Source organism: Gordonia sp. 11cp, from assembly GCF_057767225.1.
Genome location: NZ_CM173437.1, coordinates 3,102,313 through 3,217,655, shown reverse-complemented (window position 1 = coordinate 3,217,655; position 115,343 = coordinate 3,102,313). Strand labels below are relative to the sequence as shown.

The window sequence follows — 115,343 nt, the reverse complement described above, 5'->3', positions numbered from 1 at the left end:
TTGGCGACGAACGCGGTGTTGATGTCGGCACCGGAGTCGAACTTGGTCCACTTGATGTTGAAGTCCGGCAGGGCTTCCTCGAGCCAGCCGTTGTTCTTGACGATCAGGTCGCCGCTCGGGAAGGACTGGTAGGCGAGCCGGATCGTCGGCTTGCTGTCGTCTTCGGAGTTGTCGACCGAGCAGCCGGCGAGTACCAGCGTCGCTGCGGCGATCACCCCGAGCACCGCACCGAACCGCGAGCGGCGCAACCGGCCCGAACCGGGCACCCCACGTGTGATTCTCATGTCTGTCAGACCTTTCCGCGCCACGGCACCACTCGGTGCTCGATTGTTCGAAGGAGCCCGTCGATGATCAGTCCGGACAGACCGATGGCGATGATGCCGACCAGGACGACGGGTGTGTTGTTGTAGTTGCTGGCGTCCTTGACCACGCCACCGATTCCGGGGATGCCGTTGAACAGCTCGGCCGCGACCACCGAGGAATAGGCGATGCCGACCGAAAGCCGTACACCGGTGAAGGTCTCGGGCAGGGCCGACGGTACGACGACGTCGCGGATCACCTCCGACCGCGACGCCCCGAGCGCGCGCGCCGCCTCGATGAGACCCACCGGCGCGGCACTGACGGCGGCGGTGGTCGCCACGGCCGCGGGCGGCAGCGCGGCGAGTGCCAGCAGGGTGATCTTGGGAGCCTCGTCGATGCCGAGCCAGATGACCAGCAGGAAGAAGTAGGCCAACGGCGGCAGTGCGCGCAGGAACGTGAGCCACGGTTCGAGCAGGCGTCGGAGCCACCCCACGGTTCCCATCGCCAATCCGAGCAGTACGCCGAGGATCACGCCGATCGCGACACCCGCGAAGACACGGCGCAGCGTCATGTACAGGTGTTCCCACCAGTAGTAGTCGGCGTAACCACGGACCCCGTCGTGCGTCGTGGACATGTCGACGAAGGCCTGCCACACGGTGCCCAGGCGCGGCACGAAGGTCTCACTCCAGATCCCGCTGACGGCGACGAGCTGCCACGCCGCGGCGAACACCACCACCGAGAGCAGCGGGAGGCCCACCCGTGTCAGCAGTGATCGCACGCGAGACGAACCGCCGGGCGACGTGCGCTCCGCCCCACCACCCGCTTCTTCCGGGGTGATGTCCACAAACAAGGTCACCGTGCATGTCTAGACATCGCGATCCCCCGCGACCAGAGTTTTCCTCGTCGAGAGGAAAACTCCCGCCGGATGCATACGAATCGGGCGCGATGTGCTTCTGGCGTGGGGTTTCTTCAGTTGCAGGGGTCAGGAGTCGCCAGGGGCAGACACTGCGTGGCGGCTTCGGCGACACCCGACGGTTTCGACCGTGCGTCGATATCCGTCGACCGTGCGTCTTTTCTCGTCGACCGTGCGCCGTTTGTCGTCGACTCTGCGTCGTTTGTCGTCGACTGTGCGTCGTTTGTCGTCGACTGTGCGTCGTTTGTCGTCGACTGATCACCCGCGAGTTCGTATTCGCTGAGCCCCTTGGGCGCGAGGATCGAAAACCGCCGGGCCGAACAGGCGACGAAGGAGCGCATCCAGGTCGATGAGCCTCGACGGCCGGGCGAAACAACCCCGAGGCGCGGACACGGCCACCCGGGACACCGGAAGGCTTTCGCGCTCGACAGAGAGAAGCACACCGATGCAACCGGCGGAGCTACTCACCCTGAAATGCGCCCCCATTCGGGCCGGTTTGGCGAAACGGGTGTGACGGTAGTTCACCACTGTCAACGGTTTACGCACAGGCGACGACAATCGACGCACAGTCGACGAAATCGACTGCACAGTCGAATATTTCGCGATCCCCGGCTTGTGGAAACTCCTCGAAATCGAACGCATGTTCCTGTACCTTGGAGTCATGCCAGAGCTCACCACCCTCCTCGATCAGCTCATCGAGACCGCACCGCCCGCCGACGAACCCACGGGCACAGCAACATTCGACGCGTTGAACGTGCTCCGGTTGATACGCAACGTCGTCGATCACCAGATCGTCACCCACACAGCACAACTCGAGGAGCTCGGTGTCGCTCATAAGGCAGGTGGCACCACCCGGCAACTCTTGATCGAGACGGGACACGCACCCGCCATCGCCTGCCGCATCATGCGCAGCGTCGACGGCCTACCCACGCTGCCCGCCCTGGCACGTCACGCCGCCGACGGACGCCTGTCGTCGGAAGTCGTCGACGCCATCGTCCGCGGGATGAACCACATCGACAAACGCTCGGCGACAGCCATTTCCGACGACGAGCGCTCCGAGTACGAGATCGAACTCATCGGTCAAGCACTCTCCGGGGCAACACCGGCAGAAGTGCTCGAACACGCCCGCACGATCGCCAACACACTGGCCGAAGCAGTCGACAGCGGCATCCCCGCCGCGGACGACGCATCCCTCAACACAGTCAACGTCCACACCACCGACGACGGCCGCGTCGACCTCCGCGCCGACCTCACCCAGGTCGTCGGCGAGAAGTTCCTGGCCATGATCGACGAACGTTCCTGCCCACGACCCGAACCCGACGGCACCGACGACCGACGCACCGCCGAGCAACGCCGCGCGGACGCGTTCGAGTTGATGCTTGACCAGGCTGCTCTCGGCGCGAGCATCGACAGCATCGGCAGTCCCCGCACGCAACTGATGCTGACCATCCCCGCCACCGGCGCCGACCAGTCAACCCTGCCGTGGACAGGGTCGGTCAGTCAGGCCACCGCGAAACAGGTGTCCTGTGACGGAACCCTGACCGAAATGGTCCTCGACGGTGAAGGTGTTCCACTACAGATGGGACACACCCGCCGACTGTTCCCAACACACCTACGCAAAGCCGTGATCATCCGCGACCAATGCTGCATCAAATGCGGAGCGCCGCCGTCACATACACAGGTGCACCACATCGAACACTGGGCCGACGGTGGTCCCACCGACCTCGACAACGGCTGCCTGCTCTGCCAACGCTGCCACACCCAAGTCCACCACCACGGCTGGGACATCGTCCTCGGCTTTGATCGCCACCCCTGGCTCATCCCACCCGCCACCATCGACCCACGGCGCCGTCCGTTGCCGGCTTACAACCGACGCACCATGCGACTCGACGACGCCGCCTGACACCCGCCGATCACACTTTCGCGTCGCACCTTCCGCACCCGGACACCTCGGGACCGCATCCGTCCTTTGACAATTCCACAGTGAACAGCAGCCGGCTCCGCTCCCGGTCGAATCGCGAGGCCGGGAACGGAGCGGCGCTGCGTGCAGGCGTGGCCAACGATCGGGCGCCCTGGGCCGGGACGATCCGCGCCTGAGTTGGGTTGCGAGCGACGTGAGCATCGAGGGATCCGTCATGTCCTGCGAATGAACTGCATCGCCAGCCCCACATGGAAGCGCCGCTTCGTATGACTTTCGCTGTCTGCAGCCGGCGCAGGTCGAGTCAGGTAGCGCCTGTGTCGTGCCGCCTCACCGGAAAGCCGGCATTGCGCGCAGCCGTCAGCTGAACGCCAGCCACAGTGCGAGCGCGAGCCCGCAGATCCCGACGACGATCCGAAGGGGGCCGGGCGGCAGGCGTTTCACGACGGGTGGGCCACACCACCCACCGGCCAGACATCCGACGGCCATGGCGAGTGCGGCCCACCACTCGACGGGGCCCCAGATCACGAAGCCGATGGCGGCGACCGTGTTGGCGATGCCGAGGAACAACGACTTGGACAGCGCCGCTCGCCACAACGGCTCACTGGTCACCACGAGCATCAGGGCCAGGATCATGATCCCGGCCCCCGCGCCGAAGTAACCGCCGTAGACCGAGATCAGCGTCAATCCCAGGATGAACACCCAGGGACGCTCGACGTGCGACGTCGCCCAGCGGCGCAGAACCGGTTGTACGAGTAGCGCGATGGCGGCGATCGCCACGAGGAACGGCACGACGGCCTCGAAGGCCTCGGCCGGCGTCGAGAGCAGCAACACCGCACCGACCGTGCCGCCGATCAGCGAGGCGACCGCGCCGACGATCAGGCGTCTACGGTCACCCTCGAGGAGGGAGCGCCCCGACTGTGCGGTGCTGCCCACCCCGACGGCGACCAGCGCGACCGTGTTCGTGACGTTGGCCGCGATCGGGCTGAGCCCGACCGCGAGCAGCGCGGGATAGCTGACGATCGAGGCCAGACCGGTGATGTAGCCGATCAGGCCGGCGCCGAACCCGGCGACGACCAGTAGAGCGAGCTCAGTGAGCGAAATGACGTGCCCCGGTGAGGTAGAGCGTCACGCCCGCCTCGTCGGCCGCCTCGATCACCTCGTTGTCGCGGATCGATCCACCTGGTTGTGCAACGGCTTTCACCCCGGCCGACAGCAGCACCTGCAGCCCGTCCGGGAAAGGGAAGAACGCATCCGACGCCCCGACGCTCCCCGACGCACGGTCACCGGCACGCTGCACCGCCAGGTGCGCTGAGTCGACGCGGTTGACCTGCCCCATGCCGACGCCGACCGACGCACCGTCGGAGGCAAGCAGAATGGCGTTGGACTTGACCGAACGGCATGCCCGCCAGGCGAATTCGAGGTCGGCGAGAGTCTGGTTGTCGGCCGGTGGGCCGGCCACGAGGTTCCAGTTGGCCGGGTTGTCCCCATCGGCGTCGAGGACGTCGCGCTGCTGCATCAGCAATCCGCCCGACACCGGCTTGGTCTCGATCCCCGTCGCCGCCGGCGGGGTGGCCACCAGCACGCGGATGTTCTTCTTGCGGGTCAGGACCGAGAGCGCGCCGTCGGCGAAGCCGGGCGCGACGATGACCTCGGTGAAGATCTCGGCGACCTGCTCGGCCATCTCCACGGTGATCTCGCGATTGGCGGCGATGACACCGCCGTAGGCGCTGATCGGATCGCAGGCGTGCGCCTTACGATGCGCCTCCGCGATGTCGGTGCCGATGGCGATCCCACACGGATTGGCGTGCTTGATGATCGCGACGGCCGGAGCGTCGAAGTCGTACGCGGCCCGCCAGGCGGCATCGGCGTCGGTGTAGTTGTTGTAGCTCATCTCCTTGCCGTGGAGCTGGTCGGCGGTCGCCACCCCGCCGGCCCCGGCGTTCCCGACATAGAGTGCTGCCGCCTGATGCGGGTTCTCGCCGTAACGCAGCACCGCGGATCGGGTCCAGGTCGCGCCTGCCCAGGCCGGGAACTGCGAATCATCCTCGGGTGCAACCACGCTCGACATCCACGACGCGACCGCGACATCGTAATCGGCGGTGTGCCGGAACGCCTTGGCGGCGAGCTTCTTCCGGTCGGCGAGCGAGAAACCCTCCGCGGCGACGGCTTCGGTCACCCGCGAATAGTCGTCCGGGTCGACCACGACGGCGACCGACGGATGGTTCTTGGCAGCTCCGCGCACCATCGACGGACCGCCGATGTCGATCTGCTCGATGCACTCGTCCGGCGTCGCGCCGGAGGCCACCGTCGCGGTGAACGGATACAGGTTGACGACGACGAGATCGAATGCGGCGACACCCAACTCGTCGAGCTGTGCGACGTGGTCGGACTTACGGGTGTCGGCGAGGATGCCCGCGTGCACCTTCGGGTGCAGGGTCTTGACGCGCCCGTCGAGGCACTCGGGGAAGCCGGTCAGCGCCGACACCTCGACGACCGGCACCCCCGCGCCGGCGATGGTCTTCGCGGTCGATCCGGTGGACACGATCTCCACCCCGGCCGCGTGCAGCGCCGTGGCGAGATCGGTGAGACCGCTCTTGTCGTAGACACTCACCAGCGCGCGCCGAATCGGTCGACGAGAGCTGTCAGGGCTGTGTGCGTTCACGGGATGCGGGCCTTTCGTCCATCGATGACTACTCCTCTGGTGACCAGTGCGGTCACCACGTCGGCGAGCAACACGCGCTCGACCGTCTTGATGCGCTCGTGCAGGGTGGCGGCGGTGTCGTCGTCCTCGACGGTGACCACCTCTTGCGCGAGGATCGGGCCGGTGTCCACTCCCTCGTCGACGAGGTGCACCGTCGCGCCGGTGACCTTGACGCCGTAGTCGAGTGCCTCGACGACCCCGTGGGCGCCCGGGAAAGCGGGTAGCAGCGCCGGGTGGCTGTTGACGACGCGTCCGCCGAACCGGCCGAGGAAGGCCGGGCCGAGGATCTTCATGAATCCGGCGGTCACCACCCACTCCGGTTCGAACGCGGCGACCTCGCCGGTCAGCGCCCGGTCCCACGTCGCGCGGTCGTCGTGATCGGCGACACGACAGGTGATGAGCGGGATGTCGTTGCGCTGCGCGACCTCCTGCGCGCGGCACGCGCGGTCGACCACGATCGCGGCGACCCGAAACGGGGAATCCCCGGCTCCGGCGCGCGCGATCAGCGACTCCAGCAGCGAACCGGTGCCCGACGCCATCACCACCAGCGGGGTGCGGCCGGGTGCCGTCGGGGAGGTCACGTCGTCGAGACTAATCGCCGTACGTTGGGCCACCCGCGCCGGGTGGCGCCGCAGACATCGTCGAGGGGCGCTCGGCCAGGGCGGTTCGGCTCAGCGTTGGCGGGACGTGCCGTGCGAACCCGGATACAGGTCGTAATCCGCGTCATCGGCGAGATCCGTCTCATCGAGATCGTCGTCGTACACGCGGTTCACCGCCGGTTCGCGCCGGGGCTGGGAGTCTGCGTCGGAGGGCTGCCGGGCATCCGCCGAACCGAAGCCGGCGTCGTCGGTGTCCGCGGACGCGTTGTCGCGCGATTCGACGCCGTCGTCGTACACGTAGTCCTCGCGTTCGTCGGCGCCGTGCTCGTCGTCCTCGAACTCAGCGCCGTCTTCGAACTCGGCGTCGTCGTACTCGCCGTCCTCGAACTCGTCGTCCGCGAACTCTGAGTACTCGTCGTCCTCGTCCAGATCGGTGACGATGACGTATTCGTCCTCATAGCCGAGGTCCAGCGGGTCGTCGAAGTACTCGTCGCCGACGGCGAGGCGTGCAGCGCGCGTCGACGGCAGGAACGCATACACGAGCACGATCAGCAGGCCGACGACCGCGATCCAGCCCAGAGTGAACACCCCGGCCGCCGACACCGTGACGGCGACGTCGCCGAACTCCCCCAGCGTCCCGCCGGCCGCGACGGTCAGGAGGGCCACCGCCGACGCCGCCACCGCCGCGGCGACACCCACCGAACGCACATGGGCCATCGGATCGAGGTCGCGGCATCGCCAGCCGACGAAGGCCGCGACGCCGGCCGGAACGAGCAGGCCGACCAATCCCCACGCCCCGGCACCCGGCCCGTCGGGCAGAACCGCGAGCACCGGGACCGGCGGGACGTCGCCGCCACGGACGGTGAACAGGTCGACGGTCATCGCGCCGAGTCGGACGTCGGAACCCACGAGTACGGCCATTGCCGCGACCATCACATTCGGGAGGTACAGCACCGAGAGCAGGCTGAGTCCCAGGAACCCGTCGAAGTCGTAACCGGTCTCGATCAGCTCACCGATCTGCCCGTGCCGCATCAGCATGCGCAGGCACACGAGCACGGCGCCGGCGACCAGCAGCATCAGCGCCGCCACCAGTCCGTACCGGAATCCGCGACGATCGGCGTAGGTCACGCGTCCACGGACCGCGAAGTCGCGTCGCCGGCTCCACACGACGCCGGCCAGGGCCGCGCCGCCGTGTATGCCCAGTGTGTACAGGAACGCGAGCAGCGCACTCGGCGTCTGGACCGGCAGGACCGATCCACCGTCCATCACGACCGCCAGCGACATCGCGGTGATGAGTACCGGGCCGATCACCGCCGAGAAGACGACGGCACCCAGGTCGAACAGGTCGTGCCGATCGCGTTCGGCCGAGTTCGTGCCGCCCGCGACCGCCCGGGCCGTCAGCCAGGCCGTCCCGGCGGCGACGGTCAGCGTCGGCAGCAACGGCAGCACCCCGACAGTGACCCCGCTGATCGTGACCGGCACCTGGTGGATGGCCAACCAGCCCGAGGCGATCGCGCTCGGAAGTCCGGTCAGCCCACTGCCGGCGAGAAGCAGCACCGAGAGCATGACGACGATCAGCGTCACCAGCGCCAACGCGGGAACGGTGAACGCCACCACTGCGAGTTGCCGGGCCGAACCCTCGGCCGCCGTGCGTTGCGCACGACGGGATCGCCGCAGGTTACGAAGCTGCGACGCCAAATTGTCCGTACTCGGGTCCGGCTTGAGGGAGGGCATCGTCATGAGCCTGACACGGTCCCGGCCGAGGCCGTCGTAGACGCGCCGAGGGGCTGCGAAAGGGAGGCAGCTCACCGGGTGGCTGCACACGAACAGTGCCCCGCCGACCGACGGTCGACGGGGCACCGAGTGGAACTGTGTCTGTCAGTTACCGCTGCCGGTGGGCGGCTCCGGCTTCTGGAACACGGTGGTGGAGTGGTCTCCGGCCGGGGTGTCGGTCCCCGTGGGAGTCGCGGATGCGCCGGGTGCGGAGGGCGATGCGCCCGAGGAGCCGGCGGAGTACTGGCCGGGACGATAGTCGCCGTAGCCCGATTCGCCGTAGCCCGACTCGCCGTGTCCGGACGCCGAACCGGCAGCCGACGCCGACGATTCGCTCGCCCCGCCGGAGTAACCGCTCTGCCCGGTCGCCGACGCGCCCGACGACTGCGAGTAGGCCGACGGATCGTAATTCGATGAGGCCTGTTGGCCGTACTGTGCCTGCGCACCCCCGGTGCCATAGGCGGTGGTCTGCGCGTCGCCGTATCCACTCGTCTGCTGATGCGCACCGGTGTCGGACTGCGACGCCGCGGACGAGCCGGGGGTCACGGCTGCGGTCGCAGCACCTGCCGCGGGCGCCACCTTGATGACGGCGGCGTCGACCAGCAACCACACGACGGCGAGCACCGCGGACAGAAGGGTGAAGATCAGCAGCACGATCGCCCCGGCACCGTTGTCGTCGATGTTGAGGAACTGGAACAGCGTGATCAGGAACGAGGTGATCGCCAGCGACGCCACGATGGGAGCCGCCGGGACCTTGATGCCCGGGATCAGCGAGATCAGCGCCAGGATTCCGGCGACGCTGATCAGCGTGTAGGGAGCGTTGTACTGCGTCTGGAACAGCTTGAGCGCGAAGTCGTAGGACTCGGCCGCGGACAGGAACCCGCTGAAGAGCACGATTAGGCCGAAGGCGCCGATCGCGGCGGCGAGGAGCACCGGGGTGATGGCCGGGAGCCCCTGGCTCGGCTGCTTGGCCGGCTGCGGGGAGTGGCCGTACTGGCCGTAGCCCTGCTGGCCCTGCTGGCCGTACTGACCCTGCTGGCCGTATCCGGGTTGGGCGTAACCCTGCTGGCCGTAACCCTGAGCAGCGCCCTGCCCGTAGCCCGGTTGCGCCTGGCCGTAGGACTGTCCGGCCTGCCCGTACTGCTGGCCGTACCCCTGCTGGCCCCCATACTCCTGGCCACCGTATTGCTGCCCTTGACCGTACGGGTCGGAACCGGGGGCGGGGCTGGACTGCGGACCCGTGTTGTGGGCGCCGGACTGGGGGTATCCGGACTGATTGCCGTACTGGCCGTAGGACTGTCCGGACTCGGGCTGCTGCTGCCCGTAGCCGCCGGGTGGGTAGGTCATGACGATCTCCTGGTCGGGTCGGGTCGGTCGGTCAGGATCAGCGGGTCGCGTCGAGGTGACGGCGTCCGGCCGTCGCCCCCCACGAGCGCAGAACTGATGACCACGCTAGTACACATGCGTGCCGGGCCTCATGCCCCTTGCACAACGCGACCGCCACGCCGGTGGCGTGGACTCGCTCACCAGCGATGCAGGCGTCCCTGCTCGGCGTACCAGTTGATCAGCGCATAGTCGTCGACGGCCTTGGGGTCGATGTTGACCTCGGATCGGCCTGCCAGAATCGCGGTGACCGGAACCTCGAGTTTCTTGCCGGTCCGGGTGTGCGGGATGCCCGGGGCCTCGATGACCTCATCGGGTACATGGCGTTTGGAGAGACGGTCGCGGACCGCGGCCGCGATCCGGTCGATCAGCGCGTCGTCGAGCGTCGCGCCGGGGACCAGGGTGACGAACAGCGGCATCCAGTAGGCACCGTCCGGCCCGTCGACGCCGAGCACGAAGGCCTCCGCGACCTCGTCGAGCGCCTCGACGACCTCGTAGATGTCGGCCGATCCCATGCGAATCCCGTGGCGGTTCAACGTCGCGTCGCTGCGTCCGTGGATCACCAGCGACCCGCGCTCGGTCACGGTCACCCAGTCGCCGTGACGCCAGACCGGCTTGTCGGGGTTCGACGCACCGCCCTCCCACTCGTGGGCGAAGTACGCGGCGCGGTACCGCGCACCGTCGGGGTCGTCCCAGAAACCCACGGGCATCGACGGCATCGGCGCGGTGACGACGAGCTCGCCGACCTCCCCCACCAGCGGGCGCGCGTCCGGCGACCAGCTCTCCAGCGCCACACCGAGGTAGCGGACCGACAGTTCGCCCGGCACGACCGGCACCCCCGACGACCCGCCGGCGAACGCGGACACGATGTCGGTGCCGCCGCTGATCGACGAGATGGGCAGCCCGGCTCGGACGTGGTCCTCGACCCAGGTGAAAAGATCTGCGGCGAGGGAGGATCCGGTGCTGCCGAGGGTCCGCACCCGGCGCAGGTCGTGCCGGCGACCCGGCTCGAGGCCCGCCTTCCGCGAGGCCTGCAACTGCCCGGGACTCGTACCGAAGTAGGTGACCCGTTCGTCGTCGACGATCTGCCAGAGCCGGTCGGGGTCGGGATACAGGGGCGAACCGCTGTAGCAGACGATGCGCGAACCGCAGAGGAGTCCGGCGACCTGATAGTTCCACATCATCCAGCTCAGCGCGGTCTGCCAGAAGAACACGTCGTCCGCGCCCAGGTCGCCGTGCAGGGCACCGGCTTTCAGATGCTCCAGGAGGACTCCCCCGTGCCCGTGCACGATCCCTTTGGGCCGTCCGGTCGTCCCGGAACTGAAGAGCACCCACAGCGGATGGTCGAAGGCGACCGGCACCGGCCGGAAGTCGACGGGGTCACCGCCCACGGCCTCGGCGTAGTCGACGGTGGACGACGAGGCGTCGGTGTCGCCGATCGTGATGTGCGCGAGGAGGTTCGGCAGCAGCGTCGCCAGTTCGGCACTGTCGGCGCGCTTGTCGACGACCTTGCCGTTGTAGCGATAGCCGGCCGCGGTGAACAGCACCTTCGGCGCGAGCTGGCCGAGGCGACCCGCCGCACCCAGGGGCGCATAATCCTGACCGCATCCGGACCAGACCGCCCCCAGGGATGCCGTGGCGAGGAAGGCGATGACGGCTTCGGGGATGTCGGGCAGGTAGGCGGCGACCACGTCACCGGGACCCACCCCGTGCGCACGGAGGGTCGAGGCCAGGCCTGCGACCTGCGACGGCAGATCAGCCCACGCGATCTCCGATCGTTCACCCGCCTCGTCGATGCCGACGATCGCGGCGCCGGGCAGGTGTGCGTGTCGCAGGATCTGGTCGACGTAGTTCAGGCGAACCCCGGGAAACCACACGGCGCCGGGCATCCGGTCGTCGGCGAGTACCGCCTCGTCGGAGTCTCCGAGAGGTTCGGCGGAGAGAGCGTCGACGTCGAAGAACTCCCAGACCGCGCGCCAGAACTCTGCCGGCCGCCGCACCGACCACGACCACAGATCGTCGTAATCGCCTGTGTCGAACCCGAATCGCTCGTGGACGAACTGCGCGAAGCGGTTCATCCGAGTGTCCGCGGTCCGCGCCGCGTCATCGGTGGTCATCACCGCAGCTGCTCGAGGATCGAGACCGCCTCGTCCCGCATCGCCACCTTGCGGACCTTTCCGGTGACGGTCATCGGGAACTCCTCGACCACGTGGACATAGCGTGGGATCTTGTGCCGCGCGATCTTGCCGGTGGCGAACTCGCGCAGGTCGTCTGCGGTGAACCCGGAGGCGGTGTCGCGCAACCGCACCCACGCCATCAGTTCCTCACCGTACTTCTCGTCGGGCACCCCGATGACCTGGGCGTCGAGGATGTCGGGATGGGTGTAGAGGAATTCCTCGATCTCGCGGGGATAGATGTTCTCGCCACCGCGGATCACCATGTCCTTGATGCGTCCGGTGATCCGGACATAACCGTTGTCGTCCATGTCGGCGAGGTCGCCCGTGTGCATCCAGCCGTCGGCGTCGATGGCCTCGGCGGTCTTCTCCGGTTCGTTCCAGTAACCGGTCATCACCGAGTAACCGCGCGTGCACAGTTCACCGGTCTCGCCACGTCCGGAGGTCTCTCCGGTACCGGGGTCGACGATCTTGATCTCCAGGTGCGGCCCGACCCGGCCGACGGTGGTGACACGCAGTTCGAGCGGATCGTCGACCCGCGTCTGCGTCGACACCGGCGACGTCTCGGTCATGCCGTAACAGATCGACACCTCACGCATGTGCATGCGGTCGACGACCTGTCGCATGACGTACTCCGGGCACGGCGATCCCGCCATGATGCCGGTGCGCAGGCTCGACAGGTCGACGTCGAGCCCGTCGTCGAGCAGGCCGAGCTCGGCGATGAACATGGTCGGCACGCCGTACAGACTCGTGCAGCGGTACTCCGCAACCGCTTCGAGGGTGGCCCGCGGGTCAAACGCCGGCGCCGGGATGACCATCGCCGCACCGTGACTCGTCGCCGCGAGGTTGCCCATCACCATGCCGAAGCAGTGGTAGAAGGGCACGGGCAGGCAGATCCGGTCGTCGGCGGTGTAGTTCAGCAGTTCGCCGACGAGGTACCCGTTGTTCCCGATGTTGCGGTGCGACAGCGTCGCACCCTTGGGGAATCCCGTGGTGCCCGAGGTGTATTGGATGTTGATCGGGTCGTCGGGCGACAGTGACGCGGCCACCTCGGAGACGCGTTCGAGCTCCTCGGCACTCGCTTCGACGCACAACGCGTCCCACTCGTCGGAACCGAACAGCACCACCTCACGCAGTTCGGGGCACCGGGGACGCGCCTGCGCCAACATCGATGCGTACGCGGAGTCCTTGAAACTGTCGGCGGCCAGCACCACACTCGTCCCGGACTGCTGCAGCGCGTACTCGATCTCGTTCTGGCGATAGGCGGGGTTGAGATTGACCAGCACGGCGCCGATCTCGGCGGCGGCGTACTGCGTCAGAACCCACTCGAACCGGTTCGGCGACCACAGCCCGACCCGGTCACCGACCGACACACCGAGTCGCAGGAGTCCCGCCGCGACCGCGCGCACGTCACGGTGGAACTCCGAATATCGCCATTCCCGTCGCGCCGCGGCGTCGATCAAGGCCGTCCGGTCACCGTAGGTCTCGACCGTGCGGGCCAGAGTGGCGCCGATGGTCTCGGTGAGCAGGGCCGGTGTCTCCTCGCCGCGCGTGTGTGCGGTCGTCGGGTGAGCCTCGGTGCTCATGTTCTGCTCCGGTCTGTCTTCGGGCGTCGACGCCCGGGGTGGATTGGGGTGCGTGGGTCAGTTCTCGCCGGCGGGATCGGGACGCGTACCGCTGACGCGGGAGAGGACGACCTCGGCCTGGCGCAGGACAGGTCCGTCGATCATCTGGCCGTCGACGCTGAACACCCCGCCGGCGTGTTCGGCGGCACCGTCGAGGATCTTGCGCGCCCAAGCGACCGCCTCATCGGACGGTCGGTATCCGTCCCGGATGTGGTCGACCTGGGACGGATGGATACACGCGGTGGCGGTGTAACCCAATGCCACCGCGTCGCGGACCTCGGCCACGAGTCCGTCGACGTCGTCGATGTCGAGGTGCACGGAGTCGACGGCGAATTTTCCGTGCGCGGCGGCCGCGATGCGGACCATCGAGCGCACCCAGCTCGCGACGTCCCGGTACTCACCGGGGCGGGATTCGCCGGGACCGAACCGGCTCGACGTGCCCCCGAGACCGGCGACGAGATCCTCTGCCCCCCACATCAGTCCGATGCAATTGGAGGTCGCGGCGATGTCGCGTGCCCGGGTCGCGCCGAGCGGCGTCTCGATCAGGGCGATCGTCTGGAACGCAGTGTCCAGTATCGAGGAGACGTCCTCGGCCTTGGCCTGCATCACCACCCGGTAGTTCGTCTCCGCCACGGCCGCGAGATCCCGTCGATAATCGCCGGTACCGGCCGGGTTGATCCGCACGATGGTGCGATCCGGATCCACGGGATGGGCGACGAGGGCCTCGCGGGCCACGACGCGGTTCGCCGGCGACACCGCGTCCTCGAGATCGATGATGACCACGTCGGCACGGTCGAGGGCCTTCTGGTATCGCTCGGGACGGTCGGCCGGGCAGAACAACAGGGCCGGCCCGGGCGGCAACCACGCGTTGGCGAGTTGCGGTCCCACCGGTCCGTGACCTGCCCGATTCTGACCTGCCCGGTTCTGACCTGCATTGACCGGGCCACCGGGTGGGTCCTCGAAGAACATCGTCGTCACTCCGTCCGTTGCTTGCGCACCAGCGTTGCTCGTGCGGCGCGGGCGACGACCTCGCCGTGCTGGTTGCGTCCGATGTGGGTCAAGTTCACCACGCCTTCGCCCGGGCGCGACCGCGATTCGCGTTTACCCGTGCACTCGGTCTCCGCGTAGAGCGTGTCGCCCGCGAACAGCGGTGCCGGAAATGCGACCTCGCTGAATCCGAGGTTCGCGACGAGGGTGCCCTGGGTCAGTTGCGAGACCGACAGTCCCACGATCGTCGACAGGGTGAACATCGAATTGATCAGGCGCTGCCCGCCGAAACCCGGCTGTTCCGCCGACCAGGCGGCATCGAGATGCAGCGCTTGCGTGTTCATCGTCAGCGTGGTGAAGAGCACGTTGTCGGCCTCGGTGACGGTGCGTCCGGGACGGTGTTCGTAGATCGTGCCCTCGTCGAACTCTTCGAACCACAGCCCCCGCTGGACGATTCGGCGTCCCTCGGACCCGCCGTTCTCCGCCGGGGCGGATACCTGGCTGCCGCTCATGCGAAACCCAGCTCACGGGCGATCAGCATGAGTTGCACCTCGGTGGTGCCCTCGCCGATCTCGAGGATCTTGGAATCTCGGTAGTGGCGGGCGACGGGGTATTCGTTCATGAAGCCGTATCCGCCGTGGATCTGGGTCGCCGTCCGCGCGTTGTCCATCGCCGCCTCACTGGCGATCATCTTGGCGATCGACGCCTCCTTCTTGAACGGCTTGCCCGCCAGCATCTTCGCCGCCGCGTCGTAGTAGGCGGTGCGGGCGACATGGGCGCGGGCCTCCATCCGGGCGATCGCGAACGACACCGACTGGTACTCGCCGATCGCCTTGCCGAAGGACTGACGTTCCTTGGCGTACTTCACGCTCTCGTCGACGCAGCCCTGCGCGACGCCGGTCGCGAGGGCCGCGATCGCGATGCGCCCCTCGTCGAGGATCGACAGGAAGTTGGCGTACCCGCGTCCGCGGACACCGAGCAGGTTCTCCTTGGGAACCCGTACGTCGGTGAAGGTCAACGGGTGTGTGTCCGAGGCGTTCCACCCGACCTTGTTGTACGCCGGCTCGGCGGTGAAACCCGGTGTGCCGGAGGGCACGATGATGGTCGAGATCTCCTTCTTGCCGTTCTCCTTCACCCCGGTCACCGCGGTCACGGTCACCAGCGAGGTGATGTCGGTGCCGGAGTTGGTGATGAACTGCTTGCCGCCGTTGATGATCCACGAGTCGCCGTCGTCGCGGGCGGTGGTCGCGGTGGCGCCCGCGTCGGATCCGGCACCGGGTTCGGTGAGGCCGAAGCCCGCGAGAGCGGTGCCCGCGGTGAGTTCGGGCAGATGCCGCTGCTTCTGCTCCTCGCTGCCGAAGCGGTAGATCGGCATGGCGCCCAGGCTCACACCGGCTTCCAGCGTGATGGCGACGGACTGGTCGACCTTGCCGAGCTCCTCCAGTGCCAGCGACAGGGCGAAGTAGTCGCCGCCCATGCCACCGTATTCCTCGTCGAACGGGAGGCCGAAGAGCCCCATCTTGCCCATCTGGGCCACGACGTCGTACGGGAAACTGTGCTCGGCATCGTGTTTCGCGGCCACCGGCGCCACCACGGTCTGCGCGAAGTCGCGGACCGTCGCGATGAGGTCGGTGTACTCCTGGGTGAGTTCCATGTGAATCCTTCTACTGGGAGTCGACAGTTGATTCGGGTGTGGTGACGACGGCGAGGATCTGTCCCGCATCGACCTTGTCGCCCGCCTTCACCGAGATGTCCACGGAGCCGTCCACCGGCGCGGTGAGTGCGTGCTCCATCTTCATCGCCTCGACGACGACGATCGACTGGCCGGCGGACACGTCGTCGCCGGTCTCGGCGGCGACGGCGACCACGGTGCCCGGCATCGGGCTGGTGATCTCACCGGCGTGCTCGGCGGCCGCCTCGTCGAGGAGGGGTCGGGCGAGTTCGAGCACCCAGGTACCCGATGGTCCTGCCACCCACCAGCTCTCGCCGACGCGGACACTCGACCACGACTGTGACACCCCGTCGACGACCAGGCGGTCGGACTCGCGGACGTCGCCGGGTTGCGCCGGCAGGTAGACCACGTGACCGGTCCACGACGCCTGCGCTTCGTCGTCGAAGGTGACGGTCGCGGTTCCCGAGATGGATCGGGCGTCGGCGGCATCGACCTGGATCGAGACCGTCGAGTGGCGCCCACCGGCGACGAGGCGGGTGATCACCGGGGCGGGACGACCGACCCGCCAGCCGACCGCGGAGGACCAGACGTCACCGGCATCGCGCGTCCCGATCCGGGCCAGGCCGACGAGCACCTGGGCCTCGGGGATGGGCTCCGGCGCAGCGTAATCGGTGACGAGACGATCGAGCAGTTCGGTGTCAAGGTCGGCGTCCACGACGGCCTGCTGACGCAGGACGAAGCGGCAGAAGTCGATGTTGGTGACGACGCCCAGGACCCGAGTCTGGGCCAGCGCCTGATCGAGGCGTTCCAGCGCCTCCTCCCGGTCGGTTCCATGGGCGATGACCTTCGCGAGCATGGGGTCGTAATCGCTGCCGACGTGCAGACCGTCGAGCATGGCCGAGTCGACACGGATGCCGCTGCCCGGCGTGGTGTCGGGATGGACGAGATGTTCGATCGTGCCGCCGGTGGGCAGGAAGCCACGAGCGGGGTCCTCGGCGTACACGCGAGCCTCGATCGCGTGGCCGCGCATGGTGATCGCCTCCTGCCGCAGGCCCAGCACCTCGCCGCGGGCGACGCGGATCTGCTGCTCTACGAGGTCGACTCCGGTGACGGACTCGGTCACCGGGTGCTCGACCTGCAGTCGCGTGTTCATCTCCATGAAGAAGAACTCGTCCGGCCGGTGCGCCGACACGATGAACTCGACCGTCCCCGCGCCGGTGTAGCCGACACTACGGGCGGCATCGCAGGCTGCCTCGCCGATGCGTGCCCGGGTCTCGGCGTCGAGCAGCGCCGAGGGCGCCTCCTCGATCACCTTCTGGTGCCGTCGCTGCAGTGAGCACTCGCGTTCGCCCAGATGGATGACGTTCCCGTACTCGTCGGCGAGCACCTGCACCTCGATGTGACGCGGGGTGTCGACGAAGTGCTCGAGGAACAGTGCGTCGTCGCCGAACGCGGCGGCGGCCTCGCGCCGGGCTCGTTGCAGGGCCGCCGGCAGTTCGGACGGTTCGGCGACGCGGTGCATGCCCTTGCCGCCGCCACCCGCGCTGGGCTTGATCAGAACCGGGAAACCGATGTCCGGCGCCGCGGCGATCAGATCGCCGTCGGTCAGGCCGGGACGCGACAGACCCGGCACCACCGGCACGTCGCGTGCGGAAACGGCGGCCCGGGCGGTGATCTTGTCACCCATCGTCGCGATCGCCTCGGCGGGCGGCCCGATGAAGACGATGCCCGCCTCCGCGAGCGCCGCCGCGAACTTCTGGTTCTCCGAGAGGAATCCGTACCCCGGGTGGACGGCGTCGGCACCGGTCTTGCGCGCCGCGTCGACCACGACCCCGATGTCGAGATAGCTCTGGGTCGCAGCGGCCGGACCGATGTGGACGGCGACGTCGGCCTCGCGGACGTGCCGGGCCTGCGCATCGGCATCGGAGTAGACGGCGATGCTGCGTATTCCCATGTGCCGCAACGTGGCGATCACCCGGCAGGCGATCTCACCACGGTTGGCCACCAGGACACTTCGGATGGGTCTGGTACTCACGGTCGGGGTCCTCGGGGTCGGCGGGACGGGGCGGCGGTGCAGAACACGTTCGGGCTGAGCGGTTCCGGGGGGAGCTGATTCGGCATCGGCGATCACATCCGGAAGACGCCGTAGCGCGGTTCGGCGAGTGGTGCGTAACGGGCTGTCTCGAGGGCGAGGCCGAGGAGGGTCCTGGTCTGCGCGGGGTCGACGATGCCGTCGTCCCACAACCGCGCCGTCGAGTAATAGGCGTCGGACTGTCGCTCGAACTGCTCGCGGATCGGAGCCTTGAACGCTTCTTCGTCGTCGGCCGTCCAGTCGTCACCCGACCGCTCGATCTGGTTGCGCCGCACGGTTCCGAGGGTGTCCGCGGCCTGCGGTCCGCCCATGACCGAGATGCGGGCGTTGGGCCACATCCACAGGAACCTCGGCGAGTACGCGCGCCCGCACATCGAGTAGTTTCCCGCGCCGAACGAGCCGCCGACCATGACGGTGAACTTGGGGACGCGCGCGCAGGCCACCGCGTTGACCATCTTGGCCCCGTTCTTGGCGATGCCGCCCTGCTCGTAGGCCTTGCCGACCATGAAACCGGTGATGTTCTGCAGGAACAGCAACGGGATTCGGCGCTGGTCACACAGTTCGATGAAATGCGCCCCCTTCAGCGCGGATTCGCTGAACAGCACGCCGTTGTTGGCGATGATCCCCACCGGGTGACCGTGCAGATGGGCGAAAGCGGTCACGAGACTGGTGCCGTAATTCGCCTTGAACTCGGTGTATTCACCTCCATCGCACAGGATCTCGATGACCGAACGCACGTCGTAGGGGGTTCGTGGGTCAGTGGGCACCACGTCGTAGATGTCGGTCTGCGGCCGCAGCGGCTCACGCACCGGGACGGTCTCCCACTGCGGGGCCTCGCGGGGGCCGAGGGTCGCGACGATCTCGCGGACCTTGGCGAGCGCCTGCTGGTCGTTGTCGACGAGATGGTCGGTGACACCCGACACCGACGAGTGCATCGCGCCGCCGCCCAGGTCCTCCGCCGACACGTCCTCACCGGTCGCCGCCTTCACCAGGGGCGGACCCGCGAGGAAGATGGTGCCCTGATTACGCACGATCACCGTCTCGTCGCTCATCGCCGGGACGTAGGCACCGCCGGCGGTCGAAGATCCGAGGACCGCGGCGATCTGTGGGATTCCCGCCGCGCTCATGGTCGCCTGGTTGTAGAAGATGCGGCCGAAATGATCGCGATCGGGGAACACCTCGTCCTGCTGGAGCAGCATCGCACCGCCCGAATCGACGAGGTAGATGCACGGCAGCCGATTGGCCGCGGCGATCTCCTGCGCGCGCAGGTGCTTCTTGACCGTGACCGGGTAGTACGTGCCACCGGACACCGTCGCGTCGTTGGCGACGATCATGCACTCACGACCCGCGACGCGACCGACGCCCGCGATGACCCCCGCGGCGGGCACCTTGTCGCCGTACATGCCGAAGGCCGCGAGCGGGGCGATCTCGATGAACGGCGATCCGACGTCGAGCAGACCGTCGACCCGATCCCGGGGCAGCAACTTGCCGCGAGCCATGTGGCGTTCGCGCGCCTTGGCGCCACCGCCGGCGGAGACGACTCGGAGGCGTTCGCCGAGCAGGTCGAGATTGCGCAGGTGTGCGGCCCGGAAGCCGTCGAGCGTGCTGGTCACCGTCGACCCTTCAGTTAGTTGGTATTAACTGAAAGTGATGGTACGCGATGCAGTGGCCCGTGTCACGTGCGGATCTGTCCACGACACCCCTACGGCCCGGACAGCCATGACGTGACGCGCGTCACGTCTTCTCGTAGTGTTGTGGCAGGCCCACCACCCCCGGGCCGCCACAACCGATGCGCCGACAAACCGGGAACCCCGGTCCGGCCACCGCACATAGAAGGCCAGGTGACCCCATGACCCTCGCAGACGATCGCGCTCGCTTCGAGCACGTCCCCACCCCCGACCAGCGGCCCACGGAGGCAGCAGTCGCCGGGTTCTCGCTCGACGACCGCTACACGCGCGACGCCGGCGACATCTACCTCACCGGAATCCAGGCCCTGGTGCGCATGGTCCGCGACCGCGCCCGCGTCGACCGCCGCTCCGGCCTCCGGACCGCGTCGTTCATCTCCGGCTACGAGGGCTCCCCTCTCGCCGGTTACGACCTCGAGCTGGCTCGGCGCCGCGGGTATCTCGCCCCGTACGACATCATCCATCGGCCCGGCCTCAACGAAGAGCTCGCCGCGACTTCGGTGATGGGTTCCCAGCTCGCGGCCCAGGTCACCGCCGGCAGCGTGCTGTCACCGTCCGCCGACGGACTGCCCCGCGACGGCGTCGTCGGATACTGGTACGGCAAAGCCCCCGGTCTCGACCGCGCGACGGACGCACTGCGTCATGCCAACCTCATCGGAACCCATTCCGCCGGGGGCGCGGTCGCGCTCGTCGGCGACGACCCGGGCGCGAAGTCCTCCACGGTCCCGTGTGCGTCGGAGATGGCTCTGGCCGACCTGTACATCCCGATCCTCTATCCCGCCGACTCCCAGGACATCCTGGACCTCGGCGTCCATGCGGCGATCATGAGCCGCACCAGCGGACTGTGGACCTCGCTCAAGATCTCCGCGCATGTCGCCGACGGTGCGTCGACCGCGCACGTCGACCCCGACCGCATCGTGCCCGTCTTCGGCGAGCTCGGGACGAGCCCGCATGTGCCCAGCGGACGGCTACTCGGCGCCAACCTCATGGAACTCGAACAGAATCAGCTCACCACCCGGCTTCCGCGTGCCCAGGAGTACGCCCGGCTCAACGGTCTCAACCGGATCGTGGTCTCGAGCCCCGATGACCGTATCGGCATAGTCGCCGCCGGGAAGACCTACCTCGACCTCCGGGAAGCACTGCGCCTCTTGCACATCGACGACGACGATCTGCGCCGGCTCGGCATCCGCATCCTCAAGCTCGGCATGGTCTACCCGATCGAACGAGAGATACTGGACCGGTTCATGTTCGACACGGCGACCGGCGATCTCGACGAGGTCATCGTGATCGAGGAGAAGCGGGACTTCATCGAGACGATGATGCGCGACATCCTGTTCCGTCACCCCCGCGCCCCGCGCATCGTCGGCAAGGTCCACGAGGACGGCTCGACCTTGTTCTCCCGCTTCGGCGAACTCGACGTCGACGCGGTGACACGCGGACTCGCCGACCGACTCGCCCGCCACGGGGTCGACGCCGCGCAGATCTGGCTCGACCGCAAGGCCGCACGCCGCACCCGGATCGAACTCCCGCTGGCCGTGCGCACTCCGTACTTCTGCTCCGGCTGTCCGCACAACAGTTCCACGAAGGTCGCGGAGAACACCCTGGTCGGCGCCGGCATCGGCTGTCACGCGATGGTGCTGCTGATGGACCCGCGACAGGTCGGCGACATCGCCGGGGTGACCCAGATGGGCGGCGAGGGCGCGCAGTGGATCGGCATGGCGCCGTTCGTCCCCGCGGACCACTTCGTCCAGAACGTCGGCGACGGGACCTTCATGCACTCCGGGTCCCTGGCGTTGCGGGCGGCCGTGGCGTCGGGTGAGAACATCACCTACAAGCTCCTCTACAACGGCACCGTGGCGATGACCGGCGGGCAGGACCCGGTGGGCGCGATGACCCTCCCCCGGTTGACGTCGTTGCTGCTCGACGAGGGTGTCGCCCGGATCGTGGTCACCTCCGACGACCCCAAACACGTTCGCACACTTGGCCTCCCCGAGCAGATCCAGATCCGTCACCGCGATGACCTGCTCGGGGTGCAGACCGAACTCGCGGCCGTGCCAGGGGTCACGGTCCTCGTCCACGACCAGCACTGCGCCGCCGAGAAGCGCCGGAAGCGCAAGCGCGGCACCGTGCCCACCCCCACCCGTCGTGTGATGATCAACGAACGCATCTGCGAGGGGTGCGGTGACTGTGGCGAGAAGTCGAACTGCCTCTCTGTGCACCCGGTGCAGACCGAGTTCGGGCGCAAGACCACGATCGATCAGAGTTCCTGCAACCTCGACTTCTCGTGCCTGCAAGGCGACTGCCCGTCGTTCGTGACCGTCACCCCCGGCGCCGATCGCACCCGTACGCGCGCAACCGATCTGGCGGAATCAGTGCTGCCGGCGCCGGCGGTCCCCACCCTGCGCGACACCTTCTCGTTGCGCATCACGGGCGTCGGCGGCACCGGGGTGGTGACCGTCTCCCAGGTCCTCGCCACCGCGGCCGTCCTCGACGGGCACTCGGCCCGGACCGTCGACATGACCGGACTCGCCCAGAAGGGCGGCGCGGTGGTCAGCGACATCAAGGTGGCCCCGCGTCCGCTGGAGCAGGCAGCCAAGGTGGCGTCCGAGGACTGCGACCTGTACCTCGTGTGCGATCCGCTGGTCGGGACCGACCCGGTCAACCTCAAGGTCGCCGCTCCCGAGAAGACGGTCGCGGTCGTGTCGACCACACAGGTGCCGACCGGACTGATGGTCATCGACACCTCCGTCGGCTTCCCGTCCGACTCCGCGGTCCATTCCGCGATCGACGATCGGGTGACGCGCACGGTGTACCTCGACTCCGGGGCGTTGTCCACGGCGCTGTTCGGCGACGAACAGTACGCCAACATGGTCATGACGGGCGCCGCGTATCAAGCTGGGGCACTTGCGATCACGGCGTCGTCGATCGAGCGCGCGATCGCGCTCAACGGGGTTGCGGTCGACGCCAACGTGCAGGCCTTCCGTCGCGGCCGGCAGATCGTGTCCGATCCCGACTCGGTGACCGCCACCATCGACGGCCTGCACGGCCGTGGCGTCGCCGAGATCGAACCGAGCGGCCACGCACTCGAGGTGGTCGCCGGACTGGGGAGCATCGACGACGAGCTCCGCCGCACCATCGCGATCCGGTACGACGAGCTCACCGCCCACTCCGACGAGCGGTACGCGCGCACCTACCTCGATGCGGTGGGCCGCGTGCATCGCACCGCGCCGGACGCCGCGCTCACCGGGGCGGTCGCGCGGAACCTGTACAAGCTGATGGCCTACAAGGACGAATACGAGGTCGCCCGGCTCACGCAGGACCCGTCGTTCGCCGCACGCATCGCCGACGAGTTCGGCGCCGACGCCGAGGTCGCCGTCCGGCTGCATCCGCCGACCCTGCGCAGCATGGGAATGCGCCAGAAGTTGGCGTTGGGGTCATGGGCCGACACCCCGCTGAAAGCACTCGCCACGATGAAGCGGCTCCGCGGGACCCGACTGGACCCGTTCGGCCGCAGCGAGATCCGACGAACCGAACGAGAGTTGATCGTCGAATACCGCGAACTCGTCGACGCGGTGGTGGATGCGTTCGCCAGTGGGCGGATCGGCGAAGCCCAGGTGCCCGAGGCGATCGAACTCGTGGAACTCCCGGACATGGTCCGCGGGTACGAGAGCATCAAGATGAGGAATGTCGAGCGCTATCGCGCGGAGCTCGGTCGACAGCGGGCCGCCCTCGGAGTCTGAGGACGGACGGCCCCGCACCGGGGCGCCGGTCCGGACGCGTCTAGTCCGGACGCGCCGAATCCGAACGGGCCGACATCCCGTGGTACATCCTGGTGAGATGGACTCGGCTGCTGATGTCGAGCTTCCCGTAGATGTTCTTCACGTGCTGGCGCACCGTGTGCTGACTGAGCACCAGTTCGTCGGCGATCTCCTTGTCCGTGAATCCCGCCGCGACGAGTCCGGCGACGTCGTACTCGCGCGACGAGAGCACCTCGAGGGGTGCGGCGCCACGGTCCCTCGACGACTCGAGGTCGAGTTCGAAGAGCTGGGCGCCGGGCTCACCGGGAACAGGCCGCGACGTGCATTCGAGTACGTCCTTGGACCCATTGCGCATCCGGACGAGGTAGGACCGGTGAACCACTGCGGTGGCGCCACCGACATCACGCAGGAGTCTGTAGAGGATGTCGGCGCCCTCGTGGAGCTCCTGCAACAGCTCGGCCGCACCGCGGGTGATCGAGGGTTCGACGGAGTCAGCGCCGAAAAAGACCACCGCTGCCGAACTCGTCTCCAGCGCATGGCGGTACGCGTTGAGATGCCGGCGCACCTCGTCGCGTTGACGCATCGAGGTGACGACCGCGCCCACCACCTGTGCGACCGCCGACGAGAGCAGGATGTCATCCGCGTCGACGACGCCGCGTACCGCGTCCGACGCGAAGTCCACGGTCCCGATGATCCTGCCGCGCTCCACAATCGGCGCCTTGAGAACATGCACCATGTTCTCCATGCGGACGACGCGTTGGTACAACTCCGACTGTCGCCATTCGGCCAGCGTCTGATCGGCGAGGTTGTACACCGGTCGAGCATGGGCAAGAACGGCCCGCAGGCCCTCGTCGACCTGTCGCCCCCACCTCTCATAGGTCGTCATGAACCGTGGACTCACATTGTGGAAGCAGTACCACTCGGCGGTCCGGCCGCCGTCGTCGAACAGATAGATCGCGCTCATCGGCAGGTTCATGACCGTGGAGATGTGTTGGATGTACACCTCACCGAGCTCGTCGAGGTCGCCGGCCTCGGTCAGCGACACGTGCAGCCGCGTGAGGGCGGCGATCCGTGAAGCCAGATCCGGCGAATAACGCCCCATGACGTCATGTCCAGACGGGTCTGTCGGACGCAATGATGATGATCTCACTCGACAAGGACTCCATACTCGACTGCCGACCCAGGGGCCGCGCTCTCACGAAAACGACCACGCCTTGATCAGTCGACACCGAGCCGAGGTGCGGGGGACGGACCGTGCCAGGCAACGCTGCGTGGCCATGAATCATGCGGGCTTCCCCGACCCTGACTGATGATGTTAGTTCGAGAACGAGCCCGCCGCTGTCCACAAGTGTCGGATCACGCGTGTGATCTGAGCGACGATGGGGAGTGTCACCGCTCGGACACCGCGAGGTGTGACCGCACGGCGTCGACGAATGCATCGGGCCGCTCGAACGGTGGCCAGTGCCCGCACCGTCCGAGCAGACGGATGTCGGCATGCCGGATGTAGGAGCCGATGGCCAGTGCCTGTTCGTAGGGCACCATCCGGTCATCGCGTCCGTGGATCACGGTGACCGGCAGCTCGAGACCGCCCAGTGCTGCCATGTTGCTATGCGGAACGCTCACCGAGGCCCGGTCGACGAGCCCGTGCGCGCTCCTCAGCCGACGGATCTCGACCATGGTGGACACGAGTTCATCGGTGACCAGGTTCTCGTCGAACCACAGCGCCCGGAGCATCCGTCGCAGACGGTCGGCGTCCTCGGGCTTCTCGTCGAGTTCGACCGACAACCGCCAGACCTCCGACGGAAAGGGCGCCAGAAGATACGGATCCCCGCCTGTGGACGCATGGCACGCACCGATCACCAAGGACTCGACCCGTTCCGGGTGCGCCAGCGCGAGGTCGATGGCGGTCGTCGCGCCCATCGACGTCCCGATGACTGGGACTCGCTCGATCCCGAGGTCATCGAGCACGGCAAGCACCGCGCGAGAGGCCACGTCGTGGACGGGTTCGTGGTATTCGACGGGACCCGTGAGTCCGTAGTTGGGCAACTCCACCACCACGCAGCGGTAGCTCCGCGACAGGACGTCGCACACCGCACGGTATGCCAGCGACGCGGTGGCACCGGGTCGCGGGCCCCACGCACCGATCATCACCAGTACCGGCCCGCTACCCCGATCGTGGTAGGCGACCTCCATCTCGTCCGTCGTCAACGTGTGCAGCCAGGTCGGATCGACCAAGCCGACGGGCAGGTCTGCCGTAGCTGCACTCACGCGGCCACCTTCTTCGCCAGCGCACGCAGATCCACAGAAGCGTCGGCCACCTCGGCCTCGGTCACAGCGACACCGCGCTCCATGAGGAGCATCGCGGCCCGGACGTCGCGCGGTACGTCGACGCCCACCGCACCGACCACGCGGTCGTCACGGAGGTAGAACCAGCTCGCAGAACCGTCCGAGTGTTCACGCGAGACGATCGAGGCGGTCTCGTCGACGTGGCCGGCGATCTGCACGTTCAATCCCAAGTGATCCGACCAGTACCAGGGGACCTCACGATAGGCCGCGGCCTCGCCCATCATGGTGGCCGCCACGTGCTGCCCCTGGCTCTGGGCGTTGAGCCACGTGCCGTACCGGACACGGCCGCCGACGAATGGGTCGACGAAGTTCGCGACGTCACCGGCAGCGAACACGCCCGGCACCTCCGTCTCCAACCTCTTGTCGACCTGCAGTCCGTGCCGGGTGTCGAATCCGCTCGTATCGAGGAAGTCGAGGGCCGGTCGCTGACCGATCGCCGCCAGGACGATGTCGGCAGGCAAAGTCCGCCCGTCGCTCAGTGTCACGCCCCGGACGCGGTCGACGCCCTCGAACCCCACCACCGAGGCGCCGGGAATCAGATCGAAGTCGGCCTGGCGGTAGTACGACCCGAGGTGAGCAGCGGCGTGGCCGCCCACCGCGCCGGTCAGCGGGTGACGCGACCGGCACAGCCACACGACCTCGTTCCCGAGCGCTGCCGCGGCGGCAGCCGTCTCCACCGCCAGCAGCCCGCCACCGACCACAGCGACCGTCGAATTCCCCCTGCGCAGACGATCGCCGAGGTGATCGCAGTCGTCGGCCGTACGCAGGGAGTGGATACCCGGCAGGTCCCCGCCCGGAACGTCCAGATCCCGGCACACACCGCCGGTGGCGATGAGCACCTTGTCGGCCGCGATGTCGATTCCACTGCTCAACCTAACCGTCCCCGACGACGTGTCCAGCCCGGTGACCGGGTCGTCCAACACGAGGTGGACGGCCAGTTCCATCCAAGAATCCCACTCTCGAAGCGTCGTCGAGAACAGGGACCTCGATCCCTGCAGGCACTCCTTGGACAGGGGTGGCCGTTCGTAGGGCAGCCTGCCCTCGTCGCCGACCAGAAAGATCCGGTCATCGAATCCGCGCGCCCGCAACGTTTCTGCTGTCCGAGCGCCGGACATTCCAGCACCGACGATCACGTACGATCGTTTGTTCATCACGTCGCCTCGCCCTCCGATCTCAGAAGAAGACGCTCAGATTCTTGGCAAGAATCAGGTTCTGATCGAGCAGGATGATGCGGTCGGCGATGCGGAGGTTCCCGTCCACCAACCGCAGTACGTCTCGGCGTTCCCCGGCCCACAGGTCGACCTCGGCTTCCAACCGATTGCGGTAGATGAAGAAGTTGGACCGGACGAAGTACTCTCCGTCGACATCCGACCGCTGCACCCGCACGTTGGTCACCAGATGGCGTGAACGCGACGGCGGGTCCTCGGCCCAGTGCATGCCGCTCTCGAGCTGTTCGATGCGCATCTCGAGCGAGGCCTTGTCGTCGTCGAAATGCGCGACCTCCAGACCGTTGAGATCGTCCGCCTCGTCGGCTTTCCGCTGCCGCCGCAATCTGTTGCGACGGATCGGCATCCGATAATGCGCGTCGTCGGTGAACAGCTCGAACCAGGTCCGCCACTGCCATTCGTCGATCAACTCGGCCTCGGCGAAGAGGAACTGCTCCACCGCGTGCTGCTCCTCGAGGCTGACCGGGTCCATCCCGAGAGAGCGGAACATGGGCGCCGAGCGCCCCCTTCTCGTCTGCTCACCGGTTGTCAGCATTGACGACTCCCTTCATGATCGCGGCCGCGCGCGGGCCGATGCCCGCGCCCATCGTGGTGGCCTCGTGCTCATGCCGTTCCGGCTCCACCGCGGGCGCGACCGGCCAATCCTCGCTGGTCATGAATTCCAGCCAGCGGCGATAGAATGTGCGCTGCGGACCCTCACCGAAATAGTTGCGCAGCACACGACCGGGGTACACGGGGTCGTCGTCGGTCTCGTGTCCGTGGCCCATCTGGTAGTTCCACGCCATCTTCCGCGTCTGGGTGCCGCGCTCCAGCATCTGGCCGATCAGGTCCCAGTTCTCGCCGTCGTCGGTCTCCACCACACCGGCTGCGCCTTCGGTGAACGCGGCCGATGTCCGCTGGGCCCGCTTGACGTCGTCCGGCGCGTCGGCGTCAACGATCGTCCACGACCAGATCTCGAACTCGTTCGGTCCCTTTGGATGCCAGACACGCAGGTTGGCCGAGCCGGGGAGTCCGGACAGGTTGGGGAACACGGTGAAGTTGCCCACGGTATTGGCCCGGTCCTCGCCCAGTCTGTCCTGCCGCGAGTCGAACTGCTCGTGGTTGTAGCGCCCGAGTGGGTCGTCGGCGAATCGTGTCATACGATCGAAGATCATCGAGTACCCGTGACCCTGCCGTGAGGCGAACTCAATGCCCTTGATGTCACGCAGGAAGCCGGGGTCGAAGGTACCCAACGACGAGGCGTGGGTGATGATGGCGTGGTAGCCGTCTCCGCCGAATTGCTCGGCGCCGAGTTTCCAATTGCCGTGGATCGTCCACTTGATGACTCCGGGCAACATCTCGATGCCACCCGGTGTACGGTCCACCCAGCTGTCGATGTAGTACGTCATGTCGCCGAGGAAATCGATCAGTGGCACTGCAGCGGGATCGAAGGTGGCGAACCACATTCCCTTGTACTGATCGATCTGCGCCACTTCGACCAGTCCCCAACGCTTCTGGTCGAGATCGTTGAAGTAGGCCGTGTCCAGGTTGGGCACGTTGATCAGCTCTCCGGCCGTGTTGTAGGTCCAGCCATGGTAGGTGCACATGAAGTTGCGTGCGTTGCCGTCCTCGGCCCGACAGATCTTCATGCCGCGATGACGGCAGGCGTTCAGGAACACCCGGACACTGCCATCCTTCTGGCGGATGGCGAGCACGGGGTCTCCGCCCATGTAGGTGTTCACGAAGTCACCCGGTTTCGGCAGCATCGAATCGTGTGCGATGAACAGCCAGGCGCGTCCGAAGACCTGCTCGAGTTCACGCTGATAGATCTCGTCGTTGATGAAGATCTCCGGACCGATGAGCCCGTTCTCCCAGTCGACGAGTTCTTGCAGTTGTTCGTTGATGTCACGTGTCATGTTGTGTCCCTGCTTTTCTGGTCTGTTCAGGAATCGAGGAAGGCGGTCGCGATCGCCGCGAACTCCTCGGGCCGTTGCTCTTCCATGTGGTGTGCGCCACCGGCCATGACGTAGAGGTGGCCCTCGTGGACCTGCCGGCTGAGCGCGAGCGCGTACTCGGGAACCGCGAAGGCGTCGGAGTCGCCCCACAGGAACAACGTCGGCGCCGTCACCAGCGGCAGATGGTCGCTCAGGTCCTGCGGTATCCCGCGACCACCGCCGGCCGTCCAGTCCGGTCCGAGTTCGAGAAGATCGGGCATGAGGCTGAGTTCCCAGCGGAGATCGAAGGTCCATTGCGGGATGTCCTCGCCGCCGCACCACTCGAGTTCGGCCATGATGTCGTAGAGCTTCTCCTTCGTCGGCCCGCCGTCGGAGTAGTACATTCCCCACGCCTCGCGCCCGTAGCGGCCGAGTTCGGGTGTCAGCGGCTGGGCACCGGGTACCGGTTCGCTGCCGGTGACGATGAGCCGTCCCACGAGCTCGGGCCGTTCGGCGGCCAGGGCGAGGGCCGTGGAACCGCCCACGGAGTTGCAGACGAAGTCGGCCTCGTCGATGCCGATCGCGTCGAGCGCGCGGCCGATCACCTCGGCGTGATAGCTCCAGCGCGGGGCTCGAAAAGGTTCCTTGCTGGAGCGGCCGTAATGCAGCATGTCCATCAGCAGGATGCGCCGGGTCTCGGCGAAGGTCCCTGCAACGGTGCCGAAGTCGGTCCAGCTGGAACAGCCCGGCCCACCCCCGTGCAGGAACACCGTCGGTCGCCCGCCGCCCAAGTCGATGTAGTGGATGAGGTGGTCGCCCACCTGTACCTGCTTGCCCTCGGGCTCGCGTAGTTCGATGTCGCGCATGATCGTCGTCTCCTGTCAGTTCTCGGTGCCGGTCTCGACGAGAGGGAGATCGTCGAGAGAGCACTGGCGCTCGGCGGGAACGATGTAGTCGACGACGGTCGCACCGTCCACGATGGTTCCCGCGATCACGTACTCCGGTTGTGCGTTGCCTTCGAGTGCATCCCGGGCAGCGGCCACCAGGGCCCACCCGGTGCACATGGGATCGGTGTCGATGGTTCCGCTGACGGTGCCGTTGCGAATGGCGGCGATGGCCGCGTCGTCACCGTTGTTGCCAGTCACCACAACACCATTCGGATTGGTCGGCGAGTACGCGCTCATCCCCCGCGCCTGGAGCGCCGAGCCGATGCCGATCGCCGATCCATCGTTGTACGCCCAGTAGCCGTCGATGTCCGGATTGGCCGAGAGAACGTCTTGCGCCAGCGCCGAGGCACTTGCCGAAGTGTCGGCGGTGTTATCCTGCCGCACAACGATTCTGAGCCCTTTGCTCTCGACCGCCTTGGTGAAGCAGTCGGTCATGGAAACGATGGAGGGCGCCGGCGGGCCCGACATGATCGCTATCGTGCCGTTCGGCTTGGCCTCCGCGTAATAGTCGGCGAGCCTGTCGATGATGCCGCCCGGTTCGCACGTGGTGCTCTCCGTCCAGACAGACGTGTCGACCCCTGTACCGCCCGAATTGACCCCGATGACCGGGATGCCGGCCGCGTCTGCCCGCGCGTACGCACCGGAGATCGCACCTTCATCCAGCGCCCATGACGCGATCGCCGACGCGGGGCGATCGACCATGGTCTGGATGTTGGATACCTGGGTGTCCGGCGACAGGTTCGCGTCGTACACCTGCGACTCCCAGCCGAGGCTGTCCGCGGCGGCCTCGACACCCTGCGCGGTGAACTTCTGTCCCTCCTGGGAAAGCACCGGAGACGAGAAGCCGAAGAACTCGGTGCCTGAGTCGTTGTTGCCACCGCAAGCGACCATGCCGAGTCCGAGCGTGGTGGCCAGGGCTGCCGTCGCCAGCGGCTTGGTGATCTTCATCGTTCTGTGATTCCTTCTGTAGCTCATGATCAGATCCGTGCTCTCGCGATGACGCAACGTTGCATCGTGGCGACCTGGATCTGGTTGTCTTGCACTCGAACCGGGTAAGTTCCCAACGGGTCGGTCGCGGGGGCGGTCAGCGCCTCCCCGGTGCGGATCGAAAAGGTCGCGTAGTGCAGTTCACATTCCACGGAGTCTCCGTCGACATATCCGTCGGACAGCGAGTACTCGGCGTGCGAGCATGTGTCGTCGACTGCGAAGTACTCACCGCCCACGTTGAAAAGGGCGATCGGGGGGCACGTACCGGGGACCTTTATCCCGGTGCCGACCGGGAGGTCATCGGCGCCACAGGCCGCGACCCAGATGTCTGTCTCAGCCATGAGGCATCGCTTCCCGGCGTGGGGTGAGAACCCGCATCACCCTGTCGAACCCACCGGATGTGCGCGCCACCCCGAGCCCCACTGCGGCGATGAGGAGTACACCGTTGACCGCCTGGCGCCAGAAACTCGAGATGTCGGCGAGCGTCATCGCGTTCTGCACGACGCCCAGGAAGAGAACGCCGATCACGGTCCCCCAGATGCTGCCCTTGCCGCCGGTGAACGAAGTACCGCCGATCAGCACCGCGGCCAGGACCCCGTTGAGCAGGGCGGGGTCGATCTGTGGGGACGCCCCGGTCAGTCGACCCACCTGGACGATGGCCGCGACGCCGGCGGACAGACCCGCCAGTGCGTACACACCGGTCTTGATGTTCGTGACGTTGATGCCGTTGAGGCGGGCGGCATCCGCGTTGGAACCGACGGCGAAGACCGACCGGCCGAATCTGGTGTAGCCGAGGACTCCCGCGGCGAGCAGAACCAGGACGACGTCGAAGACGAGGATGATCGGAATCGATCCGATCTGACCGGTCGCGAATGTACTGATGGCACTGAAGGCCGGCACGTCGAAGACGTTGATCGTGGCACCGTCGTCGGCGAGCAACGCGATGCTCGCCGCGATGGACGCCATACCGAGGGTGACCACGAGGAACGAGATCTTCGCCCGAGCCACGAGGATCCCGTTGATGATCCCGAGTACAGCACCGCACGCCAGCGCGCCCACGACGCAGATCACCGCAGGGGCACCGGCCTGCAGCAACAGGCCGAATCCCATTCCGGCGGCGGCGCTCATGGACACGACCGACAGGTCGATACCGCCCGCGATGATGACGAACGTCGATCCGAGGGCCAGCGCGAGCGCAACGCTGTTGGCGCCCACGATGTTCATGAGATTCGACCATGTGAAGAAGCTCGGCTGGCTCACGGCCGCCACCAAGACGAGAAGGCCGAAAGCGACCAGGACACCGCCGGTGTCGCCGAACCACTGCATGGTCGGTCGTTTGCGGGGGATACCCGGAACGGTCGCGGACACATCCGGGGTGTGCTCGATTGTGGTCACATCATTCTCCTCAGGAGTTCATTTCGATTGCGCGGAAACCCACGGCGACGCCGACGTCGCGATCAGGCGGAGATCTGAGGTCTGCGGCCGGTCACCATGGCGGTGTTGAGGTTGTCCTCGGTCACATCACGCCCGACGAACTCCGCAACCACCCGACCCCGATGCATGGTCAGGACCCGGTCACACATCCCGCACAGTTCGTTGAGTTCGGACGAGATGAGCACGATCGCGGCACCACGGGCAGCCTGCTCACGGAGCATTGCGTAGATGGCACTTCGGGCCCCGACGTCTATCCCCCGTGTCGGTTCGCACATCACGTACACGGGTAACTCGAGCTCGAACAGTCTGCCGATGATGATCTTCTGCTGGTTGCCGCCCGACAGGTGACTCACCGCCAGCTGCGTCGAGGCCGTGCGAACATCGAACCGCGCGACAGCATCGGCCACCAGGCGCCCTTCGAGCGAGGATCGCCGGACACCGTTGCGGAAGAGCTTCGCCCGCCAGGCGAGCGCGAAGTTCTCGGCGACCGACCTGTTCAGCAGGAGGCCCATGGACTTGCGGTCCTCGGGAACGAAGCCTATTCCGCCGTCCAGCACGCGATCCGGTCGCCCGATCGAAACCTTTGCGCCACCTACGCTGAGGTCGCCGGTGGCCGGCACCGCACCGCCCAGGGCGTGCCCGAGCGTCTCCTTGCCCGAACCCGCCAGACCGGCGACGCCAACGATCTCCCCTCGACCCACGGACAGTTCGACCGGATGTAATCCCTTGTCGGACACGGCGAGCGCAGACGCGTGCAGCACCCGGTCGTGGAAATCTGCGGTGTGGTTCGCAGTTCCGTAGTAGTCACCCAGTTCCCGACCCACCATCTGCCGGACGATCTCGTCCTCGGTCGTCGACGCCACCGCGAGCTCGGCGACGATGCGGCCGTCCCGCAGAACCGCAGCAATGTCGGCGACGCGGAAGATCTCGTTCATCCGGTGGGTGATCATGACGATGCTCGTCCCGGCTGCGCGCTGGGCGTGCACCAGCTCCAAGAGGCGATCGGCGGCCCTCTCCGACAACGAGCTGGTGGCCTCGTCGAGGATCAAGACATCCGGGTCCGTCGACAGCGCCCTCGCGATCTCGATCTGTTGTTGCGTTTCGATGGGCAAATCGCCGACCCGCGCACGCGGATCGACGTCGACTCCGCACGCATCCAGCACGTCGACCGCTGCGGCGCGCATCCGCCGCCAGGAGATGACCGCCGGCCCGCCGGAGGGAAGCCGGCCCATGAATATGTTCTCGGCAACGGTGAGATCCTCTGCGAGAGTGAGCTCCTGACTGATCAGAGCAATTCCGTGACGGCGTGCGGCGTTCGGGTCGTGCAATCGGCGGACCGCGCCGCCGACGACCACTGTGCCGGCGTCGGGAGTGAGCAGGCCCCCGATGATCTTGGCGATCGTCGACTTTCCGGACCCGTTCTCCCCGGTCAGCGCGGTGACACTCCCGCGCCGGAAGTCCAACGAGACATCCTCCAGCGCAGTGGAATTGCCGAATCTCTTGGCGATCCCGGTCAATCGCAGGATCGGCTCATCGGTGTCGACGGGATGTGGACTGGTCATGAACGAAGAGTCAAACAGCAACTCGTACTCACCGGAATACCGCCTGGCGGTGAACCTTTCAGCTACCTCATTTGCGTCACCCGGCGCAGACTCCGCCGAGAATGTGAGGTGCTCGCTGCGCCCGGGTTACCATTCTGTGTCGGATCACGGGCTGCGTTACGTCGTGATGAAACCCTTGCCCGTCCAGCGCCTCGTGCACACCGCGAGTCCGCAGATGACGACGGCCAACGCCGTCCCGATGGTGAAGAGGACGCAGTAGGCGCTTTCCGCCGGAACCCCGGGTACCGGCCCGTCTTCGAATGCGTCCAGCACCGCCACGACGAGAGCCGAGGCCACCGCGGTGCCGCCGAACCTGGCCACCACGTTGAGAGCCTGCGCCGCCGCCATTCGGGTGGCCGCCGTGGACGACGAGACCATTACCGGTGTAGCCGTCATGGCCATACCCACGCCGGCGGACACCACCGTCATCGCCGCCGAGACCTGCCAGGCCGCGGCGTGCCACAGGAGCAGCAGCACATACCCCGTACCGGCGACCACGGCTGCGGCCACCAGCGTCGCCGACACGCTCGTCAGGCGGATCAGCCGGGCGGCCAGTGGTGTGCTCACGAGCATCGACAGTCCCCCCGGGGTCAGGAGCACACCGGCGGTCAGAGTCGACTGGCCCATTCCCGAGAAAGGCGGAACCGCGGAGGTCTGCAGGAGGTGGGAAGCAGTCAAGGTGCCGAGCATGTACATGACCCCGACCAGCGCCGAGCAGATGTTCGCCACCACGATGACAGGCATTCGTGCCGCCCGGATGTCGACGATCGGCCAGCGACGACGCAACTCGTAGGGAACCCAGATCACCGCCGCGAGGGCACCGGCCCCGAGTAGCCCCAGCACCGGCGGGGACGTCCAACCCCATCGCGCGCCCTGTGCCACCGGAATCAGCCCACACAGCAGCAACACGACCACACCCACGGCGCCGATGACGTCGAACGATTCACGCGGCCGGGATGCATCGGGCGCGAGGACCACCCGGAATGCGACGCCGAGCATGAGCGCCGCGCAACCGGCACCCCAGAACAGCATCGACAACCCGAAGTCCTCGATGACCCAGGCAGCCAATGGCAGACCGGCCCCGCCGCCGAGTCCGACCGCGACCGACATCGTCGACGCACCGGTCGCCATCCGTTCCGGGCCCAGAACCCGGCGAATCACACTCATGCCGACCGGGATCACTCCTGCTCCACACCCCTGCAGGGTGCGGCCGGCGACCATCGGCGCGAGGTCGTCGGAGACGGCGCAGGTGATCGAACCGGCGGCCATGATCAGCATCAGGGCGGTGAGCACCCTGCGCTCCCCGGCGAGGTCCGCCGCACGTCCCGCGATGGGGGTGCTGGCCGCTGCTGCGAGAAAAGTGGACGTCAGGGCCCAGGCGCCGCTCGGCGCGCTGACGCCGAGTTGATCGCCGATCGAGCCGGCCACCGGGACCAGTGCTGTAGCCAGAAACGAGGCGAGCAGCCCACCGCAGCACAGGACGAGGATGACCGATCCATGCGAGCCGACCGGCTCGACGAATCCCGTTGTCGTGGAGGTGTTTGAGGGGCGTCGGGTCGCTTCATCCGGACGACGTCGGGGATTGGGCATCAGGTCAGTCCATCAGCGCGGTCGGCGAGTCGCCATCACCAGGACGCGGTATACGGTCGAGTACCGCATCCACGGTATGGACGAGATCAGCCGCTGCTCATACCATTTCGCTCACCCGTGGGCGTGGGTCCGAGATGTCCTCGGTGAGATCCGCACCGAGGACGGTCGCACCACATTCCAGTGAAAGCGAGGTCGCCCCACATGACTCCGACTCCGAACTCCCCGGTAAGGATCATTCTCGGTACCGCGACCTTCGGGATCTCACCCCTCGCCGACGACGCCCCCGCTCTCATACGCGGCGCACTCGACCGGGGTGTCGAATTCTTCGACACCGCCAACTCGTACGGAAATCAACCGGACTACGACCGGCCATCGGTCCCGGACCATACCGAACGCCTGTCGTCGGAAGAGATTCTCGGGCGGGCGCTCGCCGGAATCCGCGACCGGGTGCAGTTGGCGTCGAAGGTCGGCGAACCCCTCGGCCGGGATCGTGTGAATGGACCGTTCGTCGGGCAGTTGACCCGCGATCACATCTTCGAGCAGGTCGACCTGAGCCTCCGACGCCTGCGGACCGACTACCTCGATCTGTACTACGCCCACCAACCGGACCCGCGCACGCCGGCCGGTGAGACGGTCGCGGCCTTCGACGATCTGGTCACAGCCGGGAAAATCCGTGCATGGGGTATCTCCAACTTCTCGGCCGCGCAGACCGAGGCGGTGGTCCGGACGGCGGTGGAGCTCGGTGCTCGACCCCCCTCCGCGCACCAGGTGCGCTACAACCTCGCCGAACGCCAGATCGAGCGCACCGGAGTGGTTGCGGCGGCCTGCTCCACCGGCACACCATTGCATGCCTACGCGCCCGTGGCGGGTGGTCTGCTGGCCGGTCGCCGTGCGTTCGACCGTGACTACATCGGACATCGACGTTGGGGTGGAGTCGGATTCTCCGAAGCCCAGCGGGCCGCCGGACGCCGGTTCGCCGGCCTGGCGGCCGAATGGGGCGTGCATCCATCCTCGCTCGCACTCGCCTGGCTCATGAACCGGCCAGGGGTGACGGGCGTTGTGGTGGGGACGAGCTCGATGGCCAACCTCGATCATGCTTGCAGAGCAGGCGAACTGACCCTGAGCCGTGATCAACTCGTCGTCCTCGACTCGCTGCGATTCGGTGATCCGGCGAACTGAACCGAGCCACAGCCGAGAAAATTCCATATGGGTCAGTTGGCTGTGGAGGCAATCGGTCGTCTCCGGTACCGGGCGACCACGGTCTGCCCGTCGGCACCGGGGATCGCGTCGAGATCGTCGTGACCGATGTGCTCGACACGGTCGGTGACGAGCTCGAACTGTTCGGAGTTCATCTCCACCAGGAGAATTCCGCCGACGCACAGCCAGTCCCGGGCGGCTCTGATCAGCTCCAGGATGTGGTCGAGTCCGTCGGGGCCACCGACCAGTGCGTTGCGCGGTTCGTGGTCACACGCTTCGTGAGGAAGGAACCCGACCGAGGCGTCGGGGACGTACGGCGGGACCGCGGCGATCACGTCGACGTGTCCCCGCAACCCCGGCGGTAGTGGACTCAGCCCGTCGCCCAGATGAACCCCGCTGCCGCGCGGTAGGTTCTGTCGAGCGCAGGCCAGCGCAGCGGGGTCGATGTCTATCACATGCAAGCGTGCGTCGAGGCCTGCGGCGGCAACCGTCGCGGCGATGGGCGCGACGCCGCAGAATGCCTCTAACACGAGCGGAGACCGTCGCGCCCGCACCGCGGCGACCGCGATGCGCGCCAACAGCAGTGAGCGTTGACGCGGCACGAAGACGCCCGGACCGACGCGCAACCGAAGGTCGCCGAATCGCACCCATCCCACCAGATGCTCGAGCGGCTCGCCGGCCGCGCGACGTGCACAGAGCTCATCGAGTTCGGCTGCGCCGGCGGCATGCTCGCGTAGAACTGCGGCTTCCTCCTCGGCGAAGACACAGCCGGCACGACGCAGGACACCGACGACCGGATCGTCGGTTCCGTGGTCAGAAGTGTTGCGGGTCATCCTTCTTCAGACCGTACAAGAATGCTGCCGCGATGAGCAGCGCCACCTGTAGGAAGCCGAGGATGAGGCCGACGATCGCACCGGCACCCAGGTCGAGGAACGGCGGCGTGATCAGGGCCGCCGCGAACAGCGCCAGCCACGCGGCGATTCCGACGACAGCCAAGAACGGTAGCGCCCTGCGATAGCGCGGAACGAGCACGAACGTCGCCGCGATGCCGACCACCCCGAGCACGATGAAGAACTTCCCGGGGTTCAGGACGATCTCATAGGAGAAGAATGCGGGGATCCCGCCCTGGCCCTCCTCGAAGTCGGCTCCCCAGCGATTGAGTTCCTCCTCGGCGCCCGCCGACACCGAGATCCAACTGAGGAAGCCCATGAAGTACGTGACGATTCCGGCGACCGCGGACGCCAGCGCGAAGATGACCGACAGGTCGGCGCCGGGACCACGGGACGGTTGTCCTCCCCATCCGCCCCCGGGATTCGGGTAGTGCTGATCGGGTGCCCACTGCTGACCGGGCAGGCCGCCGGTACCGGGGTGTTGGACGTGGGCCGTCTGGTCCTGGTTGCCGGCGAAGCCCCCGGTCTGAGGTGGTCCCTGCGGGACGCCTGACCACTGACCGCCCGGATGCTGGGGTTCGCCTGGATTCACGATCCGCTCCTCGTCGCCTGCCGCGGGACCGGCCCGCCGCCTTCGCATTGCCTGCGCCCGCCGTTCCGGCGTGCGACCTTGCGCAAGACTAGGCCGTACCCGGGCCGGGACGCACCGGTCAGCCCACTTTTCATTCGACCGGGTCACCACGGCCGCTTTCCGGCGCTTCGACGCCGTCGGGGAGCGGCCCGTCCGCACGCCCGGACGCGTAGAGTGCGGGATCGATGTCCGCGACGCAGGAACCGCGCGAGGACGAATCGGAAGCCACGAATCGTCCGCCGACGCGCCGAACCCAGGCCAAGGCGGCCCGTCGTGCCGAATTGCTGTCCGCCGCCGCCCGTCAGATGGCCGAGCGCGGATTCGCCGGGGTGCGGCTGGAGGACATCGGACGGGCGGTCGGAGTGAGCGGACCGGCGATGTACCGCCATTTCTCGTCGAAGACCGAACTTCTCGACGAGATGCTCATCGACATCAGTCAGCGACTCCACGACGGCGGCAGCGAGGTCGCCGACCGCGGCGGTTCACCGTCGGAAACCCTGGGCGCGCTCATCGGCTTTCACATCGACGTCCTCGTCACCCGCCCCGATCTCATCACGGTGCAGGATCGCGACCTGTCCTCGATGACCCCGGCCGCGAACCACCGGGTCCGACTGCTGCAGCGCCGCTATGTGGAACGGTGGGTGGATGTGCTCCTCGCCGTGACCGACGAGAACGGCATGACCCTCGATCGCGACGAGGCGCGCGTGCGCGTCCACGCCATGTTCGGGCTGCTCAATTCCTCACCTCGCCTGCCCGACTTCGACCAGCATGGATTGCGCCGTCTGCTCACCGCGATGGCACTGGCGGCCCTGCGGTGCGAGGTGCCGGATCAGGAGTGATCCGGCACCCCGTCCTCACCATCCGTCGATGTGGAGGACGGAATCGAGGGACTTCCGCGGTGCCGGCTTGAAATCGGTGCCCTTGGTGTAGGCCACCGGCAACAGCACACCCTGATGGATGTTGGCCGGGATGCCGAGGAGCTCGGCGATCTCCTTCTCGTAATTCAGATGCAGGGTCGTCCACGCCGACCCGAGTCCGCGGGCGCGCAGAGCCAGTTGCAGGCTCCAGGCGCCGGGCAACAACGAGCCCCACACGCCGGCCTGGTTTCCCGCGGGCAGGTCTCCGCCGGTGTAGATGGCGCCGATGACCAGCACCGGGACCTGTCCCATCGTGTCGGCGAGGTACTGCGCGCTGGACGCGACGCGCTTACCGGTGTCGTCGCGCGGCGCCTGCCCGGCGTAGTACTTGGCGAACGACTTCGCGTAGTAATCCGCGACCTTCTGCTTCAGCTCGGGGTCGGTGAGCACGATCCAGTGCCAGGTCTGGCTGTTGCTGCCGGTCGGCGCCTGCAACGCCACCTCGAGCGCCTCCTTGACCACGTCGAGCGGCACGGGACGATCGAAGTCGAGACGTTTGCGCACCGAGCGCGTCGTGGTGAGGAGTTGGTCGGGGTCCAGGGGCAGTAGGTCGGTCATTTCTCCATCCTGCACAAAACCACTCCCGTTCACCACGTCGACCCCGCCGGCGAGAGCCGGTGACACCTGACGGCCGCGAAGACTCAGGGCACCTCCGGCGGCAGGGCGCCGGCCTGCTCGAGGTACTCCACCAGCCGGCTGGTGACCTTGGCCGTGCGCACCTCGGCCGGGGTGAAGTATGCCGCGTCGGCGGCGTCGTCACCGGGACACAGCTCCCCCGAACGGATCTCGGCACGGAAGTCGTGTACCTCGTAGACGCGCCCGTCGCCCACCGGGATGTCCAGCTGGATGGCCGGTTCGCCGACCTCGACGACCAGGCCGGTCTCCTCCTCCACCTCGCGGATGACCGCCTGCCGCAACGACTCCCCGGGCTCGACTTTGCCACCGGGGAGACTCCAGTGTCCGGCCGACGGCTCGTTCCGACGCAGTATCAGCAGGATTCGACCGTCCTCATCGGTGATGAGGGCGCCGACGGCCACGATGCGCTCGCCCATCACGCGTCCACCGCCGGCACGCGGGTCCGCGCGCCGGCGTCCGGTTCCGGCGATGCCGAGAGATACCGTCCGATCACACCGCGGATCGCCGACAGCGCGGCCGCGTCCGACTCCTCGTCGACAACCGCGTCGATCATGCCCTGCGCAGCCATGCGCCCGGCGAGAATGCCCTGCCGTGAGGCCATCTCGCCGGCGTGGTCGAGGTCGCGGTGCACGATGAGGCTGGCACCCTCGGGCGGCAGCGGTGACAGCCAGGCGTCTGCGCGCGCGACCCGGAAGTCGGCGGGGAAGAGCGCGAGCGCCGCACCGCCCGCACCCTGGCCGAGCAGCACGGAGACCGTCGGAATCGGAGCGCTGATCAATTCGACTGTGCAGCGGGCTATCTGCGCCGCGAGACCACCCTCCTCGGCGACGACGGACAGCTCCGCACCCGGGGTGTCGATCACGGTGACCACCGGCAGTCCGAGGTCGCTCGCCGCCAGGATCGCCCGGCGCGCCTCGCGCAGGTGCCTCGGACCCGGCCGGTCGCCGTCCGCCTGTGACGTCCGATCGTATCCGACGACCATGGCGACGTGTCCGCCGAAGTCGCTGAGCGAGAATCGAAGTGGTCCGGCATCTGACAGCGGCGCCGACTCGCCCTGAGCCAGGAACTCGACCAGGCCCGCGCGCCCGGGCTCGCGGGTTGCGCGCACACATGCCCACGCGTCGTCCGGCTCGAGCGGGCGGGCGCTCTGGGGCCACACCCGGATAGGGTCGGCCGGCGCCACCGGCCCATCCCGGCGGGCGAGGAGACGCAGCACCGCCGACAGGCGGGCGGGGAGGTCCACCGGCTCGACCACGTCATCGACAACCGTTGTCCGGACCAGGTTCTCGGCGGTCTGGACATCCGCGGGAAAGGGCTCACCGTAGATGCCTTCGTAGACACGCGGCCCGAGGAAGCCGATGAGCGCTCCGGGCTGCGCCCAGGTGATGTGCCCGAGTGAACCCCACGAGGCGAACACACCGCCCGTCGTCGGATGTCGCAGGTACACCAGGTAGGGCAGTCCGGCGGCCTTGTGGTCGGTCACGGCACCGGTGATCGCGACCATCTGCAGGAATGCCGCAGTCCCCTCCTGCATCCGGGTGCCGCCCGACGCGGGAAAGGCCAGCAACGGAAGCCGCTCGCGCGTCGCGCGTCGCACCGCGGCGACGATCCGTGCCCCGGCGGCCCGGCCGATCGACCCGGCGAGGAACTCGAACTCACTCAGGACCATCGCCACTCGTCGCCCACCGATCGAGCCCGCGCCGGTGCTCACCGATTCGTCCGACCCGCTGGTGCGGCGGGCCCGTTCGAGCTCCGCGGCGTAGGTGTCATCGGCGCCGTCGGATGTCGCGGCCGGAGCGCCGACCGGTACATCCCACGATTCCCACGTCCCGTCGTCGACGAGCATCACCCGCAGTTCCGACGCCGTGAGCCGTGCCCGTTCACCCATGCCTCACACCGTATCCCGCCGGGTCCGGGCCACCCGTGCCCGTCGCCGACCGTTCGTCGCGGCGATGTCATGTCGGCCCTCGGTGTCATACTCTCGTCAGCTCGACGACCACGTCCGAACTCCGACCGACCGATCTCTTCCGGAGGCCCTCATGTCCGACACGTTCCGCATCACCCGCTCCCTGACCGTCGACGCGCCACCCGACGCGGTGCTGCCGTACCTGACCGACTTCCGGCAGTGGGTGCACTGGTCCCCATGGGAGGGCGTCGATCCGGACATGGCCCGCGAGTATTCGGGTGCGGAGTCCGGAGTAGGGGCGAAATACGCGTGGTCGGGCAACCGGAAGGCCGGTCGAGGGGCCATGGAGATCACGCGTGTCGACGAGCCTCGTGAGGTGGAGGTGCGCCTGGAGTTCGAGAAGCCCATGAAGACCACCAACACGGTCACCTTCGAACTCGTGCCCCAGGGTCAGGCGACGCGGGTGTCCTGGACGATGGTGGGCGCGCAGACGATGTTCAGCCGGGTGGCCGGATTCTTCGGCATCTTCGACCGGATGCTGGGCAAGGACTTCGAGAAGGGGCTGAGTCAGCTCAAGGCGGTCACCGAGAGTAGATGACCCGGGTGCGCAGGAGGACGTCGGCCACCGATCGGCGACGCCGATCGATCACCACCCACACGAGACCTATCGCGAAGAAGGTACACAGCAGTGCGCGCAGCACCGCGATGGTCGGCCGGATTCGCGCACCCTCCGAATTGACCACGCGCAGGCCCATCACGACCGACCCGAGCGTGCGCCCGGAGACCTCCCAGCACGTCGCGAGGTAGAGCACCGCGACCAGCACGAAGCCGGTCGTCGTGAAGACGAGATCGACCTGCGGCAGCGAGAATTCACTCACCGAGACGACGAACTTCATCAGCGACAGGCCCGCGTAGGCGGCTCCGAGGATCGTCCACACGACGAGCAGGTCGAGGAACGAGGCCACACCCCGGCTCACGATGCCGGCGTTCTTGTCCCGGTCCTGCACCGCGTGCGCCTTGTGCACCAGCGGGTGGCCCGGTCCGCCGGGAGTGGTCTCGGCGCTCATCGCGGCCCCTCGGCGTCGGGAGCGGCCTCGACGGCCGCGGCACCGCGTCGACGCAGAAACCGGTTGACCGCGTTGGCCACTGCGTCGTCGGCTCGCTCACTGGTGCTGCGCACGTCGGTCATGACATCGGCGGTCACCGAGGTACTCGCCTCGCGGATGATGTCGGGGAGGTCGACGCCGTCGATGATCTCCTCGGCGAGTCCGATCAGGTCGACCCGCCCGAGGATGGCGTCGATGTCGATGCGGGCGGCGATCGCGTCGATGTCGATCCCGGTGGCGATGGAGTCGAGATCGACCTTCCGGATCACCGCGTCGAGGTCCACCAGGTCGATCGCCGCCATCAGATCCACTTGCGCCACAGCGCGATCGAGATCGACACCGGTGATCACCTCGTCGATGTCGATGAGCGCGAGCACCTCGGAGATCAGCCGCTTGAGATCGACATGGGTGAGCACGAGGTCGGTGAGGTCGACCTCCTCGACCAGAGCGTCGACCACCTCCCGGATGACGACGCCCAGAACGGTTCGCGTCGTCGAGACCACCACGGTGACAGCGGTGTCGGCGGCTTCGGCCAGCCGCACGCGTACGGACCCGATGAGCCCGCCCGCGAGGGGCATCCGTTCGGCGACGTCGGCCATCACCCCGGCGAATCGCAGCGACTCCCCCGCGAGCTGGGAGATCGCGCCGCGTCGCGCCCGGGAGTCCACCGACGAATTATCGCATGCGGGATCAGGGCCGGTCGGGCCACGAAAAAACCCGAGCGGGCAGACCCGCTCGGGTTCTTCGGTTCTCGTCTGCCCTACAGGGCCTGGTAGAGCTCTCGGGCCAGCGAAGCGGTCTCGGACGGCGTCTTGCCGACCTTGACGCCCGCGGCCTCGAGGGCCTCCTTCTTGCCCTGGGCGGTGCCCGCACCGTCGGAGACGATGGCTCCCGCGTGGCCCATGGTCTTGCCCTCGGGAGCGGTGAAGCCCGCGACGTAACCGACGACCGGCTTGGTCACGTTGGCCTTGATGTACTCGCCGGCCTTCTCCTCGGCGTCGCCACCGATCTCACCGATCATGACGATCAGCTTGGTCTCGGGATCCTTCTCGAACGCCTCGATGGCGTCGATGTGGGTGGTCCCGATGACCGGGTCTCCGCCGATGCCGATGGCGGTCGAGAAGCCGAGATCGCGCAGCTCGTACATCATCTGGTAGGTCAGGGTGCCCGACTTGGAGACCAGACCGATCGGACCCTTGCCGGTGATGTTGTTCGGCGTGATGCCCACCAGGGCCTCACCCGGGGTGATGATGCCGGGGCAGTTGGGGCCGATGATGCGGGTCTTCTCGCCCTTCTCCACGTTGTAGGCCCACGCGTAGGCGGAGTCCTGCACCGGGATGCCCTCGGTGATGACCACGAGCAGCGGGATCTCCGCGTCGATGGCCTCGATGATGGCGTCCTTGGAGAACTTCGGCGGCACGAAGGCGATCGAGGTGTCGGCCCCGGTCTCCTTCATGGCCTCGGCGACCGATGCGAACACCGGGAGCTCGACGTTGTTGCCGTCGGCGTCGACGTGCGACACGGTGGTGCCGGCCTTGCGTGCGTTGACACCGCCGACCACGTTGGTGCCGGCCTTGAGCATCAGAGCGGTGTGCTTGGTGCCCTCACCGCCGGTGATGCCCTGGACGATGACCTTGTTGTCTTTGTTCAGAAAGATCGACATATTCCGTGGCTCCCTTACTTGCTCGCCAGCTCGGCGGCCTTGTCGGCGCCCGAGTCCATGGTTTCGGCGAGCGTGACCAACGGGTGGTTCGCATCGGCCAGGATCTTGCGGCCTTCGTCGACCTTGTTGCCGTCGAGGCGGACGACCAGCGGCTTGTTGGCGTCCGACCCCAGCTTCTCCAGGGCCCCGACGATGCCGTTGGCGACGGCGTCACACGCGGTGATGCCACCGAAGACGTTGACGAAGACGCTCTTGACCTGCTCGTCGCCGAGGATGACGTCGAGACCGGCAGCCATGACCTCGGCCGAGGCGCCGCCGCCGATGTCGAGGAAGTTCGCGGGCTTCACGTTGTTGTGCTTCTCACCGGCGTAGGCAACCACGTCGAGGGTCGACATGACCAGGCCCGCGCCGTTACCGATGATGCCGACCTCACCGTCGAGCTTGACGTAGTTGAGGTCGTTCTCCTTGGCCTTGAGCTCCAGGGGATCGGTGGCGTCGCGATCCTCGAACTCCTCGTGGCCGGGCTGACGGAAGTCGGCGTTGGCATCGAGGGTGACCTTGCCGTCGAGGGCGAGAATCTGATCGTCCGGCGTGCGGACGAGCGGGTTGACCTCGACCAGGGTGGCGTCCTCCTTGACGAACACCTCCCAGAGCTTCGCGATGGTGACCGCTGCGGCGTCGAGCACCTCGGCGGGCAGATGGCCCTGCTCGGCGATCGAGCGCGCGGTTTCCAGATCGACACCCTTCACGGCGTCGACGGCGACCCTCGCGAGGCGCTCGGGCTTGGTTGCGGCGACCTCTTCGATCTCCATGCCGCCCTCGACCGAGCACATGGCCAGGTACGAGCGGTTGGTGCGATCGAGCAGGAAGGAGATGTAGTACTCCTCCGCGATGTCGCTGGCCTCGGCGACCAGCAGCTTCTTGACGACATGGCCCTTGATGTCGAGGCCAAGGATGTTGGAAGCGTGGGACTGCGCGTCGTCCGGGGTCGCGGCGTACTTGACGCCGCCTGCCTTGCCACGCCCGCCGGTCTTGACCTGCGCCTTGATCATCACAGGCTTGCCGATTTCCTCGGCGATCGCCCGCGCGTCGGCGGCATCATCGGTCACCCGACCGGGTGTGGTGGGAACCCCGTGCTTGGCGAACAGTTCCTTCGCCTGGTATTCGAAGAGATCCATTCAGCTCACCATCTCGTAGATTTGCCCGCGCAAGGGTGTAATGCGGGCCATATCGGACTTTAAACCTGCCGTGAATCGCCACCCCGCGCGCACCCTGCGCTTGTGCGACAGATCACTCGCTCGGCCGGTTCTCACAGTATTGGCACCGCCTTGTGAGGGGTACACCGCATCCCGTGCGCCCATGAACTGCACTTACACCGCCGTGCGGCGTCGGGCGGGGCTCACAGGTTGAATTTGCTGTATTGAACAGCGTATTCGCCACTTTCGAGCAGTGCCGCAAAGTCATGTGACTCAGCTCACAATATCCCGGTTTGTCGCTTTCTACGGTTGGACTTGCCGCAATCATTTCGTTACCGTCGGCTCTCAGCGGTGGTCACAGAAGCATTACGAACGGTGACTTCGAATCCGCCAACGACGAGATGCGGCAGCAAGAGATGAGGTGGACGATTTGGCGGGACTCGGTGTCTCACGCGGATCGGGCCGCGTCCGATCGGGCGGGTTGATCGATGACGTCACAGCGGAAGAGATGACCACGATCATCCCCATCGTCGACACCGACGAGGCCGCCGGGTACGACCTCAGCGAGTACGACTTCGATTTCGCCGACTCCGACGCCGCCACGCGGGAGTCCTCGGACGCCGGCTGGACCCCGTCGTCGTGGCAGGGCTACTACCGTCCCACCCGCTCGGAGATCACTCAGGACATCCTGATTCCCGAGCACGAATTCGACCAGTACGCACACGACGAGCCGTTCGACGTCGACGGTGCCGAACTCGACCTCTTCGACGGCGGCGAACTCGACCTCGTAACCGATGACGATCTCGACGCCGACACCGAACACCGCCCCTTCCGGACCAATCCGGCCGGACAGCGCGTCCGCCGCGGCGGCAAGCATCGCATCGCTGCCCCTCCGAACGCCCTCAAGGGCGGGCGCGCGGCCCTCATCGCCATGGCAGCGGGAGCGGCCGTCGCCGCCGTCGCCCAGGTCGGTACCAACGACGAGGCGCCCGCACCGGTGAATGCCGCCGCCGTCAACGACGCGTCGGCGCAGGGAGCCGCACCGGTCGAGCTGGGCCCCGGAGTGGCCGCTGCGACGCCGCAGACCGACCAGATGAACGTTTTCACCAATCAGCTGGGTGTCGGCGCCAAGATGGCCGCGGACGCGGACCGCCGCGAGGCCCTGGCCCGGCGCCCGCTCTTCACCTCGCCGATCCCGCTGGGCAGCTACGACTTCACCTCCGCCTTCGCGATGCGCTGGGGCACCATGCACGGCGGCATCGACATGGCCGCGCCGCTCGGGACCCCGATCCACGCGGCCACCGACGGCGTCGTGATCAAGGCCGAGCCCGCCTCGGGCTACGGCCACTGGGTCCAGATCCAGGCGGCCGACGGAACCGTCACCATGTACGGCCACATGTCCTCCTCCGGCGTCCTGGTCCAGGAAGGCCAGCGCGTCACGGCCGGCGACGTCATCGCCCTGGTCGGCAACGAGGGCTTCTCGTTCGGCCCGCACCTGCACTTCGAGGTGTGGAAGAACGGCAACACGAAGATCGATCCCGTGCCGTGGCTCGCCGCCAAGGGCGTGAAGCTCTCCGGTTACACCGGATAGCAGCCTCTCTGCCCCCTGAGGTGCGAGGAGCGATAGCCGCCGGGCCGAGCAAGCGACGAAGGAGCGCGTCGAGATCGACGAGCCTCGCAGGGCCCGCCGCGCGCGCTCCCTAGAGCTTGTCCCCGGGAATCCCGCCTGCGGTGAGAAGCGTGACGCGTCCCGCGCTGCCGCCGTAGTCGATCGTGACGCGTTCGGTGGCGCCGCTGCCCTCCTTGGCCACGACCTTGCCCATCCCGTACTTCGGGTGGTTGTGTCGATCGCCGATGTCGAGCTGGACCTGCTTGTTGCGTCCGCGTGCCGGATCCGGCGAGTACGACGACCTCCCGCGTCCCATCGACGAACCGCCCGAACCGGAGAACGCGCCGTCGCGGCCGAACACTCCGCCCGACGACCCGCCGAAGCCGCGCGCCGAGCGCCGCGGTTCGGTGCGCCGCCAGTCGAGCAGATGCTGCGGGATCTCTTGCAAGAAGCGGGATTCCGGGTTGGACACCGGCTGTCCCCACGACGCGCGGGTGATCGACCGGGTGAGGTACAGACGTTGCTTCGCGCGGGTGATGCCGACGTAGGCGAGGCGTCGTTCCTCGCTCAACTCGGCCGGATCGCCGAGTGCCCGCATGTGCGGGAAATGTCCGTCTTCCCAACCGGTCACGAAGACGACCGGGAACTCGAGCCCCTTGGCGGTGTGCAGGGTCATCATCGTGACGACACCCTCGCCTTCGTCGGGCACCTGATCGGCGTCGGCGACCAGCGAGACACGCTCGAGAAACGCTGCGAGCGAACCGGGTTCGGCCTCACCCTCGCGATCGACCTCGACGTCGTCGTCCGGCGCGTCGACATCGACCTGCGCGGCATCGGCGCTGAATTCCCTTGCCACGGCGACGAGTTCGTTGATGTTGTCGAGACGCGCGCCATCCTGCGGATCGTTGGAGGCCTCGAGTTCGGCGCGGTAACCGGTCCGCTCGACGATCGCGTCGACGAGCTCGCCGATGTCGGCCGACTCCTCGGTGGCGTCGAGGAAGGCCACGTCGGCGTCTTCGGTACCCGCCTCGCCGAAGTGGGTGAGGAAGTCCGATCGCAGTCCCTCGATGAGGTCGACGAACCCGCCGATCTGCTTGACGGCCCGCGTGTTCAGCAGTGCCACCTTGCCCTCGGCCGCGTCCATCAGCGACTCGTAGAAGCTCCGGCCGGTGTTCTCCGAATGGACGGCGACGCAGGCTTCCGCGCGGTCGCCGATGCCGCGCCGAGGGGTGTTGAGGATGCGGCGCAGGCTGACCGAGTCGTCGGGATTGGCGACCACCCGCAGGTAGGCGACCACATCCCGGACTTCCTTGCGTTCGTAGAACTTGGTGCCGCCGACGACCTTGTACGGAATCCCGTGCCGGACGAACACTTCCTCGATGGCACGCGAACCGGTGTTGGTGCGGTAGAACACCGCGACGTCGGAGTACTTGAAGCTCGACGAACCGCCGATCGAGTAGTCGGTGAGTTCCTCGATCTCCTTGGCGATGAACGTCGACTCGTCGCGGTCGGAGTCGGCGACGTATCCGACGATCAGTTCGCCGTCGCCGGAGTCGGTCCACAACCGCTTCTCGCGACGATTCGAGTTGCGTGCGATGACGGCGTTGGCGGCCGACAGGATCGTCTGCGTCGACCGGTAGTTCTGTTCGAGCAGAACGGTTTCGGCGGACGGGAAGTCGCGCTCGAACTCCTCGATGTTGCGGATCGTGGCACCGCGGAAGGCGTAGATGGACTGGTCGGCATCGCCGACGACGCACAGTTCCGAGGGCTCCAGACCGCTCGCGGTGGTCTGCTCCCCGACCAGTTCGCGGATGAGCACGTACTGCGCGTGGTTGGTGTCCTGGTACTCGTCGACGAGGACGTGACGGAACCGGCGCCGGTAGTACTCGGCGACCTGCGGGTGCCGGTGCAGCAGTGCCACGGTCTCGCCGATCAGATCGTCGAAGTCGAAGGCGTTGGCGGCACGCAGGCGACGCTGGTACTCGGCGTAGATCCGCGCGATCGTCGTCGACGTCGGGTCGTCCTCGGGCGCCGAGGCCAGCGCCTCGTCGGGCGAGATCAGCTCGTTCTTGAAGTTCGACACGGCCACCGACACCCCACGCGGGCTGAACTTCTTGGGGTCGAGGTCGAGGTCGCGGATGACCATCCCGAACAACCGTTTCGAGTCGTCGGAGTCGTAGATGGAGAAGTTCGAGTTCATCGACTCCAGCAGCCCGGACTGCGCCCGCAGGATGCGCACACACGTCGAGTGGAACGTCGAGACCCACATGTACGCGGCACGCGGGCCGACGAGATCGATGACGCGTTCACGCATCTCCGCGGCGGCCTTGTTGGTGAACGTGATGGCCAGGATCTGCCCGGGCGTGACATCCCGCGCGGCCAGCAGGTAGGCGATCCGGCGGGTCAGCACCGCCGTCTTGCCCGAGCCCGCGCCCGCCACGATCAGCAACGGCGCGCCGGCGTGCAGGACCGCGGCGCGCTGTTGCGGGTTGAGACCTTCGAGCAGGCGCGCGACCCGGTCGTCGGCGGCCGCACCCGAGGTTGCGGCGCCCGCGCGACCGGCGAGAAGAGGGGCAGAAGAGGAGCTGTTCATCGGTTGTCCAGGCTACTCGCCACCGCCGACAGACCCTCGTCGGCCGGTCCGCTCCGCCCCGTCGGGAGGTCCACCGAACAGTCGACCGACCCCGTGAGTTGACGCCCCGATCGGCGTGCCCCGCGGCTAATATGACGCGGTACCACCGGCTCGGGGTGCCCTGTCTGCGAACACCCGCATGCGGCGACGACGCCCCGGCGAGCAGGAAGAGGCGCCCATGAAGAGACCGTCCATCGTCCCCGCCGCCATCGTCCTCGGTGTCGGAGCGCTGGCCCTCATCATCGCGCTCGTCCTGTCGTTCGTACCGTTCAGCAGCGCGGGCACCGTCGAGCCCACGCCCGCGTTCCGGGCGCAGAAGAGCCTCGACGAGGTGCTTTTCAAGTTGGCGACCAGTCCGGCGGCCGAGTTCACCGGCAAGGTCACCTACAAATACGACGACGAGCGCGGCGAGGGAACGGTCGAGTTCGACGACCTGATCGTCACCACGTCGAACACCGCCGAGGGCACGATCACGCTCGGCTCGCAGCAGGGCGAATATCGGCAGATCGGCAACAACCCGTTCATCAGTGCGCCCGGCGCGCTGTGGACCGAACTGCTCGTCGACGCAGAGAAGACGAACCTCGACACCGGCCCGCTGGACAACAAGTGGGCCTCGACCCGCTTCACCAGCATGCCGCGCCTGGGCACCATCCTCGGCCCGGACAACCTCGCCGGCGACATCGGCAACATCGAGTCCGGCGACCCACCCGCGCTCGGAGCCGAGCTCCCGACGCCCAACAAGGGCACACCCGACGCCCGCCGCTGGCCGACCACCGACCCGCCCATCGAGTTCGTCGGTGACGACAAGGTGAAGATCGGGGCGTGGGAGGTCACGTTCGATCCGGAGACGAAGAACGTGACCAACGTCAAGGGTCAGAGCGTGCAGGGCCCGGTCACCTACGACATCGACGCCGCGGTCAGTCTGCAGCCGGCCGACCAGGCCCAGAAGGTGTTCGCCAACCAGCGCGCACTCGTACCGGACCTGGTCTCGGTGCCCGCTCCCGGGCTGTGGATGGAGCAACCGGTGGTGTCCTCGCGCCAGACCGGTGCATGCACCACCTCGTCGTGCGCCTTCGACTACACGGTGCAGGGCAGCCCGTACGCCGACGACGTCCGCGGCCACTTCAACTACGGTCTGACTCTGAACTTCGCGGTCGGCAACCGTCCGCCCGGCGCGGTGGGCGGTGAGTGCAAGGTGGTCCTGCGCGTGGACTTCGGACGAGACGGCACCACCCGGTGTGCCGCGACCAACCTCCCACCGGACACCAACATCGCCTCGCGGTACACCTTCACCTACCTCGCGTTCATCGACTCGACCGAGACCGAGTTGAACGATCTCATCGACAACAACGAGAAGCAGACCAACACCGAGATCGTCTATGTCCGGACCGGGAACAAGGAACCGGAGCAGGCCCGATTCGGGGCGAGCGTGACCGGTCTGCCCAGCTACTACGCGATCAAGCGCGGCGACTACATCTTCGACGGCATCGGCACCGACGGCAACATGCACATCACCTTCGGTGAGGGGTATCGGGAGCACATCGTCGGCGGCACCTTCGATCCGTCCTGGGAGGGCACCGAGGTGCTCCGCAAGCAGATGGAACAGCAGGTCACCGCGGCCGGCGACGCACAGGTCGTCTACTTCGTCGCCGAGGAGGAGACAGCGTCGGCCCTGCGGGCCCTGATCGCCGCGGAGAACCAGAGCGACAACATCTCCGCCTTCTACTACGACTAGACGACCACGTCGACCAGTCCTCAGCCCCCGGCGAAGCGCGCCTCGGCGGCCTCGCCGACCCGCCCGGCGCCGGTGTGCAACCGCAGTCCCGGCGTCAGGGGACGGACGTCGACATGGTCGCCGCCGCCGTCGATCCGGACATACACCGAACCCAGGCCCGCCCGGACCGGCGCGCGGACGGCATCCCCGTCCTCGAGGGCGATCTCGATCTCGCCGTCCCGGGTCGCGCAGTAGCTCAGCGCGATCGTCCAGGGCCAGGAGAACAGCGGGCCGTCGAGTCGCAGTCGGGAGGGTCCGGAGACCTCCGGCGCGCGACAGGTCCCCTCGCCCGCGTAGATGATGCGTCGTTGCGTCACGCCGCCGGGCACGAGATTCCCCGCGGTGTCGAGCACAAACAGCCGGTCGGTCGCCACCCCGAAGTCGGGCCGGGGATCCACCCGGCCGAAGATCCGGCTGACCTGATTGTCGGGATAGACGAACGGCTGCAGGATCTCCAGCGGCACGGACTGGTCGAGCAGGGTCCGGCCGCCCGGGCCCTCCGCCGCGGCGTCGTGCAGCGACGCGGTCGCGGTCTCGAGATAGTCGCCGGTCGGGTTGTCCCGCCACGACGACGAGAACGAGACCAGTGACACCAGGGCGGAGACCACGACGAGCGCACCCACCACGGAGGCGAACGCGGGCAGCGCCGACCGTTCCTCCTCTCGTCCGGTCTCGTCGTCGGAGGTCCGTGCGTGTCGTCCGCCCACCTCCCCGGTCCGGGACGGCGCCGCGCACAGCAGGGCCAGCGCGATGCTGAACACCAGTGCCGTGTCCGGCAGATAGCGCATGTGCTGGGCGAGTTCGATCGCGGTCTGCGGGCTCGATCGATTCCACATCACCGGGATCTGCGCCGCGACGGCGTAGATCGCCGCGGTCGCGACGATCCCGGCGCCGCCACGTCTGCGGGCCACCGCCCACCACGTCACCGCGGCCAGCACCAACCAGCCGCCGACGATCATCCACATCTGCGGGAAGCCCGTCGGCGGACTCGGCGTCCACCGCTCCCACTCCCACGGCCCGCCGACGAGCGACGGTACGACGGCGTCGGTCACCGATCGCCAGACCAGGCGGGCGGTCTGCGCCACCGAGTGCTCACCCGATGTCGGGTCCGTGGTGACGAAGTACACGACCACCCACAGCGCGGCGGTGACGGTCAGCGCAACCCACAACTCCCGGGCCGCCCGGAGCGTCGGCATCGACGCGCGCGCACCGCCGTTCGCGAGGATCGCCGCGACGAGCGCCACCGGCAGGATGAACAGCGACTTCTCGAAGAACGCCAACGCGATCACGAAGACGATCGTCGAGCGGATCCACACCAGCCGGCGTCGCGAATCGTCGATGTCACCGCGACCGAGACGCACCGCGTCGGCGACGATCCACGCCATCGCCGCCTGCATGGGCAGTGTGTTGAGGCCGGCCGCCCACCAGGCGAACGCGGGCACCGTCATCGGACTGAAGAGATAGAACGCCAATGCGACCAGTGCACCGATGCGGGCGCGCGGCGCGATCGTCCGCACCATCCGCCACACCGCCACCGATGCGATGGCCTGCATCACGACCAGCATCAGCGCCGGCAGCGCCCAGTTCAACGGCGCCAGCCAGGTGGCCACACCGGCGAGCAGGAAGGCCGCGGGCATGAAGTGGCCGTCGTGACTGTGCCCCAGGTACTCCCAGGACAGGATCGGATTCGACGACGCCCGTGCGACGAGCACGAGATCGTCCCAGTAGAAGTTGCCGGTCGCGACGAGCCAGCCCCTGATGATCAGCTGGCCCACGATGAGGGACACGGCAACAAGGGACACCATCCGCGCGTTGGGCATGCGCTCCAGTTTCCATGTGCGGCGCGCGCCGTCGTGGCCGGGTCGGGTGACTCGGCCACGTGCGGGTCGTCGCGGGGCGTCGTGGCAAAATCGGGCGCGTGACCGATCGCAGCCCCAGCCCCGGCGCTCAGGACCCCCGCCCGTCCGGCGGCACGTCCTTCGAGCACTCGATCGACCTCGACAAGTACCAGCTCTCGTCCGAGGTCGGCGACCTGCCCGACGACATCGACCAGCTGCGACTCGAGATCGACCGGCTCGATGCCGTGATCCTCGCGGCGATCAAACGCAGGTCGGCGGTGTCGAAGAAGATCGGCGCCGCGCGGATGGCCTCCGGCGGCCCGCGCCTGGTCCACAGCCGGGAGGTGAAGGTCCTGGAGCGCTTCCAGGACCTCGGCCAGGAAGGCCACACTCTCGCGATGCTGCTGCTACGCCTGGGACGCGGACCGCTGGGCCGCTGATCGCCGGGCCGTGTGACGACCGTCGCGGCCGGGTCCCCGACCACATAGGGTTAGTGGTCATGAGCACCCAGGCCCCCGGCAGCGACTTCACCGGCACCGATCACGGCGACATCACCGCGACGCAATCCTGGCAGGCGCTAGCGGCTCATCAACCGCACGTGTACGCCATGCACCTGCGTGAGGTGTTCGCGATCGATCCCGCGCGCGGCCGCGAACTCACCGTCGACGTCGGCGACCTGCACATCGACTACTCGAAGCACCGGGTCCTGCGCGAGACCCTCGAACTGCTGATGAGCCTCGCCCGCGAGATCGGTCTCGAGGAGATCCGCGACGACATGTTCGCCGGAACCCACATCAACACCTCCGAGGACCGCGCGGTCCTGCACACCGCCCTGCGACTCCCGGCCGACGCGACGCTGACCGTCGACGGTCAGGACGTCGTCGCCGACGTCCACGAGGTCCTGACCCGGATGGGTGAGTTCACCGACCGGCTCCGAAGCGGAGAGTGGAAGGGACACACCGGCAAAGCCATCACCGACGTGGTCAACATCGGCATCGGCGGCTCCGACCTCGGGCCCGTGATGGTCTACCAGGCGCTGCGCCACTACGTCGACGCCGGGATCCGCTGTCACTTCGTCTCCAACGTCGACCCCGCGGACATGGTCGGCACGCTCGCCGACCTCGACGCCGAGACCACGCTGTTCATCATCGCCTCGAAGACCTTCACCACCCTCGAGACGCTGACCAACGCCGCCGCCGCGCGCACGTGGCTCCTGCAGGCCCTCGACGCCGACTCCGACGCCGTGGCAAAACATTTCGTGGCCGTGAGCACCAACGCCGCCGAGGTCGCGGAGTTCGGCATCGACACCGACAACATGTTCGGATTCTGGGACTGGGTCGGGGGCCGCTACTCGGTGGACTCGGCCATCGGGCTGTCGGTGATGGCCGCCATCGGCAAGGAACGCTTCGCCGAGTTCCTCGACGGCTTCCACATCGTCGACGAGCACTTCCGCACCCAGCCGCTGGAACACAACGCGCCGGTCATCCTCGGCCTGATCGGCCTCTGGTACAACAACTTCTGGGATGTCGGCACCCGCGCGGTCCTCCCCTACAGCAACGACATGGCCCGCTTCGCCGCGTATCTGCAGCAGCTCACCATGGAGTCGAACGGGAAGTCGGTCACCGCGAGCGGACACCACGTCACCACCGACACCGGCGAGATCTTCTGGGGCGAACCGGGAACCAACGGTCAGCACGCGTTTTACCAACTGCTGCATCAAGGTACGCGGATGGTACCGGCGGACTTCATCGGTTTCGCCGAAGCGACCGACGACCTACCGACCTCTCCCGACGGCTCGGGCTCCATGCAGGACCTGCTGATGAGCAACTTCTTCGCCCAGACCAAGGTGCTCGCCTTCGGCAAGACCGCCGACGAGATCGCCGCCGAGGGCGTGCCCGCACATGTCGTGGCCCACAAGGTGATGCCGGGAAACCGTCCCACCACCTCGATCCTCGCCCCCCGGCTCACCCCGTCGGTGATCGGCCAACTCGTCGCGCTCTACGAGCACCAGGTCTTCGTCGAGGGCGCCATCTGGGGCATCAACCCCTTCGACCAGTGGGGCGTCGAACTGGGCAAGACCCAGGCCAAGGAGCTACTCGGCACCATCACCCAGGCGGAGGCACCGGACACCCACGACGATTCGTCGACCGATGCCCTCGTGACCTGGTACCGGGAGCGACGGGGCCGCGCGGTCTGAGGGCTACTTCCAGTAGTCCTCGTCAAAGACCTCGTCGGGGATCTCGTCCCCGGGCTCGACGCCGAGAGACTGGATGCGTCCCATGATCGCGGCCGCGGTAGCCACGTAGGTCACGAGATCCGTTGGCTCCACGTCACGTTCGGCGGGATCTCCGCCGAGGAACTCGTACAGGGCCGGTGGCACGCAGGCACCCATGTCCAGTGCCCGGGTCGCGGTTGCCGCCCGCCAGGCGTCGAAGCTCGCCACGTCGACGGCCTCGGCGACTTCGCCGGTGCGGATGGCCTCGGACACCTCGTCGAGGGTGGCCAGTTCGCCCGATGTCCCGCTCGACGGGTCGAAGCCGAGAACCGTGTCGGCGGAGGTCGACTCGTCGTCGGTGAGGGTGAAGTAGACGATGCCCCGCCAGTCGGAGCCCATGGCCGCGATGTCCGTCCGGTCGAAGATCTCGCCGAGCAGCTCGCCGACCTGCTCCCGCTGCCGCGCGCCGAACACCTGAAACGCGCCCGACGCCACCACTTGTCCGTGCTTGTTCGCCACGACGGCCACCTTACGCAGGTCAGTCGTCGATGCCGAGGACGACCACGCGCCCCGACGCCGGAGACAGATAGACCCTCGCCCGCCACTGCGTGGACGAGAAGGCCCGGTCGAGTTCCGGGCTGCCGAGCAGCTCGCCGGCCGGGACGAGATCGTGCAACGCGCTCACCGGCGGGTCGGGATGGGGGACGGGCGTCGCGTCGTACTCCTGTACCCACTCGGCGATCTGATCGGCTCCGGCCGTGACCACGGCGTCGAACCAGTAGGTGCTCGGCCCGGGGACGCGACCGGTCGAGGCATCCCCGAGAGTGCCCGCCGCCCAGCCGTCAACGGTCGAATCGGCCAGAGCCGGGAACCGCGCGGCGACCGGCTCGATGTCGCGGCGTGGGCCGGTCGTGAGGACCTTCGTCGGCTGCGACGGGGACGACGAATCCGCCGTCGAGGAGACGGGGACCCGTTCGGTCGGTGCCGGTGTCCCGCAAGCGAGCAGCCCGGCGAGTCCGAGTACGGCGGCGACTCCGGCCCACCAGGGCCGCCACCGATTGCGCAGCATTCCGCCACGCTAACCCGTCACGGGCGCCAGCACGTCAAAGGTCTACTGCGTGAATGAGTTCCGGCAGGCACGCGGAACAGCTCAGACGAGTCGTCGGCTGATCGACGCCGGCAGGAACTTCAGCGCCGCCGCGATCGGCGTCCACGGCCACGCCGGCACCGGCGCCCAGTCCTTCTCCGCCTCGATCGCCTTGACCAGGGCGTCGACGCCCTTGTCCGTGTCGACCATCAGGGAGGTCTTCACTCCCCGGTTGATGTCGGTCTCGATGTAGCCCGGCGCGACGATCGAGACGGTGATGGGCGACGAGGCGAACTCGGCCTGGAGTCCCTGCCCCAGCGCTGTCAGTCCGGCTTTCGACGCCGAGTACGCGGCCTGCGCCTTGGGCATGCCGCGGACGCCCGAGATGGAGCTGACCAGCACCAGATGCCCCGCGTTCTGCGCACGGAAGATCTCGAGCGCGGCCTCGGCCTGGGCCAGCGCGCCGACCAGATTGGTCTGCACCGTCTCGATGTTCGCCGCGGCCTTACCGGTACCGAGGGGTGCCCCCTTGCCGAGTCCGGCGTTGACGACGACCCGGTCGAGACCGCCCAGACCGTCGGCGAGTCTCCGGAACACCTCGGGAACGGCCTCCACGTCGGTGACGTCGAGCGTCGCGACCTCGACACGCTCGGCGGAGGGCCGCAACTCCTCGGCCAGCGCCTCCAGCTTCTCGCGCCGGCGCGCCGCGAGCGCGAGCGAACGCCCCTGCGCGGCGAAGCGTCGGGCCATGCCCTCCCCGAGTCCCGAACTGGCCCCCGTGATGAGAATTCTCTGCCGTGTCGTCACGACGTCCAGGCTACCGGCCGGTAAGTTCCGGGCTCCCGGCCGGCCGGACACCTACTTCAGCAACCGGGACATCCGCCGATCAGCCAGCACCTTCCCACCCGTCTGACACGTGGCGCAGTACTGGAAGGACCGATCGGCGAAAGACACCTCGCGGACGGTGTCGCCGCACACCGGACACGGCAGGCCGGTGCGGGCGTGCACGCGCAGACCGGTGCGCTTCTCGGACTTCAGCCGCGCCACGGCCTGGCCTTCCAGTCGTCCGGTCGCATCAGTGAGAACACCGCGCATGGCGTCGTAGAGCGTGGCGACCTGATCGGGCTTCAGCGTCTTCGACGACGCGAAGGGCGACAGGCGTGCGGTGTGCAGGATCTCGTCGGAATACGCGTTGCCGATCCCGGCGATGGTGTGCTGATCGGTGAGTACGTTCTTGATCCGGCCGGTCGTCCCGGACAGGATCTCCGCGAACTGTTCGGCCGTCAGTTCGAGCGCGTCGGGTCCCAGACCCGCGATCCGTTCGACCTCGGTGAGCTCACGGACCAGCCACACGGCGAGCCGCTTCTGGGTGCCGGCCTCGGTGACGTCGAATCCCTCACCGGGCAACCCGCAGTGCACGCGCAGGGCGATCGGGCTCTTCCCGCCCGGACGCAGGGGCTTGGGCGACAGGTCCTCGCTCCATCGCACCCACCCCGCCCGCGACAGATGGATGACCAGCTGCAGCAACGGCTCTGACGCGGTGGCCGCCGAACCCGGAATGGTACGGATGACCAGGTACTTCCCCACACGTCCGACGGATTCGACGATCCGGTCCATCAGCGCCGTGTAGGGCGGGTCGGCGGTCTTCAGCACCGACAGCGACGCGACGTCGACCCGTCGGATCGGGAGTCCGGCCGCACGGCCGTCGACGTAGTCGGCGATCGCGGCCACCTCTGGAAGCTCAGGCATGCCACCAGTGTGCTCTAGTTGTGGGATGAACTCCCGACTTTCCGACGCCGAACTGGCTGCCCGGATCGCGCAGGGAGCCGGAGAGGTACTTCTCGGAATCCGGTCCGGTGATCTGCTCGGCGGGGCGATGCTCGGCGACGTGGGCGATGCGCTTGCGCAGGCGTGGATCTCGACGGTGCTGCGCAAACACCGGCCACGCGATGCGGTGCTGTCCGAGGAAGCGGCCGACGTCGGCGACCGGGCCACCGCTGCTCGGGTGTGGATCATCGACCCCTTGGACGGCACAAGGGAATTCGCCGCGGGTTCAGCGGACTGGGCCGTACACGTGGCCCTGACCGAGAGCGGGATCGTCACCGAGGCGTCGGTGTCCCTGCCCGCGACGGGTGAACTGTTTCGTTCGGACACGGTCGCACGGACCGCGGGCGAGCTGACCCGCCGCCTGGTCACCTCCCGGTGGGGCGGCTCCTACGAGACCAGCTACGTGGCGAACCGTCTGGGTCTGCAGATGGTGCCGGTCGGTTCGGCCGGGGCCAAGGCGATGGCCGTCGTCCGCGGCGATGCCGACGCCTACGTCCACGCCGGCGGCCAGTATGAGTGGGACAACGCGGCGCCGGTGGGGGTCGCCCTGGCGGCCGGCCTGCACTGCAGTCGCCTCGACGGGTCGGAGATCGTCTACAACAACCGGCATCCGTACATGCCGGACTTCGTCATCTGCCGCAGCGAGATCCGCGACGAGATGCTCGCCGCGTTGCAGCAGATCTGGTGACCTGGAGACCGTGAACGGAGTCGGCGACGCGGTCGTACAGATCGGTCCGGCGCTGATTGTCGTCGTCGTACTGCTGGCGGTGGCCGCGGTGGTGGTCAACCGCCGGTCCGGCCTGGCCACCGAGACGATGGTGGCGGTGCTACGTGCCGTCGCACAACTCGCCGCGCTGGCCGCGGTGCTGGCGGCGGTCATCCCCCATCTGTGGGCATCCGCCCTGTTCGTTCTGCTCATGGCGTCGGCGGCAGCGTGGACGTCGGCCCGGCGCGTGAACCCGGACCGCTCCGGCCTCGTCGGGATCGCGTGGTGTGCGGGTCCCGTTGCGGTTCCGACGATCGTCATCGTCACCGCACTCCTCGTCATCGGAGTGCTTCCCGCCCGCGGGATCGCCGTGATCCCGACGGCCGGAATCCTGATCGGCGGTGCGATGGTGACCACCTCGCTCGCCGGGCGCCGAGCGCACGACGAGTTGCGGGTTCGGCGCGGCGAGGTGGACGCGGCGTTGTCGCTGGGTCTGCTCTCGCGGGACGCGCGCATGGAGATCTGCGGGCCCGCCGCTGCGAGCGCCCTCATCCCCGGACTCGACCAGACCAAGTCGGTGGGGATCGTCACCATTCCCGGTGCGTTCGTGGGCATGGTCCTCGGCGGGGCCTCGGTGTGGGCCGCCGCGGCGATGCAGCTGTTCGTACTGGTGGCGCTGCTGACCGTCAGTTCCATCGCCATGCTCGTCACCGTCGAACTCGTTGCCCGCGAACGCCTGTGAGCCTTCGACATATGCAGATGTCGCGTGTCGTGGCGTCCAGCGCAACGAAGTGCGGCATCTGGCGGACAGGTGCGGAGGGTGTCCACCTCGATGAGCGGGGTCAGACTCCTCAGTGCGCCTTGCGCAGCAGATAGATGTCCATGATCCAGCCGATCCGTTCCCGGGCCGCGGCGCGCTCTCGGACGATCCGGTCCGTGACCTCGCCGACTCTGCCGCTGATCAGGATCTCGTCGTCGGTGCCCACATAAGCGCCCCACCAGATGTGATCGTCTGGGTCGGCGGTGTGCCGGAAACTGAGGTCGGCGTCGAGCATCACGATCTGGTTGGCGTCGGCACCCGCAGGAGTGTCGGCGAGGCGTCGGCCGGTGGTCGTGTGGATAGGTTCGCCGACGCGGTTGGCCACGATTCCGTGCGCCGCGGTGAGTGCGCTGGCGCTGGTCACACCCGGAATGACCTCGACGACGAGGTCGAGATCGTCACGGGCGGCGAGATCGTCGACGATTCGCAGCGTGCTGTCGTAGAGTGCGGGGTCGCCCCAGACGAGGAAGGCGGCCACACCGCCGTCGCCGACCTCGTCGCGCAGCGCGGTGGCGATCAGATCGGCACGCGCGGCATGCCAGCGCCGGACCTCCGCGTCGTAGTCCGCCGGCTCACGGTCGCGCGGCGGATCGGGAATCTCCACCAGCGAATGGCCCTGCCGCGCATGCTCGGTGAGGATCGCGCGACGGGCGTCGAGCAGACCGCTCTTCGCAGTGCCCTTCTCGAGGGTGAGGAAGGTGTCCACGTCGGCCATCGCATCGATGGCCTGCAGCGTGATCTGACGTGGCCCACCGGGTCCGATCCCGATGACGCGCAGCGTGATTCGCACGGTCAGATCTTCACCTTCGGAAGCCCGTGCTTCCGGGCGGTCATGTCCAGGATGAGCTGCCTCGGCGCGAGCCGCCGGAGCAGGAAGACCACGCCGGCCTGATTACCCTTGGCATAGAACGGCTTCGGGTGTTCGGCGAGAGCGGCGTCGACGATCTGGGTGGCCATGCTCTGCGCGCTGATGCCCGCATCCTCGTTGCGCCTGGTCGCGGCGGCGAGCGTCTCGTATTCGGCCCGGTACGGCGAGTCGTCACCGATGAAGATGCTCCGACGGTCTCCGATGCCGGTGGCGATCGTGCCCGGCTCGACACTGATCATCCGTATCCCGTACGGCGCCAGCTCACGTCGCGACGCGAGGGCGAACGCCTTGAGCGCCGACTTCGTGGCCGCGTAGTTGGACCGGAAGGCGACGGGGAAGCTGGACAACATCGACCCCACCATGACGACCGTGCCACGACGCCGCCTGCGCATCCCGGGCAACACCGCCTTGGTCAGTGCGATCGGCCCGAAGACGTTGACGCGGAACAGATCCTCGACCGCCGACATCGGGGTGTCCTCGAGCGACCCGGCCTGGGACTCGCCGGCGTTGTTGACCAGGATGTCGACCTCGCCGACCAGGGCCGCGCACGACTCGGCGGAGTCGTAGTCGGCGTTGTCGAGACGGACATAGGTGACGCCCGGCAATGGGTTGCGCACGGCGTCCGGGTTGCGGGTGGTGCCGTAGACCCGATGCCCCCGTGCGACGAACTGACGAGCGACCTCGGCACCGATGCCACTGGTCGCGCCGGTCACGAGGACAGTCTGTGAACTCACGACCGCAACGGTAGCGCAACGGCCGAGGCGTCAGACGAGCTTGTCGTACCGGCGGGTGAGGATGCTGAGTTCCGCGGCCACCCGCTCGGAGTCGGGGCCGTAGGGGCGCCTGGAATCGCGGGTGAACCAGTCGGCGATCCGCTGGCCCGGCGTCCGCTGGCCGGCCGGGGTCCGACGCGCGGTGAGAGTCAGCACCCCGGCGGTGCCGGCGACCGAAGCGATTACGACGAGTGCGAGAACGAAGATGAGTGTCATGGCAGTTATCCTGCGCCCACTATGTTTCCGCCAACAGTGGCAGCAAAGCCATTGTTCGCAAATTATCTGCCATACTGGGTTGGTGTTGAAATCCGTCGGCGTCCTCCTCTACGGACGCGTCGCACTGTTCGAGTTCGGTGTCGTCCACGAGGTGTTCGGCCTCGATCGCACCGACGACGGCGTCCCGGCCTTCGATTTCCGGGTCGCGTCGCCGGAACCGGGATCGTCACTCGGCGTGGGCCACGGGGTCTCGCTCCAGGTGTCGCACACCCTCGCCGAGTGCCGTGACGTCGATCTGGTCGTGATCCCCGGGGGAAGCATCAGCGGCGACTACCCCGACGAGATCCTGGACACCATCCGCACGGTCGTCGACGGCGGCGGCCGAGTGCTCACCGTCTGTTCGGGCGCCTTCGTCGCGGGTGCGGCCGGCCTCCTCGACGACCGCCGGTGCACGACCCACTGGCGTTACGGCACCGACCTCGCGCGCATGTTCCCGCGCGCCCATGTCGACACCGACGTCCTCTTCGTCGACGACGGCCCCGTCACCACGAGCGCGGGCACCGCCGCGGGGATAGACGCATCGCTGCACCTGGTCCGGGAGGCCTGGGGACCGGCCGTCGCCAACCGGATCGCGCGGCGGATGGTCGTGCCACCGCATCGCGACGGCGGTCAGCGTCAGTTCGTCGAGGCACCCGTACCGGCATGCACCGACGAGGGGTTCGGCACGCTGCTCGCCTGGATGACGGCGAACCTCGACCGAGACATCAGCATCGACGACATGGCGACCCGCATGCACATGTCGGGACGGACCTTCGCGCGACGGTTCGTCGACGAGGTCGGGATCTCGCCTCGCCGCTGGCTGACCGAGCAGCGCGTGCTGTCGGCGAAGAACCTGCTGGAGTCGACCACCGCGAGCGTCGACGAGGTGGCGCGGCGGGTCGGTTTCACGTCGGCGACGCTGCTGCGTCACCACTTCGCCGCGAGCGTCGGTGTCTCGCCGCTGGTCTACCGCCGGCGGTTCGCGAAATCCGCTGCTGCGGAGACATAGCCCGAGACCGCGCCCCGCGGGGCCACGAGCTGCGAAACCGGCCTGGTTGGTGCCCTCGGTAGGATTCGAACCTACGACCTACCCTTTAGGAGAGGGTTGCTCTATCCCCTGAGCTACGAAGGCGGGTTGCCGTGACCTCGGCACGGCCACACGGCAGTCTACGTCAGCACATCAGCGGTGCAGCACCCTCTCCGTCAACGTTCCGGCGCACTTTCTCGCCGGAGTCCCCGCGGTGTCCCGAACCGGACATTTACGGCTGTGATCATCGCCACTCTGGACACCCCGGCGCTGGGGCTGCTGCCGGCTCGTGTCCGTACACTGCTTACCGCATACGTTCCACCGTTTCACCCGGGGAGGTCTTTTCGTTGGTGCACGCGGCATCAGGATCGGCGCGCACCGCCGACGACGACGAGACCACAGCCACCGCTGCCGAGACGCCGGGCCCCGCCGCCGCACCCCGTCCCGCCGAGCCGGGCCCTCCCCCGGCTGCGACCAAGCCGCATGGACGAGCGCACACCGCCGATTTCGTCCGAGTCGTGCTGTTCACCTTCGTGGTCGTCGCGCACAGCGTCAACGCCATCAACGGCGGGGCCGACGAGATCCGCGGAGCGAATCTGGTGGGCACCCTGTGCCACCTGACGCGATACGGCTTCGTGGCGGTGACGCTGTATGTCCTCGTGCTGAGCATGCAGGGCCGGGAGATGTCGCCGTGGCAGTTCTGGCGGCGCCGCTTCGGGCTGGTCGTCGGCCCCTACCTCGTCTGGACGCTGATCTACACGGTCACCGACCACCTCATTCTCGCGGACAACCCGTTCCCACCCGCCCGTGAGATGCTGCCCCGGCTCGCGCACGACCTCCTCGTGGGCGAGGGCAAGTATCAGCTGTACTTCCTGCTGATCTCGATGCAGATCTACCTGTTCTTCCCGCTGATCTCCTGGATCTTCGAGCGCGGCCGCAACCGCCCGTGGTTGTTGCTGGCCGGCGGGACCGCGATCCAGATCCTGGTGTTCGTCGTCTACCAGTACCTCCCACGACCTTCCGGCCACGCGTGGGACGTCGCCTACCAGCACATGTGGAAGACGCTCCCGATGTATGCGCTCTTCGTCGCGATGGGCGTATTGGCCGCGCAGCACCGCGAGGCCGTCGACCGCTGGCTCCGCGAGCACATGGCCACCGTCGTTCTGGTCGCGGCGGGCTGCGCGGCGTTCAGCGTCGCGGGCTACCTGCTGGCGACGTCGCCGGGCAATGTGCCGTGGAAGGCCAACACGGCCTGGAACCCGGTGTCGCTGCCCTGGTACATCGGCGGCTTCGCCCTGTTGTGGCTGATCGGCCTGGTCTGGGACGACCGACGCGCCGCCGGCCGACCGGCCGGCGGACGGCTGGTCTCGCAGGCCACCTTGCGCGCGTTCGGTGTCTTCGCGGTTCATCCGCTGATCCTCGACATCCTGGGCCGCGTCGGATTCCTCAGCGGACTCTTCGACTGGTTCCCGCACTCGGCGGTCCTGCGCTCGATCATCTTGATCGCCCTGGTGCTCGCGGCATCACTGGCGCTCGTCGACCTCCTCCTGCGCCTGCCGTTCAGCAAATGGCTGACCGCCCGGCCCCGCATCCCCCTGTTGCCGAAGCGGAACAAGAAGGAGCAGGACCGGGCGGTGGAAGTCGGAGAGCCGGCGGGGGCTGAGAAGGTGTCCGCCGACTAGGTGTGGGCTACTTGTACTTCGGGTTGTTGATCACCGGGATCTCGATGTTGATCGGCATCCGCAGTTCGGACATGTAGAAGAGGACGAACTGGCGGAGGAACTCGTCGAACAGCCAGTACGCCTCGCGTGGCATGCCGACGTTGAGCAGGCCTTCGCGGATCTGCACGTACGGACCCCACGCCGTCTCGAGCAGCGGGCTCCACACGGGCTCGCGCGGGATCTGGTACCAGTTCGCCACCTGGTCGCCGAGCACGAACCTCGTGAGGGCTCCCAGGACGCCGCGCGAGATCAGCGAGAGATCGAGGTTCATGCCGAGATCGAGCAGCATGTCCGCGAGCTTGCGACCCTCGGGGGTCGGCGCCAGGATCGGATCGAGCACCTGTTGCGCCTGCGAGTCGGCGGCGGCCCATGACGCCGGGATGTACTCGTCCGAGACGCCCAACAGACGAGCGGTGATCTGCCACGAGTGCAGGAATCCGGCGGATTCGTCGGCGGCGATGGGGACGTTCCACTTGTCGAAGTTGCGCATGACCGTCGTCGGCAGGCTGTGCCAGGTGACCATGATGTCGGCCTGGCTGATCGGCTTCTTCTCCGTCGCCCCGTGCACCCAGTGGGGCGACTGCGGCAGGAGGTGCCGCACTCCCGCGTGGGCCATACGCGTCTTGACGCACGTCACGATCATCTCGCCGCCGGGCTGGTAGGCGTTGAGCGATCCGATGTCGTAACCGAGCTTCGCGGTCTTGGTGATGCGGTCCTTGAGGTCCCACCCACCTTTCGAGTAGTAGACCGACCGGGCCTCACGCGGGATGACGGTGCTCATCATGCCGCTGGCGAAGCCGTACAGGACACCGAGGTAGGTTCCGCGCTTCTGGTTGAAGCGGACCGCGTCGGCCAGCTTGGCCTGATCCGTCCACGACGGCAGCTGCCGCGCGTGCTCCATGAAGTCGCGCAGTTCCGAGGGCAGGCCGGCCGGCAGTGGCTGCGAGTTGCGATGCCACGTGCGCAGCAGCCGGTTGACCTTCTGCACCTGCCCGCTGTCGATGACCTTGGCGATCACCGGATCCGCCTCGTCGTCCCACAGCTGGCGAGGATCCGCACCACGACCGCGACCGGGCACCGAATTCGCCGGTGACCACGTCCACGGCGTCGTCTGCGAGAGCGCCGCCACCGCTCCGGCAGCACCGACGGCACCTCCGGCGCGTATCAGATTTCGTCTGTTCAGATCTTCCATGACCCCGTCCCATCACTTCCATGTATCAATGTGACAAACAACGTATCCTTGTATCATTGTTACCACCAGGTGGTCCAGGACACACCTGTTTCGCCGATTTTGCGATCATGGAAGCTCATGCCGTCATCATGAGTAGAAGGGGGTGACCAGGTGACCACGCAGCCGTCCGGCACTTCGCTGTCGAGCTCACTTCTCCAGCGCGCGTTCCTCGAGTCCTCGACACCGTCGGAGGAGGCGGCCGATCCCACCGCCGAGCGCCTCCTCGACGCGGCCTTCGAACTGTTCTGCCGGCTGGGCGTCCAACGCACTCCGATGGAGAAGGTCGCGAAGAGCGCAGGCGTCACCAGAGTCACCCTGTACCGCAAGTTCGCCACCAAGGACGCGCTCGTCGACCAGGTGGTGCTGCGCGAGTTCCGCCGCTACTTCGACCGCTTCCGCGCGGAGATCCCCCGTGCCGACACCGTCGCCGACCGCGTGGTCCTCGGATTCGTCGGCTCGTTGCGGGCCATCTCCGGAAACCCGTTGATCGGTGAGATCAACGACGCCGAACCCAGCATGCTCATCGAATCGATGATCGGCGGAGACGGCAAGCTGCTCGCGACGGTCCAGCACTTCGTCGCCGCCCAGCTGCGTCGAGAGCAGTTGGCGGGCAACATCTCCGACCTGCTCGACGTCGACCTCGTGGCCGAGATGATGGTCCGCGTGTCGGCGTCGTTCCTGACCGTGCCCAGCCGCGTCGTCGACATCACCGACGATGCCCAGCTCGCCACGGTGGCGCGTCAGTTCCTCGTGCCGATGCTCAATCCCGCGCAGTGACGGGCCGAAGCTGCAAAGATCAGAGCGCTCACCACATCTGAGGAGACTGCCGTGCGCTCATGGTCTGTGATCATCATCCTGGCTGTCTCACAGTTCGTCATGGTGCTCGACAGCACCGTGATGAACGTGTCGATCTCGGTGGTGGCCGACGACCTCGGGACCTCGATCACCGGCATGCAGGCCGCGATCACCTTCTACGCGCTGACGATGGCCGCCTTCATGCTGACCGGCGGCAAGCTCGGTGACCTGATGGGCCGGGCACGAGCTTTCAAGATCGGTGCCGTCATCTACGGCATCGGCTCGCTGACCACGGCGCTGAGCCCCAACCTGCCCGTCCTGCTGATCGGCTGGTCACTGGTCGAGGGGCTGGGTGCGGTTCTCGTCATCCCCGCGATCGCCTCGCTGGCCGCCATCAACTACACCGGCAAGGCGCGTGTCACCGCATTCTCGATCCTGGGCGCGGTCACCGGGCTGGCCGCCGCGGTCGGCCCGCTGCTCGGCGGGGTGATGACCACCTACCTGTCGTGGCGCTACGTGTTCGTCGCCGAGACCGTCGTGATGGTGGCGGTCCTGTTCGCGGCCAAACTGATTCGTGATGTACCCCGTGACCCGAGCGTGCGCATCGACCCGCTGAGCGTCCTGGCATCCGCCGGTGGCCTGGCGCTCGTCGTCTACGGCGTCCTGCAGTCGAAGACGTGGGGTTGGCTGAAGCCGCAGCATCCACCTGAGTTCGGCGGCAACGAGATCGCTCCCCTCGGTGTCTCGCCCGTCGCATACCTGCTCTTGCTCGGGGTCGTCGTCCTCTGGCTGTTCGTCCTGCGCCAACGTGCCCTCGCCGACTCCGGCAGGCAACCGCTGCTGCGCATCGAATTGTTCCGGATCGCCGCACTGCGCAGCGGGCTCGGCGGCTTCCTCGCCCAGTACTTCGCGATCGCCGCGCTCTTCTTCGTGGTCCCGGTGTACCTGCAGACGATGCTCGGACGCGACGCCCTGCAGACCGGGGTGAAGATCCTGCCGCTCTCGGTGGGCCTCGTCATCTTCTCGATACTCGGATCCTGGCTCACCGCACGACGATCCGCCCGATTCATCGCGCGCGGCGGGCAGATCACGATGGCTCTCGGGACACTTCTGATCATCGCCTCGGTGGGCACCGACCTGCGCAGCGCCGCCTTCGCCGCGGGCATGTTCGTCGTCGGCGCGGGCTTCGGATTACTCGCCTCACAACTGGGCAACGTCAACATGTCCGCCGTCGAGGAGAAGGACACCTCCGAAGTCGGAGGCCTGCAGGGCACCTTCCAGAACCTGGGTTCGTCGTTCGGCACCGCGGTCGCGGGTTCGGTCTTCCTGCTCATGCTCTCGTCGGGCTTCGTGTCGGCGGTGAGCGAGTCCGAGACCCTCTCACCCGATGACCAGCAACGTGTGGTCGCGGCCGTGGACGATGCGGGCGTACCCATCATCTCCGCCGACGAGGCCCGCACCATCGTCCTCGACGCGGGTGGCTCGCCGGATGCCGCGCAGACGGTGTCCCAGGTGTACGCGGAGTCGCAGATCGCAGCGCTGCAGCAGGCCTTGTTCGTCGTGTTCGGCCTTCTCGTCCTGGCGTTGCTGTTCTCGCGCCACCTGCCCAACCGGATACCCGAGCCCGCCGATCAGGAGGCGGGCTGAACCGGCGAGATCAGCCGGTGGCGCGGACCTTCTTGCCGATGGTGGCCTCGGTCTGCCGGACCGCCTGTGCGGCAAACGGTCCCACGACCTTGCCGAGGAGTTTGCCCGCCATCCCGCCCGGCAACGTGTACGTGACCTCCACGTCCATGTCGGTCGCCGAGCCGCCATCGGCGTCGGCGAAGCGCCACGTGGTGTTCGCCGCGAATCCCTCGATCGCCTCCAGCGTGATGAGTTCGTTCTCGACATATTCGGTGCACTCGACGACCGACTTCAGCGTCTTGGGACCGACGTCGATCGACACCGCGAACGTCGCGCCCAGGCCGCTCGTCTGATCGGTCGTGGGTTCGAAGCGGGTGACGCCGAAGAGGTATTCGCTGACGTTCTGATAGCCGTCGACGTAGCTGAACACCTTCTCGCGCGGCCCGTCGATCCTCGCCTGATGCCGTACCACTCCCACGATTCTCCCCGTTCGTCTCGTTCGGCCGACCGTGCCGGCGCGGCCCTGCCGTCGACCCTATGCGGTGGGCGCGCACCGTCGGAGCCAACACGCGCCAGCTGACGATGGTGAGACGGGCGCCCGGCGACGGGCACCGTGGAATGCGCCATTTATCTAGCGTGCTAGTATCTAGCACACCATGTCAGTGCATCCCGCGGATCACGTTGCCGGAGACGGCCCTGGCCGCGGCGGGCTCGGTGAGCAGCTGTCGTTCGCGCTACACGGCGCGGCGAATCGGGTTGTCCGCCTTCACAAGCCGTTGCTGGCACCGATGGGTCTGACGTTTCCGCAGTACCTGGCGGTGCTGGCCCTGTTGGACTCGTCGCCGCAGACGGTGGGAACACTCGGTACCCGCCTCGACATGGACACCGGAACCATCACTCCGCTGGTCAAGCGCCTCGAGGCGGCAGGCATGGTCACCCGAGTACGGGATCCCCACGACGATCGACGGGTCCTGGTCGATCTGACCGCCCGCGCTCGCGAACTCGAACCGGAGATCCGCGGCGTCTCCGACCGGATCAGAGCCGCATGCCGACTCACGACGGCCGGCATGGATGAGCTCCGACAGACCCTCGAGGACCTCGCCCACCCCCTGGATGACTGATCGCGCGGCGCAGCACCACCACTGGTCGTCGCGTTCCACCTCCGACCGAAAGCGACAACACATGACCGACCACACCGCACAGGCCGATTTTCCCAGCCGCATCGGCGTCTGGTTCAACGGCGAAAACTGGCCGATCCGCGACGCCCAAGCCATCGCCCGCGACATCGAGGCCATGGGCTTCGGCTCCCTGTTCATGCCCGAAGGCGGCGGAAAAGACTCCCTGGTGCAATCAGCCGCCTATCTCGCCGCCACGGATCGACTCGTCATCGGCACCGGAATCGCCAACATCCACTTCCGCATCCCCACACCCGCCGAAACCGGGGCACGAACCCTCGCGGCACTCCATCCCGGACGGTTCATCCTCGGACTCGGAGTCAGCCACGCACCCTTCGTCGAGAAGAACATGCAAGGCGCCTACGGCAAACCACTGTCGACGATGCGCACCTATCTCGAGCGGATGAACTCGGTTCCGGCCGACATCGAACAAGGCGCCCGGCCCGTCCGACTACTGGCCGCACTCGGCCCCAAGATGATCGAACTCTCCGGCGAACTGGCCGACGGCGCCCACCCCTACCTCGTCACACCGGAACACACCGCGACCACCCGGAACATCCTCGGCCCCGACAAATGGGTCGTCTCCGAACAAGCAGTCGCCATCGGCGGAAACGAACAAGACCAACTACGCCGCGCCCACGCCCACGTGGGGTTCTACACCCCCCTGACCAACTATCGAAACTCCTGGCTGCGACAGGGTTTCGACGAAACCGACCTGATCCCCGGTGGTTCCGACCGCCTGGTCCGAGCCCTCGTCGGCATGGGAACAGCCGAACACGCCGCCGCTTCGGTCACCGCCCACCTCGACGCCGGCGCCGATCACGTCGTCGTGCAAATCCTCGGCGACGGCCCCTCATCGGACCCACGGCCCGCACTGCGGGAACTGGCCACCGCACTACAGCTCTGACCCAGCGTCCGGGGCGGCGCACAGGTTTCGTGCCTGCCCGGTGATCTGGGTGCGTACGCTTGGTCGATGACGCCCCGTCGCGGAATCTCACTGGTGGTGCGAGCTCTGGCCGTGGTGACGGCCACCGCTCTGCTGACGACCGCCTGCGGCGGCGATCCGGCCGAGCCGGGAGCGAGTCCGGTGACCTGCGCCGAGATCCCCAACGGGGAGATGATCGAAGCCCAGGCCGTGTCCGCCGCACCGACCGACATCGCCACCAGACCTGAGGTGGCTTCGGGGTTTCGCACGGGGATGAGACCCGTCGTCACCGAAACCTACGCGGCGGCAACCGCGAATCCGCTCGCCACCCGGGCGGCCTGCGAGGTCCTGCGCGACGGCGGCACCGCCGCCGACGCCCTGGTCACCGCGCAGCTGGTGCTCGGCCTTGTCGAGCCGCAGTCCTCCGGCATCGGTGGTGGCGCCTTCGCGCTCTACTACGACGCGGCGTCGAAGAGCGTGCGGGCCTTCGACGGTCGCGAGACGGCGCCGGCCGCCGCCACCGAGACCTATCTGACGCGGATCAGCCCGGACGATCCCGCACCGCCGGTGCCGAGTGCCCGCGCGTCGGGTCGGTCCATCGGCGTGCCGGGCGCGCTGCGGATGCTCGAGATGGTCCACGGTGAATTCGGCGGCCACGCATGGCGAGACCTGTTCGATCCCGCAGTACTGCTGGCCGACAACGGTTTCGACATCAGTCCGCGGCTCGCGACCGCGATCGCCGCGTCGGCGGCCGAACTCGCCGTCGACGCGGATACACGCGCGTACTTCCTGTCCGCCGACGGCACGGCCAAGCCGGCCGGCACCCGGCTCGTCAACCCGGCGTACTCGAAGACGCTCGGTGCGCTGGCGACCGACGGCGCCGGAGCCATGTATGACGGACCGCTCGCCCAGGCCATCGTCGCCGAGGCCGGCAGCACCGAGGGCGGCATGACACCGAGCCTCATGACCGTGCAAGACCTTCGCGACTACCGTGCGATCGTGCGGGAGCCGGTCGTCACGACGTATCGCGGACGAGAGATCGTGGCGATGCCCGGACCGTCGTCGGGCGGGATCGCCGTGGCGTCGGCGCTGGGCATCCTGGCGAACTTCGACCTCCCGTCGATGCCGCCGACCGATGTCGACACCGACGGCGGACGTCCCGACCCGGCCGCGGTTCACCTCGTCACCGAGGCCGAGCGCCTCGCCTACGCCGATCGCGACAAGTACGTCGCCGACCCCGATTTCGTCCCGCTGCCCGGGCGCGGGGTGGCGACCATCCTCGACCCGGCCTATCTGCGGTCGCGAGCGGCGCTCATCAAGCCCGGGTCCTCACTCGGCGAGGCGCCGGCGGGCGACCTCGGTCCGGTACCCCTCGGGTCGTATGCCGGCCCCGAACACGGGACCAGCCACATCACCGTCGCCGACCGCTACGGCAACGTCGCCACGATGACCACCACGATCGAATCCGCTTTCGGCAGTTACCACATGGTCGACGGCTTCCTCCTCAACAACCAGCTGACCGACTTCTCCGCAGAGCCCCGGGATGACGCCGGCGCATTGCTCGCCAACCGGGTGTCACCCGGCAAGCGGCCGCGGTCGTCGATGGCGCCGACGCTCGTCCTGCAGCCCGGCACCGACGGGGCCCCGGCCGACGTGGTCGCCGCCCTCGGCTCGCCCGGCGGGTCGGTGATCATCCAGTTCGTGATCAAGACGATCGTCGGGATGCTGGACTGGGGCCTCGATCCCCAGCAGGCCGTGTCGATGATCGACTTCGGCTCGGCCAACACCCCGACGTCGAACGTCGGCGGCGAGCACCCGCTCGTAGACACCGCCGACGACGGCGCCGACGATCCGCTCGTCCGAGGCCTACGCGAACGGGGCGCCGAAGTCTCGGTGGAAGAGCAGTCGAGCGGACTCAGCGCGTTGCTCCGCCAGGACGGCGGCTGGATCGGCGGCGCGGATCCGCGTCGCGAGGGTGCCGTGATGGGCGACGACGCGACGCTGCGATAGCCCGTCCCGGCCGCGGACGCCGGGACCGACGCTGCCTCAACCGGGTTCCGACCACTAGTTTTCCTCAGCGTCACATGGGTGCAATCGGACGCATACACCCAGCTCATAGCGTCGAGTCGCTCGCATCTGCGACACCGGCGTAGCGACGTCGTCGTGCGACCCCCGCGCACGTGGGGGCCGAGATCATCCAGGAGTATCCATGAGTGGCAGCATGTCCCGCCGGCAGGCGATCGAGGCCGTGACGACCTACGACGTGTCGGCGCCCGGTTTCGCCGAACCGCTGGCAGACACGTTCGGGCGCAACGTGTTCAGCTTGTCGGTGATGAAGAAGCGGCTGCCCAAGCACGTCTTCAAGGCGGTCGCCGCGACCATCGACACCGGCTGCGCACTCGACCCCACCCTCGCCGACTACGTCGCGGTGGCGATGAAGGACTGGGCCATCGAGAGGGGCGCCACCCACTACGCCCACGTCTTCTATCCGCTCACCGGGTTCACGGCCGAGAAGCACGACTCGTTCCTCGAACCCGACTCCACCGGCGCGTCCCTCGCCGAGTTCGCGGGCAAGACCTTGATGCAGGGCGAGCCCGACGCGTCGAGCTTCCCCAACGGCGGCCTGCGCGGGACCTTCGAAGCCCGCGGCTACACCGGCTGGGACGTCACCAGTCCCGCCTACCTCCTGGAGAACCCGAACGGCAACACCCTCTGCATCCCGACGATCTTCATCTCGTGGACCGGCGAGGCCCTCGACAAGAAGACCCCGCTGCTGCGCAGCCAGCAGGCCATGAGCAAGCAGGCGATGAGGTTGCTCCGGCTGTTCGGGCACGACGACGTCGACACCGTGGTGTCCTACGCCGGCGCCGAGCAGGAGTACTTCCTGATCGACGAGCACTTCTTCTACGCGCGACCGGATCTCATGACCTGCAACCGGACCCTGTTCGGCGCCCCGCCGTCGAAGGGTCAGGAGTTCGACGACCACTACTTCGGCGCCATCCCGGAACGCGTGCTGTCCTTCATGATCGAACTCGACCGCGAGTTGTTCAAACAGGGGATCCCGGCGAAGACGCGACACAACGAGGTCGCACCCGGCCAGTTCGAGATCGCGCCGGTCTTCGAACGGTCGGTTCTCGCTCACGACCATCAGCAACTGATGATGACCACGATGAAGGCCGTCGCCGAGAAGTACGGCATGAAGTGTCTGCTGCACGAGAAGCCGTTCTCCGGCGTCAACGGTTCGGGCAAGCACGTCAACTTCTCGCTCGGCAACAGCAATCAGGGCAACCTGCTCAACCCGGGCGACACCCCGCACGAGAACATGCAGTTCCTGACCTTCTGCGGCGCGATCATCCGCTCGGTGCATCTCTACGGCGGACTCCTGCGGGCCGCGGTCGCCTCGGCATCGAACGACCACCGGCTCGGCGCCAACGAGGCTCCGCCGGCGATCATCTCGATCTTCCTCGGCGAACAGCTGATGGACGTGTTCGAGCAGATCGCCAAAGGCGGCGCCACCGGCTCCAAGGCCGCGGGCGTCATCGAGCTGGGCGTCGACACGCTCCCGCCCCTCAAGGCCGATCCGGGTGATCGCAACCGCACCAGCCCGTTCGCGTTCACCGGCAACCGGTTCGAGTACCGCGCACCGGGTTCCAACCAGTCGATCTCCGATCCGATGGTCGCCATCAACACGATCCTCGCCGACTCACTCGACGTCATCGCCGCGGACCTCGAGAAGCTCCTCGCCGACGGACTCGACCTCGCGGACGCCGTCCAGAAGGTGTTGCAGGAGATCGTGAACTCGCACGGAGCGGTCATCTTCAACGGCAACGGCTACTCCGACGAATGGCAGGACGAGGCGGCCGCCCGCGGGCTGAAGAACCTGCGGACGACGGTCGACGCGGTCACGGAGTACACCTCCCCGGAGGTGATCGAGATCTTCCAGAAGTACGGCGTGCTGTCGGCCCGCGAGCTCGAGGCCCGTGAGGACGTCATCTTCGAGTACTACGCGCTGACGCTGCTCGTCGAGGCCAAGGAGACCGCGGAGATCGCCAAGACCATGATCATGCCGGCGGCGATCCGCTACCAGGGCGAGCTGGCCGGCACCGCGGCATCGCTCAAGATGGCCGGGATCGAAGCTCCCACACCGCTGCTCGAGGAACTGACCGGGCTGATCAGCTCCCTCCACGACGGGTTGGCGGCGCTGGATGCCGGCATCGCCGGGATGCACGGCGAGTCCACCTTCGACGAGTCGAAGTACGCGCTGGAGACGCTGATCCCGGCCATGGCCGCGGTCCGCGAGGTCGCCGACACGCTCGAATCCATCGTGGCCGACGATCTGTGGCCGCTGCCGACCTACAACGAGATGCTCACGATCCTCTAGACGCACGTCACCGGATCCGGATGATCTCGTGCCCGGTCTCCGGGTACGAGATCATCCGGATCACCGGCTAACCGGACGCGCGGTGACAGCGCCGCGACGAGACACTCCTCCGCTCACCCCAGTGGCCACCGGGTGCCGGTGAGAGTCTCGGCCTCGGTCCAGAGGCGGCCCGCCAGTTCGTAGTCGCACGCGGTGCGGGCTCGGCCCGACAGCACCGGCCGGCCGCGCAGTCCCCACAGCCCGTCGACCCCCACGTAGCTGCCCGGCGGGACCGGTTCGGTCAGGCAGTGCAGCGTGGGTGCCGCACCGGCGTCGAGGTCGTTGCCGACCACCCCCGCGAGCCCCTGGGCCACCCGGTGCAGAGCTCCCAGCCCCGGCTTGTTCGAGATGTTCGACGCCGCCCAGCCCGGGTCGGTGAGCATCGAGGTCACCGGTGACCCGACGTCGCGCAACCGTCGGTCGAGTTCCAGACCCCAGAGCATGACGGCGAGCTTGGAACCGGTGTAGGACCGCGGCGCCGACCAGCGAGTGCGCCGGTAATCGAGATCGGCGGGGTCGATGCGCGCGCGACGATGGCCTTCGGAACCCACGGACACGACGTGTCTGCTGATGCGCGGCAGCAGGAGATTGGTCAGTGCGAACGGTCCGAGGAAGTTGGTGCCCATACCCAGTTCGAACCCGTCCGGTGTCGTCCTGCGCTGGTGGGGAAACATCCCGGCGTTGTTGACGAGCGCATCGACGGGACCGTCGAGTTCCGCGACGAACGCCCGGACCGAGGCGAGGTCGGCGAGATCGAGCCGCAGCACCTCGCAGTCGCCACCGAATTCCCGTGCGCGCCGGGCGCCGAGGTCGGTGTCGCGAACGGCCAGCACCACCCGCACACCGGCCCGGGCGAGCGCGCCGGCGGTGGCCATCCCGATGCCGTTGGTGGCACCGGTGACGACGACCCGCGAACCGGCCAGGTCGGACAGGGACTTCGACGAGGAGGGCATGGACGCCACGGTACCCATCGGATGTCCGGTGCCGGGGCGGTCCGGAGTCCCTCGTGCGTCCCGACTCTCACCGGACACGCAACGACAGCGCCACGACGAGACGTGTCGACGGGTCGTCGAGATCCATCCCGGTGAGCGCCTGTATCCGACGTATGCGGTAGCGCAACGTGTTCGGGTGGACGTGCAGTGCCGCGGCCGCCGCACGGACGTCCCCGAAGTGGTCGAGGTAGGCGCGCAGCGAAGCCGTGAAATCGCTGCCGCTGCGGGCGTCGAGATCGGCGAGGCCGGTGACCCGGCTGTCGACGAGATCGGGGTTCTCCGAGAGCAATCCGATGATCTCACCCAACAGCACACCGGTGCGGGATCGTTCGACGGTGGTGACGGCGTCGATCAGGTCGGCTTCCCGGTCCGCGGCGTCGAGCACGCGGTCGATGGAGATCCGCAGATCGGTTGCGCCGGAGATGTTGTCGGGCCCCGCGACCACGGCACGCGCCGCCAGATTGAACTGACGGTCGGCGGCGTCGACGGCGACCCGGGCCCAGGAGACGGCGTCGTCGAGCGCGACGCCGGGCAGCACGACATAGGCGCGGTCCCCGATGGTGACCGTCACCGAGGGCGGACTGAATGCGCTGGCGTGCAACATGAGTGCCGACACCTGGCCCCCGCGGACGCCGTCGGGAGTCGTGAAACCCACGATCGTCGCCGCAGCCGTCGGGTCGATGCCGAGCTGGGCGGCGAGATGATCTGTGTCGACCGGCTCTCCGCCTACGCCGAGGAGTCGCCGGACCCGCTCATCGTGGTCGGAGCCGGCGGAACGACGCCGCGCGATCACCCGGGCAGCCACCGCTCCGGCGCCGATGAGGACCTCGTCGGTGTCGCGAGCAAGCGGACGCGACCCCTCCTGCAACCAGACGACGCCCAGCATGACGTCGGCAGAACCGGTCTGCCGGCCCGATGCCGGACGGATGGCGATCGCGCGACGCGGTCGTAGCCCCAGGTCGCCGCGTGCGTCGACCCTCACGACGCCGGCGGATTTCCGCAGCGCGTCCATCACGCCCCAGTCCCGCAGCCACGCCAGCATCTCCGGTGGTCCCTCGCGCCCCAGGATCGACAGCCGACGCAACTCGTCGGCCTCCTCGCCCGCCGAGCTGTAGGCCAGGACGTGAGCGTGCTCGTCCTCGATGCTCACCAGACCACCGGTCCGCCGGGCGACCTCCGCCGCGAGCTGGAACAGGTCACCGGTGTTCCCCGACTCCATGGACTCGCCGTCGACCGTCGCGGCGCGCCCGGCGTCGAGAACGCGGGTGACGAGGTTGTAGATGCGTTCCCAGCGTGCGTGCGGGTCGATGGCGATGACCGCGACCCCCAGGCGTTCGGCGAGACCGATCAGGGTGCGACTCGGGTTCTTGGTCAGAACGGCGACCGGCCGGTGTGCGCCGAGCCCGGCGAGCCATTCGACACCGACCTCGTCGGCGAGCCCGACGAGCAGGAACACCTCGGCCGAGCGCGCGGCCCGACCCAGTCCGTAGTGGATGTCGTCGGTGTCGACCATGGCCAGCGTCGACACCGGGGCGTCCAGCCCGCGCGGAGACGAGACCAAGGTCGCCACGGTCTGGTCGAGGGCGAGGACCAGCCGCCCGAGCGCGATACCGACCTTGTCCATGTGGACAATCCTACGGCGCCGAGCTTTGCCGATCGGCCATATCGCGACGTCGCGATGGACGGTGCACTGGAGCCATGGATGCCATCACCACTCCCCCTCGACCGTCCAATGAACCCGTCCACAGCTATGCCCCCGGTTCGCCCGAGCGAGCGCGCATCGTCGACGAGCTGGCGCGACAGTCCCATGCCGGCCGGCGCGAGTTCCCGCACATCATCGGTGGTCACCTGAGCCTCGGTGCGGGCGAACAGATCGATGTCGTCCAGCCTCATGCGCACCGCGAGGTCCTCGGTTTCATCACCAACGCCACGCACGACGACGCCCGCGCCGCGGTGGACTCGGCCCGCGCCGCCGCCGACGACTGGGCGCACACCGGTTTCGACGACCGCGCGGCCGTCATCCTGCGCGCCGCCGAACTGCTGGCCGGGCCGTGGCGCGAGCGGATCGCGGCGGCGACGATGCTCGGTCAGTCGAAGTCGGTGCAGCAGGCCGAGATCGACGCCCCGTGCGAGCTCGTCGACTTCTGGCGGTTCAACGTCGCCTTCGCCCGCGAGATCCTCGCCGAACAACCGGAGTCGTCACCGGGAGTGTGGAATCGGCTCGACCACCGCCCGCTGGATGGGTTCGTCTACGCCGTGACCCCGTTCAACTTCACCGCGATCGCCGCGAACCTGCCCACCGCTCCGGTCCTGATGGGCAACACCGTCGTGTGGAAACCATCGCCCACGCAGGCTTATTCGGCGCAGCTGATCATGGCTCTGCTCGAGGCCGCCGGACTGCCACCCGGCGTGATCAACCTCGTGCACGGCGATGGCGCGGCCGTCTCGGATGTGGTGCTCGCCGACCGGGATCTGGCCGGCATCCACTTCACCGGGTCGACGCGGACGTTCCGTCATCTGTGGCGCGAGGTGGGCGCCAACATCGAGCACTACCGGAACTACCCGCGCCTCGTCGGCGAGACCGGCGGCAAGGACTTCATTGTCGCGCATGCCTCGGCCGAACCGCATGCCCTGCGAACAGCATTGTCCCGCGGCGCCTTCGAGTACCAGGGACAGAAGTGTTCGGCAGCATCGCGGGCCTACATCGCACGATCGGTGTGGGAACGGATGGGCGACGAGTTCCTCGGCGAGGCCGCCGAACTCACCTATGGAGACGTCCGCGACCTGACGAACTTCGGTGGTGCGGTGATCGATCGGCGCGCGTTCGACAAGCAGGTCGCGGCGATCGACCGCGCCAAGTCGTCGGCGTCGCTGACCGTCGCGGTCGGCGGCGACTGCGACGACAGCGAGGGATTCTTCGTGCGGCCCACCGTGCTGCTCTCCGACGACCCGACCGACGAGGCGTTCGCGACGGAGTACTTCGGTCCCATCCTCGCCGTCCATGTCTACGACGACGCGGACTACGAGAGCATTCTCGGGCTGGTGGATTCGACGGCGCAGTACGCACTGAGCGGCTCCATCATGGCCACCGACGTCGCCGCTGTCGCGCTGGCGTCCGATCGTCTGCGCAACGCGGCGGGCAACTTCTACGTCAACGACAAACCGACCGGCGCGGTGGTGGGACAGCAGCCCTTCGGCGGGGGCCGGGCGTCGGGCACCAACGACAAGGCCGGATCGAAGCAGAACCTGATGCGGTGGACGTCCACCCGGACGATCAAGGAGACCTTCACCCCGCCCACCACGTCGACGTACCCGCACATGGTGGCCGACTGGACGGGGATCTGATGGGTTCCGTCTTCGACACTGTGTTGCGGCCGGCGATCGTTGCGGCGTCGCGCAGCGAACGGATCAGGGACGCGTCCCAGCGATGGTCGGTGACCGAGAAGGTCGTCCGCCGGTTCGTCCCGGGCGAATCGATCGCCGCCGCGATGAGCGCGGTCGAGAGCGAAGTCGACGACGGGATCGCGGTGACGGTCGACTTCCTGGGTGAGGACACCGTCGACGAATCCCAGGCCGACGCGACGGTGGGTGCGTATCTCGCACTGCTCGAGTCGATGTCCGGGCTCGGTGCGACATCTCCCGGATCGCTTGAGGTGTCGCTGAAGCTCACCGCGGTGGGTTTGGGTCTGCCGGAGCACGGCGCGAAGATCGCCGAGGAGAACGCGCGGACGATCGTCGAGGCGGCCGACGGGCTGGGCGTCCTGGTCACCGTCGACGCCGAGAGCCACGCCACCGTCGACCAGCGGCTGGCGATCGTGCGGTCGTTGCGTCACGACTTCCCGGACACCGGCACCGTGCTGCAGGCCTGCCTGCGTCGCACCGAGGACGACTGCGCCGAGTTCGCGTCGTCGGGAGCCCGAATCCGGTTGTGCAAGGGCGCCTACGCCGAACCGGCCGCGGTCGCCTTCGTCGAACGCCGACAGGTCGACGACAACTACCTGCGCTGCCTCCGGGTGCTGATGAAGGGGTTCGGATATCCGATGGTCGCCACCCACGACCCCACGATGATCGACGCCGCGGCGATCCTCGCCGGCGAGTTCGGACGGTCCCCGGACACGTGGGAACACCAGATGCTGTACGGGATTCGCGTCGACGAGCAGCATCGCCTGGCCGACGCCGGCGCGCGGGTCCGGGTGTACATCCCCTATGGCGAGCAGTGGTACGGCTACCTCGTCCGCCGCCTCGCCGAGCGACCGGCCAACCTCGGGTTCTTTCTCCGCGCCCTGGCCGGGTGAGTCGGTCATCCGTCGACCGTGCGTCCCTTTCGTCGACTGTGCATCGCCTTTCGTCGACCGTGCGTCCCTTTTCGTTGACTGTGCGCCCTTTTTCGTTCACTGTGCGCTCGCGGATCCGCCACTGGGCCACTGTTCGAAAATTTGCGTCCACGTCAGCACTACCGAAGGGCAATCTGCCCTTCGATCGACCTGAGAAGGACGAAACTTCATCCGACCGAGCAGTCGCGACTGCCAAGCCCCCTCACTACTCGCGAAACAAATGCACAGTCAACGAGAATCGACGCACAGTCGACGAAATCTGCCGCACAGTCAACGGTTTCGCGAATCGGAGGCGTTCCACCGAATCGGGCAGGGTGGGTCTCGACGTCGTCGGCAGGATCGTCCGTCGGGCCACCGAGATGGGCGGTCTGCAGCGAGACGACGAGCATCGCCGTCTCGCAGGGATTCAGTACCCGGAGAACGAGTCGGCGTGCACACGCCAGGGCTGGGTCCTCGTGGAACCGTCGAGGCGGCGGATCGCCGCGGACGTCCGTTCGACGAACGCCGGCGTGCCGGACACGTAATAGTGTGCGCCGGCCGCGTCGGGACCGAGCAGGTCGGCGAGCCGGGCCGGATCGTCGATGCCGTCGGCCAGCTCCGGCGCGTCGACGGTCACGACGCGCGCGTTCGCCGCCCGGGCGCTGTCGAGATCGTCGGCGTAGACCGCGCGTCGGTGATCCCGCAGGACGTGCACGACCGTCAGACGGGAGAGATCCCCGTCCGACGCCGTCTGCACGAGTTCCCGCACCATCGACACGAACGGCGTGATCCCGATCCCGGACGCGATCAACACGACCGAGCCCGTCGACGGAAATGCCCGGGGCAGCACGAAGTCCCCGCCGATGTTGTCGACGTAGGCGCGGCGCGCGGTCCCCTCGACCAGTGCCGCCTTGTACGCGGACGGCGTCGCGGCGACGGTGAAACCGAACTCCACCGGTTGCTGCCGGGGTGCGGACACGAACGAGAAGACCCGCCGCGAACCCGACCACACCGGCGCCGACCATCGCGGCACGCTGACGCTCGACCACTGCCCCGCTCGGAACGATGCAGGGGCACCGACCGGTTCACCCCGCACCGCGTAGGTTCGGTCGGCGACCGGGAGGGTCACCACATCGAGCGGCACCCGGCGCGCGGTCCCCGACACCAGCCGGACGGCGAAGGCGTACAGACATCCGACGAGCAAGGCGACCTCGGGCACGAACGCCAACGTGTACGCGTCGGTGATCGCGACCGTGTACTGGCAGTGCATGAGTGCACCCACCAGGGCCGCGTAGACGAGCCGGTGGATTCCGGTGGCGGGCGAGGAGAGCGGTTCGGGCAGCATGATGGCCGCGACGAACAGCATCGGACTCGACACGATCCACGTCGACAGGTCCTGCCCACCCCGCACCAGCTCGACGACGCCGATCGTGACGAGCGAGGCACCGATGAACACCAGAGCCATGCGCCACTCGCGGATCAGCGTCACGACGATCGCGCCGACGACGATCATCGGCACGAGAAGCGGTTCGGCGGCCACCCACCAGAAGGGAAAGCTGATGCCCTCGACACCGGCGTAGGCCAACGCATAACAACCCATCGCGCCCGCGACCGCGGGATTGACGATCAGCCGACGACGCCACGCGAGAACGTATTTCGACGCCGCGGCGATCGCGGCGCCCACCGCCACCGTGGCCACTGCGGTGTCCTCGGAGCCACCGGGCAGGACGAAGAACAGGATCAGTCCCGTGATCAGCCACGAATCGGAGTTCGGCGGCACCCGCAGCACACCGGCACATGTATAGCTCACCACCGCGCTGACCCCGACCGCGACAGCCAGCCACACCGCGAGGTCGCCCGGGCCGTAGCCGAAATCGGAGTCGGTCGCGGACACGACGAAGGCTGCCGCCGCCAGCACCACCAACCCGCACAGCACCGCCCGATACGGGGTCAGGTGTCGCCGGGCGGCATCGATCGGCGAGAGAAGCTGCGGCAGAAGCGTTGTCACAGGAACAACTCCAATCCGGGGATCGCGGTGTGCTCGACACTCCCGTTGCGTCGGATGGTCACGTGGTGGAAACCCTCACGGTGGTGGTCGAAGTCGCCGCGCAGAAACGCCGCCGGCGTGAAGAACAGCGCCGTCGCGAGGCCGTCGGCCTCCATCGCCGTCGGCGCGATCACCCAGGTCGCCAGGACTTCCCGTGCGGGCGAGGCGGTTCGCGGGTCGACGATGTGATGCCAGTCGGCCCACACCCGCCGGTTGCTCGCCGACGCGCAGATCGCGCCACCGGCGACGGACACGACCCCGATCGCCTTCGTCGGGTCCGACGGATGTTCCAGCGCCACCCGCAGCCCCCGGGAGCGCGGCGAGATCACCATGTCGCCACCGGCGTCGACCACGAAGTCGTCGAAGCTCTCACCGACGATCTCCGCCACCCGATCGACCGCGAATCCCTTACCGGCGGCACCGACGTCGAGCAACGCCGGTTCGCGGATCTCCAGTGCGCCCTCGTGCTCGCCGATCACGGCGTCCCAGGCCGGGGCCACCGGCACCCGCGCCGATGCGCGCAGCGAGTATGCCGCGTCATAACCCGCGTCGGCGAGCGTCTGACCCACCAGCGGCGACACGGCACCGCCGGTGAGGTCGTAGAGACGGCGATACCAGTCGACGAGCGGCTGGTCGGTGTCGGCGATCGGGTATCGGCCCGCCCGCCTGGCCATGTCCGCGACCGTCGAATCGTCCCGGAACCGTGACCACGCCCGGTCGATCCGGTCGATCTCGGCGCCCACCGCGCCGACGACGTCGGCGGGCAGCGGCTCCGGGGTGCTGATCGTCCACCGGGTGCCGATCGCCTCGAAGGCCCACTGATGCGTGGTGCCGAGGGAGGTCAGGCCTGGGCCTCTTCCTTGATCTGGGCGATCGCGTCGTTGAAGCCGCCGGAGGTGAGGGACGAGCCGGACACCTTGTCGACCTCGATCTCGTCGATGTTCTTGCCCACCACCACGTCGGAGATACCGCCCGCGAACTTGCCCTGGTACTCCAGCGACGGACCCTTGGTCTGGCTCGTGTCCACCGACACCGCGGTGATGACCGAGTTCGACAGCGTGACAGTCACGCCCACACTCTGCGGGCCACCCGGCGAGGTGTACTCACCCCGCGCGGTGTACTCGCCGTCCTTGTACTCGCCGGAGCCGGCGTCGGCGACCTCGGTCGCGGCCGACGTGGCCGCCGTGGTGCCGGTGGTCGACTCGCCGGACCCGGAGTCCTCGGACGAACACGCGCCCACGACGAGCCCGGCCGCCGCCATCGCCGCGACGATGCCGCCGGTGCGGGCCAGGGCGGACGAGCCCCGGGACGGTCGGGTCGGACTCGGGGACACCGAGTGGGTCAGTGTGCTGGGTGCGAGGGTCTTGGTCGTCTCTGGGGTGTGCGTCATGCACCAATTGTGCCGAGTGCGCGCCCAATAGTCCCGGCGACGGCCGAGGTACCCGCCGACACCGGGTCTCAGCGGCCGGCGGCCGCGACCCTCGCCTGGATGGCGTCGACGAACACGGTGCGGATGTCGGCCGCGTTCTCCGCGACGTAGGCGGTGCCACCCGTGGCCTCCGCGATCTGTTCGAGCGCATCGGAATCCGCGTCGTCGGAGATGCCGATCGTCAGCACGAGCACCGGACGCGCCGGATCCTCGAGGCGCTTCAGCTCGGCGAGCAGGTTGTCGAGCGTGATGCTGTTCGGGTCCTCGTTCTGTCCGTCGGTCATGATGATGACGCTGTTGGAGTAGTTCGGGTCGTAGGTGTCCTGCACCCTCTTGAACGCGGCGAGGGTCGTGTCGTACAGGCCCGTTCCGCCACCGAGATTCGACAGTCCCTCCTCGACGGCCCGGCCGAGTGCGTCACGATGTGTGCCGCTGCCCGAGCGGGCATCGAGGCGACGGATCGGTGCGAGTTCCACCCAGTCCTGACCGGGTCCGCCCTTGTCGACGCTGAAGGCCCAGCCGCCGATCATCGTGTTGTTCGGGAAGAGCTTGAGCCCGGTCTGCGAGGCGTCGATGAGCAGGCCCGCGCGGGTCGTCCCGCCGGCCGCCGTCTCCATCGATCCCGAGGTGTCCTGCACGACCAGCGAGCGGATCGGCACGCCGAGGACCTGCCACTGCCGCAGCGCCTTGTCGACCGACGACGGGTCGCGCAGTTCGAGTTCCTTGACCGGCTGCCCGACGCCGTTCCCGTCGGCGTCGCGGTATCCGGAGTCGGTCAGCGCCGCTCGGCCGGCATCGGTCTTCAGCGCGGTGACGAGCGCCGTCCCCGCGTCGGCGGCCGCTTGCTGACGAGCCGCGGGTGCCGTGTTGACCAGCGGGTAGTCGAGCATCACGGTGCCCGCCGCAGGGATCGTTGACGTCAGCTGAGAGCCCTGATGGGTCCGCATGAAGAGGTCGAACTGCTGCTCGGTGGTGACCACCGGGACGCCGGAGGTGTTGGCGAGGTTGAGACGTGTGCCCTCGTTGTCGTTGGCGAGGCGCGCGTTGTTCTGCTGGATGGCGAGGATGGTCATCGCCTCGGTGAAGTCCTCGTCGGCGAGTTCGCCGGAGTCGACCGCCGCGAGCGCGCCGATGATCGGCGCGTCTCCCGTGCTGGTGTCCACGGGGCTGCCGGTCCGCAGATCCGGCAGTTTCATGACCTCCACCCAGGTGCCCAACTCGGGCACGTCGGTGCCGGCCACGACAGTCGGGGTCGACGCGATGGACGGCGACACCATGTCGAGTTCACGTCGCACCTGGGTCGTCACACGGCGGGCCTGTACCTGCGAGTCCGCGACCCAGAGGTCCGGAGCCGCAGCGCCCTGCGTGAGCAGCCCGGGCACGTCCGCACCGGCGACCGTCTGCACGTCGTAGTCGAAACAGGAATCCGCCGACGCCTGACGCGCCACCTCACGTAGCGGACCCGTCATCGCCGAGTCCGACGCGACGGCCAACCGGGTACGTTCACCGCAGCCATCCGAACTCGTCTGCCAGATGATGACGCCGGTGACCAGAGCGACGACGACCAGCAGGACGGCACCCGCCCACAGCCATCCGCCGCGACGGCCCCCGTCGGTCTCGCGATGGTCGAAACCGAAGTCGTCCTCGGGTTCTGACCGGGCATTGTTCGACGGAGACTGGGCACGTCGCGGGACCGCCCCACCCGTCCGCTCGTTCCCGTTCCACTCGTTTCCGGCGCGATCGGCACCGGAGCTGTGACGCCCCATTGTCTTCTTCCCCGTTCCCCTCGTACGGCGGCCTGCAGACCTGCCTCTCGCGTGGTCACCGCCCGACGCATCGACGCATCGGCGGCCGCGCTCGCGAACCTCACACGGTTACGCGTGGCTCAGCCGAACACCTCGCGGAACTTCAGCAGCGACTTACGCAGATCCCCCGACACCGCCATGGCCGCGGTCTTACCCACGGGCCCGATCAGCGGCAGCCCACCCAGATCAACAGTGAAGGTTACTTCCGATCCGCTCGAAGTGGGAGCGATGCCCAGATCCAGCTTGGCCTTGACCCCGCCTTTGCCGTTTCCCTTGAGGCGGACATGGGAGACCGGCTCGAACTTCTCGACGACCCAGTCGAAGCGGACGCGCGTGCCCTTGACCTTCACGATCGACGAGATCTCGGTCCCCTTGCCGAGCTCGGCGGCCGCCGGAATGGGGCTGCGCCACGTCTCGTGGATCACCAGCCATTCGCCGTACCGCGAGAGATCCGATGCCGCGGCCCAGGTATCTTCCGGTGACAGATCAACGCCGATGGAGTCACTCGTCTTCGCCATGACCCAAGAGAGTAGTGCCCCCGCCTCCGCCGCCGAACAGGCACGTTCGTTGCTGGGCTCACACCTGACCGGGCACGGCGTGACGATCCGCCTGACCGAGGTCGAGGCGTATGCCGGTCCCGACGACCCGGCGTCGCATGCCTACACCCGAACGGCCCGCTCGGAGATCATGTACGGGCCGCCGGGCCGGCTGTATGTCTATCGCATCCACGGCCACCATTGCGCGAACGTCGTCGTCGCCGGTCCGGGACCCGCAGCTGCGGTGCTGCTGCGCGCGGGTGAGGTGCTCGACGGCGCCGACGTGGCGCGCTTCCGACGCGGTGTGACCCGCGTCGGGCCGGTCCCCGACGGTCGGCTCGCGAGCGGCCCGGGCAATCTGTGCCGCGCCCTGGGGATCACGATGGCCGACCTGGCCACCGATCTCACCGACCCGTCGAGTCCGGTTGTCCTCGAGCCGGGCACGCCCGGCCCTCGAGAACGCGTGGTCGCGGGTCCGAGGGTGGGCGTCCGCCGGGCCGCCGATCGCCCGTGGCGGTACTGGATCGACGGGGACCCGACGGTGTCGGCGTATCGCCGGCACCCGCGAGCAGAGCTCTGAGGACTACTTCTGCGGGTGCTGGGGGTTCTGGGGCTGCGGGCTCTGCTGACCCGGCAGCGGCTCCCCGGGGTTGGTGGGGTTGGTGGGCGGATTCTGCTGACCCGGGTTCTGCCCTGGCGCGCCGACCGCCTTGCGCACCGCGTCCTGCGCCTTGTCGACCTGACCCGAGTACTTGTTCTTGGTGACCTTGTCGAGGGCGTCCCCACCCTTCTCGATCAGGTTCGGGTTCTTCTGCAGCGTGGCCCTGGCCTTGTTGACGAGTCCCTTGAGATCCATCGCGTCTCCTCTGATCGACGTGCCGGACGTCTTCCGACAGCTTGCCGCGATTCTATCCGTCGGACGCGACAGCACTGCCGTGCTGCGCGTCGTCCCCGTGCGCGGCGATCCACCTGGGCGCCACCCGCGAGACGACCTCGACGCACACGATCCCGACTGCCGCCGAGACCAGGGCCACCGAGTTCATCCCCCAGTTCGAGGAGTCGAGCCGGAACAGGTCCTGGGTGAACGGCCACGCGAAGATCAGCACGTACGCGCCGGCCGAGACCGCCAGCAGCACGAGCTTCCACCAGTTGTAGGGACGGGCGACCACGGCGAGCACATACACCGCGATCGCGATCAGCGTCATCAGCGCCGCGGTGGCGGCCTGCGTCTGCGCCGGCGACAGGTCGACGGCGTCGCCCCCCATCTCGACTCCGGTGCCGCCCGGGTTCACGAGCAGGTAGGTCACGAAGGTGCACAGACCGACGACGACGCCGTTGGGCACCGCGCTGAGCAGCACCCGGCGCACGAAACCGCGGCGGGCCCGCTCGTTGTTGGGCGCGAGCGACAGCACGAACGCGGGGATCCCGATGGTGAACCATGCCGAGATCGTCACGTGTATCGGCTGGAACGGGTAGCTGAGCGGATCGGACCCGAACACCGCGCCGAGCAGCCCGCCGACTCCGACGAACAGCGCGAGCAGGACCGCGTACACGGTCTTGGTGAGGAACAGGTTCGAGACGCGCTCGATGTTGCCGATCACCCGACGGCCCTCGCCCACCACATATGGCAGAGTGGCGAACTTGTTGTCCAGCAACACGATCTGCGCCACCGACCGGGCCGCGGAGCTGCCCGAGCCCATCGCGACGGCGATGTCGGCGTCCTTGAGCGCCAGGACGTCGTTGACGCCGTCACCGGTCATCGCGACGGTGTCGCCCCGCGACTGCAGCGCCTTCACCATGGCGCGCTTCTGGTCGGGCCGCACCCGGCCGAACGTGACGCCGCGTTCGACGACGTCGGCGAGTTCGCCTGTCTCGGCGGGCAGCTCACGCGCATCGACCGACTCTTCGGCCGATCCGAGGCCCAGGGATGCGGCGACGGCGCCCACCGACCGGGCGTTGTCCCCGGAGATGACCTTCACCGCGACATGCTGCTGTCCGAAATAGTCGATCGTGCCGCGCGCATCGGGCCGGACCCGTTGTTCGAGAACCACGAGGGCCACCGGGGAGACCGTCCCCGGTGCGACCTGGCCAGGTGCGGGTTCGGTGTCGACGGGCGAGTCGGTGCACGCGAGCAACAGCACGCGGAGCCCGGCGGCGCCGATGTCGGACGCCAGGCGGGCCGTCTCGCCCTCCGGATCGAGCAGCACATCGGGCGCACCGATCAGCCAGTGCCCGCTGTCGTCCCCGGCCGGCGCGCCGGAGCCGTTCCCGCGGAACGACATCCCGCTCCACTTGGTGGCCGAGGTGAACGGTTTGATGGCCGTCACCGTCCAGTCCGGAGCGACCGGGTGGGCTTCGGCGACCGCGATCATGCTGGCGTTGGGGCGTGGGTCATGGGCGGCGAGCGCGGCCAGCACCTGGGCCACGGTCTCGCCGGGTACCGCCCCGAGGGTCCGCACCTCGGCCAGCCGCATCCCGTTCTCGGTCAGGGTCCCGGTCTTGTCCGCGCAGACCACGTTGACGCGCGCCAGTCCCTCGATGGCCGGGAGCTCGTTCACCAGACACTGTCGCCGGCCCAGGCGCACGACGCCCACGGCGAAGGCGATCGAGGTCATCAGGACCAGCCCCTCCGGGACCATCGGCACCAGCGCGGCGACCATGCCCAGCAACGACCGCCGCAATCCGTTGTCGCTGATGAAGAGCTGATTGACGATGGTCAGGATCCCGGCCGGGATCAGCAACCAGGTGATGACCCGCAGGATCTGGTCGATCCCGGAGCGCAGTTCGGAGGAGACCAGGGTGAACTTCGACGCCTCGGCGGCTAGTTGCGCGGCGTAGGCGTCGGCGCCGACCTTGGTGGCGCGATACGCGCCGCCGCCGGCGACCACGAAACTGCCCGAGAGCACCTCGGCACCCGGGTCCTTGTCGATCGGGTCGGCCTCGCCGGTGAGCAGCGACTCGTCGACGTCGAGCGCGGTCGCCTCGATGACCTCGCCGTCGACGACGATCTGGTCGCCCGCACCGATCTCGATGATGTCGTCGAGGACCACCTCATCCGGCGGCACCTCGGTCACCGTGCCGTCGCGCCGTACCCGGGGTCGGGTCTGGCCGACGATGGCGAGCTTGTCCAGGGTCCGCTTGGCGCGGATCTCCTGGATGATGCCGATGCCCGAGTTGGCGATGATCAGCAGCCCGAACAATCCGTTGATGAGCGATCCGGTGAACACGACGATCGCGAACAACACCCCGAGGATCGCGTTGATCCGGGTGAAGACGTTCGCGCGCACGATGTCCGACACACTGCGACCGGACCGGTCGGGCAGCGCGTTGACCTGGCCGGCGGCGACCCGCTGTGCGACCTGGGCCGCGGAGAGACCGGGACTGGCGACCGGAGTCGGCACGCTCACGCCGAGGCCTCCCACCAACCGGGTTGTGCCACACCGGTACCGGTCCGGTGTGTCAGGTCGATCGTGCCACCGGGCTGCGGCACCAGGATCGTCGGCGAGTCCGGCCGCGTCTCCGCATGCAGACGTGCGATGGGCTCCCCCCACGGGTGGCGCGCGAGGTTGAACGTCCCCCAGTGGATGGGCACGAACACCGAGTCCGATCCCGAACCGGGCGAGACCATCCGGTGAACCGAGAGGGCCTCCTCCGGGTTCACGTGGATGTCGGGCCACATCACGTCGTAGGCCCCGACGGCGATGAGGGTGAGATCGAACGGGCCGAGTCGGGCGCCGACATCCTCGAAACGTTCGCTGTGCCCGGTGTCGCCGGAGAAGAAGACCTTGTGGTCTCGGCCCGCGATGGCCCAGCTGCCCCACTGGGTGAGGTTCCGCTCCAGCCGGCGGCCGGAGAAGTGCCGCGCCGGACCGCAGGTGAACCGCAGCTCGCCCGCACCGGTCGGCACGACGACCTCGTCCCACCAATCCGCCTGCCGGATGCGGTCTTCGGCGATACCCCAGGAAGCGAGGTGCGCGCCGACCCCGATCGTCGTGACGAACACCGCGTCGGGCTGGGCGTCGGCGATGGCCGTGACGGTGTCCATGTCGAGATGGTCGTAGTGATCGTGACTGATCAGGACGACGTCGAGCGGCGGCAACTCCGACGGCGACACGGGCGCCGCGTGCATGCGCCCGGGACCGACGAGCCGGCTCGGCGAACAGCGACGGCTGAGCACGGGGTCGGTGATGATGCGGGCGCCGTCGATGTCGACGACGGCGGTGGCGTGCCCGAGCCAGGTGATGGCGAGGTCGGCGGGCGCCTCGAACCGCGGGACCGTCACCATGATCGGTCGGCGGGGCCGGCCGGGCCGCCGGGCCATGTCGGTGAGGACCTGCAGGCTCGGATCGACGATCGACGGGGGTTCCGGGTTGTCGAAGGCACCGTCGCGCTGGTGCGGGCTCCCGAGCACGTGCGGCGCTATCTCCGCGCGGGAGGCGCCGAGCGCGCGGGCGGGGCCCAGTCCCTCGGCGGCGAGCCGTCCGACGACGGCATCGGCCACCGCCACGCCCGCCGAACCCATCCGCGCGAGGACATCGCGACGCAGGTCGGTCGCGCCTTTTCTACCGGTCGTGGAGGTCACGTTCACACAGTAGTGCGTCCGGCGGATTCCGCCGGGAGGACGAGACCGCGGTCATCTGGGCGCACCGGCCGGCCGCCCACCGGTGTGATCTGCGATTTCTTCCGCGTGAAGCGCATTGTGTGCCTCACCGGCACTGATAGGCTGCGGCGAGCATTGTCCACCGTGCATGCGCCGGCGCATGTGGTCAGAAAGTCACCGAAGTGGCACGGATGTCCGTCGACCAACGTCGAAGCGCACTCATCGAATCGGCGTACCGCGTGATCGCCGATCACGGGGTGGAGGGCGCCACGACTCGTCGCATCTGCGCCCACGCCGGCATGCCACTGGCGAGCTTCCACTACGCCTTCGAGAGCCGCACCGCACTGTTGTGCGCGGTGATGGAGACTGCCGTGCCCACCGACATCGAGAGGATGCTGCACACCCTGCTGCCCGGCGCGGTGTACTCGCCGACGCCCGACATCGCCAACATCCGGGAGAACATGGAAGGCCAGTTCCGGGCCTTCTACGATCTGCTCAAAGCCGATCCGGGCCGCATGCAGGCGGCCATCGCACTCGGGATCTACGCCCACAACCACCCTGAACTGCAGCAGGTGGGCAAACACATGTACGAACAGCTCTACCGGGTGGCCTCGGCGGGGTTGCAGTCCATCACCGACCTCACCGGCGTGGTGTGGACGACACCCGTCGAGGAGTTGGGTCCGGTGGTCATCGCGGCCACCAATTCCATCACGCTCATCTATCTCAGCACCGCCGACGACAAGGTCGTCGACGCGATCATCCGCTCCATCACCGATCAGCTGATGACCCATGTCAGATTCGACTGACGGTGTTCCGACGACCGGGAGCCGGACCGCCCTCGACGTATGGGCACGCGACCCCGGCGCCTACTGGGCCGCGATCGATCAGGCTGTCGCCGACGCCGGGCTCGACGCGCCGGTCCTCGTCCTGGACCGTGCGGCGCTCGAACACAACGCCGCCGATCTGATCCGACGATCCGGGGGCGTCCCGATCCGCCTCGCGAGCAAGTCCGTCCGGGTGCGGTCGGTCATCGAGGACGTCGTCGGGCGCAACGGCTTTCACGGAGTTCTCGCCTACGATCTCGCCGAAGCCCACTGGCTCGCCACGCAGTCGGGGATCGGCGAGGTGCTGATGGGTTATCCCAGCGTCCGACGACATGCGCTGGCCGCCTTGGTCACCGACGAGGTCGCGACGAGCCGGGTGAGCCTGCTCGTCGACTCCGTCGACCAGCTCGACATCATCGATTCCGTCGTCCCCGCCGGCGCCCGTACACCGATCCGCGTCGCCATCGATCTCGACGCGTCGTACCGCGTGCTCGGCGGGCGGGTACACATCGGTGTTCGCCGATCGCCGGTGCACTCGCGCCGCGACGCACTCGAGCTCGCACGGGCCATCGTGGCGCGGCCCGGTTTCGACCTCGTCGGGGTCATGTCCTACGAGGCGCAGGTGGCCGGGGTGGCCGATGCGGTGCCCGGTAAGGCGTTGGCCAACCGCGCCGTCCGCGCGATGCAGCGCCGCTCGATGGCCGAGTTGCGGCGGCGCCGGGGCAAGGTGATCGCGGAACTGCGTCAGATGGCGGATCTGGAGTTCGTCAACGGTGGCGGCACCGGGTCCCTCGAGGAGACGGCACGCGACCGCGCGGTCACCGACATCGCTGCGGGCAGTGGGTTGTTCGGCGGCCATCTGTTCGACGGATACGAGCGGTTCCGTCCCGCGCCAGCACTGTCCTTCGGTCTCGATGTCGTCCGTCGTCCAGCTCACGGCATCGTGACCTGTGCCGGTGGCGGCTGGATCGCGTCCGGCCCACCCGCCGCCGACCGGCTGCCGAAACCGGTGTGGCCGACCGGACTCGAGTACATCGGCACCGAGGCGGCCGGTGAGGTGCAGACCCCGCTGCGGGGTGTGGCCGCCGACGACATCGCCGTCGGGGACCGGGTGTGGTTCCGGCACACCAAGTCCGGCGAGGTGTGCGAGCGGGCCCGCGAGGTCGCGATCGTCGATCGGGACGACGCCGGGCGGGCCACGGTGAGCGAGGTCGTGCCGACCTATCGAGGAGAGGGCAAGTGCTTCCTGTGAACGGGACCGCTGCGCGTTCGACACCCGCCTGGCGCAACTGGGGCGGTACCGCCGGATGCACACCCCACCGCGTCGAGAGCCCGGCGAGTGCAGCCGAGGTAGCCGATCTCGTCCGAGAGGCCGCCGCGCGCGGCGGCACGGTCAAGACAGTCGGTGCGGGACACAGCTTCTCCCCCATCGCCGTTGCCGACGACGTGCAACTCGAGCTGTCCGGACTGCGCGGCCTCGTGGGCGTCGACGATCGGCGCGTGACGCTGCGCGCAGGGACCCACCTCCACGAGATCCCGGGACTACTGGCGCCGTTCGGACTCGCGATGACCAACCTCGGCGACGTCGACCGTCAGACCATCGCCGGCGCGACCTCGACCGGGACCCACGGCACCGGTCTCGCCTTCGGCGGCATCAGCACCCAGATCGTCGGCGCGACAATCGTCACCGGCACCGGGGACATCGTCACCCTGACCGCCGACGACGCCGACCTGAAGGCTGTCGCGCTCGGCCTCGGCGCGCTCGGGGTCCTCGTGGAACTGACCATCGAGTGTGTGGACGAGTTCCGGTTGCACGCCGTCGAGGGCCCCGAGACGGCCGACGCGGCGATCGCCTCTTTCCACGAGCGCGTCGCGAGCACCGACCACCACGAGTTCTACCTCTTCCCGCACACCAACTGCGCCCTGGTCAAGACGAACACCCGGGTCGGCGCCGACGCTCCCCTCAACGGTCCCTCACGCATCAGGCGCTACATCGACGACGAGTTGCTGAGCAACAAGACGCTCCGCCTGCTGTGCGAGATCGGGGCGCGCGCACCCAAGCTGGTACCGGCGATCAACGGTGTCACCGGTCGCGCACTCTCCGCGCGGGAGTTCACCGACACCTCCACCGGCGTGTTCGTCTCCGACCGCGACGTCCGGTTCCGGGAGATGGAGTACGCCGTCGACCTCGCCGCCGTGCCGGAGGCACTGACCGAGATCCGCGCGCTCCTCGACCGGCGCGACTACCTCGTCAGCTTCCCCATCGAGGTCCGTGCCGCCGCCGCGGACGACCTCATGCTGTCCACGGCCTCCGGCCGTACCAGCGGCTACATCGCCGTACATCGCTACCATCGTGACGTTCCCGCCGACTCCGACGCCTACTTCGCCGACGTCGAAGCCATCCTCGCCGGCCTGGGCGGCCGGCCGCACTGGGGCAAGCTGCACACCCGCGACGCCGAGCAGCTCCGCGCCGTCTATCCCCGATTCGACGAATTCTGTGCGGTGCGTGATCGATACGACCCGTCCCGGGTGTTCGCCAACGAGTACCTGCGCCGGGTGCTGGGAGACTAACGCCGAGACGCTAACCGGCGTACCGCGACATCACCGGCAACGCCTCCTCCTCGAGCCGCGGTCCGTCCACGACGATCGCGGCGTCGCTGGACGCGATCATCTCCGCGCAGGACAGCCGGAAGTGCGGACCGTCCGGGATGACCGAGGTGAACGCCGCGGTCGACGCGGCGAACACGATCCGGCCGACACCCGCCCACACGCATGCCGCGGCACACATCGGGCAGGGCTCCCCGCTCGCGTACACGGTCGCGCCCGCGAGTCGTTCGCCGTGCCCGTCGGCGATCGCTCGGCGGAGTGCGACGAGTTCGGCGTGGGCACTGATGTCCCCGGAGGAGCTCACCTCGTTGCGCCCCTCGGCCACCGCGACGTCGTCGACGACGATCACGCTGCCGAACGGTCGGTTGCCTCTCTCGCCGGCCTCACCGGCCAGTTCGATGGCGCGCCGCAACAACTCTCGTTCCCGGTCGGAGATGGTCATCCGGCCAGCTCCACCCGCGTGCCGACTCCCTGCTCCAGCGCCGCGTCGACCAGCAACCGTGCCGTCACGAGGTCCTGCAACCCGATCCCGACGGAGTTGAACAGGGTGATCTCCTCGTCGTCCCTCCGCCCACGGGAGGGTTGGACGATCACGTCGCCCAGTTCGACGGCGATGTCGTCGGCGGCCAGGTGGCCCTCCTCGATCGCGAGCAGGACGTCGCCGGATTTCGCCAGCGCCGTCGAGCGGCTGTCGACCACGACACGAGCGGCGGCCATACCCGCGCCGTCGACCTCCCGATGATCGGCTCTCGGCGGCGCACCCACCGCGTTCAGGTGCAGGCCGGCACGGAACCACGCGCCGTCGACGATCGGCTCGCGGGAGGGCGTGAGGGTGCACACGATGTCGGCCGTCGAGACCACGTGGCGCGGTGAATCCGCGGGCTCCACATCGAGATCGAGGTCGGCGATCGCCGTGCGGAACCGATCCACCGTCTCGATGCTCCGCGACCACACGAAGACCTTCTCCAGCGGCCGGACCCGCGCGATCGCCCGAGCGTGCTCGACTGCCAGCGCGCCGGCACCGATCAGGCCCAGCACCGCGCTCGACGTCCGGGCGAGATGGGCGGTCGCGACGGCGCTCGCGGCGGCGGTGCGAACCGCGGTGATCAGCCGCCCGTCGATCACCGCCTCACATTCACCGGTGTCGGCGGACATGAGCAAGATCGTCGACCGTTGCGCCGGGCGACCCGACTCGCGGTTGAATGGCATGTCCGACAGCATCTTCACCGCGCTGGCCCGGTGCCGGCGGGCCGATGCCGCCATCGGCAGCACGGTTCCCCGGTCGATCGGCAGCATCGCCGGCGCTGGGTTGGTGGCCGAACCGGTCGACAGGTCGATGTGCGCCTGCTCGACCGCGGCGGCGACAGCCGCACGGTCGATGAGGGCGGTCACATCGGAGTGGGTCAGGACGATGGCCATGGGAAGGGCCTCTCTCTCGCAGGTGGTTTCGGGCGCGTCAGACACGGCCGACGTAGGGAACGGTGAGGCACGACGGCGCCTTGCGCCCGCCGACGAGGCCGGCGACGGCGACGATCGCGATGATGTACGGGAGCATCACCAGCAGCGCGAACGGGATGTCGACCCCGAGTGCGGGTAGCGCGAACTGCAACGCCCGGGCCACTCCGAAGAACAGCGCGGCGACGACGATTCCGGTGACCTTCCAGCGACCGGCGATCACCGCGACGACGGCGAGGTAGCCCATGCCCGCGGTCATGTTCTCGCTGAAGGACCGGACCTCCGACAGTGCCAGCTGCGCACCGGCCAGTCCGCCGCTGCCGGCCGCGATCATCACGCCCAGGACCCGAATCCTGTTGACCGCCAGTCCGGTCCAACCCGCCGAGGTCGCATCCTCGCCGACCGCGTCGACGCGGATGCCCATCATGGTCCGGCCGGAGAAGAGGACGGCGAGGCACACGACCACCACCAGGCACAGATATCCGAGCAGGGTCTGTCCGAACAGTGCCGGGCCGACGACCGGAAGGTCGCTCAGGACGGGGATGTGGACATCGTCGAAAGCAGGGATGTTGTTGCCCTTGCCGTCGGCGAGCAGGATGCGCGAACCGAAGGTCGTGAGGCCGAGCGCGAGCGCGTTCGCCGCCACACCGATGACGATCTGGTCGGCTCGGCACCGGACGCTGAGCACTGCGTTCATCACTCCGAAGACGAGTCCGGCGCCGATTCCGGCGAGGACGCCGAGGACCGCGGATCCGGTGGTGACGGATGCGAGGACGCTGGTGAAGGCGCCGCACAGCATGATTCCTTCCATGCTGAGGTTGAGGACGCCGGCTCGTTCGCTGATGGACTCGCCGGTGGCGGCGAGTAGCAGGGGAATCGCGAATGCTGCCCCGCTGGTGAAGATCTCGGTGATCATCGTGGCGTTCATGCCGGCACCTCTTCGGTGGTGGTCGAGTCGCCGGCGCGTGTGTCGGCGGCTGCGGTGGGCTTCGTCGCCGGCCCGGTCGATGCCCACCAGGCGGTGGCGGCGATCAGGATGATGAGCACGCTCTGGACCACCGTGATGGTCGAGGACGGGACGCCCGCCTCGAGTTGCAGGTTGATGCCCCCGGAGACGAGGAACCCGAACAGGAGGGAGACCCCGGCGACCGCCATCATCGACCCCCGGGCCAGCAACCCGACGACGAGCCCGCTGAAACCGAACCCGGACGAGAATCCTTCGGCCAGCACGAACGGTGCAGTCGTGACGAGCAGACCGCCGGCCAGACCGGCACATCCGCCCGCAGCGGTGAGACCGAGGAACGCGGTGCGGTCGATGGGCACGCCCAACCGCGCCGCCGCCGACGGCGACAACCCCACGGCCCGCAGCCGGATACCGACGGCGCTGTGCCGCAACATGATCCCCACGATCGCGGCGAGCACGACGGCGAGCACGATCGCGATCGTGGCCGGGTTCTTCGCCAGGCCCAGGAGCGGGAGATGCGTCGAATCGGTGAGGGACTCCGATTGCGGCAACGTCTCCGACGACGTCATCGGCTGCCGCAACAGACCTTCCTCGTGCACCATCAGAACCACCATCGCCAGTCCGACGAAGTTCAGCAGCAGGGTGGTGATGATCTCGCTGGCGCCACGCCGGACCTTGAGCCAGGCGGCGATCGCCGCCCACAGGGCTCCGCCGAGTACGGCCGCGGCCAGCGTCAGCGGGATCGCCAGCACCGGCGGGACACCTGCCGGGAGGGACACCCCGACCGCCGTCGCGGCGATGCCGCCGAGGCAGATCTGCCCCTCGCCGCCGACGTTGACGAGTCCGGCCCGGTACGCGATGGTGAAACCGATCGCGACCAGCATGAGTACCGCGGCGCTGTTCATCGAGGTGCCCACCGCGAACGGTGATCCCAGCGTGCCGTCGATCAGTGCCTGGATCACGGTGGCCGGATTCGCACCGGCCGCGGCGGCGAGCGCGAGGCCCACCACCGCCGCGATCACGACGGCGCCGAGTCCGACGATGACGGGGTTTCGGGGACTGATGGTCGCTGTCGACAGACGCGACCGCATGAGTGTGTTGGCGGTGTCCATCATTCGACTCCGGTGAGTAGGTTGCCGATGGTGCGAGCGGCTTCTGGCGATCGGGCGTCGACGGAGCCGTGGAGGGCACCCCGGTAGGCGACGACGATGCGGTCGCACACCGCCAGCAGCTCGTCGAGCTCGCTGGAGGTCACGAGGACGGCGGCGCCGTCGTCGGCGGCCGCGCGCAGGCGGTCGAGGACGAACGCGACAGCGCCGACGTCGAGTCCGCGGGTCGGCTGCGCGGCGACCACGACGCGCAGTCCGGGTGTCGTGAGTTCTCGTGCGAGGACCACTTTTTGCTGGTTTCCGCCGGACAGACTGCCGATCGGTGCATGCGGGCCGGGTGCGCGGACGTCGAACTCGCTCATCGCGGTGCGCCCGTCGGCCATCATGCGGGACCGGTCGAGCAGCCCCCACCGTCGGTAATGCCGCAATCGGGGCATCGCCAGGTTCTCGGCGATGCTCATCGCGCCGATCATGCCCTCGGCGTGCCGGTCTTCCGGGATCACCGCCAGCCCGGCGCGCGTCCGGCGTGCCGGCGTGGCCGCAGTCAGATCCTCGCCGTCGATCGTCACGGTTCCCTGATCCGGCCGTAGGGCGCCCGACAACACCGAGGTCAGTTCGGACTGGCCGTTGCCCTCGACACCGGCGATGCCGACGATCTCGCCGGCGCGGACGTCGAGGTCCACGCCTGCAAGCGCGACGCGACCGTCCTGGTGGGTCACCCGGACACCGTTGACCTGCAGGCAGATCGGCGCGTCCGGTACTCGTGACCGGGCCGGCCGCGCGGCGTCGCGGAGCGGTGTGGCGTCACCGAGCATCATCTCGAGCAGTTCCTCGCGACTGACGTCGGAGAGCGGTCCACCGCCGACGACGGTGCCGGCCCGCAGCACGGTGGCCTCATCGGCAACGCGCGCAACCTCACCGAGCTTGTGGGTGATCAGCACCACGGACTTCCCGGCCGAGGCCAGCGCCCCACACGTCTCGATGAGCGCGTCGATCTCCGCCGGGTCGAGGACGGCCGTCGGTTCGTCGAGCAGGATGAGGCGCGGGTCGGTCAGCAGCGACTTGACGATCTCGACACGTTGCCGCGCACCGACACTGAGGTCCTTCACCATCGCGCTCGGGTCGACCTTCAGACCGTAGTCGTCGGCGATCCGATCGAGGTCGCCCTGCAGGCGCCGCAGCGGCGGCCGGAAACCCCCGGAACCGAGGACGAGGTTGTCGGCAACGGTCATGGTCGGTATCAGCGAGAAGTGCTGATGCACCATGGCCACCCCGGATTCGATGGCGTCGGCCGGGCCGCGCGGACGATATTCGTCGTCGGCGAGGATCATCCGGCCGCGGTCGGGCGACACCGTGCCGAAGATGGTGTTGCACAGGGTCGACTTGCCCGCACCGTTCTCACCGAGAATGCAGTGCACCGAACCCGCACGGACCGACATGGTCACGTCGTGGAGCGCGCGGACCGTACCGAAGGTCTTCGCCACCGAGTCGAGCGTGAGCAGCGAATCCGCGCCTGCCACTGTGATATCCGCGGTGTTCGTCATCGTCGTCGGCCTCAGTACGGCGCGACGGAGCCGTCGGCGATGGCGGTTTTCGCGCGCTCGACCGCTTGCGCCACCGCCGGATCGGTCGAGCACACGACGTAGTCGGTGCCGCCCTTGTCACTGGTCAGACCGAACGGGACCTGCGCTGCTTCCCACGTGCCGTCGAGGACCGCTCGCACCGCGTACTCGACCTCCGCGCCGATGTCGGTCTTGACGTAACCGCTGTACACCGGGTTGGTGCAGTCGCCCGGGATGGGACCGCCACTGATCTTGTTACCGGTTTCGCTCGCGGCCTGCTCGATGCCCTGCTTGCCGAGGTTCACGATCTGGCTCAGCACATCGGCGCCACCGGCGTAGGCGGCCGCCGCCGCCTGCTTGGCCTTCGCCGGATCGTTGAAGTCGCCGACATATTGCGGCGCGAGAACCCTGACGCCGGGTTCGATGAACTCGGCGCCGTTCTCGAAGGCCTTCGCCGCGTTCACGATCGCGGGGAGCTCGACGCCGCCGACGAACCCGATCGTGCCGGCCTTCGATGCCGCCGCCGACGCCGCCCCGGCGACGAACTCGGCTTCGGCCTGCTGGGGGTCGTAGTATGCGAGGTTCTCCATGGGCTCGGCATCGGCCGGGCCGCCGATCTCGACGAACGTCACGTCCGGAAACTGCGGCGCGACCTTGCGCAGGTCCGCGTCGGTCTGCCCACCCACCGAGATCACCAGTTCGTTCTCGGAGGCGAACCGCTGCAGGGCCTGCTGATAGTCGGCGGTCGCGACCTGCTCGACGTAGCTGATGTCGACCTGATCGCCGAGCTGCTCCTCGATCCGGTTGTAACCGGCGTACGCCGACTCCATGAAACCGGTGTCGTTGACCGAGCCGGGGAGGAAGACACCGACGGACAGTGTGCCGTCGTCGGCCCCCGAGCCGGAGGACCCGCAGCCGGACACCCCGAGTGCGAGCGCGCCGGCAGCGATCAATGCGATGGGAAGGGTACGTTTCATGGATCTCTCCTGGTCGGGATGGCTACCTCGTAGCGGTATACCGTTACGAAGAGAATCCGCGCCGTTCATTTCCATCCGATTACGCGTCCGTAAGGGAGCAGTTAACGGTATACCGTTATCCGATCCGGGGGTACGCTGGCCCTCGCCACCAGAAGGGAGCGCCGTGACCAGAGCCGCAGACCGCCGGGAACGCAGCGAGCGGGATCGGAGTGACGCCGTGACGAAGAAGTCGCTGAGCGATGTCGCCTACGAGGTGTTGCGCGGGCGGATCGTCGGCCTCGAGCTGGCGCCCGGCACCCGGCTGGTGGAGCGGGACCTCGCCGTGGAGCTCGAGGTGTCGCGTATCCCGCTCCGCGAAGCGATGCAGCGACTCCAGCAGGACGGACTCGTCGTCATGGTTCCCCGCCGCGGAGCGATCGTCGCGCCGTTCACCGCCGATGATGTCCGCGACCTGTTCGACGTCCGCGAGAGCCTCGAGGTGCTGGCTGCCCGGCTGGCCGCCGAGCGAGCCGGGCCGGACGGGCTCGCCTCCCTCGCCGACCAACTGGAGATCGCTCGCGACGCCACGGCGCGAGACGACAAGCCGGCCATCGCCGCCGCCAACTCACGGTTTCACACGATCATCGTCGATCTGGCCGGAAACCCCCTGCTGGAGAACGTCCTCGGCCCCCTGGAAGCCCGCACGCAGTGGCTGTTCCACCTGACCAAGGACCGAGATCCGAGCGTCCAGTGCCGCGAACACGAAGAGATGCTCGCTGCCATCTCCGCCCATGATCCCGACCGGGCAGCCGAATCGGCGTTCCACCATGTACATTCCGGCCGCGCGGCCAGCCTGGCGATGGCCGCGCACTGGTCGCGGGGCGTGCTCGACCCGGTGGCGCTTACCAAGAGCCGGCGCAGGTGATCGGCCTACGTCAGCACTCGACCACCCCCAGCGGCACGTGGACTGCCAGTCCCCCGGTCGCGGTCTCCTTGTACTTGGCGTTCATGTCGTGGCCGGTCGATTTCATGGCGGCGATCACCTGGTCGAGACTGACCAGGTGATCTCCGTTGCCGCGCAAGGCCATCCGCGCGGCATTGATCGCCTTCCCGGCCGAGATCGCGTTGCGTTCGATACACGGGATCTGCACGAGACCGCCGATCGGGTCGCAGGTCAGCCCCAGGCTGTGCTCCATCGCGATCTCCGCGGCGTTCTCCACCTGCGCGGGAGAACCGCCGAGCACCTCGGCCAGTCCGGCGGCGGCCATCGCCGCCGCCGAGCCCACCTCACCCTGACAGCCGACGTCGGCACCGGAGATCGACGCCCCCGACTTGATGAGGCCACCGACTGCCCCTGCGGTCAGCAGAAACCGGACGGTGACGTCGTCGGGGTCGGCCCGGCCGACGGGTGTGTAGCGCCGGGCGTAGTGCAGGACGGCGGGGACGATCCCGGCTGCGCCGTTGGTCGGCGCGGTGACCACCCGACCGCCTGCCGCGTTCTCCTCGTTGACGGCGAGCGCGACCAGGTTGACCCAGTCCTCGGCGTGGGCCGCCGATCGCAACGGGTCCTCACGCAGCAGACTGTCTCGCCACTGCTTGGCCCGACGGCGGACCCGTAGGCCCCCGGGCAACTCGCCGTCGGTGGTGACACCGCGGTGGACGCAGCGCTCTATGACCGACCAGATGTGCAGCAATCCGTTGCGGACATCGTCGGCCGACCGGGTGGCCGTCTCGTTCCGCAGAACGACCTCGGCGATCGAACTGCCCTCCTCCGCACAGATCGCGAGCAACTCCGCCGCGGTCCCGTAGGGCAGGGGCACCGCGACACCGCCGGCCGGTCGGTCGAACTCGTCGTCGGTCACCACGAAACCGCCGCCCACCGAATAGAATCGCGCGACCGGCAGGCGGGCGCCGTCACGGGTGTGCGCCCGGAGTTCCATCGCATTGGGGTGCCGCGGCCGCATGACCTCGGGATGGCAGCGGATGTCGTCGGTGGTGAACGCCAGGTCGACGAGGCCGCCGAGTCGGATGCGACCGGTTCGCTCCATCTCCGCGATCCGGAGAGACTTCGTCTCGGAGGTGATGGTCTCGGGTTCGTGCCCCTCCAGACCCAGCAACACAGCGGTGAGGGTGCCGTGCCCCGCACCGGTCGCGGCCAGCGATCCGTAGAGGTCGACCTCAAGGTGAGACACGGATGGCAGATCGGCCGTCCGGGCCAGTCCGCACACGAACCGCTGCGCCGCGCGCATCGGCCCTACGGTGTGCGAACTCGAGGGTCCGACGCCGATGGAGAACAGTTCGAAGACGCTGACGGTCATGCCCGGACCCCGGCCGGACGGAAAGGATGTTCGGCGGCGGCCGACGTGATGTCGGCGCCATCGACTGCGAATGTGTCGAAAGTGGACATTGTTGTACTCCAACCGATCTCGGACGAGTGATGCACTCGACCGCCCTCCCTGCTCTGTCCGTGCACCTGAGAGTTTTCGCCACCGTGGTGGCCACCTTCGGTCAATCCGGCTGCGTTGACGGATTCGTCTCCAGAGTTGCCTCGGTGTGCGGTACCTGGGCCTGAGAGATTCCCGGGAGGCGGTTGCTCCTTCGGCGTCGCGGTCATCCGCGATGATCTCCCGCACACGTCTGCGGCTCGTGGAGAACAGTCGCACGTCCGGCTTGACAGCGCAAGGCCCAGACCGCACACTTGTTGCACAAGGCGCGGTACGTTGCGTACAGCGCAACAACAACAGGAGATGTCCGAGCCGGCCGACGTCGAACCCGGCCGACTCCGAAGGTCACCCGATTCCACGGCCGAAGCCCACGCGCCGCAACACTTCCCCTCGACCCGACCACGACTGTGCAGAGAGGCCCGCACTGCTGATGACCGCTTCATCCGTCGCGCATGCCGCCGCGCGGGCACCGGAACACGACGCCCGCACCCTGATCGCCGATCGCGTCGCAGGCCAGAGCCTGCCTGCCCCGTTCTATGTGAGCCGGGACTTCTTCGACCTCGATGTCGACGAGATCTTCTCGAAATCATGGCTTTTCGTGGCCACCGAAGCGGAGATCGCCGAGCCCGGTGACTACGTCACGATCACCTTCTCCACCCGGTCGGTCATCGTCGCCAGAGACGACGACGGCCGCGTACGCGCCCACCACAACGTGTGTCGGCATCGGGGAGCCCGCCTGCTCACCGACCCGAGCGGCTCGACCGGGACGTTCGTGTGCACCTACCACTCGTGGACCTACGGCATGGACGGACGCCTGGAGTTCGCCGACGCCCAGGCCCCCGGGTTCGACAGATCGTGTTACTCGCTGCGGTCGGTGCACGTTCGGTCGATCGCCGGGCTCGTCTTCATCTGCCTGGCCGACGACCCGCCGGCAGACATCGACGAGGTCGCCGCGATCGTCGAGCCCTACCTGGCCCCGCATCACCTCGCCGAAGCCAAGGTGGCCAAGCAGACCGACCTCATCGAGGACGGCAACTGGAAACTCACGATGGAGAACAACCGCGAGTGTTACCACTGCGACGGGCATCCCGAGCTCCTCAACGTCTTCTTCCCGACCTGGGGGTACAGCGACACCGGGTCCATCCCGTCGCGCCTCGGGCCGGTGTACGACCGGTATCGCCGGGTCACCTCCGAACAGGTCGAGATCTGGGACCGCCACGACCTTCCCCATTCTAGGATCGAGCAACTCGACACGCGCCCAACGGGTTTCCATATCGAGCGTGAAGCACTCGACCTCGCCGGCGAGTCGTTCACCCTCGACGGGTCCGCCGCCTGCGGCCGTCTGCTGACCGACATCGGCGAGGCGCGGCTCGGCCGGCTGTCGATGCATCTCCAGCCCAACATGTGGCTGCACGTGACCAGCGACCATGCGCTGGTCTTCTCGGTCATCCCGATCGCCGCCGACAAGACCCTGGTCCGCACCACCTGGCTCGTCCACCGGAACGCCGTCGAGGGCGTCGACTACGACCTCGACCACCTCACCGGCGTCTGGGAGACGACAAATCAGCAGGACGCCGACCTGGTAGCGCTCGCCCAGAGCGGCATCAGCAGTCCCGCCTACGTTCCCGGACCCTACGGCCCCTCGGAATTCCAGGTGGAGGCGTTCGTCAACTGGTACGTCACGATGCTCCGCCGTCGGCTGGACATCCCGACCAACGGCACCGGCGCGTCCGACGCCGCGAGCGCATGAGAGCAACCATGGCCGACGACATCTTCCTGCAGTGTGTGTCCCGGACCGACACCACCCGGGACATGGCCACCTTCACGTTCCGGGTGGCGGGCGGATCGCCGCGTTCGGGCCCCGGACAGTCGGTCGACCGGCCGATCGACGAGGTCGACGAACACCGGACCCTCGTCTTCGCCCCCGGCCAGTTCCTCGCCGTCACCATGGAGATCGACGGCCGGGCGGTCCAGCGCTGCTACAGCATCTCCTCACCACCGACGCGACCGGGAAACCTGTCGATCACCGTCAAGCGGGTGAACGGCGGCCATGTCTCGAACTGGCTGCACGACAACCTGGTCGAGGGAATGATGATCGCCGCGACCGGCCCGCTCGGCCGGTTCACCTACACCGCCCGACCGGCCGAGAAGTACCTGTTCATCTCCGCCGGCAGCGGCATCACCCCGGTGATGTCGATGCTGCGCGCCGTCACCGACAGCGAGTCCCCCCTCGACATCGCTTTCGTACACAGCGCCCGCAACGTCGACGACATCCCGTTCCGAGACGAACTGGAGGAACTCGCACACCGGCACACCAATGTGACCCTGGCGTTCGCGGCGACGCGGATGGCCGCCGAGGACCACGCCGACTGGACCGGCCACCGCGGACGCATCGACCGCGCGATGCTCGAGCGGGTCTGCCCGGACCTCGCCGAACGCGAAGTGTTCCTCTGCGGACCAGGGCGTTTCCGCAGCGAGGTCCGTGGCGCGCTGGTCGCCGCGGGCTCGGAGCTGGCGCGAATCCACGAGGAGAGCTTCGGCTTCAGCCTCCCGGCCGACGAACCGGACACCGAAACCGGTGTCGCGGTCGACTTCTCGCGCCGTGCGCGGCGGATCACGGTGAGCCCCGGCACCACGATTCTCGCCGCAGCCGCGAAGGCGGGCGTCACCCTCCCGTCGTCGTGCGGAGTGGGTCTGTGCGGATCGTGCAAGGTACGCAAGCTCTCCGGCGACGTGGTGATGAACCACCAGGGCGGTATCCGTCCACGCGAGATCGCGCAGGGCAAGATCCTGCTCTGCTGTGCCGAACCCCTGTCCCCGGTAGTGATCGATTTCTGAGGAACACCCGACGATGACAAACCACCCCGCCGCCGCCCTTCCCCCCGGTGCACACCTGCCCCATCACCCCGAATTCCTCTGGCACGACGCCGAACCCAAGTCATCCTATGACGTCGTCATCGTCGGCGGCGGCGGCCACGGTCTCGCCACCGCCCACTACCTCGCCCGCGTGCACGGGATCACGAATGTCGCCGTGTTGGAACGGGGCTGGCTCGCCGGGGGCAACATGGCCCGCAACACCACCCTCATCCGCTCCAACTACCTGTGGGACGAGAGCGCCGGCATCTACGAGCACTCGCTGAAACTGTGGGAGGGTCTCGAGGACGAACTCGGTTACCCGATCCTCTTCAGTCAGCGCGGAGTGCTCAACCTCGCCCACACCGAGCAGGATGTGCGCGACAGCATCCGCCGCGTGGAGGCCAACCGGCTCAACGGAATCGATGCCGAGTGGCTCGATCCCAAGCAGGTCGCGGAGGTGTGCCCGATCGTCAACACCTCGTCCGACATCCGCTATCCGGTGCTCGGAGCCACCTTCCAACCGCGCGGCGGCATCGCCAAGCACGACTACGTCGCCTGGGGTTTCGCCCGTAGTGCGAGCGACGCGGGCGTCGACATCATCCAGAACTGCGAGGTCACCGGATTCGTCACCGACGGCGACCGGGTGGTGGGGATCGAGACCACCCGCGGCCGTATCGGTGCGGGCACCGTCGCGCTGTGCGCGGCGGGCCACACCTCCACCCTCACCGACCAGCTCGGCTTCCGGGTGCCGGTGCAGAGCCATCCCCTGCAGGCATTGGTCTCCGAACTCCTCGAACCGATCCACCCGACCGTGGTGATGTCGAATGCCGTGCACGTCTACGTCTCCCAGGCCCACAAGGGCGAACTCGTGATGGGCGCCGGCGTCGACTCCTACAACGGCTACGGTCAGCGCGGCGCATTCCACATCATCGAACGTCAGATGGCCGCCGCGGTCGAACTGTTCCCCGTCTTCGGCCGGGCACGCCTGCTCCGGACGTGGGGCGGGATCGTCGATGTCACCCCGGATGCGTCGCCGATCGTCGGGGCCACCCCGTACGAGAATCTGTACCTCAACTGCGGCTGGGGCACCGGCGGTTTCAAGGCGACCCCCGGGGTCGGGTGGGCCCTTGCCCACACGATCGCGACCGGTGCCCCGCATGCCGTCAACGCCCCGTTCACCCTCGACCGGTTCGTCACCGGTCACCTCATCGACGAGCACGGCGCAGCCGCCGTCGCCCACTGACCGCAACCGCGAGGACGCCACGATGCAGATGATCCGCTGCCCCCATTGCGGGCCACGCGAAGAGACCGAGTTCCACTACGGCGCCGCCGCCGGCGTCGCGTACCCAGAACGACCCGCCGAACTCGACGACACGGACTGGGCGCACTACCTGTTCTTCCGACCGAATCCCAAGGGTTCGTTGACCGAACGGTGGTGCCACACCGCCGGGTGCCGCCAGTGGTTCACCGTCGAACGCGACACCCGCACGTACGCCTTCGCCGGCGAACCGGTGCCTTCGCGTCATGCCGCCGGCGCGCCCGACTCCCCCGCCGACCCCGCACCCGGAGCCTCTCGATGAGCACATCCATCCCGAAACCCGATCTCTTCCAGCCCTTCCGAACCGGGGCCGGTGGACGCATCGACCGCAACACGCCCATCGACTTCGTCTTCGACGGGGTCACCTACCGCGGTTACCGAGGTGACACACTCGCCTCGGCTCTGCTGGCCAACGGGATCAGGGTCGTCACCACCAGCGTCAACCTCGGACGTCCCCGTGGTGTCACCGGAGCATGGGCCGAGGACGCCACCGCGCAGGTGGGCATCGAGGCACCGTTCGTCGAACCGATGGTTCCGGCCACCACCGTCGCGCTGTGTCCCGGTCTCGTCGCCCACGGCGTTCCGGGCTGGGGCAAGCTCAGCAGCGCCGTCGACGATGCCCGGTACGACTCCCTGCACCACCACCCGGACGTACTGGTCGTCGGTGCCGGCCCCGCGGGCCTGATGGCGGCGGTCGCCAGCGCTCGTGCCGGGGCGCGGGTGCTCCTGCTCGACGAACGCGCCGAGCCCGGTGGCCGGATACCCGCAGCGAGGTGGGTGGCCGCGGCTGTCGCCGAGCTGGATTCCCACCCCCACGTCACGCGCCTGACCCGGACCACCGCCTTCGGCGCCTACGACGACGGCTTCGTGCTGGCCGTCGAACACCGCACCGATCACCTCGGAACCGACGCCCCCGCGCACCTCTCCCGGCAACGGGTGCATCGCATCCGGGCCCGTCGCCTCGTTCTGGCGACCGGCGCTCACGAACGACCGATCGTCTTCGCCGGCAACGACCTGCCCGGTGTGATGCTGGCCGACGCCGGCGGTGAATACCTCGAGCGCTACGGGGTGCGGGTCGGTAGGACCGCGGTGGTGTTCACCGCGTGCGACACCGCGTACTCCACGGCCTTCGCACTCGTCGACGCCGGGGTGTCGGTTCCCGCCGTCGTCGACGTCCGGCCGGCCGTCAGCGCGGACCTACGCGAGGAGGCTCGCCGTCGAGGTGTCCCGATCCTCCCGGGCACCACCGTCAGCCGCGCACACGGCACGGCTGGCGTGACCGGGGTCGACCTGAGCGACGGCTCGTCCCTGTCCTGTGACACCGTTCTGGTCAGCGGTGGGTGGAATCCGGCGGCCCACCTGTGGAGTCAGCTGCGCGGAACGATCACCTTCGACGACCGCGCCGCGGCCTTCCTGCCGACCGGGACCGTGGCAGGTACCGAGATCGTCGGGGCGGCAGCGGGTCTGACGACCCTGACCGAGTGCCTGGCCAGCGGACGAGGCGGCGCGGTGGCGACACTCACCGGACTCGGGATCGGACTCCCGGAGCTGCGCAGCATCCCACGGGTCACCGAACGGACCCCCGCCGCGCCCGCGATCTGCTGGTACGTGTCCGATGGACCCGACGGCGGGACCACGTCGTTCGTCGACCTGCAGCGCGACGCGACCGTCGCCGACATCGCCCGCTCACTGGGCGCGGGCATGCGATCGGTGGAACATGTCAAGCGCTACACGACCATCGGCACCGGGCACGACCAGGGCAAGACCTCCGGCATCGTCACCTCCGGCATCGTGGCGGAGATGCTCGGCATCCCCGTGGGCGACGCCGGCACCACCACCTTCCGCCCGCCTTACACCCCGGTGACCTTCGCCGCGCTCGCCGGCCGCGACCGCGGGGATCGTTACGATCCGGTGCGGCGCACCCCGATCCACGACTGGCACGTCGAGCGCGGCGCCGTCTTCGAGGATGTCGGCCAGTGGAAGCGACCGCGGTACTACCCGCGTGGGGGCGAGGACATGCACGACGCGGTCCTACGCGAATGTGCCTCCGTGCGAACGAGTGTCGGCATTCTCGACGGCTCGACGCTCGGGGTGATCGATGTCGCCGGCCCCGATGCCCCGGACTTCCTCGACCTGCTCTACACCAACATGATGAGCACTCTCCCGGTCGGCAAGGTCCGCTACGGCGTCATGTGCGGCGCCGACGGGATGGTCAAGGACGACGGCACGGTGTTGCGAACCGCGGAGGACCGCTACACCGTGTACACCACGACCGGCAACGCGGCCGCCATCCTCGACTGGATGGAGGAGTGGCATCAGACCGAGTGGCCGCACCTGCGGGTGTGGATGACATCGCTGACCGATCAGGTGGCCACCTTCCCGGTCGTCGGCCCCCGGTCCCGCGACGTCGTGGGGTCGGTGTTCACCGGTCTCGACGTGTCGAACGAGGCGTTCGGGTTCATGGCGTGGCGAGACACCACGTTCCACGGGGTGCCCGTCCGGATCGGGCGGATCAGCTTCTCCGGCGAGCTCGCCTACGAGGTGAACGTCGGGGCCGGATACGCGCAGGCGGTGTGGGATGCACTCGTCGCCGCCGGTGAGCCGCACGGCATCACACCGTACGGCACCGAGACGATGCACGTCCTGCGCGCCGAGAAGGGATATCCGATCATCGGCCAGGACACCGACGGGACCGTCACGCCGCACGACCTCGGTATGAGCTGGGCGGTCTCGAAGAAGAAGCCCGATTTTCTCGGCAAGCGATCGTTCGCGCGCGGGTCGGCGACGGCGCCGGACCGCAAACACCTCGTCGGCCTGTTGCCCACGGACGGCAGCACCCGGCTTCCCGAGGGATCGCAGATCATCGCCCACTGCGCCGACCGCACCCTGCCCCCACCCCCGGTCGCGATGCTCGGTCACGTGACGTCGAGCTACCGCAGCGCGGAACTGGGCCGGCCGTTCGCTCTGGCGTTGGTGAAAGGCGGTCGCGATCTGGTCGGCACCCGTCTCGACGTCCCGATCGGGGACACGCTGTGCGAAGTCGAGATCACCACAACCGTTTTCGTCGATGCGGAAGGAGCGCGACGCGATGGCTGACACCACCGTGCACCTCGCCCCGGGGCCCGACCTCGAACCGGCCGGTCCGTTGGACAACTGGTCGGCACGGTTCGCCGAACTCGCCCCGGTCGTCCGGCTCCACGCGAGCCCCGTCGCGCAGGCGGTCATCCGACCGACCGGGCAGGAGGCGCTGCAACGCCTCGGGCTGCCCGCGGCCTGCCGGCTGCGGAGAACCGAGGACGCCACGGTCATCTGGCTCGGGCCGGACGAGTATCTCGCCTGGGCGGCCGATGTGGCACCGCACGAGTTCGCCGCGTCGATCGCCGACCGCGTGCAGGGCGAGGCCTATGTCGCCGACGCGTCCGGTCAGCGCACCCGCATCGAACTCGGCGGCCCCCGGGCGGAGACGATCCTCGCGCACGGTTGCGCGATCGACCTGTCGCCGAGGGCCTTCGGACCCGACGACGTGGCCCAGACGCTGCTGGCCCAGGCCGCGGTGATCGTGCATCGCGTGCCCGACGGATTCGCGATCTTCGTCCGCAGCTCCTATGCCGACTACCTCGCCGCGTGGCTCGTCGATGCCGCCACCGAGTACGTCGCCGACCCCACTCCCGCCCCGCTCCCGTAGAGGAACCCCCGATGTCCGATCGATTCATCCTCACCCTGCGTTGTCCGTCGCGCAGCGGCGTCACGCACGCGATCAGTTCGTTCCTCTTCAGCCACGGCTGCGAGGTGCTCGATCATCAGCAGTTCGACGACCCGATGACCCACACCCTGTTCGTGCGAACCGAATTCGCGTCCGCACTCCACTCCGGCTCCGAGCAGCTGAGCGCGGCCTTCGACCATCTCGCCGCCGGACTCGGCGCCGAGTACTCGATCACCGACCAGACGCCGCAACGGATCCTGGTGATGGTCTCGCGTCTGGGGCATTGCCTCAACGACCTCATCTTCCGGTGGCGGTCGGGCACCCTCGGCGGCGAACTGGTCGCCGTCGCCTCCAACCACACCGACCTGGCACCGATGACCGAGTCCGCCGGACTCCCGTTCCACCACCTCCCGGTGTCGCCGGACACCAAGGCGGCGGCCGAGAGCGCGATGCTCGACCTGGTGTCGTCCTACGACGTCGACCTCGTCGTCCTCGCCCGGTACATGCAGATCATCTCCGACGAGACGTGTGCGGCCCTGCGCGGCCGGGCCATCAACATCCACCACTCGTTCCTGCCGGGCTTCAAGGGCGCCAAGCCCTATCACCAGGCACACCAGCGCGGCGTCAAGTACGTGGGCGCCACCGCGCACTACGTGACCCCGGACCTCGACGAGGGACCGATCATCGAGCAGGAGGTCATCCGCATCGACCACACCCACGATCCCCGGCGCCTGGCCACCGCCGGCAGCGACGCCGAGGCACTGGCCCTGTCGCGCGCCGTGCGGTGGCACAGCGAGAACCGGGTGCTGATGAACGGGACCAGCACCGTCGTCTTCACCTGAACCAAGCCCTCTGCCCGAAAAGGATCGATTTCCCATGGCTGCACCGAAAGTCGTGATCGTCGGGGCCGGCATCGTCGGCACCTCGCTCGCCGACGAGCTCACCCAGCGCGGTTGGACCGACGTCACCGTCCTCGACCGCGGCCCGCTCTTCGCCACCGGCGGGTCCACCTCGCATGCACCGGGTCTCGTCTTCGCGACGAACCCCTCCAAGACGATGACCGAGCTCGCCTCCTACACGATCGACAAGTTCTCGTCGCTGTCGCATCCCGACGGCTGGTGTTTCAACCCGGTGGGCGGACTCGAGCTGGCCACCACCCCGGAACGGTGGGAGGACCTGCACCGCAAGGCCGGTTGGGCGACCGCACGCGGCGTCGAACACCGCCTCGTCGACCCCGCCGAATGCGCCGCGATGCATCCGCTCCTGGAACGCGACACCGTCCTCGGTGGCCTGCACACCCCGAATGACGGTCTCGCCAAGGCCTTGCGCGCGGTGGAGGCGCAGGCCCGGCGCGCGATCTCGCGCGGTGCCGAGTTCCGCGGCGGGCAGGAGGTCGTCGACGTCGTCGAGGTCAACGGCGAAGTACGCGGGGTCCGTACCGCGAACGGGGTCGTCGACGCCGACATCGTGGTGTGCTGCACCGGTTTCTGGGGCCGTGAGTTCGGTCGCCGGGTGGGACTGACCATCCCGCTCGTTCCGATGGCCCACCAGTACGCGATCACCACACCGGTCGACTCACGCCGCGGCGTCAACCCCGCCCTGGCCGAGGCGACGCTGCCGATCCTGCGCCACCAGGACCGCGACCTCTACTACCGCGAGCACGGCGACCGCATCGGTATCGGTTACTACGGTCACCGGCCGATGCCGTCGAGCGTGGGCGACCTCGATCACGAGACCGAGATCTCGCTCGACGAGATGCCCTCGAAGCTCATGTTCACCCCGGAGGACTTCGACGACGCGTGGCAGCACACGGTGGCACTGCTGCCCGAACTCGGCAACGGCAAGGTCGAAGAGGGCTTCAACGGCATCTTCTCGTTCACCCCGGACGGCCATTCGGTCATGGGTGAGCATCGCGACCTGGCCGGTTTCTGGGTCGCCGAGGCCGTGTGGGTGACCCATTCCGCCGGCGTCGCGAAGACCATGGCCGAGTGGATGATCGACGGCACCCCCGGCGTCGACGTCCACGAGATGGACCTCTATCGCTTCGAGGAGGACGCACTCACCGACGACTTCATCCTCACCACCAGCTCGCGGGCCTTCGAGGAGGTCTACGACATCATCCACCCGCACGATCAGCGCGTCGCACCGCGTAACGTGCGCACGAGTCCCTTCCACGACCGGGAAGCCGAGCTCGGCGCGGAGTTCTGGGAGAGCGGACTCTGGGAGCGGCCCGCCTGGTACGAGGCCAATCGCCCGCTGCTCGAGCAGAAGGTCGCCGACGGGTTGCGGATACCGGAACGCGACACCTGGTCGGCCCGCCACTGGTCGCCCATCGCGGTCGCCGAGGCCGCGCACACCCGCAGCCACGTCGCGGTGTACGACATGACCCCGCTGACCCGGTTCGAGCTGTCCGGGCCGGGTGCACTCGCCCTGCTGCAGCACCTCACCACCAACAAGATGGACAAGTCCGTCGGCTCGGTGACCTACACGCTGATGCTCGACGAGAAGGGCGGTGTCCGTTCGGATCTGACCGTCGCCCGGCTCGCCGACGATGTGTTCCAGGTGGGCGCCAACGGCCCGCTGGACTTCGACTGGATCACCCGGCATCTCCCGGCGGACGGGTCGGTCGTCCTCCGTGACATCACGACCGCCACCTGCTGCCTGGGACTGTGGGGCCCGCTCGCCCGGGATGTTCTGGCCCCGCTGACCACAGCCGACCTCACCAACGACGGATTGCGATACTTCCGCTCGACGACCACCACCGTCGGCGCGGTTCCGGTGACGCTGATGCGGGTCTCCTACGTGGGCGAACTGGGTTGGGAGATCTACACGTCCGCTGCCAACGGCCGGGCGTTGTGGGACACCGTGATGGCGGCGGGCCGGCCCCACGGCATCATCGCGGCCGGCCGGATCGCCTTCAACAGCCTGCGAATCGAGAAGGGCTATCGATCGGCCGGTGTCGACATGACGATCGAGCACACGCCCGCCGCGGCGGGCCTCGACTTCGCCATCCGCAGATCCGACGCGGACTTCATCGGCGGATCCGCTCTGGCCGAACGCCGTCCGGCGAGCAGGCTGCGCACACTACGCTTCACCGATCCGGCGGCCGTCGTCCTGGGCCGAGAGCCGGTGTCGGTGGACGGCGAGGTGGTCGGCTACATCACCAGCGCCGGGTGGTCTGCCACCGTCGGTGCGTGCCTGGCATTCGCCTGGCTACCGGCCGATCTCGCCGAGGACGTCACCGTCGATGTCGCCTACCAGACCACCCACCACGAGGCCGTCGTCATCGCCGACCCGGTCGTCGATCCCCAGATGACCCGAATTCGGAGATGACCGGAGAGGCACCATGAACGACGACATCAGCACCACATCCACCCGACCACGTATCGACCTGACGGTGTTCGGCGTGACCGCCGCACTCGTCATCGCCTTCCTGGCCTGGGGGTTGGCGGCACCGGACAACCTGTCCGCCGTCACCACCGACATCCTCTCCTGGATCACCGGCAGCCTGGGCTGGTTGTTCATCCTCTCGGCCACCGGATTCGTGGTGTTCGCGGTCTGCCTGGCACTCAGCAAGTACGGCAAGATCCCGCTCGGCAAAGACGGCGAGAGGCCCGAATTCCGCACCATCAGCTGGATCGCGATGATGTTCAGCGCCGGGATGGGTATCGGCCTGATGTTCTTCGGCTCGTATGAGCCGCTCTACCACTTCGTCGAGGCGCCTCCGGGTATGACGGCGGGCGACGTCCGGACAGCGATGGCCACCACCATGTTCCACTGGGGCTTCCACCCGTGGGCCATGTACGCGGTCGTCGGGCTCGCACTCGCCTACAGCACCTTTCGACTGGGCCGCAATCAGTTGATGAGCGCGGTGTTCGCCCCGATCCTGGGGAAGCAGGCCAACGGCGCGGGCGGCAAGGTCATCGACATCCTCGCGATCTTCGCGACGTTGTTCGGCACGGTCGCATCCCTGGGTCTGGGTGCGCTGCAGATCGGTTCGGGACTGTCCAACGTCGGCTGGGTCGACAACCCGGGCACCACACTGCTCGTGGCCATCATCGCCGTGCTGACCGCCGCATTCGTGGCCTCGGCGGTGTCCGGTGTCGCCAAGGGCATCCAGCGGCTGTCGAACATCAACATGGTGCTGGCGATCGTGCTGGCGGTGTTCGTGTTCGTGGTCGGGCCGACGGTGTTCATCCTCAACCTGCTGCCGACCACCCTCGGCGCCTACGCCAACGACATCACCGCGTTCTCCGCACGATCCTCGGCCACCGTCGACGCCGAGGGGGAGAGCTGGCTGGCCGGGTGGACGATCTTCTACTGGGCCTGGTGGGTCTCGTGGACGCCGTTCGTGGGGATGTTCCTGGCGAAGATCAGCCGCGGCCGCACCATCCGTGAGTTCGTGATCGGCGTCATGGTGGTGCCGACAACGGTGTCGCTCGTGTGGTTCTGCGTGTTCGGCGGCACCGCCATCCGGGAACAGACCGACGGTGTGCTGGGTTTCGATCCGGCGACCGCCGCGTCGGAGGACACCCTGTTCCAGATGCTGGACCACCTACCGCTGACCGGGATCGCCTCGGCGCTGGCGATGATCCTGGTCGCGATCTTCTTCGTCTCCGGCGCGGATTCGGCGTCGTTGGTCATGGGCACGTTGTCCGAACGCGGGGCCCACGAACCCAGCCGGTCGGTGACCGTGTTCTGGGGCGTGCTCACCGGCGCGGTGGCGGCGC

98 protein-coding genes, 1 tRNA gene and 1 riboswitch (2 of these 100 only partly in view) are annotated in these 115,343 nt (G+C 68.0%); of the genes, 36 read left to right on the top strand and 63 right to left on the bottom strand.

What is annotated here, in order from left to right; genetic code table 11:
* Together AC3B6C_RS14395 and AC3B6C_RS14390 are read right to left on the bottom strand one after the other, a co-directional pair.
* A protein-coding gene (locus tag AC3B6C_RS14395) for a taurine ABC transporter substrate-binding protein (RefSeq protein ID WP_488373253.1) crosses the window boundary here: on the bottom strand, positions 1-284 show its start. The gene continues 790 nt to the left of window position 1, outside the view; the window shows 284 of its 1,074 coding nt (coding positions 1-284); its start codon is at positions 282-284; the stop codon falls past the left edge of the window.
* A gap of 5 nt (positions 285-289) precedes the next feature.
* Positions 290-1,156: an ABC transporter permease gene (locus tag AC3B6C_RS14390; protein ID WP_010843527.1), complete on the bottom strand. Its 867-nt coding sequence runs from the start codon at positions 1,154-1,156 to the stop codon at positions 290-292.
* 697 nt (positions 1,157-1,853) lie between these two features.
* Between AC3B6C_RS14390 and AC3B6C_RS14385 the strand changes: the two genes are divergently transcribed.
* On the top strand, positions 1,854-3,116 hold the full coding sequence (locus AC3B6C_RS14385) for an HNH endonuclease (RefSeq protein ID WP_488373252.1): 1,263 nt from the start codon (positions 1,854-1,856) through the stop codon (positions 3,114-3,116).
* A gap of 375 nt (positions 3,117-3,491) precedes the next feature.
* Here AC3B6C_RS14385 and AC3B6C_RS14380 read toward each other — a convergent pair whose 3' ends face one another.
* The 12 genes from AC3B6C_RS14380 to AC3B6C_RS14325 form a co-directional block, all read right to left on the bottom strand.
* Positions 3,492-4,235 carry a sulfite exporter TauE/SafE family protein gene (locus tag AC3B6C_RS14380; RefSeq protein WP_488376266.1) on the bottom strand — a complete coding sequence of 248 codons (744 nt, stop codon included), beginning with the start codon at positions 4,233-4,235 and terminating at the stop codon, positions 3,492-3,494.
* A complete protein-coding gene (gene purH / locus AC3B6C_RS14375) occupies positions 4,222-5,796 on the bottom strand; it encodes a bifunctional phosphoribosylaminoimidazolecarboxamide formyltransferase/IMP cyclohydrolase (protein WP_488373250.1) in 1,575 nt (524 codons plus the stop codon). The genes AC3B6C_RS14380 and purH overlap by 14 nt, the downstream gene beginning before the upstream one ends.
* Positions 5,793-6,416 carry a phosphoribosylglycinamide formyltransferase gene (gene purN / locus AC3B6C_RS14370; protein ID WP_488373249.1) on the bottom strand — a complete coding sequence of 208 codons (624 nt, stop codon included), beginning with the start codon at positions 6,414-6,416 and terminating at the stop codon, positions 5,793-5,795. The genes purH and purN overlap by 4 nt, the downstream gene beginning before the upstream one ends.
* A 90-nt stretch (positions 6,417-6,506) precedes the next feature.
* The gene (locus AC3B6C_RS14365) at positions 6,507-8,168 is read right to left on the bottom strand and encodes a cell division protein PerM (protein WP_488373248.1); all 1,662 of its coding nucleotides are present in this window, start codon (positions 8,166-8,168) and stop codon (positions 6,507-6,509) included.
* 144 nt (positions 8,169-8,312) lie between these two features.
* Positions 8,313-9,554: a DUF5336 domain-containing protein gene (locus AC3B6C_RS14360; RefSeq protein WP_488373247.1), complete on the bottom strand. Its 1,242-nt coding sequence runs from the start codon at positions 9,552-9,554 to the stop codon at positions 8,313-8,315.
* A gap of 176 nt (positions 9,555-9,730) precedes the next feature.
* Positions 9,731-11,707 carry an acetoacetate--CoA ligase gene (locus tag AC3B6C_RS14355; protein ID WP_488373246.1) on the bottom strand — a complete coding sequence of 659 codons (1,977 nt, stop codon included), beginning with the start codon at positions 11,705-11,707 and terminating at the stop codon, positions 9,731-9,733.
* Positions 11,707-13,350, bottom strand: coding sequence for an AMP-binding protein (locus tag AC3B6C_RS14350; RefSeq protein ID WP_488373244.1), 1,644 nt, complete (start codon positions 13,348-13,350; stop codon positions 11,707-11,709). The genes AC3B6C_RS14355 and AC3B6C_RS14350 overlap by 1 nt, the downstream gene beginning before the upstream one ends.
* A 57-nt stretch (positions 13,351-13,407) precedes the next feature.
* Entirely contained in the window at positions 13,408-14,358 is a 951-nt protein-coding gene (locus AC3B6C_RS14345) for an HpcH/HpaI aldolase/citrate lyase family protein (RefSeq protein WP_035717799.1), read from the bottom strand.
* A 5-nt stretch (positions 14,359-14,363) separates the two neighbouring features.
* Entirely contained in the window at positions 14,364-14,888 is a 525-nt protein-coding gene (locus AC3B6C_RS14340) for a MaoC family dehydratase (protein ID WP_488373241.1), read from the bottom strand.
* Positions 14,885-16,030 (bottom strand): acyl-CoA dehydrogenase family protein, encoded by a 1,146-nt coding sequence (locus tag AC3B6C_RS14335; RefSeq protein ID WP_488373240.1) that lies wholly within the window; start codon positions 16,028-16,030, stop codon positions 14,885-14,887. Before AC3B6C_RS14335 ends, AC3B6C_RS14340 begins: the two co-directional genes overlap by 4 nt.
* A 10-nt stretch (positions 16,031-16,040) precedes the next feature.
* Complete coding sequence (locus AC3B6C_RS14330; RefSeq protein WP_488373238.1) at positions 16,041-18,083, bottom strand: acetyl/propionyl/methylcrotonyl-CoA carboxylase subunit alpha; 2,043 nt, start codon at positions 18,081-18,083, stop codon at positions 16,041-16,043.
* 92 nt (positions 18,084-18,175) lie between these two features.
* Positions 18,176-19,753: a carboxyl transferase domain-containing protein gene (locus AC3B6C_RS14325; protein ID WP_488373237.1), complete on the bottom strand. Its 1,578-nt coding sequence runs from the start codon at positions 19,751-19,753 to the stop codon at positions 18,176-18,178.
* A 236-nt stretch (positions 19,754-19,989) separates the two neighbouring features.
* Here AC3B6C_RS14325 and AC3B6C_RS14320 point away from each other — a divergent pair, with 236 nt between their 5' ends.
* Positions 19,990-23,565 carry an indolepyruvate ferredoxin oxidoreductase family protein gene (locus AC3B6C_RS14320; RefSeq protein WP_488373234.1) on the top strand — a complete coding sequence of 1,192 codons (3,576 nt, stop codon included), beginning with the start codon at positions 19,990-19,992 and terminating at the stop codon, positions 23,563-23,565.
* A gap of 40 nt (positions 23,566-23,605) precedes the next feature.
* Here AC3B6C_RS14320 and AC3B6C_RS14315 read toward each other — a convergent pair whose 3' ends face one another.
* The 11 genes from AC3B6C_RS14315 to AC3B6C_RS14265 form a co-directional block, all read right to left on the bottom strand.
* Entirely contained in the window at positions 23,606-24,685 is a 1,080-nt protein-coding gene (locus tag AC3B6C_RS14315) for a helix-turn-helix transcriptional regulator (protein ID WP_488373232.1), read from the bottom strand.
* Positions 24,686-24,972: 287 nt separating this feature from the next.
* A complete protein-coding gene (locus AC3B6C_RS14310) occupies positions 24,973-25,851 on the bottom strand; it encodes an alpha/beta fold hydrolase (RefSeq protein WP_488373230.1) in 879 nt (292 codons plus the stop codon).
* Positions 25,848-27,080, bottom strand: a complete 1,233-nt coding sequence (locus AC3B6C_RS14305) for an NAD(P)/FAD-dependent oxidoreductase (RefSeq protein ID WP_488373228.1) — start codon at positions 27,078-27,080, stop codon at positions 25,848-25,850. The genes AC3B6C_RS14310 and AC3B6C_RS14305 overlap by 4 nt, the downstream gene beginning before the upstream one ends.
* A 22-nt stretch (positions 27,081-27,102) precedes the next feature.
* Positions 27,103-27,645, bottom strand: coding sequence for an aromatic-ring-hydroxylating dioxygenase subunit beta (locus AC3B6C_RS14300; protein ID WP_488373227.1), 543 nt, complete (start codon positions 27,643-27,645; stop codon positions 27,103-27,105).
* Positions 27,646-27,673: 28 nt separating this feature from the next.
* Entirely contained in the window at positions 27,674-29,050 is a 1,377-nt protein-coding gene (locus tag AC3B6C_RS14295) for an aromatic ring-hydroxylating dioxygenase subunit alpha (protein WP_014925847.1), read from the bottom strand.
* A 26-nt stretch (positions 29,051-29,076) separates the two neighbouring features.
* Positions 29,077-29,934 carry an alpha/beta fold hydrolase gene (locus AC3B6C_RS14290; protein ID WP_488373225.1) on the bottom strand — a complete coding sequence of 286 codons (858 nt, stop codon included), beginning with the start codon at positions 29,932-29,934 and terminating at the stop codon, positions 29,077-29,079.
* Between the two features lie 15 nt (positions 29,935-29,949).
* Complete coding sequence (locus AC3B6C_RS14285) at positions 29,950-30,963, bottom strand: sugar ABC transporter substrate-binding protein (RefSeq protein ID WP_488373224.1); 1,014 nt, start codon at positions 30,961-30,963, stop codon at positions 29,950-29,952.
* 29 nt (positions 30,964-30,992) lie between these two features.
* Positions 30,993-31,343: a bifunctional 3-phenylpropionate/cinnamic acid dioxygenase ferredoxin subunit gene (locus AC3B6C_RS14280; protein ID WP_488373223.1), complete on the bottom strand. Its 351-nt coding sequence runs from the start codon at positions 31,341-31,343 to the stop codon at positions 30,993-30,995.
* Positions 31,336-32,397: an ABC transporter permease gene (locus AC3B6C_RS14275; protein WP_488373222.1), complete on the bottom strand. Its 1,062-nt coding sequence runs from the start codon at positions 32,395-32,397 to the stop codon at positions 31,336-31,338. Before AC3B6C_RS14275 ends, AC3B6C_RS14280 begins: the two co-directional genes overlap by 8 nt.
* Positions 32,398-32,459: 62 nt before the next feature.
* A complete protein-coding gene (locus AC3B6C_RS14270) occupies positions 32,460-33,998 on the bottom strand; it encodes a sugar ABC transporter ATP-binding protein (protein WP_488373220.1) in 1,539 nt (512 codons plus the stop codon).
* A 156-nt stretch (positions 33,999-34,154) separates the two neighbouring features.
* The gene (locus AC3B6C_RS14265) at positions 34,155-35,627 is read right to left on the bottom strand and encodes an MFS transporter (RefSeq protein ID WP_488373219.1); all 1,473 of its coding nucleotides are present in this window, start codon (positions 35,625-35,627) and stop codon (positions 34,155-34,157) included.
* Between the two features lie 201 nt (positions 35,628-35,828).
* Between AC3B6C_RS14265 and AC3B6C_RS14260 the strand changes: the two genes are divergently transcribed.
* Positions 35,829-36,806 (top strand): aldo/keto reductase, encoded by a 978-nt coding sequence (locus AC3B6C_RS14260; RefSeq protein ID WP_488373218.1) that lies wholly within the window; start codon positions 35,829-35,831, stop codon positions 36,804-36,806.
* Between the two features lie 32 nt (positions 36,807-36,838).
* Here AC3B6C_RS14260 and AC3B6C_RS14255 read toward each other — a convergent pair whose 3' ends face one another.
* Together AC3B6C_RS14255 and AC3B6C_RS14250 are read right to left on the bottom strand one after the other, a co-directional pair.
* On the bottom strand, positions 36,839-37,657 hold the full coding sequence (locus AC3B6C_RS14255) for a N5-glutamine methyltransferase family protein (protein WP_488373217.1): 819 nt from the start codon (positions 37,655-37,657) through the stop codon (positions 36,839-36,841).
* Positions 37,638-38,306, bottom strand: a complete 669-nt coding sequence (locus AC3B6C_RS14250) for a DUF5336 domain-containing protein (protein ID WP_488373215.1) — start codon at positions 38,304-38,306, stop codon at positions 37,638-37,640. Before AC3B6C_RS14250 ends, AC3B6C_RS14255 begins: the two co-directional genes overlap by 20 nt.
* 224 nt (positions 38,307-38,530) lie before the next feature.
* Between AC3B6C_RS14250 and AC3B6C_RS14245 the strand changes: the two genes are divergently transcribed.
* Positions 38,531-39,184 (top strand): TetR/AcrR family transcriptional regulator, encoded by a 654-nt coding sequence (locus AC3B6C_RS14245; protein WP_488373214.1) that lies wholly within the window; start codon positions 38,531-38,533, stop codon positions 39,182-39,184.
* A gap of 15 nt (positions 39,185-39,199) precedes the next feature.
* Here AC3B6C_RS14245 and AC3B6C_RS14240 read toward each other — a convergent pair whose 3' ends face one another.
* The 3 genes from AC3B6C_RS14240 to AC3B6C_RS14230 all read right to left on the bottom strand — a co-directional run bounded on the left by AC3B6C_RS14240 (position 39,200) and on the right by AC3B6C_RS14230 (position 41,786).
* A complete protein-coding gene (locus tag AC3B6C_RS14240) occupies positions 39,200-39,820 on the bottom strand; it encodes a nitroreductase family protein (protein ID WP_044506138.1) in 621 nt (206 codons plus the stop codon).
* 83 nt (positions 39,821-39,903) lie between these two features.
* On the bottom strand, positions 39,904-40,314 hold the full coding sequence (locus AC3B6C_RS14235) for an NUDIX hydrolase (protein ID WP_055475833.1): 411 nt from the start codon (positions 40,312-40,314) through the stop codon (positions 39,904-39,906).
* Entirely contained in the window at positions 40,314-41,786 is a 1,473-nt protein-coding gene (locus tag AC3B6C_RS14230; RefSeq protein WP_488373213.1) for a carboxyl transferase domain-containing protein, read from the bottom strand. Before AC3B6C_RS14230 ends, AC3B6C_RS14235 begins: the two co-directional genes overlap by 1 nt.
* 151 nt (positions 41,787-41,937) lie before the next feature.
* Here AC3B6C_RS14230 and AC3B6C_RS14225 point away from each other — a divergent pair, with 151 nt between their 5' ends.
* Positions 41,938-42,402, top strand: a complete 465-nt coding sequence (locus AC3B6C_RS14225; RefSeq protein ID WP_055475845.1) for an SRPBCC family protein — start codon at positions 41,938-41,940, stop codon at positions 42,400-42,402.
* On the opposite strand, the gene AC3B6C_RS14220 is transcribed toward AC3B6C_RS14225, so the two are convergent.
* The 4 genes from AC3B6C_RS14220 to sucC form a co-directional block, all read right to left on the bottom strand.
* Positions 42,386-42,871: an RDD family protein gene (locus AC3B6C_RS14220; RefSeq protein WP_010843611.1), complete on the bottom strand. Its 486-nt coding sequence runs from the start codon at positions 42,869-42,871 to the stop codon at positions 42,386-42,388. The two genes, AC3B6C_RS14225 and AC3B6C_RS14220, sit on opposite strands and share 17 nt — an antisense overlap.
* A complete protein-coding gene (locus AC3B6C_RS14215; protein ID WP_010843610.1) occupies positions 42,868-43,578 on the bottom strand; it encodes a hypothetical protein in 711 nt (236 codons plus the stop codon). The genes AC3B6C_RS14220 and AC3B6C_RS14215 overlap by 4 nt, the downstream gene beginning before the upstream one ends.
* Before the next feature lie 92 nt (positions 43,579-43,670).
* The gene (sucD, locus tag AC3B6C_RS14210) at positions 43,671-44,573 is read right to left on the bottom strand and encodes a succinate--CoA ligase subunit alpha (protein WP_004020100.1); all 903 of its coding nucleotides are present in this window, start codon (positions 44,571-44,573) and stop codon (positions 43,671-43,673) included.
* A 14-nt stretch (positions 44,574-44,587) separates the two neighbouring features.
* Positions 44,588-45,751, bottom strand: a complete 1,164-nt coding sequence (gene sucC / locus AC3B6C_RS14205; RefSeq protein ID WP_010843609.1) for an ADP-forming succinate--CoA ligase subunit beta — start codon at positions 45,749-45,751, stop codon at positions 44,588-44,590.
* A 439-nt stretch (positions 45,752-46,190) separates the two neighbouring features.
* On the opposite strand from sucC, the gene AC3B6C_RS14200 reads away from it, so the two are divergent.
* The gene (locus AC3B6C_RS14200; RefSeq protein ID WP_488373211.1) at positions 46,191-47,360 is read left to right on the top strand and encodes a M23 family metallopeptidase; all 1,170 of its coding nucleotides are present in this window, start codon (positions 46,191-46,193) and stop codon (positions 47,358-47,360) included.
* 109 nt (positions 47,361-47,469) lie between these two features.
* On the opposite strand, the gene AC3B6C_RS14195 is transcribed toward AC3B6C_RS14200, so the two are convergent.
* The gene (locus tag AC3B6C_RS14195) at positions 47,470-49,971 is read right to left on the bottom strand and encodes a UvrD-helicase domain-containing protein (protein ID WP_488373210.1); all 2,502 of its coding nucleotides are present in this window, start codon (positions 49,969-49,971) and stop codon (positions 47,470-47,472) included.
* 217 nt (positions 49,972-50,188) lie between these two features.
* Here AC3B6C_RS14195 and AC3B6C_RS14190 point away from each other — a divergent pair, with 217 nt between their 5' ends.
* A complete protein-coding gene (locus tag AC3B6C_RS14190; protein WP_014925829.1) occupies positions 50,189-51,745 on the top strand; it encodes a hypothetical protein in 1,557 nt (518 codons plus the stop codon).
* A 20-nt stretch (positions 51,746-51,765) separates the two neighbouring features.
* On the opposite strand, the gene AC3B6C_RS14185 is transcribed toward AC3B6C_RS14190, so the two are convergent.
* Positions 51,766-53,604, bottom strand: a complete 1,839-nt coding sequence (locus tag AC3B6C_RS14185; RefSeq protein ID WP_488373209.1) for a hypothetical protein — start codon at positions 53,602-53,604, stop codon at positions 51,766-51,768.
* A 98-nt stretch (positions 53,605-53,702) separates the two neighbouring features.
* Here AC3B6C_RS14185 and AC3B6C_RS14180 point away from each other — a divergent pair, with 98 nt between their 5' ends.
* Both AC3B6C_RS14180 and pgi read left to right on the top strand, forming a co-directional pair.
* Entirely contained in the window at positions 53,703-54,062 is a 360-nt protein-coding gene (locus AC3B6C_RS14180; protein ID WP_010843604.1) for a chorismate mutase, read from the top strand.
* 59 nt (positions 54,063-54,121) lie between these two features.
* Positions 54,122-55,819 (top strand): glucose-6-phosphate isomerase, encoded by a 1,698-nt coding sequence (gene pgi, locus AC3B6C_RS14175; protein WP_488373208.1) that lies wholly within the window; start codon positions 54,122-54,124, stop codon positions 55,817-55,819.
* Between the two features lie 3 nt (positions 55,820-55,822).
* On the opposite strand, the gene AC3B6C_RS14170 is transcribed toward pgi, so the two are convergent.
* From AC3B6C_RS14170 to AC3B6C_RS14155, 4 genes are all read right to left on the bottom strand, one after another.
* Positions 55,823-56,356: a hypothetical protein gene (locus AC3B6C_RS14170; protein ID WP_014925826.1), complete on the bottom strand. Its 534-nt coding sequence runs from the start codon at positions 56,354-56,356 to the stop codon at positions 55,823-55,825.
* A 19-nt stretch (positions 56,357-56,375) separates the two neighbouring features.
* Positions 56,376-56,906 carry a hypothetical protein gene (locus AC3B6C_RS14165; RefSeq protein ID WP_488373206.1) on the bottom strand — a complete coding sequence of 177 codons (531 nt, stop codon included), beginning with the start codon at positions 56,904-56,906 and terminating at the stop codon, positions 56,376-56,378.
* Between the two features lie 81 nt (positions 56,907-56,987).
* A complete protein-coding gene (locus tag AC3B6C_RS14160) occupies positions 56,988-57,731 on the bottom strand; it encodes an SDR family oxidoreductase (RefSeq protein WP_035717829.1) in 744 nt (247 codons plus the stop codon).
* Between the two features lie 51 nt (positions 57,732-57,782).
* Positions 57,783-58,673 (bottom strand): DNA-formamidopyrimidine glycosylase family protein, encoded by an 891-nt coding sequence (locus tag AC3B6C_RS14155; protein WP_010843599.1) that lies wholly within the window; start codon positions 58,671-58,673, stop codon positions 57,783-57,785.
* A gap of 25 nt (positions 58,674-58,698) precedes the next feature.
* Between AC3B6C_RS14155 and AC3B6C_RS14150 the strand changes: the two genes are divergently transcribed.
* Both AC3B6C_RS14150 and AC3B6C_RS14145 read left to right on the top strand, forming a co-directional pair.
* A complete protein-coding gene (locus tag AC3B6C_RS14150) occupies positions 58,699-59,439 on the top strand; it encodes a 3'(2'),5'-bisphosphate nucleotidase CysQ (protein ID WP_010843598.1) in 741 nt (246 codons plus the stop codon).
* Positions 59,440-59,449: 10 nt separating this feature from the next.
* Complete coding sequence (locus AC3B6C_RS14145; RefSeq protein ID WP_010843597.1) at positions 59,450-60,199, top strand: ABC transporter permease; 750 nt, start codon at positions 59,450-59,452, stop codon at positions 60,197-60,199.
* A 109-nt stretch (positions 60,200-60,308) separates the two neighbouring features.
* On the opposite strand, the gene cobF is transcribed toward AC3B6C_RS14145, so the two are convergent.
* Genes cobF through AC3B6C_RS14130 form a run of 3 tightly spaced genes read right to left on the bottom strand, consistent with a single transcriptional unit; the run spans position 60,309 to position 62,134 of the window.
* The gene (gene cobF, locus AC3B6C_RS14140) at positions 60,309-61,067 is read right to left on the bottom strand and encodes a precorrin-6A synthase (deacetylating) (protein WP_488373205.1); all 759 of its coding nucleotides are present in this window, start codon (positions 61,065-61,067) and stop codon (positions 60,309-60,311) included.
* A gap of 2 nt (positions 61,068-61,069) precedes the next feature.
* Positions 61,070-61,879: an SDR family oxidoreductase gene (locus tag AC3B6C_RS14135; protein ID WP_055475826.1), complete on the bottom strand. Its 810-nt coding sequence runs from the start codon at positions 61,877-61,879 to the stop codon at positions 61,070-61,072.
* Positions 61,880-61,909: 30 nt separating this feature from the next.
* The gene (locus AC3B6C_RS14130) at positions 61,910-62,134 is read right to left on the bottom strand and encodes a hypothetical protein (RefSeq protein WP_010843594.1); all 225 of its coding nucleotides are present in this window, start codon (positions 62,132-62,134) and stop codon (positions 61,910-61,912) included.
* 82 nt (positions 62,135-62,216) lie between these two features.
* On the opposite strand from AC3B6C_RS14130, the gene AC3B6C_RS14125 reads away from it, so the two are divergent.
* Positions 62,217-63,182 carry a GlxA family transcriptional regulator gene (locus tag AC3B6C_RS14125; RefSeq protein ID WP_488373203.1) on the top strand — a complete coding sequence of 322 codons (966 nt, stop codon included), beginning with the start codon at positions 62,217-62,219 and terminating at the stop codon, positions 63,180-63,182.
* 47 nt (positions 63,183-63,229) lie between these two features.
* On the opposite strand, the gene AC3B6C_RS14120 is transcribed toward AC3B6C_RS14125, so the two are convergent.
* Positions 63,230-63,305 (bottom strand) — tRNA-Arg (locus tag AC3B6C_RS14120).
* 245 nt (positions 63,306-63,550) lie between these two features.
* Here AC3B6C_RS14120 and AC3B6C_RS14115 point away from each other — a divergent pair.
* Positions 63,551-64,882, top strand: coding sequence for an acyltransferase (locus AC3B6C_RS14115; protein ID WP_488373202.1), 1,332 nt, complete (start codon positions 63,551-63,553; stop codon positions 64,880-64,882).
* 7 nt (positions 64,883-64,889) lie between these two features.
* Here AC3B6C_RS14115 and AC3B6C_RS14110 read toward each other — a convergent pair whose 3' ends face one another.
* A complete protein-coding gene (locus tag AC3B6C_RS14110; RefSeq protein WP_488373201.1) occupies positions 64,890-66,113 on the bottom strand; it encodes an oxygenase MpaB family protein in 1,224 nt (407 codons plus the stop codon).
* Between the two features lie 150 nt (positions 66,114-66,263).
* Here AC3B6C_RS14110 and AC3B6C_RS14105 point away from each other — a divergent pair, with 150 nt between their 5' ends.
* Together AC3B6C_RS14105 and AC3B6C_RS14100 are read left to right on the top strand one after the other, a co-directional pair.
* Positions 66,264-66,929: a TetR/AcrR family transcriptional regulator gene (locus AC3B6C_RS14105; RefSeq protein ID WP_055475822.1), complete on the top strand. Its 666-nt coding sequence runs from the start codon at positions 66,264-66,266 to the stop codon at positions 66,927-66,929.
* 51 nt (positions 66,930-66,980) lie between these two features.
* Entirely contained in the window at positions 66,981-68,594 is a 1,614-nt protein-coding gene (locus AC3B6C_RS14100; RefSeq protein ID WP_488373199.1) for an MFS transporter, read from the top strand.
* Positions 68,595-68,604: 10 nt separating this feature from the next.
* Here the strand turns inward: AC3B6C_RS14100 and AC3B6C_RS14095 are convergent, their stop codons facing one another.
* Positions 68,605-69,051, bottom strand: coding sequence for an SRPBCC family protein (locus tag AC3B6C_RS14095; RefSeq protein ID WP_488373198.1), 447 nt, complete (start codon positions 69,049-69,051; stop codon positions 68,605-68,607).
* 178 nt (positions 69,052-69,229) lie between these two features.
* Here AC3B6C_RS14095 and AC3B6C_RS14090 point away from each other — a divergent pair, with 178 nt between their 5' ends.
* The 4 genes from AC3B6C_RS14090 (at position 69,230) to AC3B6C_RS14075 (ending at position 75,054) form a co-directional block, all read left to right on the top strand.
* Complete coding sequence (locus AC3B6C_RS14090; protein WP_488373197.1) at positions 69,230-69,694, top strand: MarR family winged helix-turn-helix transcriptional regulator; 465 nt, start codon at positions 69,230-69,232, stop codon at positions 69,692-69,694.
* 61 nt (positions 69,695-69,755) lie between these two features.
* Complete coding sequence (locus AC3B6C_RS14085) at positions 69,756-70,655, top strand: LLM class F420-dependent oxidoreductase (protein ID WP_488373196.1); 900 nt, start codon at positions 69,756-69,758, stop codon at positions 70,653-70,655.
* 66 nt (positions 70,656-70,721) lie between these two features.
* Entirely contained in the window at positions 70,722-72,683 is a 1,962-nt protein-coding gene (locus AC3B6C_RS14080; protein ID WP_488373195.1) for a gamma-glutamyltransferase family protein, read from the top strand.
* Between the two features lie 199 nt (positions 72,684-72,882).
* Positions 72,883-75,054, top strand: coding sequence for a glutamine synthetase III family protein (locus AC3B6C_RS14075; RefSeq protein WP_488373194.1), 2,172 nt, complete (start codon positions 72,883-72,885; stop codon positions 75,052-75,054).
* Between the two features lie 113 nt (positions 75,055-75,167).
* On the opposite strand, the gene AC3B6C_RS14070 is transcribed toward AC3B6C_RS14075, so the two are convergent.
* Together AC3B6C_RS14070 and AC3B6C_RS14065 are read right to left on the bottom strand one after the other, a co-directional pair.
* Positions 75,168-76,064: an SDR family NAD(P)-dependent oxidoreductase gene (locus tag AC3B6C_RS14070; RefSeq protein WP_488373193.1), complete on the bottom strand. Its 897-nt coding sequence runs from the start codon at positions 76,062-76,064 to the stop codon at positions 75,168-75,170.
* Between the two features lie 49 nt (positions 76,065-76,113).
* Positions 76,114-77,709, bottom strand: coding sequence for a PucR family transcriptional regulator (locus AC3B6C_RS14065; RefSeq protein ID WP_488373191.1), 1,596 nt, complete (start codon positions 77,707-77,709; stop codon positions 76,114-76,116).
* A 74-nt stretch (positions 77,710-77,783) separates the two neighbouring features.
* Here AC3B6C_RS14065 and pruA point away from each other — a divergent pair, with 74 nt between their 5' ends.
* Together pruA and AC3B6C_RS14055 are read left to right on the top strand one after the other, a co-directional pair.
* The gene (gene pruA, locus AC3B6C_RS14060) at positions 77,784-79,430 is read left to right on the top strand and encodes an L-glutamate gamma-semialdehyde dehydrogenase (RefSeq protein WP_488373190.1); all 1,647 of its coding nucleotides are present in this window, start codon (positions 77,784-77,786) and stop codon (positions 79,428-79,430) included.
* On the top strand, positions 79,430-80,380 hold the full coding sequence (locus AC3B6C_RS14055; RefSeq protein WP_488373189.1) for a proline dehydrogenase family protein: 951 nt from the start codon (positions 79,430-79,432) through the stop codon (positions 80,378-80,380). The genes pruA and AC3B6C_RS14055 overlap by 1 nt, the downstream gene beginning before the upstream one ends.
* Positions 80,381-80,825: 445 nt before the next feature.
* Here AC3B6C_RS14055 and AC3B6C_RS14050 read toward each other — a convergent pair whose 3' ends face one another.
* Positions 80,826-82,406 carry an FAD-dependent oxidoreductase gene (locus AC3B6C_RS14050; RefSeq protein ID WP_488373188.1) on the bottom strand — a complete coding sequence of 527 codons (1,581 nt, stop codon included), beginning with the start codon at positions 82,404-82,406 and terminating at the stop codon, positions 80,826-80,828.
* Positions 82,403-83,188 carry an FAD:protein FMN transferase gene (locus AC3B6C_RS14045; protein ID WP_488373187.1) on the bottom strand — a complete coding sequence of 262 codons (786 nt, stop codon included), beginning with the start codon at positions 83,186-83,188 and terminating at the stop codon, positions 82,403-82,405. Before AC3B6C_RS14045 ends, AC3B6C_RS14050 begins: the two co-directional genes overlap by 4 nt.
* Between AC3B6C_RS14045 and AC3B6C_RS14040 the strand changes: the two genes are divergently transcribed.
* The gene (locus AC3B6C_RS14040; protein ID WP_488376414.1) at positions 83,118-83,267 is read left to right on the top strand and encodes a hypothetical protein; all 150 of its coding nucleotides are present in this window, start codon (positions 83,118-83,120) and stop codon (positions 83,265-83,267) included. The genes AC3B6C_RS14045 and AC3B6C_RS14040 overlap by 71 nt on opposite strands.
* Before the next feature lie 19 nt (positions 83,268-83,286).
* Here the strand turns inward: AC3B6C_RS14040 and AC3B6C_RS14035 are convergent, their stop codons facing one another.
* The 3 genes from AC3B6C_RS14035 to AC3B6C_RS14025 form a co-directional block, all read right to left on the bottom strand.
* Positions 83,287-83,835: an FMN-binding protein gene (locus AC3B6C_RS14035; RefSeq protein ID WP_010843577.1), complete on the bottom strand. Its 549-nt coding sequence runs from the start codon at positions 83,833-83,835 to the stop codon at positions 83,287-83,289.
* Positions 83,836-83,903: 68 nt separating this feature from the next.
* The gene (locus AC3B6C_RS14030) at positions 83,904-85,640 is read right to left on the bottom strand and encodes a substrate-binding domain-containing protein (RefSeq protein ID WP_488373186.1); all 1,737 of its coding nucleotides are present in this window, start codon (positions 85,638-85,640) and stop codon (positions 83,904-83,906) included.
* A 119-nt stretch (positions 85,641-85,759) separates the two neighbouring features.
* Positions 85,760-86,197, bottom strand: coding sequence for a type II toxin-antitoxin system Rv0910 family toxin (locus AC3B6C_RS14025; protein ID WP_010843575.1), 438 nt, complete (start codon positions 86,195-86,197; stop codon positions 85,760-85,762).
* On the opposite strand from AC3B6C_RS14025, the gene AC3B6C_RS14020 reads away from it, so the two are divergent.
* Positions 86,175-86,795, top strand: coding sequence for a DNA-3-methyladenine glycosylase (locus AC3B6C_RS14020; protein WP_488373185.1), 621 nt, complete (start codon positions 86,175-86,177; stop codon positions 86,793-86,795). The two genes, AC3B6C_RS14025 and AC3B6C_RS14020, sit on opposite strands and share 23 nt — an antisense overlap.
* Positions 86,796-86,798: 3 nt before the next feature.
* On the opposite strand, the gene AC3B6C_RS14015 is transcribed toward AC3B6C_RS14020, so the two are convergent.
* The 3 genes from AC3B6C_RS14015 to AC3B6C_RS14005 are packed head-to-tail and all read right to left on the bottom strand — an operon-like array spanning position 86,799 to position 90,803.
* Positions 86,799-87,071: an antitoxin gene (locus AC3B6C_RS14015; RefSeq protein WP_055475810.1), complete on the bottom strand. Its 273-nt coding sequence runs from the start codon at positions 87,069-87,071 to the stop codon at positions 86,799-86,801.
* Between the two features lie 52 nt (positions 87,072-87,123).
* Positions 87,124-89,622 carry an HAD-IC family P-type ATPase gene (locus tag AC3B6C_RS14010; protein WP_488373184.1) on the bottom strand — a complete coding sequence of 833 codons (2,499 nt, stop codon included), beginning with the start codon at positions 89,620-89,622 and terminating at the stop codon, positions 87,124-87,126.
* Entirely contained in the window at positions 89,619-90,803 is a 1,185-nt protein-coding gene (locus AC3B6C_RS14005) for an MBL fold metallo-hydrolase (protein ID WP_488373183.1), read from the bottom strand. Before AC3B6C_RS14005 ends, AC3B6C_RS14010 begins: the two co-directional genes overlap by 4 nt.
* A 194-nt stretch (positions 90,804-90,997) precedes the next feature.
* Here AC3B6C_RS14005 and AC3B6C_RS14000 point away from each other — a divergent pair, with 194 nt between their 5' ends.
* Genes AC3B6C_RS14000 through AC3B6C_RS13990 form a run of 3 tightly spaced genes read left to right on the top strand, consistent with a single transcriptional unit; the run spans position 90,998 to position 94,210 of the window.
* Positions 90,998-91,621, top strand: coding sequence for a TetR/AcrR family transcriptional regulator (locus AC3B6C_RS14000; protein ID WP_010843570.1), 624 nt, complete (start codon positions 90,998-91,000; stop codon positions 91,619-91,621).
* Positions 91,605-92,891 carry an alanine racemase gene (locus AC3B6C_RS13995; RefSeq protein WP_488373181.1) on the top strand — a complete coding sequence of 429 codons (1,287 nt, stop codon included), beginning with the start codon at positions 91,605-91,607 and terminating at the stop codon, positions 92,889-92,891. Before AC3B6C_RS14000 ends, AC3B6C_RS13995 begins: the two co-directional genes overlap by 17 nt.
* Positions 92,888-94,210, top strand: coding sequence for a D-arabinono-1,4-lactone oxidase (locus tag AC3B6C_RS13990; RefSeq protein WP_488376265.1), 1,323 nt, complete (start codon positions 92,888-92,890; stop codon positions 94,208-94,210). Before AC3B6C_RS13995 ends, AC3B6C_RS13990 begins: the two co-directional genes overlap by 4 nt.
* 10 nt (positions 94,211-94,220) lie before the next feature.
* Here AC3B6C_RS13990 and AC3B6C_RS13985 read toward each other — a convergent pair whose 3' ends face one another.
* From AC3B6C_RS13985 to AC3B6C_RS13960, 6 genes are read right to left on the bottom strand one after another with little or no spacing between them, the layout of a single operon-like run.
* Complete coding sequence (locus AC3B6C_RS13985; RefSeq protein WP_010843567.1) at positions 94,221-94,688, bottom strand: nucleoside deaminase; 468 nt, start codon at positions 94,686-94,688, stop codon at positions 94,221-94,223.
* The gene (locus AC3B6C_RS13980; RefSeq protein ID WP_014925794.1) at positions 94,685-95,665 is read right to left on the bottom strand and encodes an ornithine cyclodeaminase family protein; all 981 of its coding nucleotides are present in this window, start codon (positions 95,663-95,665) and stop codon (positions 94,685-94,687) included. Before AC3B6C_RS13980 ends, AC3B6C_RS13985 begins: the two co-directional genes overlap by 4 nt.
* Before the next feature lie 37 nt (positions 95,666-95,702).
* Positions 95,703-96,629, bottom strand: a complete 927-nt coding sequence (locus AC3B6C_RS13975) for an ABC transporter permease (protein ID WP_055475803.1) — start codon at positions 96,627-96,629, stop codon at positions 95,703-95,705.
* The gene (locus AC3B6C_RS13970) at positions 96,626-97,777 is read right to left on the bottom strand and encodes an ABC transporter permease (protein ID WP_488376263.1); all 1,152 of its coding nucleotides are present in this window, start codon (positions 97,775-97,777) and stop codon (positions 96,626-96,628) included. The genes AC3B6C_RS13975 and AC3B6C_RS13970 overlap by 4 nt, the downstream gene beginning before the upstream one ends.
* Positions 97,777-99,318: an ABC transporter ATP-binding protein gene (locus tag AC3B6C_RS13965; RefSeq protein ID WP_010843563.1), complete on the bottom strand. Its 1,542-nt coding sequence runs from the start codon at positions 99,316-99,318 to the stop codon at positions 97,777-97,779. Before AC3B6C_RS13965 ends, AC3B6C_RS13970 begins: the two co-directional genes overlap by 1 nt.
* Before the next feature lie 11 nt (positions 99,319-99,329).
* Positions 99,330-100,313, bottom strand: coding sequence for a BMP family ABC transporter substrate-binding protein (locus AC3B6C_RS13960; protein WP_010843562.1), 984 nt, complete (start codon positions 100,311-100,313; stop codon positions 99,330-99,332).
* A gap of 163 nt (positions 100,314-100,476) precedes the next feature.
* On the opposite strand from AC3B6C_RS13960, the gene AC3B6C_RS13955 reads away from it, so the two are divergent.
* Entirely contained in the window at positions 100,477-101,217 is a 741-nt protein-coding gene (locus AC3B6C_RS13955) for a GntR family transcriptional regulator (protein ID WP_014925789.1), read from the top strand.
* A gap of 10 nt (positions 101,218-101,227) precedes the next feature.
* Here AC3B6C_RS13955 and AC3B6C_RS13950 read toward each other — a convergent pair whose 3' ends face one another.
* Complete coding sequence (locus AC3B6C_RS13950; protein ID WP_488373179.1) at positions 101,228-102,610, bottom strand: L-serine ammonia-lyase; 1,383 nt, start codon at positions 102,608-102,610, stop codon at positions 101,228-101,230.
* Between the two features lie 228 nt (positions 102,611-102,838).
* Positions 102,839-102,932, bottom strand: a riboswitch (glycine riboswitch).
* 234 nt (positions 102,933-103,166) lie between these two features.
* Between AC3B6C_RS13950 and AC3B6C_RS13945 the strand changes: the two genes are divergently transcribed.
* The 9 genes in view from AC3B6C_RS13945 to AC3B6C_RS13905 are tightly spaced (at most 34 nt apart) and all read left to right on the top strand, a layout consistent with a single transcriptional unit that may run on beyond the window.
* Complete coding sequence (locus AC3B6C_RS13945) at positions 103,167-104,486, top strand: aromatic ring-hydroxylating oxygenase subunit alpha (protein ID WP_488373178.1); 1,320 nt, start codon at positions 103,167-103,169, stop codon at positions 104,484-104,486.
* An 8-nt stretch (positions 104,487-104,494) separates the two neighbouring features.
* Positions 104,495-105,574 (top strand): FAD-binding oxidoreductase, encoded by a 1,080-nt coding sequence (locus AC3B6C_RS13940; RefSeq protein WP_488373177.1) that lies wholly within the window; start codon positions 104,495-104,497, stop codon positions 105,572-105,574.
* A gap of 13 nt (positions 105,575-105,587) precedes the next feature.
* The gene (locus AC3B6C_RS13935; RefSeq protein ID WP_488373176.1) at positions 105,588-106,835 is read left to right on the top strand and encodes a sarcosine oxidase subunit beta family protein; all 1,248 of its coding nucleotides are present in this window, start codon (positions 105,588-105,590) and stop codon (positions 106,833-106,835) included.
* 22 nt (positions 106,836-106,857) lie between these two features.
* Positions 106,858-107,172, top strand: coding sequence for a sarcosine oxidase subunit delta (locus AC3B6C_RS13930; RefSeq protein ID WP_014925785.1), 315 nt, complete (start codon positions 106,858-106,860; stop codon positions 107,170-107,172).
* A complete protein-coding gene (locus AC3B6C_RS13925; protein WP_488373174.1) occupies positions 107,169-110,006 on the top strand; it encodes an FAD-dependent oxidoreductase in 2,838 nt (945 codons plus the stop codon). Before AC3B6C_RS13930 ends, AC3B6C_RS13925 begins: the two co-directional genes overlap by 4 nt.
* Positions 109,999-110,595: a sarcosine oxidase subunit gamma gene (locus AC3B6C_RS13920; protein ID WP_055475838.1), complete on the top strand. Its 597-nt coding sequence runs from the start codon at positions 109,999-110,001 to the stop codon at positions 110,593-110,595. Before AC3B6C_RS13925 ends, AC3B6C_RS13920 begins: the two co-directional genes overlap by 8 nt.
* An 11-nt stretch (positions 110,596-110,606) precedes the next feature.
* Positions 110,607-111,455, top strand: a complete 849-nt coding sequence (gene purU, locus AC3B6C_RS13915) for a formyltetrahydrofolate deformylase (protein WP_010843553.1) — start codon at positions 110,607-110,609, stop codon at positions 111,453-111,455.
* A gap of 34 nt (positions 111,456-111,489) precedes the next feature.
* Positions 111,490-113,946, top strand: coding sequence for a GcvT family protein (locus tag AC3B6C_RS13910; protein WP_488373172.1), 2,457 nt, complete (start codon positions 111,490-111,492; stop codon positions 113,944-113,946).
* A 13-nt stretch (positions 113,947-113,959) separates the two neighbouring features.
* Positions 113,960-115,343: the 5' portion of a BCCT family transporter gene (locus tag AC3B6C_RS13905; protein WP_488373171.1), read on the top strand. 359 nt of this gene lie beyond the right edge of the window; the window shows 1,384 of its 1,743 coding nt (coding positions 1-1,384); it begins with the start codon at positions 113,960-113,962; its stop codon lies beyond the right edge, outside the window.

Bases quoted from the DNA above. Each gene is read 5' to 3' on its own strand.
- AC3B6C_RS13970 (WP_488376263.1), bottom strand. From the start codon at position 97,777: ATGGACACCGCCAACACACTCATGCGGTCGCGTCTGTCGACAGCGACC.
- AC3B6C_RS14225 (WP_055475845.1), top strand. From the start codon at position 41,938: ATGTCCGACACGTTCCGCATCACCCGCTCCCTGACCGTCGACGCGCCA.
- AC3B6C_RS14295 (WP_014925847.1), bottom strand. From the start codon at position 29,050: ATGACACGTGACATCAACGAACAACTGCAAGAACTCGTCGACTGGGAG.
- sucD (WP_004020100.1), bottom strand. From the start codon at position 44,573: ATGTCGATCTTTCTGAACAAAGACAACAAGGTCATCGTCCAGGGCATC.
- AC3B6C_RS14260 (WP_488373218.1), top strand. From the start codon at position 35,829: ATGACTCCGACTCCGAACTCCCCGGTAAGGATCATTCTCGGTACCGCG.
- AC3B6C_RS14280 (WP_488373223.1), bottom strand. From the start codon at position 31,343: ATGGCTGAGACAGACATCTGGGTCGCGGCCTGTGGCGCCGATGACCTC.
- AC3B6C_RS14345 (WP_035717799.1), bottom strand. From the start codon at position 14,358: ATGTTCTTCGAGGACCCACCCGGTGGCCCGGTCAATGCAGGTCAGAAC.
- AC3B6C_RS14315 (WP_488373232.1), bottom strand. From the start codon at position 24,685: ATGGGGCGTTATTCGCCGGATCTGGCTTCACGGATCGCCGCCCTCACG.
- AC3B6C_RS14355 (WP_488373246.1), bottom strand. From the start codon at position 11,707: ATGACCACCGATGACGCGGCGCGGACCGCGGACACTCGGATGAACCGC.
- AC3B6C_RS14025 (WP_010843575.1), bottom strand. From the start codon at position 86,197: ATGGCGAAGACGAGTGACTCCATCGGCGTTGATCTGTCACCGGAAGAT.
- AC3B6C_RS13950 (WP_488373179.1), bottom strand. From the start codon at position 102,610: ATGACCGTCAGCGTCTTCGAACTGTTCTCCATCGGCGTCGGACCCTCG.
- AC3B6C_RS14335 (WP_488373240.1), bottom strand. From the start codon at position 16,030: ATGGAACTCACCCAGGAGTACACCGACCTCATCGCGACGGTCCGCGAC.
- AC3B6C_RS14085 (WP_488373196.1), top strand. From the start codon at position 69,756: ATGACCGACCACACCGCACAGGCCGATTTTCCCAGCCGCATCGGCGTC.
- AC3B6C_RS14075 (WP_488373194.1), top strand. From the start codon at position 72,883: ATGAGTGGCAGCATGTCCCGCCGGCAGGCGATCGAGGCCGTGACGACC.
- AC3B6C_RS14290 (WP_488373225.1), bottom strand. From the start codon at position 29,934: ATGCGCGACATCGAACTACGCGAGCCCGAGGGCAAGCAGGTACAGGTG.
- AC3B6C_RS13910 (WP_488373172.1), top strand. From the start codon at position 111,490: ATGGCTGCACCGAAAGTCGTGATCGTCGGGGCCGGCATCGTCGGCACC.
- AC3B6C_RS14080 (WP_488373195.1), top strand. From the start codon at position 70,722: ATGACGCCCCGTCGCGGAATCTCACTGGTGGTGCGAGCTCTGGCCGTG.
- AC3B6C_RS14015 (WP_055475810.1), bottom strand. From the start codon at position 87,071: ATGGATCTCAAGGGACTCGTCAACAAGGCCAGGGCCACGCTGCAGAAG.
- AC3B6C_RS14090 (WP_488373197.1), top strand. From the start codon at position 69,230: ATGTCAGTGCATCCCGCGGATCACGTTGCCGGAGACGGCCCTGGCCGC.
- AC3B6C_RS14235 (WP_055475833.1), bottom strand. From the start codon at position 40,314: ATGGGCGAGCGCATCGTGGCCGTCGGCGCCCTCATCACCGATGAGGAC.
- AC3B6C_RS14040 (WP_488376414.1), top strand. From the start codon at position 83,118: ATGTCCGCGACCGTCGAATCGTCCCGGAACCGTGACCACGCCCGGTCG.
- AC3B6C_RS14270 (WP_488373220.1), bottom strand. From the start codon at position 33,998: ATGACCAGTCCACATCCCGTCGACACCGATGAGCCGATCCTGCGATTG.
- AC3B6C_RS13975 (WP_055475803.1), bottom strand. From the start codon at position 96,629: ATGAACGCCACGATGATCACCGAGATCTTCACCAGCGGGGCAGCATTC.
- AC3B6C_RS14155 (WP_010843599.1), bottom strand. From the start codon at position 58,673: ATGCCTGAGCTTCCAGAGGTGGCCGCGATCGCCGACTACGTCGACGGC.
- AC3B6C_RS13985 (WP_010843567.1), bottom strand. From the start codon at position 94,688: ATGACCATCTCCGACCGGGAACGAGAGTTGTTGCGGCGCGCCATCGAA.
- AC3B6C_RS14185 (WP_488373209.1), bottom strand. From the start codon at position 53,604: ATGCCCAACGCGCGGATGGTGTCCCTTGTTGCCGTGTCCCTCATCGTG.
- AC3B6C_RS14035 (WP_010843577.1), bottom strand. From the start codon at position 83,835: ATGACGCACACCCCAGAGACGACCAAGACCCTCGCACCCAGCACACTG.
- AC3B6C_RS14030 (WP_488373186.1), bottom strand. From the start codon at position 85,640: ATGGGGCGTCACAGCTCCGGTGCCGATCGCGCCGGAAACGAGTGGAAC.
- AC3B6C_RS14220 (WP_010843611.1), bottom strand. From the start codon at position 42,871: ATGAGCGCCGAGACCACTCCCGGCGGACCGGGCCACCCGCTGGTGCAC.
- AC3B6C_RS14130 (WP_010843594.1), bottom strand. From the start codon at position 62,134: ATGACACTCATCTTCGTTCTCGCACTCGTCGTAATCGCTTCGGTCGCC.
- AC3B6C_RS14110 (WP_488373201.1), bottom strand. From the start codon at position 66,113: ATGGAAGATCTGAACAGACGAAATCTGATACGCGCCGGAGGTGCCGTC.
- AC3B6C_RS14320 (WP_488373234.1), top strand. From the start codon at position 19,990: ATGACCCTCGCAGACGATCGCGCTCGCTTCGAGCACGTCCCCACCCCC.
- AC3B6C_RS13980 (WP_014925794.1), bottom strand. From the start codon at position 95,665: ATGGCCATCGTCCTGACCCACTCCGATGTGACCGCCCTCATCGACCGT.
- AC3B6C_RS13935 (WP_488373176.1), top strand. From the start codon at position 105,588: ATGACAAACCACCCCGCCGCCGCCCTTCCCCCCGGTGCACACCTGCCC.
- AC3B6C_RS14385 (WP_488373252.1), top strand. From the start codon at position 1,854: ATGTTCCTGTACCTTGGAGTCATGCCAGAGCTCACCACCCTCCTCGAT.
- AC3B6C_RS14065 (WP_488373191.1), bottom strand. From the start codon at position 77,709: ATGGACAAGGTCGGTATCGCGCTCGGGCGGCTGGTCCTCGCCCTCGAC.
- AC3B6C_RS14190 (WP_014925829.1), top strand. From the start codon at position 50,189: ATGAAGAGACCGTCCATCGTCCCCGCCGCCATCGTCCTCGGTGTCGGA.
- AC3B6C_RS14055 (WP_488373189.1), top strand. From the start codon at position 79,430: ATGGGTTCCGTCTTCGACACTGTGTTGCGGCCGGCGATCGTTGCGGCG.
- AC3B6C_RS14350 (WP_488373244.1), bottom strand. From the start codon at position 13,350: ATGAGCACCGAGGCTCACCCGACGACCGCACACACGCGCGGCGAGGAG.
- AC3B6C_RS14230 (WP_488373213.1), bottom strand. From the start codon at position 41,786: ATGGGTGAACGGGCACGGCTCACGGCGTCGGAACTGCGGGTGATGCTC.
- AC3B6C_RS14255 (WP_488373217.1), bottom strand. From the start codon at position 37,657: ATGACCCGCAACACTTCTGACCACGGAACCGACGATCCGGTCGTCGGT.
- AC3B6C_RS14265 (WP_488373219.1), bottom strand. From the start codon at position 35,627: ATGCCCAATCCCCGACGTCGTCCGGATGAAGCGACCCGACGCCCCTCA.
- AC3B6C_RS13940 (WP_488373177.1), top strand. From the start codon at position 104,495: ATGGCCGACGACATCTTCCTGCAGTGTGTGTCCCGGACCGACACCACC.
- AC3B6C_RS14300 (WP_488373227.1), bottom strand. From the start codon at position 27,645: ATGTTCCGCTCTCTCGGGATGGACCCGGTCAGCCTCGAGGAGCAGCAC.
- AC3B6C_RS13960 (WP_010843562.1), bottom strand. From the start codon at position 100,313: ATGAAACGTACCCTTCCCATCGCATTGATCGCTGCCGGCGCGCTCGCA.
- AC3B6C_RS13920 (WP_055475838.1), top strand. From the start codon at position 109,999: ATGGCTGACACCACCGTGCACCTCGCCCCGGGGCCCGACCTCGAACCG.
- AC3B6C_RS14305 (WP_488373228.1), bottom strand. From the start codon at position 27,080: ATGAACAAACGATCGTACGTGATCGTCGGTGCTGGAATGTCCGGCGCT.
- AC3B6C_RS14150 (WP_010843598.1), top strand. From the start codon at position 58,699: ATGAACTCCCGACTTTCCGACGCCGAACTGGCTGCCCGGATCGCGCAG.
- AC3B6C_RS13925 (WP_488373174.1), top strand. From the start codon at position 107,169: ATGAGCACATCCATCCCGAAACCCGATCTCTTCCAGCCCTTCCGAACC.
- AC3B6C_RS14365 (WP_488373248.1), bottom strand. From the start codon at position 8,168: ATGCCCTCCCTCAAGCCGGACCCGAGTACGGACAATTTGGCGTCGCAG.
- AC3B6C_RS14020 (WP_488373185.1), top strand. From the start codon at position 86,175: ATGGAGTCACTCGTCTTCGCCATGACCCAAGAGAGTAGTGCCCCCGCC.
- pruA (WP_488373190.1), top strand. From the start codon at position 77,784: ATGGATGCCATCACCACTCCCCCTCGACCGTCCAATGAACCCGTCCAC.
- purU (WP_010843553.1), top strand. From the start codon at position 110,607: ATGTCCGATCGATTCATCCTCACCCTGCGTTGTCCGTCGCGCAGCGGC.
- pgi (WP_488373208.1), top strand. From the start codon at position 54,122: ATGAGCACCCAGGCCCCCGGCAGCGACTTCACCGGCACCGATCACGGC.
- AC3B6C_RS14340 (WP_488373241.1), bottom strand. From the start codon at position 14,888: ATGAGCGGCAGCCAGGTATCCGCCCCGGCGGAGAACGGCGGGTCCGAG.
- AC3B6C_RS14165 (WP_488373206.1), bottom strand. From the start codon at position 56,906: ATGCTGCGCAATCGGTGGCGGCCCTGGTGGGCCGGAGTCGCCGCCGTA.
- AC3B6C_RS14285 (WP_488373224.1), bottom strand. From the start codon at position 30,963: ATGAAGATCACCAAGCCGCTGGCGACGGCAGCCCTGGCCACCACGCTC.
- AC3B6C_RS13965 (WP_010843563.1), bottom strand. From the start codon at position 99,318: ATGACGAACACCGCGGATATCACAGTGGCAGGCGCGGATTCGCTGCTC.
- AC3B6C_RS14360 (WP_488373247.1), bottom strand. From the start codon at position 9,554: ATGACCTACCCACCCGGCGGCTACGGGCAGCAGCAGCCCGAGTCCGGA.
- AC3B6C_RS14070 (WP_488373193.1), bottom strand. From the start codon at position 76,064: ATGGGTACCGTGGCGTCCATGCCCTCCTCGTCGAAGTCCCTGTCCGAC.
- AC3B6C_RS14195 (WP_488373210.1), bottom strand. From the start codon at position 49,971: ATGAACAGCTCCTCTTCTGCCCCTCTTCTCGCCGGTCGCGCGGGCGCC.
- AC3B6C_RS13995 (WP_488373181.1), top strand. From the start codon at position 91,605: ATGTCAGATTCGACTGACGGTGTTCCGACGACCGGGAGCCGGACCGCC.
- AC3B6C_RS13945 (WP_488373178.1), top strand. From the start codon at position 103,167: ATGACCGCTTCATCCGTCGCGCATGCCGCCGCGCGGGCACCGGAACAC.
- AC3B6C_RS14240 (WP_044506138.1), bottom strand. From the start codon at position 39,820: ATGACCGACCTACTGCCCCTGGACCCCGACCAACTCCTCACCACGACG.
- sucC (WP_010843609.1), bottom strand. From the start codon at position 45,751: ATGGATCTCTTCGAATACCAGGCGAAGGAACTGTTCGCCAAGCACGGG.
- AC3B6C_RS13930 (WP_014925785.1), top strand. From the start codon at position 106,858: ATGCAGATGATCCGCTGCCCCCATTGCGGGCCACGCGAAGAGACCGAG.
- AC3B6C_RS14245 (WP_488373214.1), top strand. From the start codon at position 38,531: ATGTCCGCGACGCAGGAACCGCGCGAGGACGAATCGGAAGCCACGAAT.